We start from the raw sequence: 91,233 nt of genomic DNA, 5'->3' as shown, positions 1-91,233 counted from the left end.
GAAATCAACGGACTATTTTCCAAGCAGTCTCAAAAATAAAGAGGGTGCCCAAAAGTTTATACTTTTGGGACACCCTCCTTTTAATGATTGGTTCGACAGGCCATCTACAGCATTTCATTCTTGATTCTCTACTTCTCCTGTCCAGCCATCCATTCCATTGCTCAGATTATAAATATTTTCATAGCCTTTTTCAGCCAGAAGCTTGCTCGCGATTTCAGATGTCTTTCCTACCTTGCAAACTATAAGGTAGGATTCGTTTTTATCCAGAATCGTTTTATTTGTTTCCAAATCCTTAAGGGGGATATTTCTTGCATTCGGGATATGGGATTCTTCATATCCGTCGGGGCTGCGCACGTCGATGATCTGTACGCTTCCCGATTCGATCAATTCGATTGCCTCTGCGCTTGAAACCGTTTGGAAAATTGCCCTGCTTTTTTCCTGTCCCTCCAGTGTATCCGAAGTATAATCGCCGCTTTTGGCCTTTGCGTCTTTCGTATTTTCTTTAACCGCTTCTTCCGAGCATCCGGTCAAAAATAAAATCAGGATCAATACACCCAGCCTTTTCATCCATTTCTCTCCTTTTTCTTAAGTGTAGCAAACTGCAAGCCTGCCATTTGTAGCGATTCAGTGAAAAGGGGGCCTGTTTGTGGACAAAAGATGAAAAAACCGCCATAAGGAATGATCGCAACCTGGACGCTGGCACCGATCAGTCATTCATAGAAGTTTTCATTCGGCAGTTACAGATGTACACCATTGAATCAGGTCAACTGAGAAATAATTTTAAAAAAGAGATTGTATTTCACAGTTTGTGTTATATAATATAAATAAATAATTAGAAACTGTTATATAATAACTTTGTGAAGGTGGTAATGGTATGAGTAAAACAGATTCGGTTGCCCGCAGGATCCTTGGATGGAAACTGAACAGATGGGACAGATGGTATGATTATGAGAAAGGTGTTTTCATCCATGACTCAGAGTTCCAGCCGGAGCAAAACCTTGGCCATGCGATGCTGATTGTGGAGAAACTGGAGAAATTCGGCTACACGTTTACGAAGAGAGGGGAAGTTGAGGCAGGATTCAATGATATCAGGGCAACTGGTGAAAACCTCGCCCAGGCAATCGTGAATGCGGCATACTCCCTGATTGAACAGAATTCGGAAGTGGAAACCACAAAACTATGGAGCAAACTATGCTAAAACAAAAGGACCCATCGAGGGTCCTTTTTCTATCTATATAGATCATAAATGGGCAATTAAAGAGCGGCATGCTTTGGCAGGACCACCAGAATCGTTGTTCCCATTCGTTCTTTGCTGTCTATATGCATGGTGCCATTATGTTCATGGAGCGTTGTGAACACCTGGGTAAGTCCTAGGCCCGTTCCGTCCGCTTTTGTTGAATAGAATGGGGTGCCAACTTTGCTCAGTTCGTCCTCGGGAATTCCTACTCCGGAATCGCTGATTTTCACAAAAATATTTGAATCCATCGCATAATGCTCCACTCGTACCAAGCCGCGTTCTTCACCCAATGCTTCAAGCGCGTTCTTGATCAAATTGAAAAAGGCTTTCTGAAGTAAGTTCCTTTTTCCAAGTACACACTGATCGTGATCCCTGATATCCGTTTCTATCGTAACAGAATATTGTTTATTCTGGAATAAGCCCAAAAGCGATTCAAGCTCCCTCGCCAAATACACCGGCACCTTCAGTTCCTCACTGGAATCAGGTTTTGAAACCCGCAAAAGCTCATGGATCGTATGCAAGGCCTTCTCCAGTTCCATCTGCATCGTATCTAAATAATCATGTTCGTGTTCCTCTTTGTATAATTGCAGAAAACCTTTTACTGTTGTAAGCGGATTTTTAATTTCGTGCGCGACCCCAGCAGACATCTGTCCCAATGAGGCAAGACGTTCTTTGTGGCCTAGCATTTTTTCTGCCGTGACCCTGCGCGAATTGTCGCGGAGGATGACCTGCGCAAACGTTGTATCCCCATACGCAAACGGTGTTGCCAATACTTCCACATCAATGACGGTCCCATCGTTTCTGACGAGTTTTTGATCCACAAGATCGGTCTTTTCTTTGTTTTCCATAATATTGCATAGGAGTCTCCTATGGCTCTCCTGATAATCAGGATGGATATATTGGAAAACTTCATTATATCCTATTTTCCCAGAAGACAATCCAAGCAGCTGAATACATGCTTTATTCAGATACACGACGCGAAAATCACTGTTGATGACAAGAATCGAATCCATTAAATTGTCCACGAGCTGTTCAAAGTCAAATGTCTTCAATCCACTATCAAGGACCATTTTTGCAGCCTCCCTTCTCGATGTACTATCTATATTCATAAAGGACAAGTTTTAGTCTAACTTTATTATATCTCCTAAAATCTTGAAAAACACTATTCTATTTTGAAAACGAGTACTTGTTTTAGGCGGGGACTTACTGATAACAAGGCAGATGGAGCCTCGCTCTATTCTTTAGGAATAGTGGATGGTGGAAGGATAAAAGATTTTTGTTGTACAAGAGACTCTACCAGGCAGCTCAATGAACATGTAACTGACAGGGAATAAGGGATCGCTCAGCAGGGAGGAAAGCTGAGAAATTCCAGCGAGAGACTTGACCATAAAAAAATACCCAGGGCATGCTTGCCCTGAGCGTTGATTCCGGGTCATTAATGATCGCTAAAGCTTAATATTTCTTCAATAGGGCTTTGGTACAAGCCTTGATTGGCCCAACTCCTGGCCAATAATCAGCCATGCAAAAAGCCGACCAATCCGTAAGCTGGCCCCACCAGGAACATCATTCCTGTTCCTTTGCCGCTTTATCGTTCCCCGCTAGCCAAAATGAGGCAGCAATCGAGACAAGGATCACGATGAACGGGGCGTATGAAATTAAAAAACTAGTCATATCCTATCCCTCCTAGGCATGGTCATTCCTTTTTCCGGTTACATAGTCCTTGCTGAACAAGAACAAACGGAGCAGAAGGTATAGCGAAGGCAGCAGCAATCCCAGCCCGGCGATGAAAGCGACAATGAGGGCAGTCGCCATTGCCTCATTCGTGAAACCATCATAAATCGTTAAATATGGATAGAGCAAATATGGGTAGTGGGAGCCGCCATAGGCAAAGAAGGCGATCATGAACTGCCCAGCGAGCAGTCCGAATGCCACACCATATGCCCGTCGCTTCGTGAGCAAGTAAACCGTCCCCGCGAAGAGGAGGAAAGAAATCCCGAAGAGCCACCATATATCGACCAGCCTGCTGTAATGCTCCGGATTATGTCCCTTAAGTTCGATGATGATTCCCGTGGCGCTGATAATGGCAGGGACTGACCAGAACAGAGCATACTTCCTGAGCAAATCGGTTGCTGGCTGATCCTGTGCCTTATGAGCATACCAGGTTAGAAAGACGGCTGAAATGTACAGGACAGATGCGAGGCTGAGGACAACAATGCTCCAGGTCAGCGGGCTGGTGAACAGCGCCCAATAATCCAATTCGAGTCCTGATGACCCTTCAGTCACAAAACCGCCTTCCGAGATTGTCAGCACAATGGATAAAGAAGCTGGAATGAATAATCCGGAAAGTCCGTATAGGTATGTGTATCGTTTATGCTCAAGCCCTCCATAAGTAGTAAACGCGTAATACGACCCGCGGATGGCAAGCAAAACGAGCGCAATGCTAACCGGGACAAGGAGGACTGTACCGTAATAATATGCTGTTTTAGGAAAAAAGCCGACGATGCCGACGAAGAAAAACACAAGGAAGACATTCGTCACCTCCCAAACAGGTGATAAATAGCGCTGGATGATCCGCGTAAGAATATGCTGGTTCCCTCGGAACAAGCTGTACGCATTAAAGAAACCTGCCCCAAAATCAATCGAAGCCACGATGACATAGCCAAAGAGAAATAGCCATAAGACTGTAATTCCAACGAGTTCAAGTGTCATCGCATTTCACCTTCCTTTTCAAGCTGGCGGTCGGACAATTCTTGTTCTACGGTGTTCTTGCGGAACATCCTTGTGAGGACGTAAATACTTCCAATGGCAAGAACAAGGTATAAAGCCGAGAACATAACGAGCATGGTATCGACATTCCCGCTTGTGGTCGCAGCTTCTTTCGTCCGCATGATTCCACGGAGGACCCATGGCTGGCGTCCAACCTCAGCAAACCACCAGCCGATTTCGATGGCCAGCACTGCCAGCGGCCCGCCAAGGACAATCAGCCAGCGGTACCATCCAGTCGAAACAAATGACCATTTCCTCCACACTCCTAAAATATAAATAAGTGACAATACCGTCAGCCACATACCGATCATAACCATCGTATCAAACAAGTAATGGATATAGAGTGGCGGAATTTCATCTTCAGCAAACTCGTTCAAGCCTATCACTTCGGCATTAGGTGTACCGTGGGCAAGGATGCTGAGTGCATAAGGGATTTTCAGTGCGTATTTCACTTCGCCGTTGTCGAGCACACCATATAGCATCAAAGGGGCTTCGCCTTCTGTTTCAAAATGCCATTCGGCTGCGGCAAGCTTTTCTGGCTGGTATTCCGCAAGGTATTTTCCAGAAAAATCACCAATCACTGCTGAAGCGACAGAAAAAATCAAGCCGATTTTCATCATTAAAAAAAGCGCCTTTTTATGGTAGACATGGTTCGATCCCTTCAAGAGCCGATAAGCGCCGATCGATGCCAATATGAAGGCGGATGTCATATAGGCTGTGGAAAGGACATGCGCTACTTTTGTCGGTGTCGCCGGGTTGAACATCGCAAGCAAAGGACTGATGTTCACGAGCTGCCCATCAACGATGTCAAACCCCTGCGGGGCATTCATAAAGGCATTCACCATCGAAATGAATACAGCTGAAAACGAGGCGCCAATGGCAACCGGAATGAGCAGCAGTAAATGTTTCTTCTGGTTTTCGAATCGGTCCCATGTATATAAATAAATGCCGAGGAATATGGCTTCAAAGAAAAAAGCGAACGTTTCCATGAATAGCGGCAGGGCGATGACATTCCCTGCTAACTCCATGAAATTCGGCCAGAGCAGCGAAAGCTGAAGGCCGATTGCCGTCCCGGTAACGACGCCGACGGCTACCGTGATCACAAATCCGCGTGTCCATCTCCTCGCCAGCAAAATATAATGTTCATCCTGCTTCTTGATGCCAAGCCATTGAGCAATCATGATCATCAGCGGGATCCCTACACCAATCGTTGCATAAATAATATGGAAGGATAAAGTCAACTCCGTCAAAACACGGCTGAAAAAAACTGATTCTGCATTTCCCATTTTGCATTCCCCTTTTCCTATCCTGCAAAAATACGTCCAATAAAAGACAACCCTAAGATCAAAGCGACGATAAAGGCGAGCCAGACTAGCATCCGTTCATGCTTTTTATACATATCATCACCTCTGATTTTTTGCTCACTAAATCACATTTATCCATGTCTTTTGCTTGTAAGGCTGCTTCCGTAAAAATTGCTGCGCGATCGTCAGCAGTTGATCCCTCCCTCCCCAGGCTCTACCCTTTCCATGCGGCGTGAAGCGGGCTTCCTTAGTACCGCTGCTACCCGGAGTATTGCCTAACGTTCGATTCAAATTAGTTAGCTCTCAATCCTTAGCTAGAAACCATCCTTAAGAAAAGGCTAAGTTAATTTTGATTGTTGATTTACACTCCAGGCAATTCGAACGACAGGAAGTCCTAGTGCCGACTTTGCCGTAGGACGCGGCGGTTTTAGTCGGCCGTTTTCCGCGAGCGTGCCGGGGAGTCTGCGTGCCTTCCAATCCAACCAACTGGCATTCAAAAATAACACTGGTCTTTAACACAGCCAAGAAAAAAGATCCTATAACCATTAAACACTATGAAGGTGTTGAAAATATGAAATACTATGTATCTTTTCTACTGTTCCCGATTGAAGCTTAATTAAAACGAAGTTGGAATAAGATCAACAAAGTTTTGAAGGAAAAACACTTCATCTATAGAATTAAATGAAAAGGCATGCTATAAAAGGGGGGAAGTCGTGTTAAGATTCTTAAAGAAGAAAAAAGGGCTGGGCTGGCAACTCCTGAAAGCGCTCTTCATGCTGATCCTTCAAGGAGCCGGAATCGCCTTGCTCCTATGGTTTGGGACCAGCTTCTTTGGCTGGAAGGGGGAAGGAGCCGGCTGGCTTCTCGTGTTCTTCATCTTCCTTAGCCCATTGATTTATATTGGAAACGTAGTCTTTCTTTGGTCGACAAGATAAGAACAAACTTTTTTCTTTTTGCCAGCCTGTAAAATTGGATTTGAAAGGAAGTAGGAATATGGCTGATTCAACACAATATCTCCCTCCCAAGGGGGAATATGAACGATTTGAAAATGAGGCGCACTATCTTGATAAAGTGAAGGAATGGGGACTTAGCGCAAAAAGGGAATTCTGGTTCAAAGACAGGAACCAGCAGTCCCGCGTGACGATAAGAGGGTATGAAGCGTTCGGAATGACCGGAGAGTACAACACGCTTGTTATTGAGTTCCCGGATGGGAACCTTACATGCATTCACCCTGCCTATCTTAAAGAGATGCAGTCTTCAAGCTTCAGCAAGGAACTCGCTCCCAAGAATGAAAAGGAAACTCAACGGAACGATGGAACAGTGAAGGAAACAGCCCCTAAGCCAGTTCCTGTACCTGCCCCTGCTACAAATCCTAAAGCTGGAAAGCAGGCCAGAGATAAAAAGGAAAAGCCGAAAAAACTTGTACTTCCAGAGGAAAAGGTTCATTTTTCGGCGACCGTCAAACAATTCGCCCTAAGCTGGAATCATTTCAATGAGATGAATGATGAAGTGGTTGTGTTTGAAGATGTCCGGATTGCATTGGAGGAACCGGTGGAAGTCGGCCTTGCATGGGGATCGCATAGCAAGACACTGAAAAAGCACGAACTGGAACCTGGGGATCAGCTCGAATTCGACGGCAAAATCATCAAAAAGAGCCTGCCTAAGGGCAAGGACGTCGAGGATGAATCCATGCTTATGAACGATCCTGTTGCTTATAAAATCAACAATCCATCGAAAATCACAAAAAAATAAGCTAGGGAAACATTGATATATTTTACAAATCATTTTTTTGCTTAATAAATATTTTAAACCGCTGCCGTCTTTGGCAGCGGTTTGCTTTTATGCGCCAATATAGTCCAGTACTTTTTTCACTGCGGCTTCCGCCTGGTCTATACAACCCGGGATGCCGACTCCCTCAAATGACCCGCCAGCGAGGTAGACACCCGGAAGCTCTTTTTTGAGCGCTTCCTTCACCGTCGCGATTCGTTCCAAATGGCCGACAGTATATTGGGGCATTGCTTTTTTCCATCTTGTGACTAGATGGAATGCAGGCTTTTCCGTAATGTTCATCGTCTTGTTCAAATCCCTTAGAACGATTTCCACTATCTCTTCATCGGATAAGTCCACTACGTCCTGGTCGTCCGGCTTGCCGACATAGCAGCGAAGCAAGGCCATATTATCCGGGGTCGTCCCTGGCCATTTTTTGTGTGTCCATGTACAGGCGGTGATCCTGAAATCACTGTTCCTCGAAACAAGGAAGCCTGTGCCATCAATGTCCTTTTCAATCGCTGATTTCGGGAATGCCATCGCCACATTCGCAACTGAATTGGATGGCATATCCTTAAAGACATCCATGAACGGATATTCCGAGAGCATTTGCTGGGCATGGAAATGGTCTGCCGCAATCACGACACTGTCGGCCCTTTCATATCCTCCTCCTGAAAGGAATACACGATATCCGCTATCGGCCTTTTCCACCTTCTCTACCGCGGTATTTTTATAGACTGTGTCAGGTTCAAGGCGCTTTTCAACTTGCTGGACCAATTCCTCCAATCCTGTCGACAATGAAATGAACATCCCTTTTTTTGATGGTGTCTTTTTAGCTGGCTTTGTCGGCTTTGGCATCGTACGGTTCAGCCCTGCTACAAGACTCCGGTGCTTCTGTTCCATTTCATAGAAGTTCGGGAACAGGGCCATCAGGCTGAGTTCATCGATATCGCCGGCGTAGATGCCTGATAATAAAGGTTCAATCAGGTTATCAACAACTTCATTGCCCAGCCTTCTGCGGAAAAATCCGCCAAGGGACTGGTCTGACTGCGCTTTGCCTTTTGGCAATATGAAATCTCCCGCTGCCCGAAGTTTCCCAATAGGCGAAAACAGGCCTGACACCGCAAACGGCGTCACCTTCGTAGGGATGCCCATGAAGGAACCTTCCGGCATCGTTTGCAGCCTGCCTCTTGCGAAGATATATGATTTTCCTGCTGTATTGGAAATGACTTTATCCTTAAGGCCCACTTCTTCTATTAATCTTGTGGCGCTTTTCTTCCTGGCGATAATCGAGTCGGGGCCGCGTTCAATCACAAATCCATCCCGCTTCTCCGTACTGATCACCCCGCCGAGACGGTCACTAGCTTCCATCAATTTCACCTGAATGGGCAAAGCATTTTCACGGGCTTCCTTTTGCAGATAGTACGCTGCGGCGAGGCCCGTGATCCCTCCGCCGATAATGATAACTTGTTTCTTCTCCATTCCGCTCACCTGTTCCACTTTTTTAAAATTATCGCATTTGTGCACACTGATATATGTGAAGTTTTTAACATATTTTAACTATATCATGCATGGAGGATTTTATACGGCAGGAATCGATCGATTTTGTGAAAAAATCCCGGGGCACCCGGGATTTTAAACATTCATATCTCTTTTCTGGTAAAAAATATACGTCGCAAGGAGAAGCGCGATGATAATGGCAGCGGACAGACTCAAATACAAGGAATCGAGTGCCCCTTCCCTCAGGGTTTCTTTTGCATCGTAATATTTGAAAGGAGTGAAAAACTTCAGTCCCTCCAGTTTCCCATTCATGTCAATGGCAATCGAAAGGACGAATGAGAGTAACAGCAGGCCTGTTGATAATCCCGCTGCTTTCCTGGGATTTTTATAAATCGAAGCAACCGATGACCCAACCAAAAGAAAAATGAGCTGGAGGACGAACATCCCAAGCATCAATAGGGATATATCTTCCGAAACCGAAGCACCCTTGGCATATTTCCGGACCATCATGATGGATGACATATAGGTCACAAGATTAAAAAAGATGATATTTACCAAGGAAGCTGCAAGCTTTGACGTGATCATGCTTTTTCGTGAAACTGGCTTCACAAGCAGGAACTCAACCGTTTTATCCCGCTCTTCCTTTGCAATGATATTGGCGCCTAGCATAGCCGCATGGATGGCTGCCATCACCGCAAGATACAAGTACAGCACTCCATAATAACCGATTGGATCGGACAGGTCAAAAGAACCCGTTCCCATGATCGCCTGCATCGATTTCGGCATGTCAGCCATCAGCGCATTCATTGATTGTCCGGTGCTCTCAAGGCTTGCGTATTTTCCCATGCCTGAAGCGACCATGAAAATGATGCCAATGGTCCAGATGATCAGCGCCTTTCTGTTAGCCTTCATTTCTCTGCGGAAAATATTCATGTACCCGCCTCCCTCCTATACGGAATGAACATCTTTATTAATATAAAGATAGTAACTTGCCCCGACAGCGGCGATGGTAAAAAAGATAGCCGTAATCAAGAACGAGCCCTCATAGCTATTGCTTTTCACAATGGAGGCTGAATCAAAATAGTTGAATGGGGTCACGTACCTTAGGGCTGTATCTCCTGTCGTCGAACTGATCATCCCGAGCATGAAAAAACCGAACACCGTGCCAAGTGAGATCGAAACGACTGACTTGATTCTTGGAACCGCGACAGAGATGAGCAACCCGATGGCGAGGAACATCAGTTGGATGAAAAACAAGGTGATTGCCACCATGAATATAGCTTTCCGGCTAAAATCTTCATCCGCTAAAGCAGCAGCCATCCCCATCGTCGCGGCAATGAATACAATGTTTGTAACGATTAGCGAAACGATGGCCGCACTCAGCTTTGCCGTGATGACCTGTGTTCTTGTAACAGGTTTTGTCAGCAGGAAATCAGCTGTCTTTTCCCTTGCCTCCCTGGAGAGAATCGAAATTCCAAGATTCATCGCCTGGATTGCACCCGTCAATTTTACATATAAAAAAACGTATGAGTAAAATCCAAGCAGCGTTGCGATGCTGTCGATCGATAGGCCGATGGCCTTCCTCAGCTCAGCCGGGAAGCCTTCCAGGAGCTTCTGGAATTCCTCTGCGTCCTTTGAAAAAGAAGGGAACATCGACATGAACAGGATCATCAAACCGACCATCGAGACTGTCCAGATCAAAGTGGGCTTGCGATAGGTCTTCAATTCATGAAGGAAGATATTCACCGCTACTCCTCCCTTTCATAGTAGTGCAAGAAAATCTCCTCAAGGTCCGGCTCCTCGACCCACAAATTCCCGATTTCGATTTCCGCGATTTTTTTCATGATGGAGTTGATGTTGCCCCTGAATAGAAAGCTGATCGCCCTGCCGTCTTTCTTGAATTGGGTCACCCCATTGATGGCGAAGTGGTCTGGCAAAACATCCGAAACGGTTTCAAGTTTGAATTTTTTATGGGTGTTTTCCTTGAGCGTGCTGATTTTTTCGACTGTGACAATCCTGCCATTCTTGATGATTGCCACTCTGTCGCAGAGCCTTTGGACTTCGCTGAGGATATGCGAGGAGAACAGGATGGTTGCCCCCTTTTTGTTCTCCTTTTCAAGCAGGTCAAAGAATTTTTGCTGCATCAGCGGGTCAAGGCCGCTCGTCGGTTCATCAAGGATGATCAGCTTCGGTTCATGCAGCAGCCCCTGGACAATCCCCACCTTCTTTTTATTTCCAAGTGACAGGTCCTCGATTTTTTTGTTCAGATCTAGCTCCATGATCTCAGACAGTTCCTTGATCCGCCTCATGCAGTCTTTTTTGTAAAAGCTCGCGGAATACTTTAGTAGATCGATGACTTTCATATTGTCATAGTAGAAAACTTCTGAAGGAAGATAACCAATATCCTTTTTGATTTCAGGAGCCGCCGTAATGATGTCCTTTCCGAAAATCCTTGCGCTTCCGCTCGTCGGATAGATGAGCGACAGCAAGGTCCGGATCGTCGTCGATTTCCCAGCCCCGTTCGGCCCTATGAAACCAAAAATCTCTCCCTCTTCGACATCGAAACTGACATCCTCAATCCCCCTTTCCTTGCCGTACATTTTTGTTAGTTTGCTAATCTCAATCACGTTCATGCCAGACCCTCCCACGTATTCACTTTTTTAATTGTTGAATCCTTTTATTGAAGCTGTAACTCGCTCTTTCACATTATCCAGGCAGCTGCCGTCTGTTCTCCATTTCGAAAATGGATTATGTTACCTTATAGAGCCTGCCGCAGGACATTCGGACATTTGAAAGCAGCTCTGCTAATGCAAGAGATGCTATTCCTTATAAAAAGAGTCCTTCAGCATTTCGACATAGATTTCTGCTTCTTTAAAAGCTTCATCAAAGTCCCATCTTCCATTTTTGAGCTGTTTTGCCTTTTCAATGGCTTGATTGCTGAAGCCTTCCAGGGTCCACATGATGATATTGAAGGTTCTTGGGAGGTCGATTCCTTCGCGGAACCTTGAAACATCGATATTTTCGAAGATCCTGCTGTAGCTGGACTGCAGCATTTCAGCGGTGCTATTATCCAATTCGTCTTTGATATCGGCTGCTTGCTCAAGGTGCGCGGACATCATGAAATTGAAAACTTCAGGATATTTGGTTGTGACCCTGGTTTTTAAAATCATGATGTTCTTCAGTCTTTCGAATATATCACGCTCACTGAAGTCCATTTCTTCGAAAAATTCCTCCATCAGCACTTCGACAAAATGGTTAAATAGGAACAAATATAATTGCTTTTTATTTTTAAAGTAGTGGAACAGTAGGCCTTTTGAGATGCCCGCTTGCTTGACAATTTCATTTGTAGAGGCATTTGCGTACCCTTTCTGCGCAAACTCCTGCATTGCTGCGTTCAGGATTCTTTCTTGTTTTTCGGGATTCAAGTTAAGAAATTTCGAAGACATCATACCCTCCTTGAATAAGGCTTAATTCATTGACTGCTTTGGTCAATTTCATTCTACTCTCCGTTGACCAGTATGGTCAATGACATCCATAACAAACTTTCCGACAAATTCGCCCCAGCGAATAACATGCCTTGGGAAGAAAAGGTTTGCAAGCCCACTTGCTCCAATGGATGTACGATGATTCCGTCGATTCCGTCGATCCCATCATTGGCGATTTCACTGAATCTTCTTGCTCCTAATCTTTTTATATAGAGGCTATGTAAAATGATTTTCGGTTGGTGGTGCAGGAGAGCTTAAGAAGGAAAATGAATGACAATAGTAGAAATTTCATACATAACAGTTAATTGGGAGGGGCTTGCATGACAAAGAAGATGTATGTGGTTAGACATTGTGAAGCAAGGGGACAAGCTGCTGAAGCGCAACTAACAGAACAAGGAGAAAAACAAGCTGAATTTTTAGCTGAATTTTTCTCCGATAAAAAAATTGACAGAATCGTTTCAAGTCCATTTTTACGTGCGATTCAATCAGTGGAACCTTTAAGCCGGAAAACAAACATAAAAATCGAAATAGATGACCGTTTGTCTGAACGCATCCTTTCTACAACAGATTTACCCGACTGGTATGAAAAGCTTAAGGAAACATTTAATGATGAAGAGTTAAAATTTGAAGGGGGAGAATCAAGTCTAGAAGCAATGAACCGGATCGTAAGTGTGGTGGATGAAGTTTTTAAAAGTGAAACGGAAAGCACATTGATTGTTACTCACGGAAATATCATGTCGCTACTGTTAAAGAATTTCAAAAGCGAATTTGGCTTTGGGTGTTGGAAAAGCCTTAGTAATCCTGATGTTTTTCAATTATCTTTAATAGGAAATGAAGTGATTATAGAGCGAATTTGGAAGGAGCAAATGAACATAAAATAGTAGATTCGATTCCGCTAAAAGGATCTATAATTGTAAATAGGGGAATGAAGGGAGACTTCCATTTAATTCCTTTTACTGATCCTTTCCCTTTTAATTTTCAAGTGTAGTCAAAATGGAATGGTGAATACCACTATAAAGGAATTTCCGCTGAGATTAGCAGCATCAAAAAAAAACAGACGCTGTCCCAAAAAACTATACGTTTGGGACAGCCCCTTCCTATTCCATTTTCCTGAGGACTGCCCTGACCGGACTACCGTCCGCTTCTCGAAATGGCAGCGGAAGTGCGGACAGTTCGTACTCTCCCCCGTCAATCCGGTCGAGTACCAACCCCTCAAGGATATGGATGCCGTTCCGGTTCAATTCATGGTGCGCGCTTAACTCTTTGCTGTCGATTGGGTCGACTGACGGCAAATCCAGCCCCAACAGCCGGACTCCCCGCTCGGCAAGGAAAGCAGCCAACCCGGGTTCAATATAGGGGATGGATGCCGGGAAAGCTGCACGATCCTTCCATGCACCGGTTTTGAGCAAAAGCCGTTTTACACCCCTCAAATCAAAACTTTCCAAGTGCCTTGCTCCAATGCTTTCAAGCTCAGGCAATTGCACGACCCTTGCCGGGCCAATATACAGGTTGATATCTAGGTCGATCACCTTTTTCCCTTCATGATCAAAGTGGAAAGGGGCATCAATATGTGTGCCTGTATGCGTGCTCATTGTCACCTGTCCGACATTGACAGATCCGCTTTCCTCCATGCCCCAGCTGATTTTATAGCGAAAAGGTGTATCTCCGGGCCACACTGGAATTTTATCCTCAAGGACTTGTGACACATCAATCCAATTGCTCATCATGTTCCTCCCTCTATCAATATTTTTACAATTTCGTCCTCAGGCTCCAAAGCTCCGGGAAAAATCGATGGTCAACGACTTTTTTCAAGTAGGTGACACCGGAAGAACCTCCCGTCCCTGTTTTATGCCCAATGATCCTTTCGACTGTACTCATATGGTTGAAACGCCAATACTGCTGCTGGCTGCCGATATCGACCAACTTCTCCGCAAGCTCATATAAATCCCAATAATGGTCGACATTCCGATAAACCTTCAGCCAAGCTTCTTCGACGCTTTCATTTAGTTCGTACGGTTTCGACCAGTCGCGTTCGAGCATCTCTTTGTCAACCGGCAAGCCGCGCATCGACAGCGCACCAATGGCGGCATCATAAATGCTTTGTTCACGCAAAGCTTCATGCAGCCTTTTATGGAGCGGTTCATCATGCTTATACACCGATAGAACATGCTCGCTCTTTTGTCCAAAAGCAAATTCAATCAGGCGGTTCTGGTATGATTGGAAGCCTGATGAATGGCCAAGCTTGTCGCGGAATTCCATATACTCTGCCGGTGTAAGGGTCGACAGGATATTCCATGACTGGATCAATTGCTGCTGGATTCTTGAAACCCTCGATAACATTTTGAAGGATGGCTCAAGCATGTTTTGCTTGATGCAATCAATCGCCGCGCCAACCTCATGTAAAATCAGTTTCATCCATAGCTCGCTTGCCTGGTGAATGATGATGAACAGCATCTCATCGTGGTGGTTGGAAATGCGCTGCTGACTCGCCAGGATTTGGTCGAGCCGAAGATAACTGCCATATGACATTTCCTTTTCGAAATCGGTATGGATATTTGATTCTGTTCCTCCGTCTGTATGCAGTTCCTTCGCTGAAATAGGCCGGTCTTCATGCTCCTTTTTCATCCAGGATCCCCCCTTACGCAATCACTTCTCGCTCATTGCTGTATTTTTCGTATAATTTCTCTTCCATGATTTCCTTCAGGATCCTCACCGCATTCCAGGCATCCACATAAGAAGTGTAGAGCGCTACTGGCGCAAGGCGGATGATGTTTGGGGCGCGAAAATCAGGAACGATGCCCCTTTCTTTAAGGGCCTTGCAAATCCGGACCGCTTCCGGATGCTCCAGGCTCACATGTCCTCCCCTTCTGTAATCCTCCGTGGGACTGCCTAGCCCAAATCCAGCGTCACCAAGCTCATGCTGGATCAAATCGATCAAATAGCGGGTAATTCGCAGGGATTTTTCACGGATGTTTTCAATCCCGGCTTCGGCGAACATTTCCAGCGACCCGAGCAGAGGAGCCAGACTCAGAATGTGCGGAGTCCCGATTTGATAGGCACCAGCTGTTTCGGCCTGGGTCATCGTGTGCTCCATATCAAACTGCTTATCCTTGCGTGACCCAAACCAGCCAGCAAGCCCCGGGGCCGTACCGAAATGTCTGGAATTCACATACAATCCTGCAGCCGCTCCCGGTCCGCCGTTCAGGTACTTATAATTGCACCAAAAGGCAAAGTCAACATTCCATTTCGAGAATGCATGCGGAATGGCGCCAATCGAATGGCATGCATCGAATCCAATCAATATGCCGCGGTCGTGGGCCGCCTTTGTCAGCTTTTCGATATCCAGGATTTGACCGCTCCTGTATAGTACTGTCGGAAGTATTGCCAAGGCTATCTCATCTGTCATAGCAGCAATCAAATCATCTTCATCCAGGAATCGGCCGTCCCTGCTTTCCACCCGGATCAAGTGGGTTTCCGGATCATACCCATGGTTGCGCAGCTGGCTTTGGAGCGCGTAAATATCGGATGGAAAATTCAATTCATCAGCAAGGATTTTCTTCCGTCTCCCTTCAGGCTTGTAAAAAGTCGCGACTAGCTGATGGAGATTGACCGTTGTGGATCCGCTTACAATGACCTCCTCAGGAAGAGCCCCAACCAGAGGAGCGGTCATCCCGCCCAATTTTTCAGAAAACCCATACCAGGGGTTGTTCCCCTCCATCCAGCCGTCGATGCCATGCTCCTTCCAATCTTCAAGCGATTCGCGAACGGTTGCCTCGGCCCTTTTGGACAGCAAACCGAGGGAGTTGCCGTCAAGGTAGATTGATCCTTGTTTTAAGTAAAATTCGTCCCGGAAACTGGCAAGGACATCCTGCCGGTCAAGCATAGAAGCAAACTCCGCTCCCGGTTCAAACGAATAAGATTTCATCAATATCTCCTCCATCCCGTATACACTAGAGAAATCGTAACAAACAACTTTGCTGAGCGTCAATAAAGGTCTGATAATTGAAAAAATAATCGATCAAAGCTTCAATGCTTTTTCATTTCTAAAATAGTGGGTATATTGATAGAAAGAGTCTATTTTCCTATCAAGAAGGTGAAAAATACCATTGAAAAATATACTTTCATTGATCTTCATTGCCAGCCTGCTATACTTTTCCTGGCCAATTTTATCTGAGCAGCAATCGGCCGATGGGTTCAGGACCGAAATTGATTCATTCAAAGAGCATCCGGAACTTTCCGAAGCGATCAAAACAGTCAACAGTGGAATAGCCTATTTTATTGGACAGCTTGATTCTGTAAAAGAGAAGCTGGCAAACGAGGGGAAGGCGGAAATCCCGATTGTTGAGAAGCCTGAGCTTACAGCCCCTGAAGAACAAACTTTTTCCATCCATAATATTGAAATAGGGGAGGGGAAAGCAGCTGTTGAAAAACAGCTCGGTCAGCCGCAGCGCATCTCTATTAACGACTATGGGACAAAATGGAACGCCTACCATGAAAACTATCAAAACTTCGTGATGGTGTCCTATGACGAAGAGCAAAAGGTAGATGGGCTATATACGAACCAGGATTTAATAGCTGCGAAGAACGAAGTCGAGTTTGGAAGCAAAAAGGAAAGAATACGCGAGCAATTAGGCGAGCCTCTGACAGAAATCGTGAAAGGGATGGTTCGTTATCAGCTTCCAGAAGAACGGGATTATGATGTTTATCAGCTCGATGGAAGCTATGTGACAATCTTCTACGATAAACACAATGACTATCAGGTGACGGCCATCCAGCTGGTCAGCAAACAATTGGAGGAAAACAAACCTGGTTTTTACGCAGAAGGTACAAAAGTTTTGAAAGAAGGGTTTGAACACCAGCTATTCGATATAACGAATGCGTCCCGGGTCAATCATGGACTCGCGGTCTTGAAATGGGACGACGCAGTCAAAGTGACTGCACGGAAGCACAGCAAGGATATGGCCGACCATCAATACTTCAGCCATACGAACCGTGAGGGAGAATCACCTTTTGAGAGGATGGCAGAGGATGGGATCGCTTTCAAGATTGCTGGAGAAAACCTGGCATACGGGCAATTCAGCAGCATTTTCGCGCATGAAGGCCTCATGAATTCACTAGGCCACCGGGAAAACATCCTTAAGACCGAATATGAACTGCTGGGAGTCGGAGTCGCTTTCGGTGAAAATGGCCAGCCATTTTTCACTGAGAATTTTTATTCGAAAAGCCTATAAGAATAGCCGCTTGATTTCTGGAAATCAAGCGGCTATTTTTTACTTCACCCGTGGGAATCCGAATCCTGATGCATAGTCATCACCAGCGGATGAACCCGTTCCTCCAAGGATGTCATTTGCTTTCGCGCGGTTTTGCAGCTCAGCGCGCAGCTGGGCATTTGACAGATTCGGGCTTGCTGCCCAAATCTTTGCGGCAAGTCCAGAAACGTGAGGCGTTGCCATTGATGTGCCACTGATCGTATTGTAGGATCCGTCATGCCATGTTGATTCGATTGCCCTTCCAGGCGCGGATACCTCGACATCGCGTTCCTGGATGACAAAGTCCCCATCAGTCGCCGGGTTTCCTCGTGAGGAGAAATCAGCGACACGGTAAGTACCGTTTTCCTGGACATTTTCCAGAGCCGCTACCGCAACTGCGTTGACAAGCGCTCCTGGGTAACCGATCGTATTGTCTCCAGGTCCGCTATTCCCGGCAGCCGCAACAACAAGTGTACCTTTTCCATAAGCATAATCGACTGCGTCAGCAATCAACGTATTCTTGCCGCTTGAACCGAGCGACATGGAAATAACCACTTTCGAACCAGTGCGTGCGGCTTCGTCAGCAGCATGCTCGATTGCGCCGGCAATGTCATCCGAATAACCTGATCCCTGGTCATTCAATACTTTATATGCCCATAAATCGGCTTCTGGAGCTACTCCGTAAATCCCCTGTCCGGATGCCCCGCCATGTGCCAGGACAGTACCGGCAACATGTGTGCCATGGCCGTTTTTATCAGTGCATGAGCCTTCTACTAGTGGGGTCCGTCGATTAGTGAAGTCCTTGCATTGTTCAGCACTCCCTGTTAAATCAGAGTGGTTGATATTCACCCCTGTATCAAGAACAGCAACTTTGATCCCATTTCCGCCTGATGTGGATTGGATGCTGCTATCATTATAGATTGCCTCCATTCCCCATGGAGTCCTGTCGGTTGGAGCAGCCTGGGCACCAGATCCCGGCTTCGCCTTGACTTTTACTTCAGGTACCAACTCGATTTTAAGATTCTTGTTTTTCAGCAGCGCCTGGTATTGTTTGACATTGACTGTAGTGGAAAAGCCTTTCTCACCGAAGTTCCATCTTTCTCCATATTGTTCCTTTGCCTTTGACTTTTCCGCTGCCGGGCCCTGGATCAAGACCCGATAGGAATCCTGCCCGTCTGGCTCCTGCCCGAAAACACCCGCAGTGAACATCGATAAACCCAATGCCAGACTCAGTAATGCGGCACCTGCTGCTTTTCTTTTCTTCATCCAACCACTCCTTTGTTCGATTACTTTCTACATGTTTTGACAAGTTGCATTTCCATTATATTTAAAATTTTCAGATAAGAACAATATGCTAAACTATTCATTTTTAAGTCTTATGAATCAGTAAAAAAGGCATAAGTAAAAACATGTCATATGCGTAATAGCCTGTTTTTGAAATTTCCCAATTCCAAAAGAACGAAAAAGGGTACCCATTCTTTCTGGGCACCCTTGGTCTTTAAGAAATGAACAACAGCAAACTGACTGCCATGACTGCCATCCCGGCAACAAGCCCATATATGGAAAGATGGGCTTCATCGAATTTCTTGGCGGCAGGCAGCAATTCATCAAGCGAGATGAAAACCATGATGCCCGCTACTGCAGCGAATATCACACCGAACATGATGTCATTGAGGAATGGCATCAGGAACAAGTATGCCACAAGCGCGCCAATTGGTTCGGATAACCCAGACAGAAAAGAAAGTTTGAACGCTCTTTTCTTATCTCCTGTTGCGAAATAAACCGGTACCGAGACAGCGATTCCCTCAGGTATATTATGAATCGCAATGGCGACTGCAATGGCAATTCCCAATGCTGGATCCTGGATTGCGGATGTAAAAGTCGCAATCCCTTCAGGAAAGTTGTGGATTCCAATCGCAAGAGCTGTAAAGGTACCCATCTTCAACAGTGAAGGGTCCTTGGCTGCAGGCGTCGGCTTGTTCATGTCCTCCACCTTTTTCAGTTCGTGAGGATTCCCTTGCTTTGGAATGAACTTGTCAATCAGGGCAATCAATATGATCCCACCAAAGAAACCGCCAACTGTCGCCCAGTTCCCCCCTTGCACGCCCAATGCCGAAACAAGTGAATCCTTCGCTTTCACGAAAATCTCGATCATCGATACATAAATCATGACTCCAGCCGAAAAACCAAGCGAAACAGACAGGAATTTCGTATTCGTAGTGGATGTGAAGAAAGCCAATACGCTGCCAATCCCTGTCGCCAAGCCAGCGAACAAGGTTAACCCAAATGCTAGTAAAATTTCCTCCATGATGTCTTTACTCCCTCTCTCGAGTTTTGTCCATACTCTATAATGTTTGCCTAAGGCAACTTTTTGGGTGAAGAACCCCTTTAATTTTTTAATACTATATGCGCCAGCTTCAAAAAGTTTCTTATGGTCAACATTTTAACCTATAGGAAAATCCGTACGCAAGCTAAAAATCTCAAATTAAAAAACTCCCGCATTCTGCAGGAGTTTGGGGAAATCTTTCTTTTGAATCAGGAAAATCAGCAGGATTCCGGTGCGGATCGCCCCGGGGGATTCCTTTAAAACACACAGGTGGGCAGTTGATTGAGTATCCTGATGACATACATGAATCTAATGGAAAATTACCAACCTGTATTCGCTCTAAGTGTCACTTGTACTTTCTTTTTTTCGCCATTTTTGTATATTTCCAGTTCTGCTTGATCACCGGTCTTCAATTCTTTATACATATATCTTCTTAAATCACTTGAATCCTCAACCTTTTCTCCATCAATGGCCACTATGACGTCTTTTTCCTGCAATCCTGCTTTCGAGGCTGCAGAACCTGGTGCCACTGAAGTAATCATAGTACCAGACTCGACTTCTTCAGGTAGGTTCTCAAGGTACATATCCGGTATTTGTCCGAGATCCGCAAGACTCACGCCTAAATATGGGCGCTCAACTTTTCCTTTTTCTATCAGCAAGGTGACAATCGGGAGGACATCCTCGCTAGGAATCGCAAACCCGAGCCCTTCGACACCATTTTGGGCAATCTTCAGGCTGTTGATGCCGATTACCTGTCCCGCTGTGTTGATCAGCGCCCCGCCGCTATTACCAGGATTGATAGCAGCGTCCGTCTGGATGACATTCATTTCCCACTCGCCTGCTGATGTAGAAACCGGAATCGATCGGTCAACCGCGCTCACGATTCCCTGGGTCACAGTCCGGGACAAATCAAGTCCTAGCGGATTTCCAATTGCCAGAACCTGGTCGCCAGGACGCAAACTGCTGGAATCACCGAATTCAATTACATTTTCAACATGTTTTGCATCAATTTTGAGGACGGCAAGATCAGTCAAAGCATCTGTACCAATAACCTCTGCTTCCATTTTTTCTCCACTGGATAACGATACTTCAACTTTTGAAGCCCCTTCAATTACATGGTTGTTCGTAACAATATATGCATCATTTCCCGTTTTTTTAAAAATGACTCCAGATCCTGAACCGCTTTCCTCATTGTCCTGTTCCCTGGGAAAAGGATTGCGCTCTTGCTGGTAATTGGTGATGCCGACAATTGATTTTGATGATTTCTCGATGATATCTGCAATCGATCCCTGGCTGTTTTTTGCCGAAGCTGGCGAAACAGCAAGCTTGGAGGATCCGGCAGACATTTCGGCTGCTGTTTGTGATTGTAGCTGCTTGCTCCCGCCAAAGTCAGCGTAGCTTACAGCCGCTAGAGTAATGGCAGAACCAATCATTCCGGCCGTGATTGTTGAAACGAAGCTTTTGAGTTTATTTGGCTTCCTCGCACGCTCGGCTCCCTGGTGCCGGGAACGCTCATCGTATTCATTCATGTTCATACCTCCTGAATATAAACAATCTGCTTACATGCTTTCATTTTATCCAGAATTTATGAACAAATTATTAACAAACTGCGGCGAGGATTTTAAAAAATGAATGATGCAGGCGAAATCGCCTGCATCATGGTTACATCCCGATATTTCTGACAAGGTTTGCCATTTCGATCGCAGCAGCTGCTGCTTCCCAGCCTTTGTTGCCTGCTTTGGTTCCAGCACGTTCGATTGCCTGTTCAATCGTGTCTGTCGTCAGCACGCCAAAAATGACCGGTACCCCGCTGTTTAAGGCTGCACCCGAAACACCCTTTGCCGCTTCGTTGCAAACATAATCGAAATGGGGGGTCGAGCCGCGAATCACGGTGCCAAGGGTGATGACGGCATCGTATTTTCCGCTATTAGCCATTTTCTGTGCGATCAGCGGGATTTCAAATGCCCCTGGTACCCAGGCAACCTCTACATTTTCTTCTTCGACTCCATGCCTTTTCAGTGCGTCCTCCGCTCCGCCCAATAGCTTGCTCGTGATGAATTCATTGAATCGGCCTACAACAATGCCGACTTTCAGTCCTGTCCCTACCAAATTCCCTTCATATACCTTGTTCATCCTGAATTCCTCCTTTAAATTTAGCTACGTTACATTTGACTGTAGATTTCCGTTCCAGGTACTTCGCTTTCTGCGGGCTTGCCGCCGGGGCGCCTCAGGGGGCACCCCTGCCCCTACTTCCGCCTTAATCTTCATGCCTTCTGCTCCAACCAACAGATTTAAAGATTAACCCTGGTCATTAATCTCAGCCTAGAATTTCAATAAGTGCCCTAATTTACTGCGCTTCGTCTTTAAATAGTGCTCATTTTCAGCCTTTGTTTCCATTTGGATCGGTACGCGGTCCACGACTTCAAGCTCGTATCCCTTCAGCCCTTTGATCTTCCGCGGGTTATTCGTAAGCAGTCTCATCTTCCTGATTCCGAGATCCCTCAGGATCTGCGCCCCGATGCCATATTCCCTCAAATCTGCCCCGAACCCGAGCTTTTCATTCGCCTCAACGGTATCATAGCCCTCCTCCTGAAGCTTGTAGGCCCGAAGCTTGTTCATCAGACCGATGCCCCGGCCCTCCTGGCGCATGTATAGAAGGACTCCCCGCCCCTCTTTGTTGATTTGGGTCAAGGCTGCGTGTAGCTGCGGACCGCAGTCGCATCGGAACGAGCCAAACACATCTCCTGTGAGGCATTCTGAGTGCACACGGACAAGCACCGGTTCCTCCGAGTCTAGTTCCCCTTTAACAAGAGCGATATGTTCCTTATCGTCAACGACATTTGAATAGCCGATTGCTTTGAACACCCCGAATTCAGTCGGCAGATTGATCTCGACCTCCCGCTTCACCAATTTGTCCTTACGGTTTCGATACTGGATCAAATCCTTGATCGTGATCATTTTCAGTTCGAATTGGTCGGCGATTTTCCTGAGCTCAGGGACTCTTGCCATTGTTCCATCCTCATTCATGATTTCACATATGACACCTGCAGGCTTGGCACCGCACATTTTCGCGAGGTCGACCGCTGCTTCGGTGTGCCCGGCGCGCCTGAGCACTCCTCCGCCTTTGGCGACTAGCGGGAAAACATGGCCTGGCCTTTTGAAATCGGCCGCTTTTGATTCTGGATCAAGCATACTCAGCACGGTTGCGGAACGTTCATAAGCAGAAATCCCTGTCGTTGAAAACTTGTGGTCGACACTTACAGTAAAAGCTGTACCATGCGGATCGGTATTGCGGGAAACCATTGGCATCAAATCAAGTTTCTCGGCCAGGTCTTTTTCGATGGGCACACAGATCAGTCCCCTGCCATGTGTGGCCATGAAGTTGATGACCTCTGGTGTAGCCCGTTCAGCGAGCGCAACGAAATCCCCTTCATTCTCGCGGTCCTCATCGTCACAAACAATCACAACGTTTCCCTGCATGAGTTCATAGATCGCTTCTTCGATTGGATCAAACATTCTTCATCATCCTCACATAAACCCGTTTTCCTCTAAAAATTGGGCTGTAATAGTGCTGCCTTTTCTTGCGGCAGCCTGGTTATCCAGAAAATGGCCGACGTATTTTCCGATCATGTCGCATTCAATGTTCACGATATCCCCTGGCTCCTTGAATCCGAGTACCGTTTCAGCCAGGGTGTGCGGGATCAGGGATAGGGTAAAGCTACCTTCTGATACTCCAAAAACCGTCAAGCTTGTCCCGTCCACCGCGACCGAACCTTTTAAAATGATATATTTAAGCAATTCCTGTTCCGCTTCGATTTCGTAATAAACAGCGTTTTCTAATTTCTTTTTGCTTTTAATCACTCCGACCCCATCGACATGTCCGGCAACAAAATGGCCGCCGAACCTCCCGCCTGCCGCCATTGCTCTTTCCAGGTTGACTTTTGAGCCCCGCTTTACGTCCTTTAGGCTCGTTGCCTTCACCGTTTCCGGCATCACATCCACTGTGAAGCGATTTTTCGTAAAAGAGGTGACTGTAAGGCATACACCATTAACAGCGATGCTATCTCCCAGCCTGACATCAGCCAATACTTTCGTTGCCTCAATCGAGAGGACAAAAGACTCCCCTGTGTGCTGGATATTGGAGATCGAACCGATTTCTTCAATGATTCCCGTGAACATATTGACCCTCCTTCTTAGATTGGCTCAGCGGTGATCCTGATATCCTGGCCAACCTGCTTCACTTCTTTTAACTTAAGCGCTAGTGCATCCCCTATCCTTTCGATCCCTTCGCCTCCAAATGAAGATGGCGCTGTTTTGCCCCCGATCAGTTTGGGAGCGATGTAAGTAATCACTTGCTGAAAGGCTCTTTCTTTTAAAAAGCTTCCATGCACCTCGGCGCCTCCCTCCACGTATACCGAAGAAATCCCTCGATCGCCCAGCTTTTTCAGCATCTCAGATATCTGGACTTTCGGAGTTTCAAGAGAGATGATTTCAATCCCTGTTTGCCTGAATTGCTGGATCGCAGCAGGATCTGCTTCCGAACCTGTTACAATGATGGTTTCAGCTAGCCTGTCATTGATGGCCTTCGACTCGATCGGCGTCCGCAGGCTAGAATCAAGAATGACCCGTATCGGGTTTTTCCCGCCCCCTTCAAGCCTTGTTGTCAAGCTTGGATCATCTTTGATCACGGTATTGACACCTACCAGTATCGCATCATGGGTATGGCGGAAACGATGGACATCCCTTCTGGCATCCTCGCCTGTGATCCATTTGCTTTCGCCAATGACAGTAGCGGTCTTTCCGTCCAGAGTGACGGCGGTTTTCAAGGTAACGTATGGCAACCCTGTGTTTATATAATGAAAAAACACCTTATTGAGCTCCGTTGCCTCGTTTTCAAGCAGGCCGGTTTCAACCTCGATTCCTGCTTCCCTCATCCTTTTGATGCCTGCCCCGCCAACAAGGGGATTTGGATCAACAGAAGCAACAAACACTTTTTTGATTCCGGACTCGATCACCAGATTCGAGCAAGGAGGTGTCCTTCCATAGTGGCTGCACGGTTCAAGCGTCACATAAAGGGTTGCGCCAAGTGCATTTTCCCCGGCCATCGTGATGGCATGTACTTCCGCATGGGGCTCGCCAGCCTTCAGATGCGCTCCCATGCCGACGATCTGGTTATCCTTCACTAGTACCGCGCCAACCTTCGGATTTGGCGATGTTTGTCCTGAAGCAGCGTCAGCAAGCGTAATCGCGAGCCTCATATATTCTAAATCGCTCATCTGTTTCCCGCCTTTCTTGAATCATGGTTGGAAAAAAGATCTGTGCCATACCTGGGAATAGACAGCAGCAGAATCAACCCTTTCGGAAATGATATTCCATCAACGTTTCTCCAGCTTAGAGAAAAGCCATTGGATTTAGCCTGTTGCCCGCATTTTCCCTGGTTTCCTATCTCAGAACAAAGGACTGGGGCATTTTTAAAAAGTCCCGTTCAACACAGTTGGAAAAACAAAAGTGAGCTTATGCATAAAAAAGCCCCCGAAACCTACATACGTTTCGGGGGCCTGAAAAAGGCAAACTCAAATACAGGGTTAAAAAAGGGTAGACTAGTCCCTTTCCTTAATCCTTGTTTTTTCCTTCTCCCATCCAGACTTTCACTGTCGGCCCTGGAGTTTCACCAGATCCACCGTTTAACATTCGTTAAACGGGTCACGGACTAAGAAGCATCGCTTCATCACCGCCGGTAGGGACTTTCACCCTGCCCCGAAGGAATATTCAATTAATCATCAATGTTATTATACAGAAAATTATATCAAAATACGAACAATTAATTTTATTTTTTCATTAGCTTTTCAATTGTCGTCAGCAGTTCATCGATTACCTCATTGTCGCCCTCCTGGATGCGCTCCACGATGCAAGACTTCATATGACCCTCGAGGAGCAGCTTGGCAACGCTGTTCAACGCAGCCTGTGTCGCTGAAATTTGTGTGATGACATCATCGCAGTAGGTATCCTTTTCAATCAAGCCCTTGATTCCACGGATCTGCCCTTCGATCCGATTGAGCCTGGTGACAAGGTTCTTCTTTGTCTTTTCGGAATGATGGCTTTTCCGTTCGGAAGAACCGCAGTGGTCCACGCAATCAGTCGGGTTCGCTCCTGTCTCAAGGATATCCATTCAAACCCCCTCCTTTTCTCTACCTTCATTTTATCATACCCCCTTCACCTACTTTACTGCAAATGCTGCTCTGCATTTCTTCTAGTGGCCCATATTTTAGGAAGCCAATCGACTATAGATTTTTAAAGTAGCTAAAAAGAGCGGTGCAAGGTATTTTTTACAACTGGAAGAATGAGAATCGCAAGGCAGGTGGCAAACAACAATCGCCACTAGCCTTTTACTTTCATGAAGCAACGCCCCTAATGTAATTCCATTAGGGGCGCAGTTCAACAAACCTGGCGCAAATTTCATTCAAGGAAAGTAATCATGTAAATGGAGGGGCTGGAAAGCAACGCAAGGGGCGACTTCCGAATAATGAAAAAGTATTGAGATTGATTCCTTCAGAGATGACCACTGCAGTTATGACCTTACTGGCAGCGATAGTCCCATAAACAACAGAAAACCGATTGACATCCATCTAGGTATGGGATGAGGCTGGAAAAAGCTTTTCTAAAATAAAAAACCACCTCTGGAACAGAGGTGCAGATTGTCACACATAGAATCATCGGCTGGAAGACGTTTGAGGACACTTCCAATCATCGGATTGTTCCCTTTGGCTGTCTTGGCTTTCTTCCGGAGCCATGATCAAAAGCTCCCTTGAAAACCCTGCTGCGAACAGACAGCCGATCAGAAGAGCCATCGAGGCGTAAAGCGGGTCGGCAACGCTGGCAAAGATTAGTTGTACATAGAAGTAAAATCCTGCTCCGATACCTAGAATAAGAATGAAATTCCACATAAATCGGTACATATTTTCCCTCCTAAGACGGTCTTGTTAGATAAAAGATACCATATCGTTGAACAGTTGTTTATTGGGAAAATTATGTCGAACACTTAGGAGAAAGAGCAGTCTACTCCTCTTGAAGATAGTCAAAAATCAGGGCTCTGGGAAGACGGCTGATTGGTTTTAGGGACGACCGCCAGTTTTTCTTTTCTGCTGGGTCCAAGTCCTAGTGTTTATATCCTTTTCCATCCCTTCACCAGATTCATTTGCCCTATTATTCCATTGCGAAGATTGATAGACTCCAAGAACTTGTTGGACAAATATTTCTGGTCCTGGCTTGCAGTAAACAAAAGCGCTTGTGAATATGAGAAAAGGCTGTACTTTTGGGCGCCTCTTTTCTTTTACAAAACAACCCAGGGATTTCCACTCAAGGCACTTCGACGGACAGGAAGTCCTAGTGCCGACTTTGCCGCAGGACGCGGCGGCCTTAGTCGGCCGCTTTCCGCGAGCGTGCCGGGGACCTCTCTAGCTTCAGCGCTTAGCCCCTCGAGTCGCTTGTCTTGCTACGGCTCACCACAACAACAAACCAAAAGGAGCGAATCTCTTATGAAACCTGATCATATAACAGGGATCAATCGATCCTGCCACTTGACCTGGGTGCGAAAAACCATGCCATGAAAAAGAAAAAAGAGGCTGCCAAAAGGTCAAAGATCATGACCTTTTGGGGCAGCCTCTTTTATTTCGCAAAACGGTGGTTTCCAATAGTGATGGTTTCTTGTCTTGAGAAAATCCAGCTGCTTACTGCCGTTTTTGGATTATAGAAGAATAAGGATCCTTTTCCTTTTCCTTTAAAGGCAACGGCTTCCCTGACAGCTTTTTTTGCCTCAGCGTCCGCAGGCTGATTGATTTGTCCGTTTTGGACTGGCGTGAAAGCATAATGGCCATTGGATCTTTCGTAAATCACTTCCCTAATTGTGTCAGGAAACTCCGGGCTTGCCACCCGGTTCAAAACAACGGTTGCCACGGCTACTTTCCCCGCATATGGTTCTCCTTTAGCCTCGGCATGCACAAGACGTGCCAGCAGGTCCTGGTCAGAAGCCGAAAGGCCCGAATTAGGGATTCTCAGCACTTGGCCCGGATAAAGCAGATTCCTAGACTGATTGTTGGCTTTCTGTAATTCAAGGACGGGAATGCCAAAGCTTTTTGCGATCCCCCAATACGTATCCCCTTTTTTCACTTGATAGGTTGCTGCACCGGCGGCACTGCTAAAGATAAACAACGATAATATTACTATAGAAACTGCCGCCACCTTCTTCTTGATTCGATCCATCCTCCAAACCTCCCAGTAGTCAATGTTTCTCTACTTCAAGGCTAGCAGCTGTAATATAGTAATTCATCGTCCAATTAGTGCCAACCTGGCCGTAACTCAATTAAACACTGACACTACTTTGGTCCTGACAAAATTAGAACTTAATGCCAACCGGATTGGATTCCCAATCAATATCCAGTACTAACATTTACCGGTTTTATTTTTACAAAGGTTACAGGAATGTTACGTAGCAACACTCCCTAATAAACTCCCAATCTTCAGAAAGGGACCTGCAATTATCGTGATTTTTAATTTAGAGTAAGGATAATGAGTGATTTCCTGAGACGAAGAAGCGATTTGATGTGGGGGGACTACCGCATTGGGGATGCAGATTTTCACAACTAAATTTCAAGGCCGCGGGTGTCGATTCAGGACGTTCCCCCCCACAGAATCGGCCAATTCTGCCATGGCTCTTCCCAAACAAGAAAAGGTACGTTGCCGGATTGAGATCATCCATACAGCAGGAGGAATAAAATATCAAAACGGATGCCAGATTCATTGGCACCCGTTTTTTCGCAATTATTTCCCAAGAAACGAATTCAGCATCCAAACATGTTTCTCAAGGCTAGAGTGGATTGACAGCAGCATATCGGCGGTCGTTTCATCATTCGCTTCCTCCGCTAGCTCCATTCCATGCTTTAACTCCTTGATCATTGTCGTATAATCATCGACAATCGTTCCTACCATTTCCTGGGCATTTTCTGCACCAGCTGCTTCCTTGACAGTTGCAAGCTCCAGACATCCTGCCATCGTGGCTACCGGCTTGTCCCCTAATGCCAACAATCTCTCTGCGAGCTCATCAATGTGTAGACCTGCTTCATTGTAAAACTCTTCAAATTTTGCATGCAGGGTGAAAAATTCAGGACCTGTCACATACCAGTGGTAGTTATGCAGTTTGATATACAGTACACTCCAATTCGCGATTTGCTTATTCACTGCTTGTGTCAATTCATTCTTCAAGATAATCCCTCCAATTCTTCTATCTAGCCTTCATTATAGTCCAAGCCTATCCAACCTTTCCTCTTAATGAACGAATGTTCACAATACTGTAAAGTTTCAAGGCGTCCCCTAGGCTCGTACCCGGGCAATATCCAGGCATCGCCATAAACTATACATAAAAAAAGAGTGATTTCTCCAAAATAAATACTGGAGGTGATCGCGGATGGGCTTGTTCGATGTTCTCAGTCAATGGAGAAACACCTGGCATGAGAACCACGTTAACCATATGAAGGAACAGAACAAATGCCCTGATTGCTTTGGAAGGGGATTCTTCCCGCTTTCAGCTAATGAGTTCATGTTCTATTCATCCCTTCATGAATGCCCTGGCTGCAATGGCAGCGGGCTGTATACAGACTGGAATCACCGCGCCAACTGACAGAATAGGACAGCTTTCACAGAAAAACAGCCGCTGGAGAGATCAGCGGCTGTTTCTGCTTGTTTAATAAATCAGGTATTTTTCCCTTACCTGCTTGAACTCATTTAACCCATCTTCCCATTGGGCCTTCATTTCTTCTACCGATTGTCCGTTTTCGATTCCCTCCCTGATCCAGCCATTCCCGGTCAATAGATCGAAGAAGGAAATTCCTTTGCTGTCTTCTGCCCTGAACTGGAAATGGTCAGGGTACATATCGTGGATTGTTTTTACGATATGCAGGCCAGTGTCAACTGGTTTAAAAGAATTCCGATCGGTGATATGGATCTGGATCCCATGCGACAGCGTGCCTGCATGCTTCGAAAAACTAGGAATGAACGAGGCTGCCCTGAACTTGACTCCTGGAAGATTCAAAGAATTCAGTTCAGCCGCCAGGTCATCAGAATTGATGAATGGTGCGCCGATTAATTCAAAAGGCTTTGTCGTCCCTCTTCCTTCCGAAACATTCGTTCCTTCGATCAATGCTGCACCAGGATAGACAAGTGCCGTTTCAAGTGTTGGCATATTAGGTGATGGCGGAACAAACTCAAGCGGAGTCCCGTCATAATACATATTGCGTTTCCAGCCATTCATTTCTACAACAGTCAAGTCCGCATCGATTGAAAACTCTTCGTTAAAAAGCTTCGCCAATTCACCCACTGTCATGCCATGGCGCAGCGGAATCGGGTAATTTCCCACGAAAGATTTATACTTCGGATCAAGAACTGGACCTTCGACTTTCGTCCCTCCAAGAGGATTCGGCCGGTCAAGGACGATAAATGGAATATTGTTCTCTTTTGCTGCCTCCATCGCATAGGCCATCGTATAAATATAAGTATAGAACCTTGTCCCGACATCCTGGATATCAAACAACAGGACATCAATATTTTCAAGCATTTCCGGTGTTGGCTTTTTTGTCTTGCCATACAGGCTGTAAACCGGCAAGCCGGTCTTTTCATCAATATAATACTCGACATACTGCCCCGCCTGGGCGCTGCCCCTTACCCCGTGCTCTGGACCGTACAACGCCGTCAATTCAACATCCGGATCATTGAATAATAGATCCACAACACTGTTCAGGTTTTGATCGATTCCAGTTGGATTCGTGATCAAACCAACACGCTTCCCTTTGATCAAATCCTTATGCTTCTGTAAAAGAGCTTCTGCGCCAACCTGGAATTTTTTATGCTCTTGGCTTTTCCCATTGCCATTGTCATGGTTTGCCATGGCCACGGTCAAAGAGGAGAGAATCAAGAGTGTAGCAAGGATAGAGACCAGCCACTTTTTCAATCTAACCACTCCTATTTTTTTGGACTAGAAGGCATATTTTATAAAAACATGCCTTCTGAATCATCCTTACATTCCGGTTTCATCCGGTATTCAATAGATTCAATTTCTTAAAGGCCGATTAATCTTCAGCAACTTTCCTCTTCGGATACCGGAAAGTTTCATTTTGAGCCAATAGCGCCGTTGTTTTCCACATTAGGTGCCAAAGTATATCTATTGCCGTTTTCTGTGCGGGTTCCCAAACGCTCTCTTGGCATCGTCAGTAATGCATCATTCAATAGTTCAATCCGTGTCCAAAGCTGTAAAGCACTCCGCCTGCCAATCCTGGAATGGTGACAGGAAGTTTCCCGGTTGGTGAAAATTCGCCAAACAATACACCTGCAGTCGCTTCAAAGCTCGCCCTCCTGAATCCATACTGGGTAATATAGGCGTCTACTTCCGGATAGGCCATTATGTCGTATGGATTACGGATGGCTACTCCTATCACTGGAGCGTCGACTGCTTCAATCAACTGGTTCACCATCTTCATTTGCGCACTCGAAGGGGAACGGCCGATGACATTGAAGGTATACGTCCCTATTATGACAGCTTTGGCGTTCTTTGCTTTTTCCAATTGCGCTTCTGTCAGCTGGTAGGAGGTTGTGGCAATCACCGCAGTCCGCGCATGGCGCTTTTGGATTGCACTTCCAAGATCATTGATGTAGGTATTGCCAATCACGACAATCTCATCACTGCTACTTAAGTTCAGCGGCAATCCTGTTTCGTTTTTCACCAATGTGATCGATTTTTCCGCAGCTTCCTTTTCGATTTGTTTATGTTCTGGCGATCCAACAACCTGGAGGGCATTGGCTACCTTTTTATCAACCGGCAGCGGATTTTCTTGTTTGAAAACTCCGCGTTTCACTTTCAGGGTCAAGATCCTTTTGGCGGATGCTTCAATCCGCTCCTCAGGAATTTCACCGGCTTTCACAGATTCCAAAAGCCCTGTAGCCACCTCTTCAAGTCCAATAGGCATGAGAACGATATCGGTTCCAGCCTTGACTGCGCGGATAGCCGCATCCACTGGTCCAAAATGGTCAGCGATCGCTTTCATGTTCATTGCGTCTGTCGTGATGACTCCCTGATAACCCATTTCTTCCCGCATCAACTCTGTCAGCACCTTGTAAGAAAGCGTTGCCGGAATCGCGATTTCTTCTCCAGTTTTCCTGGAAATTGCCTTTGTACCATCTATTTTCGGAAACGTAACGTGGCCCGTCATGATTGCATCGATTCCTTCTTCCATTCCTTTTTGGAACGGGTAAAGCTCGACATTTTTCAAACGTTCTTTTTCATGCGGTACTTCTGGCAAGCCTAGATGTGAATCTTCGGCTGTATCGCCATGACCAGGGAAATGCTTAGCCGTCGCAGCTACTCCTGCTTCCTGAAGCCCTTTCGTGTAGGCTACCCCCAGGTCGGCGACAAGCTGTGGATCCTCGCTGAAAGAGCGGACACCGATGACAGGGTTGTCAGGGTTGTTGTTGACATCCATGACTGGGGCGAAGTTCATGTTGATGCCGAGTGACGCGAGCTCTTTGCCAATCGCATTGCCAACATTCCTGGCAACTTCAGGTGAACGGGTTGCCCCAAGCGCCATATTGCCTGGCATATCGGTTCCTGATTGAAGCCGTGTCACGATCCCGCCTTCCTGGTCAATAGTCATCAGCAGCCCGAACTTTTCGGCAGCATCCTGATATTGTGAAACTAGGCGCGCAGTCTGTTCCGTAGTGACGACATTTTCGCGGAAAAGAATCACGCCGCCTAAATGGTATTTTTTAACGAGGCTTTCGATTTCCGGCAGCATTTCTGTCACATCTTTGCCGTTCCATTTGCGGAAATCAGGCATCAGCATTTGTCCGATTTTTTCTTCCAGAGTCATCCTATCGACTGCAAATCCGATGACATCGTATTTCTTGCCTACTTGTTTGACCACTTTCGCTTCTGCTGAAGGCTTTCCTTTCTGCCCGGCCAGAGCAGGATTCACCTTATAATCAAGAGCAATCCGGTCTTCATGTACACCATCGGAAACGGAAATGAAGGTTGTGCCAGTTTGGCCGGTAAAATGGACGATCCCATCCTGATCAACCACAGCTACGTTTTTATTGGCCGATTTCCATGTAAGACCTTCAGAAATTTCCACAAAATTCCCTTCATCGTATACGCGAAGAGCCTTCAAAAGGATTTTCCCGTCCTTGATTTCGGGCTCAGCTTCCGGGATATTCTGATAGATAACAAGGTCCTTCACTTTACTTTCTTCTGCTTTCGCCTTTTCCGCAGGAGTGGCAATCAACAACTGTGAAAAAGCTAGCAGGAAGACAAGTGAGCAAATGAATAATTTACTCCATTGTTTCATCTGGATCTCCTCCATCTTCGTATTTTGTCCTATCCTCAGGAATCAATGATTCCGCTGTTCCCATCCATCTCCGGAAAAAACGGCGTCCATCAATGTTCCATCAGAGGTTTCGAGTTTGATTCGATCAGCATACCAGCCGCGGCCATTTGTGTTGCTGTCTGTTTCGTAGCGGAATCGGATGAATTTCGTCGTCACAGGAATTTCAGCTTCAACCGTTTTCCAATCTATGCTGCTCCCTGTAAAAGCAGCCCTCTGCTCCCATTCCACGCCATCTTTGGAGATTTCGACATGGCCATAGTCAGCATTCTCCTCAATACGGTACCATGTATCAAATGAAAGTTTAGCTGGTTTGTCAAGCTCCACTTCCGCTGTCAATGTCCGCTGCAACTTATCCCCATAGCCCGAAAACCATGCAGAACCATCGGGAATCTGGACAGAAATCGCGTCTGCAACCTGTCTGGCAAGCTGCCTGCGTGCAACATTCGTAGAAACAGTGTTTCTCGTTGGATGGACCCTGTTTGTAAGCAAGATTGCAATCGTGCCATTGTTCCTGTTCACAACGATCGAAGTACCTGTGTAACCTGTGTGGCCGAGTGTCGATCCCTCAGACAAGGCATCCATGAACCAGCCCTGGGCAAGTTCCCATCCCAAGCCATGGTCATTCCCAGGAAACTCAGGAATTTGATTTTTAACGAGCATTCGCACTGTCTCTGGCCTGAGCAACTGTACGTTCCCATAACGGCCATCATTTAAATACATATGGGCCAGCTTGGCGAGATCTTCCGCAGTTGAAAAAACACCTGCATGTCCTGCGACACCACCGAGCGACCATGCATTTTCGTCATGTACTTCTCCCCAGACGATGTCCCTGCTGGTCCATGGCTGATATTCAGTAGCGGCGATCCTATTTTTAAGGGTCTCTGGCGGATTGTACATTGTATCTTTCATATTGAGCGGATCTGTTATGAATTCTTTTACAAATTCATCCTGCCTTTTGCCGGAAAGACGTTCAATCAGGACACCGAGCGTAATCATGTTAAGATCGCTGTATGTATACTTGCTGCCTGGCTGATTGCTTAACGGCTGATTCAGGACTAAGCCGATCCTGTCTTCACGGCTGGTCCCTTTCGTGTAGAGGGGGATCCATGCGGCTAATCCTGAGGTATGGGTCATCAGCTGCCTAATGGTTACCTCTTCCTTGCCGTTCGCAGCGAATTCAGGAATGTGCTCTGCCACTCTGTCGTCTAATCCGAATTTTCCTTGTTCATAAAGGATCATCGCAGCAGTTGTTGTGAAAATTTTGCTGATTGAAGCAAGGTCGAATATCGTATCCCCTTGCATCCTGACGGGATCGGTTGCTTCAGTTGGTTTATCATCGGAATATCTGTATGCATATCCATAAGCCTCATGCTTGACGATATGGCCTCGTCTGGCGACAAAAGCCACCGCGCCCGGCATCACCCGGTCAGCAATCATCTTTTCCATGTGCCCGTCAATTTCATCAAGCGGAGCCTGGACCATGCCAGCACCGGTGACAGATCCTTTGTGGAGGACAGGAGAGATTGGCCCAGGACTGTCCCATGAAAAGACCAGATGTGCTTTTGGCGAGCCAGCTTTCACCTCCCTTGTTTCCATTGAGGGCCCGGGTCCCTGGCCGTTTGCTGCATATGCCGCAGGAATGATGGCTCCAGTGCATAGCACAGCGGCTAAGGCGATTGATAAATGTCTCTTCTTCATACTTCCTCCTTTTCTGAGCATACGCTCTCATCAATTTCGAATCTTTGAAAAGGCTTTCATGATGTTACCTTTAGACTATCGGAATTTTAGTATAGATGTCTATACCACATAAGGCCCAACAAGCAGGCTAGCGTCTGGAAATCCATGACAACCATCCTGTGTAAAAAGATGCATTTTTTTAATAAGTAGATGCAAAGAAAGAGACATCCTTTGGATGCCTCTATCAATCGTGGCTTGAATGCCGCTTATTCGCTTCCTGTTTGATCCAGTACCTGATTCCCTTTCCAGCATATGGTTCATCTTTGAATCTGGGAATGACGTGGAGATGGGCGTGGAAAATATGCTGGCCGCCAGTCTCGCCTGTATTCCATCCGACACTGTAGCCATTCGGCGAGTATGTCTGGTCGAGCAGCTGCTTTGCTTGTAAAAGAAGTTCTCTTGTATCGCTCCACTCCTGGTCCGTCAATTCGAATACATTTTCCCTATGCTCTTTAGGAATGATCAGGCCGCTTCCCTGCAGGATCTGCTGCTCTGATTCTTTCTGGATGAAGCAGCATGTTCCATTCACAAGAACGATTTGCTGCTGGTCGTCCGCCAATAGATTACAGTATGGACAATCCATAGGATCGTGCATCTTTTCTCCTCCTTTTTGAAAATGCGCGCCTGCTCCTTTCTTCTCATAAAGTCCCGGGACAATCGATGGGACGCTGCATGGGGAATCTCAGTACTGCGGAGCAGGACTGACCTTATTGAACAACGAGGTGCATTATCAAAAAAAAAAGCGGACAATGATACATCGTTTTCCTCTCTATCAATCAACCAATCTCTTCATGGCATGGATCTGGCCAAGATGATGGGATTCATGGTACAAAGACAGGTTTGCAAGCTCGCCAAATGTTTCAAGGCCAAGAAAAGGTTTTTTCAGTTTCTTGTTAAAGCGCTCAGCGGGAATTTTTCTGATTCTTTCCAACTGGCCGTTCAACTGCTCCGTCAGCTCCTCGAGTGGAGGAACATTCCCTTCCCATGATGCAGGGCTTGTGCCATTGCCAAAAAGGTCCAGGTAATGGACTGGCAGTTCTTCGGATTTTTGCGGAAACCCCGTCATGAATTGCTCCGTCACGGTCAAAACATGTCCGATATGCCAGTGGATATTATTCTTGTAGCCCTCCGGCTGAATGTTTGCCTGCTCCGTGGTGATGGCCTCCACCCCTTTGATGAAAAACCCTCTGGTCATTTCAAACTGTTTGAATAATAACTCGCTCATTTTCAATCCCCTTCCTTGGTTTCTTGATTTATCCCTATTCTAATTTCCTTCCCTGTATGCTGCAAGAAATAAGGGGAACAGTCAGCGAGATCAATAGAATACGGCATGTGAGAATTCACTTGTCAAAAGTTGTTCAAATCATTTTTACGATACTGTGAATTCATCCGGGAAATCCCCTATTTTGAAAATGAATTTGCTATCTTATAAGTGTACTCATATTAAATCATTTAGGAGTGAAAAACATGGTTGCAAAATGGTTAAGAGAAAGTAATATTGCTGCTGGTATCCTGACTGTCTTACGTTTATATCTTGGTTACTCATGGCTGACTGCGGGTTGGGGAAAATTGACTGGAGGAGGATTCGATGCTTCTGGTTTCTTGAAAAATGCGGTCGCGAATCCTGTCAAGGGGCCGGACGGAAGCGTCATTTACGGCTGGTATGTATCATTCCTTGAAAGCTTCGCACTTCCGAATATTGAACTTTTCAACTTCATCGTCCCGCTTGGCGAATTCCTGATCGGCCTTGGACTCATTCTTGGATGCCTGACTACTGCTGCCATGTTCTTCGGCCTAGTGATGAACTTCTCTTTCTTCCTTGCCGGAACTGTATCACATAACCCAACTGACATCTTCCTTGGATTCATCATCCTGTTCGCGGGCTACAACGCTGGCAAATACGGCCTTGACCGCTGGGTAGTGCCATTCATCCGCAAGACTGTCTTCAAGCAAGCGCCTGATGTGGCACATAAAACAGCATAATACCGAAAGCAAAGCGAAATCCCCTCTACTTTTTAAAAAGAGGGGATTTTTTTGATCAATCCGAAATTGACTTAAGCATGAGCCTTTTCCTGAAACCGCCATTGCGATTCTTTTTAAGCTGCCTCATGAATTCCACTTCGGATTCAGTGATGCCGCGGCTGTCAGCAATCGCATAGACGACCTCGAGCAAGTCGACGATTTCGCTAAGCAGCCTGTCTGTACCCGCACTTTTGAATTTGGCAACCTCCTCATCAAATTTCTCCATTAATTTTTCACTGTATTTTTGATTGTCAAGAACCTCGGTTTCAACTTTCCTTCCCTTTTGATTCATCAGTTCAGGAAAATAGTCCCTTACTAGTTTGTTGTATTCTTTATTTGCCATGTGAATTTCTCCTTTTCCTAGCCTCTAGTTAAACATATCCAATCTCCCCGCGGTTCAAACTTAACAAATGGTCCTCGTTGACTTACATTCTTTGAATCAGAAAGCCTCAAGCGTCTTCTGCAAAGGAACCTTGACCGGCATCGTGGCGGCGAAGCCATTTAAAATAGGATAGAGTAATAGAAAAGCCTGCGGATTTGTTTCCGCAGGCTTTTCTATTACTGGCGACCTTAGACCGCCAAGTCCTGTTTCAATTTATTGAAGGCGTCCGCCAAATTTCGCAGGCACTCTTTCCTTAATTTTTCATCACAAATGAAATCATGCAGGAGTTCATCCTCCAATTTGGATTGGATTTTATAAATCTCTTCCCTGATCCGTTGCTTCTCAGCAACATCTGCCAGATAGTGTTCAATTTCCTGCTCAAAATACTCTACCGTACCGAACAACACAGTCAAATTCCCTCCACCTTTCCACAACTTTTTCATTCATTGATTAACGTTTGCGGTGCTATTCCTGAAACCCCTCCGAAAAGACTGGTCTGTCAAGTTACTTTAGTATTATTTATCCTCTTTCGCGCCCGGCAAACGTGAAATTAAAATCTTCCAAAAAGAATGGGATGATCACAGCAAGCGGTTTGACCATTGTCCATTTCCCTGATCCGTTCCTTTTGGCAGCCCGGCTATCCTAGCAATTATGCCTTAGACCCGCTGCTTTGCGTCCTTACCTTTCGATAAGTTTGCCTTTTTCTCTTATACTTAAAATATAATTCTTTAGAACTTAATTTTCAACAAAATCCACCATTTTTCCACAAACTAGTTCTTAAATCCCGGTCATTTAGTTCTGTTTTTTCATTATTCCGTCTCATTTGTCCTTTTAAAAGATTGTTTCCGCAATGTAATACCTTCGCAACCTACATGTAAAACACGCTTGATAGAATAGATGGAAGAAGCTTTTACTAAAGGCGAATGGCAGGAGGATTCCGAATGGAACAGCATGTTAAAGAATCGCTAGATGAATGGAAGTCAGAAATTGAAAAAATTCTTCTGGAGATTGACGAGGAGTATGAGCAAATTAAACAAGAACTCAAAGTCTATACATACAAGTACAATATAACTAAACAAGTAGTCCAATCGACGGTGAATCCCGATCTCAACAGAAAGATCCGTGAATTGTATCATGAACCTTTCGAGCAAAGATACAATGACCTTAAGGAGTATATCAAGGAACTGGAAGAGAAGAAGCGGGTTTTTCAAATGTTTACGGATAAAATCGACAAAGTGACTGAAAGGGCAGAACCGAATCAGCTAGAAGTTGCGCAAACTGAATAGAAACGGCAAAAAGCCTGGCATAAGCCAGGCTTTCTGGTTACCGGCAAACAGGGGTTGGAATGCACTCGTTCCGAACCCCGTTTTTGAACTTCCTGATGTTCACCTAAGAATCCTTCATTTTTCCCACCAGGAATCGAACATGGTTGCAGGAATCTGGCGCTTGTGTTCGGAAACCTTGTAGCGCGCTTCGATTTTCTCTGCATCTTCCTTTGGAATCTCCTTACCCTCAAGGTAATCATCAATTGCCGCATAACTGATCCCAATCTCAGTTTCATCGGCCTGGAGCGGGTTATTATCAAGAAGATCTGCTGTCGGCACCTTCATATACAGCCTTTCTTCAGCATTCAGTGCCTTTAGCATCTCCCTTCCCTGGCGCTTATTCAAACCCGCAAGCGGCATCAGGTCGGCGCCGCCGTCCCCGTACTTCGTATAGAAGCCAGTTACGGCTTCGGCAGCATGGTCTGTACCGATGACAAGCAAACCATCCTCGCCGGCAATCGCATATTGGGTGATCATCCGGATTCGAGCCTTGACATTTCCTTTATTAAAATCAAGCAGCGGCCGTCCGGACATTTCTTCAAATTGCTTATTAAACGTATCGACAACCGGCTGGATGTTGAAGACGACCGACTCGTCCGGCCTGATAAAATCGAGGGCGAGCCGGGCATCATCCTCATCCTTCTGGACAGCATATGGAAGGCGGACAGCAACGAATTTTGCTTCCTTCCCTTCTGAACGCAACTCCTCAGCTGCCAGCTGAGCAAGTTTCCCCGCAAGAGTCGAATCCTGGCCGCCGCTGATGCCAAGGACAAACCCTCTTGCTCTTGCTTTTATTAGATATTCCTTCAAAAAGTCAACCCGCTTCCTGATTTCCTGTTGTGGGTCGACTTCCGGACGGACATGTAAAGCTTCGATGATTTGTTTTTGCAGACTCATGTTACTCCTCCTTCATGCTTTGCATCCATATCTATTTTTAGTTTACTGTTTCAAATATGAACTTGCAAAATTCCTTTTATTTAACTATACCGTAATTAATGAAGTTTAAACTTCCTTGCCGAGGCGGACATTTTATACTATGATCCATTTTTGCTAGACTGTATATGTAGGACAACCCTAGAAACTTTTCCACGAATTGGAGGCTTTACGAATGGCTAACAGTAAAAAATACACAGGCTATATTGGCACCTACACAAAAGGAGCGAGCAAAGGAATTTATTCTTTCGTTCTTGATGCAGCCGAAGGAAGGATCACTGATGTCAAACCTGCTGCCTATCTCGGCAATCCGACTTATCTGGCGATCAGCAAAGATAATCGTTTTCTTTACTCAGTCGCAAAGGAAGATCATCTAGGCGGCGTTTCAGGATACACAATTGGTGAGGATGGCAGCCTGGCATTCATCAATTCCCAGCTGTCCCCTGGCGCACCTCCCTGCCATGTCTGTGTCAATGCTGAAAACACCTTGCTGCTTTCAGCAAACTATCACAAAGGTTCAGCTGATTCCTATTTGCTCAACCTTGAAACTGGCGGAATCGACTCGGTATTGTCTACCATCGTCCATGAAGGATCCGGTCCAGACAAGCGGCAAGAAAAGGCACACTCACATTATGCCGGATTCACACCTGACGAAAATTATGTGGCGGTCGTCGACCTCGGGATCGACCAGCTGATCACATACTCGCTCGACAATGGTCAATTGGTCGAGCAGGGCAGCATGCAGGTCACCCCTGGAAGCGGTCCAAGGCATCTTGCCTTCCATCCAAACGGAAGCCATGCCTATTTGATGACAGAGTTCAGCTCAGAGGTGCTTGTGCTGAAATACAATAGCGAAGATGGCAGCTTTGAACAGCTTCAGGCTATAACCACGATCCCAGCTGGCTTTTCGGAAAACAACCAGGGAAGCGCCATCCATATTTCTTCGGATGGCAGATTCATCTACGCTGCCAACCGCGGACATGACAGCATTGCCACTTTCAAAATTGATCAGGAAACCTTCACTCTTTCCTTCCTGGCCCATACTTCAACAGAAGGAAACTGGCCAAGGGATTTCGTCCTTGATCCAAGTGAAAAATTCCTGATCGCGTCAAACCAGAATTCAAGCAATCTCATCCTCTTTGCCCGCAATCAGGATACGGGGGAATTGACCCTGCTGCAGTCGGACATTCAAGTGCCAGATCCAGTTTGCGTGAAATTCTTGCATTATTGAAGGCATTAAATATGGGAGCCCTATTTTTCCTCTTATCGCTCAAGAGGAAGGTAATAATTGAATCCCTTTTCTCTTTGATATAGCTGCTTCCGGCATGGATCAGCGCCTTCCTTAGCAAGGTTGTTCCCTTTCAGGTAAACTCTATCCTGCTTCGATACAACCGGACGGTTAAAGCAATTGGATTGCACACCATTGAAAATTGCATGTATATCCATATCGGCATCGGAAAAGGCAGGCGTGCTCCGCTCCTGCCTTTTTTCGTTTACTCTTGATCATTCAGGAAAGTAACTCCCATCTGTCTCCTTGCTTCGTCAAGGATTTTCATCGTGATCCGGGAGTTTTCCAGTGAATTGTTGCTTGATTCGGTTTTGCCTTCCTTGATCAGGCGGATGAATTCTTCTGCCTCGTAATACATATTGTCTGCCATCTGCTCCCTTGTCAGTTCTTCCGTCCGTCCTCCACGGTGAATCAATTCGACCTTTTGCGGATTGCTGATTCGATCAATCCGGATGTTGCCCTTCTCGCCATGGATTTCGGATGGCAAAGAAGAGTCGGTGATTTTCGAGAACATGATGACAGCATCCATTCCACCATATTTCAGCAGCAAGCTTCCTTCTCCGTCAACCCCTGATTCAAGCAGATACCCGTTTGCCTGGACAGTATCCGGTTCGCCAAACAGGATGACTAGTGGATAAACGCAGTAAATACCGATATCCATAAGAGAGCCCCCAGCAAATTCAGGATTGAATGCGTTCAGGATCACCCCGTTCTTGTAGGCATCATACCTTGAAGAATACTGGCAGAAACTTGCAAAATACCTCCGTATCGTACCGATTTTATCAAGATTGTCCTGAATCGCCTTGAAGTTTGGCAACAAGGTTGATTTCATTGCTTCCATCAATAACACGCCGTGTTTTTCCGCTGTCCTTGCCATCTCCTCAAGCTCCCGCCCGTTTGCGGCAATCGCTTTTTCGCAAAGCACATGCTTACCATTTTTCATGAAGATGATCGCCTGGCGCGCATGCAGTGAATTTGGGCTTGCAATATACACAGCATCAATTACAGCGCTTTTTGCCATCTCTTCCAAATCTGCAAAAGCAGCATCCACACCGTATTTCCCAGCAAATTCAGCAGCTCTTTCTACTGTTCGGGAATACACTGCTGCCAGCCGGAAATCGCTGTGATGGCTGGCACCCTTAATAAATTCTTCCGTAATCCAATTCGTTCCTACCACGCCGAACCGTACCAACAACATTCACACCTTTCAAAAAGAAAAGCTGAAGGCATACCCTCAGCTTCTTTCTATCATTTTATCGAAACGGAAGTTCAATCACAAACCTGGTCCCTGCTCCTTGTTCACTATGGACCTCGATTTTTCCTTCGTGCAGCTGGACGAGCTGCTTAACGATTGAAAGGCCGAGTCCGAATTCCCCAAATGGATTACTTGTCCTTGAAAGGTCGGCCTTATAAAAACGGCGCCAGATTTTTTCTACCTCTTCCGCCTCTATTCCGATGCCAGTATCCTCGATCTCTATGACTGTCTTCCCATCATCCATCCCGCCCCGCAGCCAGATGGTCCCATTCTCGGTGAATTGGATGCTGTTTTTCGTGATATTAATGAGGATTTGCAAAATCCTGTCATAATCGGCATGCACCATTGCCCCCTGTTCTGCCGCGATGATAATCTTGTTTCCGCGTTCCTCTGCCTGCATATCAAGCTGGTCCTTGATTATTTCAAAGACCTCGATCAGCTCAATGTTTTCTTTCTGAAGCTGAACTTGGTTCGAACGGATTTTATCGTAATCAAGATTTTCATTCACGAGCCTGATCAGCCGCTTCGTTTCCTGGCTTACAAGCTGGATGCCTTTTTCTTTTTCGCTTTCTGGAATCATATCATTCTTCAAGCCCTCAATAATGCCGCTGATCGTAGTCAATGGTGTCCTCATCTCATGCGAGACATCGGCCATGAACTTGCGACGGCGGTTTTCCAGGTTCTCGATTTCCGATTTCGATTCATCGAGCCTGGCCACCATATTGTTGAAATCCTTTGCCAGCTCCCCTATTTCATCAAAATCAGAAGAAGGAACCTTGGCAGTATAGTCACCCGCTGATACCCTTGACGTTGCTTCCTGGATCCGCTTGATCCTGTTTACATGGATACGCGACAGCAACCAGCTGAGCAGGAAAGAAACTCCCAGGGCGACGACCATTGTATAAAATAAGTACTGGTTGATTTCCCCCACCATTTCCCTTGCGCCGCCAATGGGAGAGGTAAGCAGGATCCCGCCGACATAACGGCCGCGGTCAATGATTGGCAGGGCGACAAGTGTCACGGCTTGGTCATAGCGCTCCAGATCGTACTTCATAACAATCGGTTCGCCACTGGCGAGCTTTGTCCATTCCTTTTCCGTGAACTCGATTGCTGGCCCCTTCCATCTGATCGGATTCAGCAGCTGGCCGGCCTGGTCGAAGACGCTGAACTGGATATCGCGTCCGAACAGTACGCGGGCGTATTCGTTAATGATCTGTTCAGGCTGTTCCATTCCATGTTTCAGGTCAGCGCGGATGTTTTCGCCATAGGAAATCAATTCCTCGGTTTTGTTTTTATAGACAAGTGTCTCGACATAATGGGTAAACAGCAGGCTCAGGATGATGAACGCCACGACCAGGATGCTGATATGGCTCAGGAACTGCTGGTAAATATATTTAACTCTCATCTGCGTCAGTACTTTCATCGAACTTATAGCCTACACCCCAAACTGTATGGAAAAATGGCTGTTCTGCCGTCCCGATTTTCTTTCTAAGCCGCTTGATATGTACATCGACGGTCCGTTCATCACCATAAAATTGATATCCCCAGACTTGATCGAGCAGCTGCTCTCTCGTAAAGACCTGGCGGGGGTGCTGGACGAAAAAATACAATAGCTCGAATTCCTTCGGTGTCAGATTGGCAACGGGCACGCCATCCAGGAATACTTCACGTGTTTCTTTGCTGATTTCCAGATGCTTTGTCCGCAGGGTGGAATTATTCCCAGGCTGTTGTTTTTGATAACGGCGGGCGACAGCCTTGATTCTCGCCATCAACGCAAGCGGACTGAACGGTTTTGTCACATAATCATCAGCCCCCATTTCAAGTCCGAGGACCTGGTCCGACTCACTGTCCTTTGCCGTCAGCATGATGATTGGCACGTCGCTGTTTTCTTCCCTGATTTTCCGGCACAACGTAACGCCATCCATGCCAGGAAGCATCCAATCAACAATCAGTAAATCCCAGCTGCCGCTTTTAAATGCAGCATACCCCTTAAGGCCATCATGGACGAATTCACCTTCGATCCCCTCTTTTAAAAAGAACATTTCAATCATGGTACAGACGCTTTCATTATCCTCTATTACGAGTATTTTCATTTTCAATCTCCCTACTTCCACCCTGGTTGGTACCGGCCGGCTATCATCAAATCTAGCCATTGTTACTGACTAATTTACCATTTTCACCTCATTTTTTCATCCATGCACGAAAAAAGCCAGCCCTGGTTTAGAGCCGGCTCATGTTCATCAATCTTTCTTGACAGGCAGTCCTTCTTTCTCCCAGGCATCAAAACCGCCTTCAAGGTTCAGGACGTTTTTGAAACCCTTGGACTGCAGCAGGCTCGCCCCAATTGCAGAACGTGCGCCTGACTGACAGTGAACGATGATATTCTTGTCTTTCGGAATGCTTTCGAGCCTGTCGGGCAGGATTCCAAGCATGATATGGTGGGCACCAGGAATATGGCCGCTGTCCCACTCGCTTTGGTTGCGGACATCAATGGCATAATATTGATCATCCTCCATAAGCCGCTTGGCTTTGTCCGCATGAATCTCCTCGTATCGCTCCATGCTGCCTCCAAGCTCTTTCGGATCGACATAGCCAGTTACCTGATCAAGTCCAATTGACTGGAGCGATTTTTCAATATCAGCCAGCTGTTCAGGATTCGCGATCAAAACAATATCCCTCTCATAGCTTAACAGCCATCCTGCCCAGTTCGTGAAGGATCCATTATAAGGGATGTTGATTGTCCCTGCTTCATGGCCCGCAGCAAACTCATCAGCCGGCCGCGTATCCACGACCACCGCATTCCCCGCTTCGGAAAGGGAGATTTTAGCCGTCTTTTCCTTTCTTAGCAGCGCTGGGCCTTCTTTGTTGAGTTTTTTCATCATCGCAAAGTATTTCGGCGGCTCCGGCTGCCCTGCCAGCAGCTCCTCGACGAATTGCTCTTCTTCTTTAATCTGGAAAGCCCAGTTGAATTTCTTTTCGTATCCTAATGTAGACATTGGAACGGCGCCAAGCGATTTCCCGCAGGCACTGCCAGCTCCATGGGCAGGCCAAACCTGCAGGAACTCAGAAAGCTTTTCCAACTTTCTCAATGAGGCAAACATTTGCTTTGCGCCTGATTCAGAAGTTCCAGTCACACCTGCAGCTTTTTCAAGCAAATCCGGACGTCCGACATCGCCAACGAACAAGAAGTCGCCAGTGAAGATGCCCATCGGTTCATTCGCCCCCCCGCCTTTATCAGTGAGCAGGAAAGAAATGCTCTCAGGGGTATGACCGGGAGTATGGAGAACTTCAAAATGAATATTACCGATACTGAAAGTTGAGCCCTCGGTCAGCAATTCATGATCGTAATGTTCTACATACGCATATTTCCAGTCTTTATCTCCTTCATCCGATACATAAAGCTTCGCCCCAAAATGGTGGGCCAGCTCCCTTGCCCCAGAAAGATAGTCGGCATGGATATGTGTTTCCGTAGCCGCTGTGATCTGGAAGCCCTCCTTCTTTGCTGTTTCCAGATACGGTTCGATATTCCTTGCCGGGTCGATGACCAGCGCCTGTCCCGTTCTCTGGCAACCTATCAGGTATGACATATGGGCCAGCTGATCATCGAAAAAAGATCTGAAATACATGGCAGTTCCTCCTTCAATTTTACTGAATCACTATTATAGTAGTTTTCATTATGTCTCCACTTTCATTAATACCCTATACCATATTTTTTAAAAGTAAATATAGATACGGCAGTTATTTATCCACTAAGGAGATTTATCCCCGCCCTGCCTCTCTTACTCTACCTTTTTATACCGCTGTCTACAGGATAGCTCACATTTTCGTTTTTTTCCTCCATTTGGACACTACTTCGCCATGATCGTTCCCTTTTCCTCTTTTCTCGAACCCGTTTGGGACGATCTCCATTGGATTGTTCCCATTTTGTCTTTCTGGGAACCCGTTTGGGTACGACCTCTGTTCTAATTTTTCTTTTTGCGCCTTCATGGCCTAGCTGCGAAACTTATGCACCTTCATAAAAAAGCCCATTCCAGATAATAATCCGGAACGGGCTTTTTTAGAACTAATGTTTATTGAACCAAAGCAAGTAGACATACAAGAGAATCGAAAAGAAGACAGAAATGGCCGATGCTATGTAGATGCTCCCGTATCCGAGCCAGTGGCCGATCTGCCCGAATGCCATTGCACCGATACCAACGCCAAGATCAAAGAAGGAAAAAAAGGTGGCATTCGCCATTCCTTTTCGGTTCATTGGTGCATTCTGGACGGACCATGCCTGGAGGGCAGGCTGGACAGAACCGAAGCCTATCCCATACAGACCCGCAGCAATGAACATCACGAGTGAACTTGGCAGCCACGAAAGGAGCACCATCGCAATCAGGATCAGAAGCGTACCAGGGATGAATACAGCTCGATGGCCTTTCTTATCGTATAGCCTTCCAGCGAAGGATCGCGCCAGCATCAAGGCTAAGGCAAAAATCAAAAAGTACCATTGAATGCCTCCGATTCCTTTTTGTGTGGTGTAAAGTGGCAGGAACGAAGTGATTCCGCCGAAGGTCACGGTAATGAAGAAAAGCAGCAGGGATGGCTGTACAGCCGTTTTTTCATAAAAATCCCATTTTTCCGCTGTGACCTCCCTTTCCGTTTTCTCCACTTTCTTGTAATGGATCCTGGATGCTAGCAGAAGTGCGGTGAATCCCAGCAGGGCACAGAATAAAAACAATTGCTTGAACGAAATGGCTTCAGTAAGCGCCAGTCCCAGTGATGGCCCGAATGCAAGCGCCAGGTTCCCTGATAGCCCAAAGTAACCCATGCCTTCTCCCCTGCGCTTTGGCGGGATCAAATCGGTGGCAATCGTTCCTGAAGCTGTTGTGGAATAACCCCAGCCGATTCCCTGGACAATCCTCATCGCAAAGAGGAAGGTGATTCCAAGCGCAAACCCATAGGATCCTACTGACAGGACAAAAATCACAAGTCCTGTCATATAAATAGATCCTCTCCCTTTTGTTTCGAGCGCTCTCCCAGCATATGGGCGGATAAGCAGTGCGGAAAAAGTGAAGATGCCGACGACAAAGCCAATTAGCTGATCATTGCCTCCGAGGTGCTCAACAAATAAAGGAATGGTGGGCAGTGTCATTTGGAACCCTAGAAAGATAAAAAAGTTGGCCAGGAAAATCAGTAAAAAATCCCTGCTCCATATTTTTTCAGTGTCCTGGTTCGCTCCGGATATCGCAGCATTTGATTGCTTCGCCATATTTTTCCTCCATCCATTCTTCTTTGTCCTGTGAATAAGGGATTTGCCTCCTTTTTTTCTGTATGTTCAAAATGCTGTCAATTTGTTGTTGCTATTTTGTGAACATATTCACATAAACATCATTCTTACCGTGAATTTTGATATATTGTAAGTGTAATAAATAATTACTCTTTTTTGAAGGGAAGCGATTTATATGTTCGCGAAATGGTTAAGGGAAAGTAACGTTGCTGCCGGTATTCTGACAGTGTTGCGCTTATATCTTGGTTACTCATGGCTGACTGCGGGTTGGGGAAAATTGACTGGAGGAGGATTCGATGCTTCCGGGTATTTGAAAAATGCGGTCGCGAATCCTGTCAAGGGGCCGGACGGAAACGTCATTTACGGCTGGTATGTATCATTCCTTGAAAGCTTCGCACTTCCGAATATTGAACTTTTCAACTTCATCGTCCCGCTTGGCGAATTCCTGATCGGCCTTGGACTCATTCTTGGATGCCTGACTACTGCTGCCATGTTCTTCGGCCTAGTGATGAACTTCTCTTTCTTCCTTGCCGGAACTGTATCACATAACCCAACTGACATCTTCCTTGGATTCATCATCCTGTTCGCGGGCTACAACGCTGGCAAATACGGCCTTGACCGCTGGGTAGTTCCATTCATCCGCAAGACTGTCTTCAAGCAAGCGCCTGATGCAGCACATAAAACAGCCTAACTAAAAACAAACAAGGCACTTGAAATACCCCCGTCATCGCTTGTCCCCCTAAGCGTGACGGGGGTTTCTATTTGCTTCCAGTTCATTTAATCGCTATAATTTCAGTATTGCTAAGAGAATTGGAGCGAACTTCATGTTTAATTTCGATACTGTGAATACTGTTCACCTTCTGGATAAAATCCAGGAGAATATCTTTATCGCGGATAACAAAGCAAATATTGTATTCATCAACGAATGCGCCAAGGAGTTATTAACCAAAATCGGACCGTATGTGGGGATCGATTCCCCCGAAGGTTTCATCGGAAGGAACCTTGATTTATTCGCAGAGAAGCAGCAACAAAGACGCATCGCTGAAGGGCCGTTCCCTAAAACTGTGAACGCTACGTTATTCAATACTTTTTCCGCGGAGGTCACCGTGGACAGGCTTACCGATATGGATAACGCTCCAAACGGCTATATCCTTACCTGGAAGGATGTGACCGAATTCGAAGAGATCCTCCTAGAGAGCAAAAAGCAAATCCAGGTTCTCGATATGCCAGCCATCCCGCTGTCAGTTGATACTGCTTTCCTTGTTCCTGTTATGGGAAAACTGACAGCCGAGAGACTTTCACTGATGGAGGAAAAGGTACTGGCACATTGCGCCGCAAAACAAAATGAATATGTGATCTTTGATTTCACAGGAGTATCCGAGGAATTGGATGCGGCATGTACGTCAAAGCTGCAGGAAACAATCAATGCCCTGAAGCTTATGGGTACAAACTCCATATTTGTTGGCATACGGCCTGAAATGGCCAAATCAATGGTGCTTGACGGACTGAGAATAAATGTCCCGACCTTCAATACCTTCGTCCATGGAATCCGTCATATCTGGAAAGAAACAGGATACCAGCTGATCAAGTTATAAAAAAGAAAAAGCCAGGCTCTTTAACGGATTCTGGTGCCTGTCACAAAAATGATTCTCAGGGCAAATAGACAATTGGAATGCCATTAAATTTGATGGTCTATTTTCATTGATCTATCGTCATTGATTGTTGTCGTAAAATTTGTAGACTAACAGAAACTTCTGCAAATCTCGGTACATATTAACCTATTTAGTTAACAAAATAGATTAATCAAAAACCGCTTAGCGTCATCGTTAAGCGGTTTTGCTTTTATTAATAGGCTGTGTTAAAGCTGAATGTTATTTTTTAAAGAGGTGATTGGAACGGAAGGGACTGACTCCTCGAAAATGCTAATGCATTTCCTTCGTGCGTGGGCGAATTCGCCGGAGCCTTTCAGTGTCCTGCGGGATGCAGAGGCAAGGTGGAGGCCCCGCAGGCGCAAAGGGCCGAGGAGATAGGGAAGCTGAAGCGATTTGGCCAGCCCCGACAAGCGCTGGCCGACTAAGACCGCCGCGTCCTGCGGCAACGTCGGCACTAGGACGTCCTGTCCGTCGAAGGGCCTGACAGTGAAGTCGCTCTTTGACTTCACTGTCAGGCGCTAAGCGACTCGGAGGGGCTAAGCGCTGAAGCTGGACCAGCTCCACTGACCCCCCGCGGAAAGCATGTCCCTGGAGTGGAAGTAAAAATCAACACCCAAGTTTAACAGAGCCTATTAATAAGGTCTTTTAGCGAATCCAGCACCCGTTCACTTGAATATAGTCCTTCACAAACTCGAAATGTAATATAGTATGTTGTTTCCTGTATAGTAAATCAGTGGCTTAATAAAGCACTTCGAAGTCTATGCCTTCAACTTATGTTTTTATAAAATGAGTAATTTAATGCCTGAAAATAAAAGGACCAAATCGCTAACTTAGCCCAATTTGGTCCGCAAAACCAATGACATTTTTAATTACCATAAACGTTGCTTTCTATATTGGAAATCCACTTATCCGGACCCGGTACAGTTTACAGCACGATGAATTTAAAGAGCGTCAGGCCAATGCCGATCAGGAAACCGCAAACAGCTCCATTAACTCGGATCCATTGCAAATCTTTGCCGACATTGTTCTCCATCATATCGATCAATGTTTCAGTATCCAGTTTATCAAGGTTTTCTTTTACAAGTTTCCCGATTTTCGAGTGATTCCTTTCAATCAGGCCTGCCAGCTTATCGTGCAGCCACTTTTCGATTCCGGCCACTTTTTCGGGGTTTCCCTTTATTTCATCCATGAATTTATTCACCAGCGGAATCACATGTTCTGCAACAAAGCTTTCCTTTTCAATAAAAGCAACGGCGCGTGCCTTAAAATTCAATAACACATTCCTGATTTGATCGGATAGGTCCATGTCTTCAACCATCTTATTTTTCCAGCTTTGGATTTCCATCAAGAGTGCTTCACGCCCGCCAACGCCGCCAAGCTCCTTGCGCACTTTTTCGAGAATCATATGCCTATATGGATTCTCTTCCTCCTTCAGGTTTTTCATCCTTTTTAAAATAAATGACTGCAGCATATTGCCGATTTTTTCTTCAGTGATCAAGTTGCTGAATGACTGGATCGCAAACTTCAACAGTCCATCAGCCTGGGTTGTTTCAACAGCCTGCTTCCCCATTTTCCCAAGGACCAACTTCGCTTCTTCCCTCGATGCCCACTTCTCCGTTTCATCAAGTACATAATTGAATGCAGCTTCTTCGTATTTTTTCTCCAGTACATGGTCAGCAGTTCTTTGCAGGAATATAGAAGCATCCACCGAAAGAAGGAACTCTTTGATTTCCGTTTCGATTGATGGCCCGAATTTCTCAATATCAACTTTGGCAGCCGCCTCGAGTGCGAAAGATTGGATACTCCTCTTGACAGAATCTGTCTGCAATTCTTTTTCAACAACTTCAAATATTTTATCCAAAATATGAATCTGGTTGAATTTCTCCATGATACTTTCTTTCGTCAACCAGTCATTTTCAAGCATATTGATCAGCGCGCGAGTCATCTTGTCACGATTTTTCGGCAGCAATGCCGTATGCGGAATCGGAATGCCAAGCGGGTGCCTGAACAGCGCTGTGACAGCAAACCAGTCAGCAAGGCCGCCGACAAGCCCTGCTTCAAAGCCGCCCATCAGCAGCCTGCCGGCAAACGTCTCCTGAAAAGGGATAGTTGCAATGAAACCAATCCCCATAATTGCCAGGGAAATAGCAGCTAAATGTCTCGATTTCTTGTCTTTCTTATTCATAAATCTCCCTCTATTGAATGGATTGAATTGAATTAAGTGGTGGGTAAACACTATGAATCCTATTGATAAAAAAGCAGGGTTACGGATGTTCCCGCTGAAAAAAAACGCACTACTGGAACATCGGCTGTTGTCCCTTTAAATATATTAACCAATTTATAGGCTGTAGGCTATAAAAATGGAAAGTCCTCTTGGAAGTGCAAATGAGAAGGACTGGATCACATGATTTCTTTTGGCTGTAATCTTTGTTGCTTTTTAGAAAATAGTTGGTTTCCACTAAAGGTTTCTCGCTTTCCGCGGGGCGTGAGTTAAGCCTCGCGGCTGTGGGGCTCAATTTTTAGGCAAAGAATCATTGGAAAGCCCTTATGGGAAAAAAGAAAGGCTGTTTTCTAACTGAATCCATTTTAAGAGAAACAAATCGCTCGAAAAGATGGATTGGAACGGAAGATTCGGGGCCCATCGAAAATGGAAATGTACCTTCTTTGTGCGTGGGTGAATTCACAGAAACTCATCCAGTGTCCAGCGGAATCAGCGGGCCTGAAGTCCGAAAGCTTTTTTTAAATTCTCCCCTCTGTTCAAGAAAGAACAAGGGCACCATAAAAGAGCGCTCCACCAATGACATATGCTGGATGCACCTTCAATTTTTCCATCAAGACGAAGCTGATGCCCCCAATCAGGATTGTCTGGGACAACCCAATACCTTCATAGGAAGAGAAAAAGAAATCATAGGTCATCACTCCTAACAAAACGGCAATGACTGGGCGAACAACGATGGTCAGCCGCTTTACCTTAGGGGAATCTTTATACTTCATTAGAATGCTCAGCAGGCCGATCATCAATATTAGCGAGGGAGCCACTGTCGCAAAAATCCCCACAATCGCACCCAGTATTCCCCCTTGTGTATAGCCAATATAGCCAGCCATCTTCGTGGCGATTGGGCCGGGCAGGGCATTTCCCATGGCGAGCACCTCACTGAAATCATTGACGGTCATCCAACCATAGCGGTCGACGACCTCGTTCTCGATTAGCGGTATAGAGGCTGGCCCCCCTCCATAACCGAGAATGCCGGGGATAAAAAATGCCAAAAAGATTTTGATATAAATCATGGCTATCCCTCCTGCTCCGCTTTTTCCGTAGGGGTATGATCCTTTTTCAGCAGGGCGCCAACGAGCAAGACAAAGATCAAGATGGCCGGATGGACATGAAGGAGCTGCAGAACCGCTGCAGTTCCTGTAAGCGCGAAAACCGTCCATCCCCAGCCAAGCTTCGACTTCCCGGCCTTCTTGACAAAATCCCATGTTAAAACCGCAAGCATTACGGCAACTACCGGAACGACCGCTTCTGCCATACCCCTTACCCACGCTTCATCTTTATAAGTATTCAGGACGGTCAAGAGGAGAATCATAAGAATGATTGTCGGCACGATTGTCGCTGCCAGAGCAGTGAGCATGCCAACTACACCCCCAACACGATAACCAATATAGCCAGCCATCTTCGTTGCAATCGGACCCGGTAAAGCATTGCCAAGCGCAAGTATATCGCTGAATTCATCCGAATCCAGCCATTTGTATCGCTCAACTGCCTCTTTATGCACAAGCGGGATGGACGAAGGGCCGCCGCCGTAGCCCAATAGCCCAACCCTGAGAAAAGCCAGGAAAATATCGGTCTGTTTCATCGTTCCCTTCACCTACTCTCTCTGATTATTCCATTATAGTCCCAAAGTCAACATGCTGCATAAAAATTGGCGTCATATCCTTAAAAAATCATGAAATTACACAGAACCATTCGTTCTAATTCTTTCATTATTTGGAGGTTATCCTGTTCATTAGCTGCCTGAATTGCCTGTCTTCAGCGATATGCTTTCCGTTGCTTGGAATATCTCCCGATCAGTGGATGAATTTTTGATTCGGCTCCATAATCGGTCCATCCCCACTCGAATCTCCCAATCCATCCGCATATTCTCCCGATAATGGGCTGGATTCTCCCATTGGGGCCCAGGATTCTCTCGATTATGAACCGAATTCTGTCCATCCCCGCCGGATTCTCCCACTCCATCCGCATATTCTCCTGATAATGGGCCGGATTCTCCCAATGGGGCCCAGGATTCTCTCGATTATGAACCAAATTCGGTCCATCCCCGCCGGATTCTCCCAATCCATCCGCATATTCTCCCGGTAATGGGCTGGATTCTCCCATTGGGGCCACATATTCTCCCGATTCACCCGCATATTCTCCCGAAAATAGGCCATATTCTCCCGTTCTGCCTTATTTTGTAAAAAAATTCCCGTTTTCTCTCTTGCTAATCAAAAAAACCGGGCAGCCATCTGCCCGGTCACAAATTATCTTTCAAACTTGAACACTGATACAGTTTCATTCATCTCATTCGTGAGCTTCCGCAGGTCGGTCACTTTTCTTGAGAGGTTTTCAAACGCGGATAGCTGTTCTGTCGTGGAGGCGGAAATTTCCTCGCTGCCCGCTGCGGTTTCCTCGACAACAGCGCTGATGGATTCGACATTGTTCAGGACTTTGGCGCCCAACTCCTTTGTTGACTCCATGCCCTGGACAAGCTGGATGATGCGACCAGAAATGCCACCGACAGTAGTTTCGATATGTTCAAAAGCAGCCATCGTTTTATCCATCGAGTCCATTTGCTCGTCGGCGATCGTCCCGCCTTTCTGGACGGCATTTTCAATGTCGCCGAGACCGCCCTTCAGCAAGTTGACCATCTCAAAAATCTGGCTGGTTGCAGCTGTCGATTCTTCTGCCAGCTTTCTCACTTCCTGGGCGACGACAGCAAACCCTTTTCCCGCTTCCCCTGCCCGCGCCGCTTCGATGGCCGCATTGAGCGCAAGGAGATTTGTCTGTGCGGCAATCGCTGAAACAGACGATGCCATATTTTCGATTTCAGCTGCATACGAAACAAATTTATCGGTCGCTGACTGAATCGAGAAGGAAGCGTTCTTGTTTTCAGTAATCAATGCCTTTTGCCCCTCGATGACTTTCCTTCCCTCACTGATCGCTGCCACTGCTTCTTTGCTGTAGCTGGATGATTGCTGTGAATGCTCTAAATTCATCATAATTTCCTTATCCATGTCGTCAATCAGCTGGACCGATTGCTGGAGATCCTCAGACACAGTTTGGGCACCGGCAGACAATTCATCGGTCGATACCGCAACTTGATTCGAAATTTCGGTGAGAGCGATATTTTCACCTTCGATTTGCTCCGCGAATCCTTCAACCTGAGCGCTCGCCATGTTCACTTTTTGCAGCAATCCAGTTAGCTGCGCTGCCATCATATCGAAGGAATCATTCAAATCGCCAAGTTCATCCTTATGTTTGTATGGCACTTTCTCGATGATCAAATTGCCGCGTGCGATTTCCTGGGCATTCTCGGCAATCCGCTTCAACGGTCCCGTGATTGAGCTTGTCAGTCTGTAGCCGATTCCACCCGCAACAGCCACGAGGATGATACTTCCGATTGCGGCAAACAGGATGATGAATTGGATTTTATCCCGCAAATCCTGCTGAAGAAAATCATAATGCTCATCAGCCTGGATGTTGAGGAGGTGGAGATCGTTCAGGATCCCGTCGCTCCGGATGGACTGCCGCTTCACTTCAGGGCTGTCCTTCTCTTCAAGTCCACTTTTTGACTCTGATTGGAGCGCTGAGAATTTTTCTGCTGCCTTTTTCAGCACTTCCCTGCTCTCGCCTTCTTTGATCAGACTGTCTGCCTTCTTGAAAAGTTCAGCTGTCTTATCAAGCCTGTTGATGGCTTCTTGCTTGTTCCCATCTGTGGGATTGAAGGAAAAATTACTCAGGCTCTGCTTTGCTGACGATGTTTCGGCCTGAAGATTCTGGACAGTCAGCAACACTTGTACATAATCCTGGTTGGAAGCCTGTACCATTAGCATCCTGTAGATAATAAAAGAAATCATTGCAATCGAAAGGCCGATTGCCAGCAACAAGTTAAGCAATATTTTATTCTTGATTGACATAATTCGCTCCCCCAAGCTAAGGCTGTTATTCTACTCGAATGGAAATTTCATTGTTGGACAGCTTTGCTTCCAGGTCTTGCAATTTCCCGTTCTGTTCTTCAGAAAGCTTGATGACCCTTATTGGCGCCAGCCCGACTCCATTTTCAGTCATGCCGAGCTCGATCGGTCCTGAGGCAAGCTTCTCTTCATTTGCAAACTCTTTGATTGTTTCATATAAGGCCACATCAATATTTTTCAGCATGGAAGTCACAACGGCTTTCTCTGCGAAAAAGTACTGGTCGCTATCGACACCGATGGCGTATTTTTTCTCTTGCTGGGCTTCCTGGAGGACACCGACTCCGGTCAGGCCGGCAGCTGCATATAGAACATCAGCCCCGTCTGCGATCATGTCCGCTGCAATACCTGCACCCAGGTCAGCATTGCCGAAATCATTGGCATATACAACTTTTATCTCCGCATTCGGATTGACTGCTTTCGCACCCTGCTCGAAGCCTGACTTGAACTTGCGGATCAGCGGCACGTCCGCCCCTCCGATAAATCCTACTTTATTTGTCTTGGAAACCATTCCTGCGATTGCTCCGGCTAGGAAGCTCCCTTGTTCCTCCTTGAATGTGATCGAAGTGATATTTTCCATTTCCGAAACAGAATCAATGAGGATGAATTTCTGTTTTGGATACTTCTTCGCCACTTTCTCGAGGTCCTCCACGACCATGAAACCCAATCCTACAACAATGTCATTCCCGGCTTCAACCAGCTCGGTAAGTCCTTTTTCATAAGTACCCGAGGTCTGGAGTTCACGGTAATCGAAAAAGATGCCAAGCTCATCCCGGGCTTTGACCAGCCCAGCAAACGCTGCATCACTGAATGACTGATCCCCAAGACCGACATCCGACAGCATAACGCCGACTTTCATTCGGTCCTTTTTAACTTCCTCTTCACCTGAACAGCCAGCAAGGCTGCCAATCAATAATAAAAAGATTAAGAAAACACTCGATGTTTTTGTCTTCAAAGTTGACCTTCCCCTTCAATTTGCAATCTTAACCTTTTCATCGACACGATCCGCTCTATTTTTACAATGACGGAAAAAATCAATTTGTTGTTAATTTTCCAAAAACCAATTTAATACGTGTTGTGTAAGCCAGATGTTTTTTGGTTTTGTTTGATTTATCCAGCATGAATGAGAAAGTTACAGGAGTTTACTAGAATCGCCGCCCGCTTATTACGGCATGAATGAGAAAGCTTTAGATGTTTTTCGCGATCACTTAACGAACCCGTTATGAAACGGGTCCAGCAGAGAATGATCTGCAAGATGGAGTGGGCTGGAATGGAGAAAATTACGGATGGTTCCTAGGATAGGGCGTTTGGAGCCAGCATGAATGGAAAAGCAGGCTGCACTTCAACGCAGCCTGCTTTCCTTTAAGGTCATTTTATTTTAGAGAATTTATCGAGGTCGGTGTTTTCGCCGAGTACAATCAGGATGTCGTCTGCCCGCAAAGTCTTTTCCGGATCCGGGGAGATGTCGACCTTTGTCCCCGTCTTGATTCCAATGACGGTGATGTTGTACTTCGCACGCAAATTGATTTCAATCAGATTTTTCCCCGCCATGCTCATTGGAAGTTTTATTTCCTCAATACTGTAGTCATCGGACAGCTCAATGAAATTCAGGACATTCGGTGACGCCATCAGCTGATGGGCGACACGTTCGCCCATGTCCCGCTCTGGGAAGATGACTTTATCCGCCCCTACTTTGAAGAGCACCTGTGCATGGTGCTTATTGAGTGCCTTGGCAACAACGTTGGCTACGCCCATTTCTTTCAGCAGCAGCACGGTCAGGATGCTCGCCTGGATATCATCTCCAATCGCGACGATGACTGTATCGAAATTCCTGATCCCGACCTGTTTCAACGTTTGCTCATCGGTTGAATCGCCGATGACCGCATGGGTGACCTGATCCTTGTATTCTTCAATGTATTGCTCTTTCTTATCGATCGCCAGCACTTCATTTCCTTCATTGTAAAGGGAAGTCGCGACACTGGAGCCAAATCTCCCCATCCCGATTACTGCATATTGCTTTGCCATGACTACATCCTCCTACCCTATCATAACTTTTCCTTCCGGATACCGGTAATGGTTGGCCTTCCGTTTCTTCGCTATCGCAAAAGCGAGTGTCAGCGGGCCAACCCTTCCAGCAAACATTGTAAAAATAATGATCATTTTTCCTATTTCCGATAATTCAGGGGTGAGCCCCATTGACAGGCCAACTGTTGCAAACGCTGAGGTGGCCTCGAATAAAACCATCAGAAAGTCTTTTCCCCCTTCCGTGATCGTCAACACCATTGTCACAAAGGTGACAAGAAAAAGCGAACCAAACATGACGGTCAGGGACTTATAGATGAGGCCATATTCAATTCTCCTGCCGAAAAATGAAACATTATCGTCTCCCCTGATCTGGGACTTGAATGCCCCAGCCAGGATGGCGAACGTCGTCGTTTTGATCCCTCCGCCTGTAGATCCAGGGGATGCCCCGATAAACATCAGGAGAACGATTAAAAACAGCGTCGTTTGCTTCAAATCTGGAATGCTTAACGTATTCGATCCAGCCGTCCTTGGAGTCACTGACTGGTAAAGAGCCCCGATAATCTTTCCTGGCAGCGACAATGGCCTCAATGTTGCTGGATTGTGATACTCAAAAATGAAAATCAGGATGGCCCCTCCAATGGCAAGTGCTGAAGAGACAATCAACACCATCTTGCTGTGGAGCGAGATTTTCTTCGTCATCCTGTATTCGAAAATTTCATTCATCACAATGAACCCGATTCCGCCAAGGCTGATCAGCGAAACGACTGTCAGGTTGACAACCGGGTCTTCCGCATAGGCTGTCAGGCTCCGGTAATCTCCCATCAAATCAAAACCAGCATTGTTAAAGTTCGAGATGGCGTGGAAGAATCCAAAATAAATCGCTTTTCCCACTGCCATGTCACGGGCAAACCGGAGGGATAATAATATCCCGCCTGCGATTTCAATTACTGCCGTAAAGATCAGGATTCTCCTGACAAGGCGAACGATCCCTTCAACCGTCCCATTATTCAATGCCTCCTGGATAATCAGCCTTTCCTTGAAGGAAATCCTTTTACCAAGAATGAAGGCCAGCAGTGTGGCAAAGCTCATGAAGCCAAGTCCGCCTACCTGGATCATCGAGAGGATGACCACTTCCCCGAAAAGGGTGAACGTATCACCTGTATCCACCACGACAAGCCCAGTCACACAGGTGGCAGATGTTGCCGTGAATAAGGCATCAATCCATGTCAGCCCTTTGCCATCCACTGTGGCAGCAGGAAGTGAGAGCAGAATCGAGCCCATCAGGATGATCAAACCAAACCCGATGACCAGGATTTTGGGAGCTTCCAACTTAAGACCTATTCTTCTGCGCATTTAATCCGCCTTCTTCCATAGTATGGGGAACTTTTTCAATCCTACTTCAAGGCAGCCATATTACGGATCCTGGTAAATTCCATCTTCCCGGAAAAAAATAAAAAGCCCCCAGAGGCTAAAAGCTAATAGCCTTGTGGACTTTACGAGCGATCGTCTCACAAGCTTCACCTTCCTCTTCTGCAACGCTTGCGGAGTTAGCTGTCGGATTAGGGCCCAGAATGGCCCCGCCCTTTTGAAAGGCTTCACCCCAAGTGATTTCACACCACAGGAAAATGGTTCCCCCGCTCCTATCGGATTCAGCGATTTAGAAATATGAAACAGATTTATTTTTCAATATCTTAAAACTGTTGTAATCATACTCCCTACCCATGATGGTTGTAAAGTATGAAAAGGAAGCCAAAATTGGTCCTTTTTCATCAATTCAGTTCAAAAAATGGAGTTAATCCCCTCATTCCTTACTGAATCTTTCTTTTTCATGGCTATCAACATCCAGCCTAAAAAACAAACAGTCCCGCATTCGATTTGCAGGACTGTTTGCATCATGCTATTTCAGTACCGTCGTCTGGATGAATTCCCTTGTACGCTCTTCCTTCGGATTGCTGAAGAACTCTTCTGGCTTCGCTACTTCCACGATATTTCCATTGTCCATGTAAACAATCCAGTCGGCGACCTCACGGGCAAAACCCATTTCGTGGGTAACGACGACCATGGTCATCCCCTCTTCTGCCAATTCCTTCATCGTGGACAATACCTCCCCGACCAGTTCCGGGTCGAGAGCCGATGTCGGTTCGTCAAACAGCATGATGTCCGGCTTCATCGCAAGCGCCCGAGCAATCGCAACCCTTTGCTTTTGGCCACCTGACAGCTTGCTCGGATAAACATCCGCTTTATCTTCAAGGCCGACCTTGCGAAGAAGCTCGCGTGCCTGTTTGATTGCATCACTCTTTTCAACCTTCTTGACATGGATCGGGGCTTCAATGACATTTTTCAGGACAGTCATATGCGGAAACAGGTTGAAGTGCTGGAACACCATCCCTACCTTCTGGCGCACGTCATTGATGTCATGGGTGTCCTGGGTGACTTCCTTTCCTCCAATAATGATTTTGCCATTGTCCTTCTTCTCAAGGAAGTTGATGCATCGGAGCAGCGTACTCTTTCCCGAGCCGCTGGCTCCAACGAGGCAGACAACCTCACTTTCTTTTACCGTCAAATTGATATCCTTTAGGACATGAAGGTCCCCGTATGATTTATTCAAATTCTCGATATGGATTATTTCAGTTTTATACACTAATTTGCCCTCCTTTACCTGTCACTTACAGCCAGTTTCTTTTCAATCATGCTTACCATCCATGTCAGCAGCGCAACAAGTACGAGATAGTAGAACGCAACAATCAGCAGGTATGTCATCTCGTCAAAGTTGTTTGATCCAAGTGTGGTCGCTACGTTGAACAGCTCGTTCATTGAAATGAAGGCTGCAAGGGACGAATCCTTGAGCCCGATGATGAACTGGTTGCCAAGTGGCGGAAGCGAGCGGCGGAAAGCCTGCGGGAGAATAATCCTCCTCATCGTCAATGATTTGGACATCCCAAGCGAGCGCCCCGCCTCCATCTGGCCCCTGTCGACTGACTGGATCGTGCCCCGGAAAATTTCCGCGATATAGGCGCCATTATGGAAGGCCAGGGCCAGAGCCGCCGCCCAAAAGTCAGGAATGAGGAATATCCCGCTGATCCCGAAATACAAAATGAAAATCTGGACGATCAGCGGCGTACCTCTGACAAGATAAACATAGGCGTCCGAAATCCAGCCCAATACTTTTATGTTCGATATTTTTAAAAGTGCAAAGAAAAGACCGATGACTATTCCCACTAAAATAGACACAACGGTAAGCTGCAAGGTAAGCAGCATGGCGTCAATAAATAAATCCTTGCTGTCAATCAGCGTATTTAAAATATGTCCTATGCTTGGCAAATCTCCAACATCCCTTCTATTCTATTTATCGATTGTTTTACTCGGGCTTCTTGGTGATGTCTTCCCCGAAGTATTTTTGGCTGATTTTTGAGAGGGTACCGTCCTTCCGAAGCTTTTCCAGCGCTTCGTTGACTCTTTTAAGAAGCTCAGGATTGTCCTTCGGAATAACCACGGCCTGCTCACTTCTTTCAATCAACTGTTTGCCGGTTATTTTAAAGCCTTCCTTGGCCGCGCTTTTCCCGGTGACAAAATCCGTGATCACAGCATCATGCCTTCCGCTGCTCAAGGCTTTCAAGGCAGTGATGTCACTGTCATACATTTTAATGTTAGAAGTGTACTTCGAGGCTGTATCCGCATAGGTTGATCCCTTTGCTACAGCAACTTCCTTCCCTTTCAGATCATCTACGGTTTTGATATTGCTATCTGGGCGGGTGAAAATCTGGGGCCCGGAGTAATAATACGGGGTAGAGAATAAAACGTGCTTGCTTCGCTGGGGGTTGATCGTGTGGCTCGCTACAGCTACATCCGCACGGCCAGTCTTGACTCCTTCAACAATTCCCTTGAACTTCATCCTTTTTTGGACAGGCTCCAAGCCCATTTCCCTGGCAAGTGCTTCCCCTACTTCGATGTCGAAGCCTGTCATCGTCAGATCATCGTTAAGATAACTGAACGGTTTGAACTCACCTGAAGCGGTAAAAGTAAGTTCATCCTTGTCGATCAGCTTTGCGCCGTCCTCAAGCTGTTCCTTCTCAGCACAGGCAGACAGCACAAAAGCCATCAGGAATAATAGCATGTATAATAACCATTTTTTGCGCATTGACCCAATTTCTCCTCTCTCTGTTTGCTCTGCTTTTTCACCAAGGACTTCTGCAACCATGCCGCAAGGGCAACTGAACTCTTTTTTATCCATGAAGTTTGGCAGAGACTCCCTTATAAAATTTCGGGTGATAACTAAATACCCTAATTTCTTTGTGAATAATCATCAGACTTCCACCGGTTTATACGGCAAAGGGAAAAGGTAAAATAATAGCATTGATTTAAAGGAAATTAGGATGGGAGGCTTTTGCTATGAAGGCAATGATCATCTTGAATCCATCTTCCGGCAAAGAAAAAGCAAACGACTTTGTTCAACAGATAAAGGCAGCTTTACGTGATGAATATAGGGAGATAGAGGTCAGGAAAACTAGGAAAGAAGGGGATGCGACTGCTTTCGCCCGGGAAGCGTGCGAGTCGCTGACAGACACGGTCATCTCCGCCGGCGGAGACGGAACGATCAATGAAACAATCAATGGGCTTGCCGAGCAGGCACATCGCCCCAGGCTGGGAATCACCCCGCTTGGAACAGTCAACGATTTTGCAAGGGCCCTGAATATCCCGCTTGATCCTTATGAGGCCATTCAAGTTTTGCTTCAAAATTCGCATAGAGGGGTGGATGTCGGCAAGATCAACGATGATTATTTTGCAAATGTGCTTGCTGTCGGCTCAATCGCAGAGGCGTCCTATCATGTTTCACCCGAACGGAAAACACGGCTTGGTACATTCGCTTATTTCATTGAGGGAGCCAAATCGTTCCTATCAAATGACTTAATTGATCTTTGCATTAGGCATGACAATGGAAAGTGGGAAGGAAAGGCTTTTTTGCTGCTGGCGGCGCTGACGAATTCAGTCGGGGGCTTTGAGTCTCTTGCTCCGGAAGCGGAAGTTAATGATGGGAAATTCCATGCCTTCATCATAAAAAAAGGCTCGATTCCCGGAATCGCAAAAATCATTCCATCCCTGATAAAAGGTGAATTGAAGGAAAGTGAAGAGGTTGAATATTTCAGGACAGCATATCTCGATGTTTCGTCTCCTGTAAGACATTACATTAATATCGACGGAGATGAGGGCGGGCCATTGCCGTTTAAAGCGAGAGTCCTGCCTCGCCATCTTGAAGTTTTCGTTCCGGCTGGAACGAAATGAGGTTTAAAGCTGTCTATATGGAGCCATCACAAGCTGTAAGTGCTTATTTTTTTCATCCATTGAGGATGCCAATCGCCATGATTGGGTACCGGGGGGAATCGCTCTCTCCCACCCTGTGGTTGCAAAACTTTTTCAATATACCAAAAAACCTGAGCCATTAAGCTCAGTTTTTTTGATGATTATAAAATATCCAGCCAAATTTTGATGGCGGTGGCCAAAATCAATATTGCCAGGATATATTGCAGCACTTTTGTATTGATCTTCTTGCCTGCGTTCGCGCCAAGCGGCGATGCGATGAGGCTGGCAACGACCATGATAAGCGCCGGAATATAATCAACCTGGCCAGTCGCAAGCTTGCCTACTGTCGAACCGATAGAGGAGATGAAGGTGATTGCCAGCGATGTGGCGATGGTCATCCTTGTCGGAATTTTCAGGACAACAAGCATGATTGGAACAAGCAGGAATGCACCTGCCGCGCCGACAATACCTGCTCCGATTCCTACGATGAAAGCGAAAAAGGCAGCGAGCCATTTATTGAATGTGACCTGATCAAGCGGAATGTCGTCGATGTTCTTTTTCGGTACAAACATCATGATTGCCGCTATAAGCGCAAGGACTCCATAAACAACGTTGATGCCGCCTTCAGACATCAATCTTGAACCATAGCTCCCGATGAAGCTTCCGGCAAGGATGCTGGTCCCCATATAGATGATCAAGGTCTTATTCAAGTAGCCCCCCTTCCGGTAAGCCCAAACGCCTCCGATCGTTGCGAAGAATACTTGGACAGCGCTGATTCCAGATACTTCATGGGCGCTGAAAGCAGCCAGGCCAAATAACGGCGGGATGTATAAGAGCATGGGATATTTGATGATGGAACCGCCGATTCCAACCATTCCGGATATAAATGACCCAATAAAACCAATTAAGAAAATGACGATTATGAAAGTTAAATCCATTTTCGGCTTCCTCCTTATCTAAAATGATTATAAGCCTTTAAAACAACTCAAGAAAGCAAAAGAAAAGGGAGTGGATCCTCCCCTTTCTTCACTTACGCCTTCTTGATCCAGAACTTGAATACACCGTTGTCTTCTTCGTGCTTCAGAAGTTCGTTCCCGGTGGATTCAGCCCATGCTGAAAGATCTTTTACAGCTCCTTTATCAGTTGTGTGGATTTCTAATACTTCCCCGGATTGCAGGTCTGTGATTGCTTTCTTTGTCTTAACGATTGGCATTGGACAAGATAATCCTTTTGCGTCTAATACTTTTGCTACGTTCATGTTATTATTCCTCCTAAGTTGTGATTTAATGCTTTTTATCTTACCGCACAGCGGTTTGGACCTATTTCCATTTCTCTCTGTTCTTCTTCATCAGGGGTGATTTTACCCATGTTGGTTTTACGTATTTCCTGGTACGCATTCGGCTGCGGCGGCAAGTTTTCTGTTACCAGCTTCCTGAATTCCGATTCATCCTCGATATTCAGTCCATGGTTCTTCGCGAACAATGTACCCAGCTTTTCAGATACGCTTCCATCTTCATTCAATTCATCAATGATCATGAAGTGGGCTGGCAGCACCAGCAATTCATCAGAAAGCTGCTTATACCGTACATACAAGGATTCCCTCAGGTCCGCAACCCAGTCTTCCGCTTTTCCGGCAAGGTCCGGACGGCCGATGGAATCGATGAACAGGATATCTCCGGAAAGCAGGTACTTTCCATCCACAACAAATGAAGTGGATCCAATTGTGTGTCCCGGTGAGTACAGGGCATTGATTTCGATGTTTGTATCGCCAATTTTCACGACATTGCCATCTTCGAGCGGCTGGTAATCGAAAACAACCTCTCCTGCATCCTTTGGAGGCAGCCAGTATGTTGCTTCCGTTGCTTCGGCAATTTTCCTTCCGCCTGAAATGTGGTCAGCGTGCAGGTGAGTATCGAAGGCATGCTTGATTTCAACATTAAGTTCCTTCGCAAAGTCAAGATATACATCTGTCATCCTTGTAGCGTCGATCAATGCTGCTTCGCCATTTGAAACAACCATATATGACAGGCATCCTTTGCCAATGCGGACGAACTGGTACATGGAGCCGCCATCCTTCAAATCGCCAACCTTGACGGGCTCAAGATGTTCGCTCCATGCTTTCATGCCACCCTGAAGGTATGATACTTCACGGCCTGCTTCTTCAAGCATTTCCGCTACCATCACGGAAGAACCTTCCTTGGCGCAGACGACAAGCACTTCTTTGTCAGTCGGAATCCTGTCAAGGATTTCTTCTACTCCATCAAGCAAATCAAAATATGGGATATTTAAGTGTTCAAAATTTTCCCCTTCGATTTTCCAATCCTGGAAGTCGCCTTCGTTACGGACATCAAGGATAAAAAGCGGGTCCTTATTGAAAACTTTTTTGGTAACCTCTTTAGAAGTCATAGCTTTCATGATTACGATTACCTCCTCGGGTATGAATGTATTCAAAAAAATTTATTTTACTTTGGATTCAGTCGGCCCATTCCACTCGGACATGCCTGGAACAACATTCCATACGTTTTCAAAACCGTTGTCTGAAAGGGTCTGGGATGCCATGTCACTTCTATTTCCAGTGCGGCAAACGACCATGATCGGCTTTGATTTATTTAGTTCTGCCAGCCGTGCTTCAAGCTCGCCAAACGGGATGGAAATGGCGTTTGGAATATGGCCAAAAGCATATTCAGCTTGCTCGCGGACATCCAGGATAACAAGATCTTCACCGGATTCAAGCTTTTTGCTTAGTTCGTCGTTCGACAATACATTTGGATATTGGATTTCTTCTTTTTCCTCGCCTGCTTTTCGGATGTAGTGTTTCAGCACATCCCCTTCTTCGATTGTGCCAAGATATTGGTGTCCTGAGCTTTTGGACCAAGCCTGGATATCTGCCCTTGATCCTTTATCCGTTGCAAGTACTTCCAAAACCTCTCCTGGGTTCAAAGTATTGATTGCTTTTTTTGTCCTGACAATCGGCATTGGGCATGCCAGCCCTTTTGCATCGACTGTGGAATTCGCTTTTACAATTTCCATTGTTTGACCTCCCAAGTAAGTTGTTTTCTATTTAAAACTAAATGAACAGGTTGACATTGCCATTTTCGGCATCAGCCAAATAAGCTCCGACGCCTGCAAATTCTACACCTTCCATGATTTCTTCCTGTTTAAGGCCTAGCAGATCGACTGTCATTTGGCAGGCGACCAGCTTGATTTCTTGTTCCTTCGCCATTTCAATCAAATCCGGCAGCGGCATGGTATTATGCTTTTTCATGATGTCCTTGATCATTTTTGGCCCGAAGCCCGCGAAGTGCATTTTTGAAAGGCCCATCTTGTCAGCACCCCTTGGCATCATCTTACCAAACAATTTTTCCATGAAGGTTTTTTCCACTTTGATTGGCTCATCTTTCCTCAGGGCGTTCAATCCCCAGAATGTGTGGAAAATGGTCACTTCATGGTCATAGGCTGCGGCGCCGTTGGCAATGATATAGGCAGCCATTACTTTGTCATAATCCCCACTGAACAAAACAATGGTTGTTCTTTTTCTTTCTTGCATTTACTGAACCTCTCCTTTTCCTTTTACGGTAATGGGTATTTTTCTTTATAAAAAAATAATCCTTATTTCCAATATGAATATATTAAATATACCTTACAGGGTATATACTATAAAAAATCAATACCTTTGTCAACAGTAATTATGAATTTTTTTTGAACAAATTTATTTATCGTGTTATAACAGTTGGAAATATTCATTTTGAGGTAAAAAAAAACACGATCGCGGTGCGGCAAATTCATGAATCGAACGGGGGAATGGAAGCTGCTTCTGGATGTCAGCTAATAATATATAAATAGAAGATATTTTTATTTTAAAGTAATGAATGGATAGCCTGAAGGCGACATCTTAACATTTGCAGATTGTAAAGAAAAAACGCCAGGCTGCTTAGTCTTCATCAAGCATTCTGTATTTCACACTTTCATCGTACAAGCCATTTTTCCTGCTCCAATACCAAACGAGGCCTGCGGAACCGGTAAAGGCAAACATGATCATCAGTAAAATCCACGCTCCTGCTGCCATTGGTGTACCTCCTTCCGAAATGAATGATCTGTTTCTACCGACATACTCTAACAGAAAATCAAAAAACCGTCCAGGGAATTTTTGAGGGGGTTGCCATAAATCCTTTTTCGAATTACAATGTGGTCAAATTTATTTGGAGGCTAGATTATGGATCATCAATCACTCGGATTCTACTTCGATTTTCTTTATTACATAGGGGTGCCAATCCTTATTATCTTCATCCTTGATACAATGCGAAAAAAACATAACAAAAAAGAAGAACAAAATTAATGGTTCGTTGACAGAGCGGTTTCACCCGCTCTGTTTTTTTTTTTGCCTTGACCGTAAAAAATGGGGCAAATTCGTTTTAAAAAAGCATCCATAAAACAATCGAATGGAGTGATAAAGAAATCGAATAACTTAATTCGTTTAAGAGATGTATCATTTTAGTAGCAGATTGTGAAGAAAATGTGAAATATTTGTGTTTATTTTATGAACAAGGGAGTGTCAAAATGTTTACAGACGAAAAATGGAGTTCTTCAAAGAATTGGTTCATTGCTGCGGTCATATGGATCATCATTGGCATGAGCTTGGGACTTCTAACGGCAACAAAGCAGATTTGGCCAGATCTGTTGAACAATCGTTGGACAACATATGGCCATGTCCGCTCAGCGCACGTCATGCTCGTCATTTATGCATGGCTTTCCATGGCGTATGTTGGTTCGATGTTTTACATGATCCCGAAGCTTGCTAAAACGAAGGTTTACAGCGAGAAGCTGGGGAATTTTTCTTTGGTCTTATATAACATCATCATCCTGGAGGGTTTCTTCGCCTTGTTATTTGGCCAGACAGAAGTCATTGAATATGGTGAATTCCCTCTTTGGGTAGACGTACAGGTACTGGCTGCAATCGGGCTGGTCGCTTATAACCTGTTCAAGACGGTAGGACAGAGGCAGGAAAAAATGCTGTATGTCAGCCTCTGGTATTTCCTCGGCTCCCTGCTATGGCTGCCATTGACATGGATTGTCGGCAATTTCCCTGCATCACTGGTGCCAAGCGGTGTCCAGCAGGGCCTGATGGGCTGGTTCCTGGGACATAATGCAATCGGCCTCTGGATGACGACGGTCGGGGTCGGACAAATTTATTACCTGTTGCCAATATTGACCGGACGTCCCCTATACAGCCATCAGCTCTCGATGATCGGCTTCTGGGCAATCGCTACTTTTTATGTTTGGAATGGTCCCCACCACTTGATGAATGGGCCAATTCCCGGATGGATTTCAAAAGCGGGAGTCATCCCATCCATCGTGCTCCTGATCCCCGTTTGGGCAGTTCTTGCCAACTTCTGGGGAACAATGAAAGGTTCATGGGCAAAAACAAGAACAAGCGTGCCGCTTCGATTCACAATGGCTGGTACGATTTTTTATTTATTCGCATGCCTTCAGGGCCCGCTTCAGTCACTGCCTTCTGTAAGTTCGGTCATCAAGTTCACCCACTGGACGGTCGGCCATGCACATATGGGTCCTTTTGGCGCGTTTTCTTTCACATCGTTCGCAGCCATTTACTACATCCTTCCTAAAATCGTTGGTCGTGAAATGTTCAGTAAACGGGCAATGGAAGCGCATTTCTGGTTATCGACTGTCGGCTTCCTGACCTTCGCGTTCTCTTTATGGATTGGCGGTGTCATCCAGGGATTCGCATGGATCGATGGCGTTCCATTCCTTCAGACAGTTCTGATGATGGAGCCTTACGTGCAGGGGCGGGCAATCGGCGGAACGATGATGTACGCAGCCCAGTTCTTCCTGGCGTATAACATGTACAAAACAATCAAAATGGCACGCATCGAAAAAGCAAAGCAATCACAGCACCAGGCTGCAACTGCCTGATAAGGAGGGAATACGTTGGAACGCAAACCATCATCCGTATTGATCGTTGCTTTAATTTTATGGACTTTTGGCGTCGCGGGTACGGTCATCCTTCCCCTTTTCGATCGGGAAATCAACTCTGCGACCGCCAGCGGCGAGCTGCGCAACTATCCGGAAAATTCTCCGGAGGCAAGAGGCCGTGAAGTTTATATCCAAAATGGCTGCCAGACCTGCCACACTCAATTCGTAAGGTCGCTGCCAGCTGACCAGAACCAAAACCTTGGCCCTGTCTCACAGGGTGGAGATTATAAATACGACTTGCCACATTTACTGGGGTCCAATCGCACTGGTCCCGATCTAATGTGGGTCGGTCTGAAATACAATGAAGACTGGCAGCGCCAGCACTTGATCGATCCACAATCGACAAGCCCGGGATCGATCATGCCTTCTTTTGATTACCTTTCCGACCAGGAGTTAGACGATCTCGTCGCTTACTTGATGAGCCTGAAGCCAACAGAGGAAAGACTCAAAGAAAGCAAAAAAGAACAGCACTAAGAAATATCTTTCTGTAAAAAAATGAGACAGCAAAGGCAGGTGGATTAAGATGAAAGACCGTAAAGAGGCGGATATCATCTCCGATATCAAGGTTGAACATAATAAAGTGCCAAAGCTCTTGGTGATCGTATTTTATGTCGTGGCCATCTGGGCGGTCGGATACGCCCTCTTCATGCCCGGAAAATTGGCTGTGGAGCCTGCTGCCGCTCCACAGGACAACAAAGGAGAGCTCATTTTTGAAGGTACATGCCTGAACTGCCATGCAACTGGAGCCGCTCCTGATCTAAAGGGAGTCACGGACAGGCTCAAGGAGGATGACATCAAGAATGTCATCAAGCATGGCCGGAATACAATGCCGGCAATCGGCCAGCTTTATTCTGAAAAAGAAATCGACATGGTCTATGAATATTTGGAGGATTACAGATAAAAAGGAGGGATAGCAGTGGCAAAGCATGTAATCAGGTGGGCATTTTTCATCTTTATTTTTACTCTTCCATTCTGGAATGGGTTCAGGATGGACATCGATAATGAAAAGTTATTCTTGTTCGGCTTCCAATTAAGCTATGAGGCTGGTTATTTATTTTTCGTCTTCCTGTTCCTGTTCCTGATGGCATTCTTATCCATTGCCATGATAATCTACCGGGCATTTTGCCAATACGCATGCCCGCATAATACCTTCAGCATGCTGCTGAACAAGATTGAAGCAAAATCCGGAGGCAAAGGAAAGGCGCTTACCTTCATCCTGAGTGCTGTGGTCAGCCTCTTCATGGCCTACTCTACAGTCAGTTTCTTTTACGATCCCTTGACCATCGGGGCATCATTGATGAACTTCGTTATGAATAAATATTTCTTCCTGGTAACTTCAGTTGCTGTGATTTATACAGCCCTTTCTTACAAGGCAAGAAATTCGTTCTGCAAGGTATGTCCATACGGATTGGCCCAAGGCATTTCCACTGTCGATGACAAAGCCAGGTGGCTGACCCATCCAGGCATTTGGATTACATGGGGCACAACTGCTGGCCTTGTCCTCGTCTTGCTTGTCGGATGGTTCTAAAAAGAAAAAACATAAGTGAGGTGAGTACATAATGAAAAAATTCTTGAAACTTGCAGCTTTTGCCGCCCTCTCGATGTCGCTCTCAGCCTGCTCGGAGGCAGCGGTTAAGGAAGCGTCCGTAGAGGATGTCAATAAAAAAGAGGTCCCGGAGCTGGATAGGGATTATTCATCCAACTGGTGGAAGGACCAGCCTAACGGGAATGCCGATACAAACACCGATTGGGATGGAGAAGGCTGGATCCTGTCTGCGAACGAAGTCAGCAACGGTATTACCATCGCGGACATTAAGACAGGGAACCCCGTAAAATACTTCCAAAGCGCTGGTACACCCCACCATATCCATGTGAACAAGGAACAGACATGGGCCTTTGCGACACAACGGTATGGAACGAGTGTCCTGGCGATCAATCTGGAAACGCTCGAATCCCATTCAATTGACTTCCCAGGTTTCGATAAGGCGCCCGCCCCTCAGCATCTTACTTTTTCAAGGGACGGCAAGCACGCTTTCGTTTCATTGAATGGAGTGGGAGCAGTAGGAGTGATCGATGCCAATACAGCAAAGCTCACCAAGGTCTTCAAGAATGTCGGAAAGAAGCCGCGGGATTTGAATGTAACGCCGGATGGGAAAAAGCTTTTCGTCAGCTTGCAGGCGGAACCGTATATTACTGTGATCGATATTGATTCAGGAGAAATGAGGCACCTCGAAAGGACAAAGACAGACTACGGCAAAGGAACGGGCTCGGGCCTCGATATGTCCAATGACGGGAAATATGTCGCTGTCGCCAACACAGCAGATAATGAAGTGGCCATCTATGATGCCAGGACCGAAAAGCTCCTGAAGAAAATCGGTGACATCCCAAAACCAGTCAACCTCAGCTTCATGGGTGAAACACATGATCTTGCAACAGGGAACCGATCCGATGGTTCGATTTCCATCATCGATACGGAGAGGCTGCAGTTGATCAAGACTGTGAAAACTGGGGCTGGGACGAATATTGCCTATCTTGGCCCAGACGGATACTGGTATACTTCGCAAAACGGCGCTGGTTACCTGACAGTCCTCGACCCAAAAGACAATTATAAAATCGTCCGCAAGATCTGGGGAGTCCAAAATATCCACTGGCTTTCCTGGAGCCCGGATGGAAGCATGATGTTCGGCTCAAACTGGGGAGAAAAGTCACTTACAAAAATTGATCTGACGAAAAAGCGCGATTTCAGGCAAACGATTCCTGTCGGACTCAATCCGAACGGCATTGCCCTGAAAACCAATGTACCAAAGGAGCAGCTGCTAACTTACCAGAAAAAGAATGAAGAAGAAGAGAAAAAGATTGAGAAAGCATCGACTCTGGTGTTCCCGAAGCCCCGCAATGAAAACGAAGAAGCTTTCCTCAATACTTGCCTTCAATGCCACGATATTGGCCGGATCATGAGAAACACGAGCAAGGGAGCGGAGCAATGGACTCCGGTTGTCGACAGGATGGCTGGGAACGGTGCGAAAATGACCGATGAAGACAAGAAAAAAATCATTGATTATCTGGCATCTGAACAGCATACCTCTCTCGAGATCCAGACGGAGCTGGAGGCAGAACTGGCTGGAAAGACAGAAAAGGAATAAATGGAGTCCAATTGCTAACAGGAAGCCTCGGGGTTTCCATCCAGCTCTATCAGGTACTCCCAGAACCGCTCCTGAAGTCGCGATTTGTACTGCTTTTCCTTTCTTGACAAATAAAAAGGACGGAAACGATCCCTGTCTTTAAATTTACTGATCCGGATCTGGCCAGACTTCACTTCCGGGCAGATGGCGAGCTTGGAAAAAAGAGCAACACCGAGGCCGTTCTTCACACCTTCTTTTATTAACGTATTGCTGTTATAGACAAGGATGGATTTGGGCTCGAAACCGAGCCCTTTCCATAAATCAAGTGTTGCCTGCCTCATCGCACAGCCTGGTTCCCGGATCAGCCATGTCAATTCCTGCAGTTTCTCCGGTTCCTGGTCCTGAGGATTGAACCGCAGCTGAGGCGACACGCCAAGGACGAGCGTGTCATTATAAAACTCGTTTGTTACAAAGCTATAACGGCCTGCCTGCCCTTCCACAAGGGCAAGGTCGATTTCCGATGCATAGAGCAAGTCGGTGATGTCCATGGATGTACCGATGGTGATGCGCATCTGGCTGCTTGAAATATCGGGGTTCAATTTTATGAAATCCTGGACCAATTTTGAAATCAGGCATTCCCCGATCGTATTGCTGCATCCGATTTTGATTGTCTGTGTCTTATCTCCTTCTGCAAGGACGTTCTCCATCTTATCGTTCAAGGCAAGCAGCTGCTGGCCATATTCACAGAGGGTTTTCCCCGCATCCGACAAGGTGATTCCGCGCTTTTCCCTGATGAAAAGCTGCTTGTTATAATATGCCTCCAGCTGGCTGATTTGATGGCTGACAGCTGGCTGGGACAAATTGAGCATCTTGCCCGCCTGGGAGAAGCTTTCATATTTTGCAGCTGCGATGAAGGTTTTTAAATGTTCAAGGTTCAAAAGAATCACACCCCTTACTTTGATAGATTGGAGTGAATAAAATGAAAAAATTAGATGTCGCGGTCACTGTAATTGTACTGTCTGTCTTTCTGTTTGGCTTGATGTACTTTACGAAAGATGAATCGATCACTATACGCGATATTCCATTCGAAATCGCGTCATTGGCCATTTTGGCCACTGTTTCTTTATTCACTTATTTCGGTATAAGGAAAAACCTCAATTAATTTGCATTATACCATACTGGGTTAAAAGATAAGTGCGTAATCTGGCTGAAGCCTGGGATTCCATCCCAGGTTTTATTTTTTTCCGGATAACAGTATACTGGCAATTAGGAGTCTAAAAGCAGGATACTTGATTTCACTTTGCAATACTCTATATCTTAAACCTATAAGGGTATGGACGAGACTCTTTCTTCTTAATCATTCCTTAACATTTGCATTGGATGATAAGAAACAGAAAAGGAGTGTTATATAGATATGACTGAAATAGGATTATTTTTTGCTTTCGCAGCCGGCATATTGTCTTTTTTTTCACCCTGTGTCTTTCCATTGCTCCCAGCCTATGTCACGCACCTGACTGGCGGGAAAATCGAGAACTCCCAAGTCATGGTTGATAGGCGGACGCTCTTCACCCGATCTTCGGGATTCATCATCGGATTTAGCCTGATTTTCATCATCATGGGAGCATCCGCTTCCTTCCTGGGGCAAGTATTCGCCAACTATCGGACAATTCTCATGCAGATCGCTGGTTTACTGATCATTGTTTTCGGCCTGCAAATGGCAGGGTTGCTTAACATCAAATTCCTGATGATGGAAAAGAAAATCCATTCAGAAAGGAAGACAAAAGGAATGTTCAGTTCAGTCTTCCTCGGGATGGCATTCGCAAGCGGCTGGTCACCGTGTGTGGGACTTGCCCTTTCGTCCATCCTCCTGCTCGCAAGCTCATCTGACACCCTGTACCAGGGAATGTACCTTCTGACATCGTATTCTTTGGGAATGGCTGTTCCTTTCATGATCATTTCCTTCTTGATTTCATACTCATTGAAATCGATTAAAAAAGTGAATAAGTACTTATCGAAACTGGCATTCGTGAATGGGATGATCATGGTTGGCATGGGCTTCCTCGTCCTATCCGGGCAAATGCAGAAAATCAGTGCCTGGCTTTCCGCCTATAGTCTGTTCGGTTTCTAAGCACTGACGTTCCAAAGGAGTGATTTTGCCTCGTGAAAAAAGAGCTGATCGGCAAAAGCGTGTTAGTAGTCGAGGATGATCCGAAAATCAGGACACTCGTCAAGATTTATTTAACAAATGAAGGCTATGAAGTCATCGAAGCAGACAACGGGATTGATGCACAGGAATTGATCGAGAAATACGATCCCTGCATCCTGGTGCTGGATCTGATGCTGCCAGGCAAAAGCGGCGAGGAAGTCTGCAGCTGGCTCAGGAATGATCTCGAAAGCATGATGCCAGTCATCATGCTGACAGCAAAGGCATCGGAAAAAAGCAGGATTGAAGGCTTCAAGCTTGGAGCTGATGATTATGTTGTCAAGCCCTTCAGCCCGGCTGAACTGATGGTCCGGATCGAGGCAGTACTGAGGAGGACAGCGAGCAGATGCGGCAAGCTGTCTTTCACCGGGCTGACAATCAAGCCGGCCAAGGGTGAGGCAAGGATGAATGGGGAACTTTTGGAATTGACCACCTTTGAATTCAAACTTCTTTACCTTTTCATGCAGCACCCAGGGCAAATCCTTTCAAGGACCCAGATTCTTGATGCGATTTACGAACATAATGAAAAGGCTGTGACCGAACGGACAATCGACGTCCACATCAAGAACCTCCGCGAAAAACTCAAGGAAAAGACACCAAAAGACTATATTCAAACCGTAAGAGGAATGGGGTATAAATTTGCGGCGAATTAAGGCCCTGGCCAATTTATTGCTGTCAAAGCTGATTGCTGTGAACAGCGTAATCATCCTGCTAGTCATCCTGCTAGCCGGCATCTCAGTGAAGGACTATGCTTGTTATCTTGTGAACAATGAACAGGTAACCGGTCCGCAGCTTGTTGATACGCTCAATTCATTCCTTGTCAAAGTGAGCTTCATCGCCTTCATCACTGCTGGCCTCGTCCACTTCTTCTCCGTGAAGCGGATAGTCAAACCGGTGAAAACAGTTACGAATGCAGCCAACCAGATCAGGGAAGGAAAAATACCGTCGCGGATTGATACCGCGGCAAAGGGCGAGCTTGGTGAACTGGTCGCCAATTTCAACGCCATGGCCGAAACGCTGTCGGTCGTACAGGCAAGACGGGAGGAAATGCTGCGGGATATCGCCCACGAACTTAGGACACCCCTTACGAATATCAACGGCTATTTGGAGGCACTCCAAAACGGGGTCTTAAAGGGTGACAGGGAACTGTTTGCCTCCCTGCTTGAAGAATCTCGAAGGATCACCCGGATCGTCGACTTGATATCTGAACTGGATGCGTGGAACAAGGATGTTTATTTTTTGGAGAAGCAGTTTGTTGAAGTGGAGATTGCAGACGTCCTTCAGGAAGCGATTGCCGCCTTCCAGCTGAAATTGTCGAATCGTTTTGATTCTTTTAAGCTGGAAATCAAGCCTGGGATCATCCATGGCCATAAGGACGGAGTCAAGCAAGTCCTTTCCAACCTGCTGCAGAACATCATCGATTATGATATTGGCGGCCATCTTGGAATCGCAGCTGGGCCAGAAGGCAAATCCTTTATGATTACCTTTACGCACGAAGGGATGTATATCGATCCAGATAAAAGCGATTTGATTTTTGGGAGATTCTACCGGCTTGAGGAATCTCGAAGCACAAAAGTTGATGGTGCCGGTCTCGGACTGGCGATTGCCAAAAGCATCGTAGAGGCGCACGAAGGAGAAATCGAGCTGGCTACAAACGGACATGACCATACTTTCACAATCAAATTCCCATTATATTCAGCATCTTAATCAATTCTTAACAAACCCGCTCTATACTGTTTTGTAAAAAAAGCTGTGTTTCGTTCGATGTTGATGGTTCCCGAGCTGTCTGGCAAAGACCTTCGGCCTTACAAACACACGCCGAAACATGGCCAAAAGGAACGTTTGACAATAAAGTTTTTGGCTGTGTTAAAGCTGAATGTTTTTTTAAAAGAGTTGATTGGAACGGAAGGGACTGACTCCTCGAAAATGCTAATGCATTTCCTTCGTGCGTGGGCGAGTTCGCCGGAGCCTTTCAGTGTCCTGCGCGATGCAGCGGCAAGGTGGAGACCCAGCAGGCGCAAAGGGCCGAGGAGATAGGGAAGCTGAAGCGCTTTGGTCAGCCCCGACAAGCGCTGGCCGACTAAGACCGCCGCGTCCTGCGGCAACGTCGGCACTAGGACGTCCTGTCCGTCGAAGGGCCTGACAGTGAAGTCACTCTTTGACTTCATTGGCAGGAGCGAAGCGACTCGGACGGGCTAAGCACTGAAGCTGGACCAGCTCCACTGACGTCCCGCGGAAACCATGTCCCTGGAGTGGAAATCAACACCCAGGTTTAATAGAGCCAAGTTTTTAAAAAGGGAGCGGGATTTAAATGAAATTTACTTATTATAATGATAAAATAATTGGCGAGCTTGAATATGGGTTCCTGCCCGTTTCGCCAAACAGCGAAATGGGCTACAGGCCATTTGAACTTTTCGTATCTTCACTTGTTGGCTGCAGTTCTTCTCTGCTCGCTAATATTTTGAAAAAGAAAAGAATAGAATATAATCGAATTGATATAAAAGTTTCAGCCGTAAGAAATCCGGACAAAGCCAATAAGATTGAACAGCTTGCTTTTTCAGCAAGGGTACAGTCTGAAGAACCGTTCGGGGAACATCAGGCCGACAAGCTTGCTGGCCTTGTCATTAAAAATTGCGGGATGATCCAATCCGTCCTTGGGAGCATCGATGTCCGCTTCCAAATAACATTCACACCGGATCAGCCTAACAAAGGTGATGTCGCTTGAACTATATAACGATTGGCAGATTCACTCTGCCAACAGACTTGCTGGCGGCATTTGCCGCTATCTTCCTCGGGGCCCTGGTTTACAGGATTAGGAACAAAAAGAGCATTGAAGATTGGTACTGGAACAGTTTCTTCCTTTATATTATCATTTCAAAGCTCAGCTATGTTCTTTTCAATTTCAGCCTGTTCCTGGATACCCCTTTTTCACTGCTTTATTTCAACGGCGGAACGAAGGGACAAATCCTGGCATTCGCTGGCCTTGCTGTCTATCTGTTCTTAACGGGGAAGAAACAAGGCAATGGCGTTTCCTATAAAGACTTTCTTCCGGTTTATTTTACATTCTTCATGATCTATCAGGCGGCGTTGTTCGCTTTGTCGCAGGATTTTACTGCGGCTCTTTTCCAGGCTGTTGTGCTGGCAGGCTTCCTGCTGTTTTATTTCAAGGATGCACGGTTCACACCGCAGTTCGCGCTTTTGTTTTTGCTGCTCCAGGCCCTGGTTTCCAGCCTGTTTTCGAACTTGCTTGCAACGGAAAACCTGCTGATCCTGGCTCTTGGGATTATATTGCTTGCTTATCAAAGAATGAATAAGGAGGAAACTCAGCATTGAATAAAAATCTTTTATCTATTGCGATTTTAACACTGGCGGTCGTCATCCTGATCGTGAACATCTGGAAACCAGGGTCGTCAGAAAATGAAAAGAAGCCATCCAGCCAGGCCAGTGAAACGGTCAAAACGGACGATAAGGAAACCGAAGATATCCCTGGCGCAAAGCTTTCTTCTTTGCGTGAGGGAGCCGAAGCACCCGATTTTGAATTAGCCACAATGGAAGGTGAGCCGTTGAAGCTGTCAGACTACCGCGGCAAAAAGGTCATCCTCAACTTCTGGGCGACTTGGTGCCCTCCTTGCAAGGCTGAAATGCCTCATATGCAAAACTTTTATGAAGAGAATAAGGATAAAGGCGTCGAAATTGTCGCTGTCAACCTGACCAACATGGATAAAGGAAAAGATACAATCGAAACATTCATTAAGGATTACGGCCTTACTTTCCCGATCCCTCTTGACGAAGAAGGAGTGGCAGGGACCACATACCAGGCGTTCACCATCCCGACAAGCTACATCCTCGATGAAAACGGCGTGATTACGAAAAAAGTCGTCGGGCCAATGGATGAAAACATGATGAAGAAGTTAACTGGAATCAAATAATGAAGAATGAAGGAAAGTCGTGATCGCATGTTGGGGACCACGACTTTTCTTATCTATTCAATATCCATGCCCTGCTTGGCCGTGGGCATTGATTCATTTCTGTTAATGAATCTGGTCAAGAAGCGGCTGGTTCCATCAAAGTTCTTTTCCTCTGTTCCTCCAGCTGTTGGAACAGACCCGTTCTATCCACTTGGTCGAAGGTTCCCTTCTCCGCTCTGTCTAATTCCTTCCTTTCCATTCCATGCAGTCAGGATGATGAACCGTCTAAATCCCTAGATACTGAGGATTCGCTGCTTCCTATCAATGTTGATGGTTTGCTTTTCGGCAAGATATTGTTTTAACACATCGATAGCTTTTATGCCATGATACCTTTTACTTGCTTCAGCTCCTTTGAACAGCTGCTTTCCCCCACCAGCGATCTTGTATTTCTTGCTGAGAACGACTTCCTTGCCGCCAATCAGGAGCTTTTCAATCCTGTTTCCGACAGGATTGTATGGCTTGAATGCCATGAACAGTCCCGAAGACCTTAGGACATAGCCTCCTTTTTGCTTGAAGGGGTCAGCGGAAAACACCATCTCAAGGTTTTCTTCAAGTGCTTTGACAAGCTGATCGCCGCTCATCTCCAGTGTGAAGATTTCAGGATTGGCCGGAATGATGGAATGCAAATCGTATTCGGAAATTTCGCCTGGCGGGATGGGCGGTCCATATCTCCAGCCATGCGAAAATGCGAGGTCACATTCTGTCGCATGTAAATACGCATCCGTTATCAATTTATCCATTGGGGCTTCATTCAGCGTCATCCGGTGCAAGATTGAATCCGTCGTCCCGACAATCGTTTCCCTTTCCCGGCTGTATGGCTGTAAAATGCCAGCAACAAGGCTGGCTGCTTCCTCATCCTCAGGGAAACTTTCATCAATCGAGATCAATCGATATTGATAATCTGCAATTTTTCCGCTCTCGATTAAAACATCGATCCTTCCGAGGAAAGATGAGCTGGATCCTGCCTGTACAACCAACGTGCCATTGACTGTAATCGGCCATTCGATCCTGTCATGGCTATGGCCCGATAGCACAATGTCTATACCGTCCACAATGGAGGCAAGCCTTACGTCAAGCGGAAGCCCCAAATGGCTCACCAATACGATTAGATCCACCTCCCCTTTTAACTGTTCGACACTTGCACGTGCCTCCTCTATCCCACGGGAAAAAGTGAGTCCATCCGAAAAGCTGGCCGGCATTGTTTCATCAACATATGGATAGGTCAATCCGATGACACCAACAGTAATCCCGTCCATTTCCTTGATCATGTAAGGCTTCAAGAACGACCGGCCCGTTTCTTCATCCTTTACATTGCAGGCAAGTGTCGGAAAATGAAGACGGCTGGCCAGGAATCTCAATTGCTCCTTGCCGTAGGCAAAGTCCCAGTTCCCGGGAACCCAGCCATCAAGGGGAAGAGCTTCAAGCACTGGCAAAATCGCTTCCCCTTTGGAAGCGACAAGGGGCAGGGTCCCATGGAACAAGTCGCCGCCGTCGAAAAAAAGCACGTTTTGGTTTTCTGATTTTACCTTTTCCACATACTTGGATATTCTTGAAAAGCCGCCAGCCTGTTTGATTTCCGGCTGATCCCCTGACCAGAATAATTCCGGATGGATCTCAAGGCACCCATGGGTATCATTTTGCTGGAGGATTGTCAGCCTGTTCATACTATCATCTCCTATAGAAATAATGGAAGGGAGTACCTGGCCTGGTACTCCCCCAAAAAGCATTGCATGTTCAGCGGACCGCACAGCGATTCGGGCCAATTTCCATTTCCCGTTGTTCTTCGATATCGGGGCTGATTTTCCCCATATTCATCTGCCTGATTTCCTGATAGGAATTTGGCTGCGGAGGCAGGTTTTCAGTAACGGTCCTCCGGAATTGCTCTTCGCTGGTGATTTGCAGACCATGGTTTTGCGCATATAAGGTACCGAGTTTTTCCCAAACACTCCCGTCATCATTCATTTCGTCGATGCCCATGTAGTGTGCGGGAAGAACAATGAGGTCATCCGCGAGCTCTTTATAGCGCTCGTATAAAGTCTGCCTTAAATCCCCTACCCAGTCCTGCGCTAGTCCTGCAAGATCCGGGCGCCCAATCGAATCAATGAACAGGATATCGCCAGTAAGCAAATACTGGTCATCAACGATGAAGGAAGTGCTTCCAATCGTGTGGCCAGGGGAGTACAGAGCCTTGATGACGGTGCTGCCCACGACAACCTCATCGCCGTCCTTCAAAGGATTGTACTCGAAGGTCACCTCCCCAGCATCCAGCGGAGGCAGGTAATATTCTGCTCCAGCTTTTTCCGCAAGCTCCCTGCCGCCGGAGATATGGTCAGCATGAAGATGCGTATCAAGCAGTGCCTTAATCTTGATGTTCTTTCCGGATACGAATTCCTCGTACTGTCCGATCATCCTGTTCGTATCAATGATGGCACCCTCGCCCTTTGATTCAACAAGATAGGACAGACAGCCTTTGCCGATGCGGACGAATTGATAGATGCTGCCCCCATCTTTCAGGCTCCCTATTTTTACAGGTTCGAGATGTTCGCTCCACGCTTTCATTCCGCCTTCAATTGAAAAAACATCCTTGAATCCTGCTTCCTCAATTTGTTCAGCTACAAACTCAGAAGAACCGCCTTTTGCGCACACAACATAAATATCCTTTTCTTTCGGCAATTCTTCCAATATTGGATCAATGCCTTCAATCAGATCAAAGTATGGTGTGTTATGGACCTTCACATTCCGTCCTTCTATTTTCCAGTCATCAAAATCATCGGTATTCCTTACATCAAGGATAAACAAATCCTCGTGATTCAAGACTTTCCTTGCCAGTTCTTTCGCCGAGATCGTCTGTACCATCGTGTGCCCCCTTTTGTCTGTTAGAATGTCAAGGTTACATCCGCATCTTTTGCAAAATGAAGGAAGGAAGCCGCGCCGCCAACTTCAATGCCCTCGACAAAATGTTCTTTTTCAAGCGTCATGACATCCATTGTCATCTGGCAGGCGATCATCTTGACATCCATTTCCTGAGCCATAGCAACAAGTTCCTCTACTGGCGGGACATTGGCCTTCTTGAAGCCCTCCTGGAAATGCTCCTTGCCAGCAGGCAAAGGAAGCTGCTTATGCGCTTCCTTATGAATCAGATTCAAACCTTCAAACGTAAAGAAAATACCAACTTCGGCATCTGTCGCCGCTGCTGCGGTTGCAATATTGAAAACTTTGTATGCATCGAACCTTCCGCCGTTCGCGGCGATAATCGCTACTTTCATTTCTTCGTTCCTCCTTATTTCTCAACTGAAGATTCTGTCGGGCCTGTCCAATCCTTCATTCCTGTCAGTACATTGATCGGTTTCCTGAAACCTTTTTCAGCAAGCTTTTTTGCCGCAAGGTTGCTTCTTGAGCCGGAGCGGCAAATGACATACACTTCCTTTTCTGGATCCAATTCTCCTAACCTTTCTTCCAACTCTCCGAGAGGGATGGATTTCGCCTTTGGAATATGGCCAAACGCATATTCAGCGGACTCCCTTACATCAAGAATCGTAATCGCTTCGTTTCCATCGAGTTTTTTCAATACTTCTTCAAGTGAAGCGGTATGAGGATGGGGTTTTCCATCTGTGAGTTCCTCATCACTAGCCTTGCGAAGATAATGCTTAAGCACTTCTCCTTCGGTCATCGTTCCAAGGTATTGGTTCCCTGTACTTTCAGCCCACGCCTTCAAGTCTGCCGTCGATCCTTTATCTGTAGCCTGCACTTCAATAACCTGTCCAGGTTCCAATTCTTTCATCACTTTTTTTGTTTTCACAATCGGCATCGGACATGCCAGGCCTTTGGCATCAAGCGTTTTATCCGCAGAAATCGACATGGTTCATCCCCCTTCCTGATTATTAGTATTTTTAATACTCCGCCAATCCATACAAAGACTGCGTTATTAAATATTCCCTGTACTTATACCTCATAAGGTAAATATTATTCGTGAGAGGACAAAAAATATAAAAATGGATTTAGATTCCTATGGTTGCTGCGAAAAATAGCACATGGCCTTAACAAGAGGGCATAGCTTTTCCAGCGCATATAAAAATGCCACAGCATGATTGCCATGGCATTTGATACTATTTAATATTACCTTTCACCAGGATTTGCTTCCATGTCTTTCCTCCGTCAGTCGATTCATACAGATCATTCTGGTATGTGATGAAGGCCATTCTTCCATCCTGCTTAATATCCGCAGCAATATAGGTGATGGGATTATCAGCCGCAAGGGCCGGAATCGGCAGGTCGATTGGTCCTGTCCCATCCTGATTGAGCTTGACCAGTTTTAATTCCTGTTGTTCAATCGGCGAAATGAAGAGTGCATTTTTTGAAAAAGCTGCAGCTGTCACCATTTCATACTCCCCTGCCTCAGTAATTGTCTTGCCCGAGTCTTCTGAAATGTACAATCCGTCCTTCGTGGACATCGCAAATGTCCCGCCTTTTTCTGGATGGACTGAAATCATTCCGAAGGTTTGGGCATCGAAACCTTTAAGAGCAGCTTGCTCCCAGCTTTTTCCCTCATCCTTTGAAACATAGATCCCTGTTCCAAGCTCTGAATTGGGCTTTTCATTTATAACGTACAAGATACGGTCCTGGAAGCTTGCCGACATGAAATGAAAGTCACTTTCTCCGTAAAAAGCAATTTTTTCAAGCGTTTTCCCAAAATCGACACTTTTCACAAGCCCAAGGGGATTTTTCAGTTTCGAACCCTTTTCAGGATGTCCACTCGAATAAAATCCATCCTCCACGACTTGAAAGCCCATATAATCATGTTTCTCCGAAGAAGTTTCTAGCCATTTTCCCTCTTTGTACATTTTGATTCCTTCGTGAGAAGCAACATAAAGGCTGTTGTCATTTCCTGGATAACCAACCCCATGAACGTGCTCCAGTGTTTGAGGCTGGGCGGGTATGATGAAATCATCATTCGTTTCTTTCTCTTGCTGCTTTTGTCCGTCGGTCCGCTTTTCTTCCTTAGGTGTGTCCTCTTTTTCTGTCCCCCGGCTTTCATCATTCGAACAGCCAGTGAAAATAAGGACCAGCACCAAAAATAAACTTATGAATCCCTTTCCGCGGCTTTTCATTTCCTACCCTCCGTTTTTCTCTACCTTATCCAATAATAGTACCAGACAATCACCATCAGTGCCAAAATCCTGCGCCAAGCTGATATGCCACTCACATCCGAAAGCCCTTTCCGCTGATTGCACTTCCATTGTGAAGGCAGGAACCTTGAAGCGGAACCCTGGCAGCTGGCCATTGTCAAAAAAACTTTGTTGATCAGAAATATCACATGTAAAAAGCCTGGCCACATTGTGGCCAGGCTTTTCTGTAAGGATATTCTTCAAGTTCTCGCATGCTGTGACGGAAGGTCAGCCAGGTATATGCTGCTTTGGGTATGCTGCGATGGCAGGTCGGCAACATCGACATGGTTAAAACCAAAGCTGCCAAAGTTGAGAAGGAAAGCTGCCAGCACTGCCATATAAATAGTTGTTTTCATGATATTTCAAACCTCCTTGGAGATACGTCCGTTTACACGGAAAATTAACAATGCTTCAATAACTTTTCCATTTCGATTGCCACTAAACGAGCAAACTTCTCATTTTGTTGGAGATTGAAAATATTTACCGCTCTTTCCAGAAATTCTTTTCCTGCCATCAATTTACCCAATTTTATATAATTCATGCCTGTTTGGTAATGAAGTTCACCAAATAGATACATATTTTCTTCATAAATACAGTTATCGATCCCCTTGCTGCAATAAATCAATGACTCCTCATATTCTTCCAGGTTCGACAATGCTTGAGCTAAACCGTAAAGAATCCGGAGCCAGATTTTTGAATCCTGGACTTGAGCCAAGACCGTCAAATCATTAAGTGCCCTTTTAAATATCCCTACAGAAGCCTCAAGGTTTCCGGAGTCTTTTTCGATTATGGCCAAACTGGTCAATATTTCGATTTCCCGTTCATCCAGCTCTTTCCTCTCCGAGTTTGTCATATCCAGCGCTTCATTGAGCAAACGCACTGAACGGTCTCTGTCTCCGTCAAGATAATATGTACAAATTCCTTCATGCCAGGTAAGGAATTGCTTTAAGGATGTATGTTTGAAAAGCGGGTTTCCCTTTTCCTTCTGGATGATTTCATGGATTGCCTGGTAGTCACGTTCCCTTTTGTATTTTTTGATCAATTCCATTACCGCAATTGCGTGATTGAAAGTACCTGTTGAGTCAAAATCAAAGAAATGATCCAGCCCGGCCTCAAGCTTCATTGCGATTTTATAAAGTTGATCGATAGTTGGATATTTTTCTTCTTTTTCAAATTGAATCATATCTTGCCGGGAACAAATGCCTTCTGCCAATTCAGCCAAGCTTAATCCTTTATAAATCCTCAACGATTCCAGGATTTCTCCGAAACTATATCCAACCCCGCTCATCTCAACACCTCTTTTTAAGCATTTTCCTTAATATTATCACATTGTTAGAAACTTTTAAAAATTCTAGTATCATCCAATCCTAATTGAGTTTCCCAATCAATAAAGAGTCCCGGAATGCAATCCAGGACTCAGCGCTGATGGTATTTCCCGTATAAGAAATAAATGGTCCCTGCACCAAGTGCAAGGATACTGACAGGAATGATGAATGGCCTTGCAGCGTCCTTGATTCCTGTCCAATTATCGCCTAGTATGAAGCCTAGATACAAAAAGAACATTGTCCATGGAAGGACAGCTGCCATCGTATAGGCCGTGAATTTAAGGAAGGGCATCCTTGCCATTCCTGCAGGTATGGAAATAGCATGCCTCACCACCGGGATGAATCTTGCTGAAAAAATCACTCCCGATCCGTATTTGGCGAACCACTCCTCTGAAAGATCAATATGATGGCTGCTGATCAGCAAATATTTCCCATACTTTTCAAGTACCGGCCTTCCCCCATAATAGCCAAGCCAGTATAAAAAGAGCTGGGCGATTGTGCCGCCGATTGTACCAGCAATAACCGCTCCAAAGAAGCTGATGTTTCCGATGGATGTCAGGTATCCACCGTAGCCAAGGACAACTTCGCTTGGGATCACCTCGAGCATCAAGCCGAGCGCAATACCAATATAACCAAGGTTGGATAGCCAGTCCAAAATAGCAATGATGAATCCCTCCACGTCCCTTCAACTCCTGCCATGATTTTTCTCCCATGCGGGCCATGTTTTGTCTCTTGTTCATTGTATGGCCGCATACCGGTGATTAGTCCTTTGATGCATATGTAAAAAAGAGAAGGAGCGTACCGATGATCGCTCGGAACAGATTGAATGGAAGCATTGTATTTAACCTTCTGGGGCGGACAGGCTAGTTCCTATAGCCGGCTCAGCTCAAATTTTATTTTCCGCGGACAAATGATCTGTTATTGACAAAGAAACCTGCCTGCCGGCAGGTTTCTTTTCGTGGAATTAACTCCAGCTCCCCTTGAACAGGACTCTTGCTCCCATATAGATAAGAGTGAAAGAAAAGATAAGGATAACGAGAATACCGATGATTTTGAGAAGAGGCATTGCCAGAAGCCCGGTCAACGACGGCAGATGAAGCAAGGCAAATCCTGCAAGAATGCATGCCAGGAAAAGCCCTGCAGCAGAATTGAACATCATGATCCCTCCTTTTATAAAAGGATATTGCAGTGTGAGGATTGTCCGGGACGGCGTATATACTGGATGAGGAAAAAATACTTGAATTTCGGGCTAAAACTTCCTGTATCCGCCAAAAATAAGGACAAGCAAAATTTTTATTGCTCCGTTTCCCATCCGATGATTCCGGGAAAAGGAAATATATTTGTTACATAGAAAAAGAGCCATTGGGAGGGACTTACTTTGACCAAAGACCTATACATCCGTTTTATCAGGCTTCCGATGCTTGCAAGAATCCTGATGATCGCTATATTGATCATCTTTTTTTTCGGATCGATCATCCACTTTATTGAGCCTGAAAACTTCAAGACTGTATTCGATGGAGTCTGGTGGGCGATCATCACTGCCTCCACTACTGGCTATGGAGATTCAGTCCCGATGACGGTTCCCGGAAAAATCACCGGCATGATCCTTTTGTTTGTTGGCACAGGATTTTTAACATCTTATTTTATCTCCCTTTCTGCTGCGACCGTCACAAAGCAGAACCAGCTCCTTGAAGGGAAAGTACGCTATAACGGAAAAGGGCATATTATCATCATTGGCTGGAATGAAAGATCACGTGAAATCATCCGGACAATCTGTGAAACGAAACAGCCAATCATTTTGATTGATGCTTCATTGGAATCAAACCCGCTTTCAGATAACCATGTCTATTTTATCCGCGGCAGGGCTGACAAGGATGAGACACTAGTCAAAGCCAAAATCCACGATGCAAGAAGAGTGATCATCACTTCCGATCAAAAACTTGATGAAATGCACGCAGACATGCATACAGTCCTTACCTTGCTGGCCATCAAAGGCTTGAACCCGGACATTTATTGCATAGCTGAAATCCAGACTAACGAACAGGCGAACAATGCACGAAGGGCTGGAGCGGATGAGCTGATTCAGACAAACACGCTGACAAGCGCTGTCATTTTAAACAGCCTCTTCACAGAAGGCCATGTCAATTCGCTTCTGGACTTCCTTGGCGAATTGAATGGAAAGCACTTGTCCTATATTCCGGCAGGGAATGAAACAATCGGGAAAAGCTTTCATGAGGCGAGTACACTGCTGCTAAAGCAGAATATCATTTTACTAGGCATAAAAAAAGGGGACGACATCGCCGTCAACCCTGCAGATCATATAACGATCGAAGAAGATGATTTTTTGCTCTCGATTACGAATTAAGGGTTCAAAATCGCAGCTTCAGCTTCCTGGACCAAGGCCTTCCCAACTTCGATGTATTTCTCTGGAAAGCTCGCATCCTTATCGACCGGCTCGGAAAATTGATTGAAAGAAGCCCCCGCATTGCCGATGAAGGCATGGTCATCCAGTCCGCGCTGGTATTTATGCGATAGCAGGAAAGGGCGCTGCAATTTTACCGTGCAGCCGTTGGAGTCAAGCTGTCCGTCAATCGCTTCAAATGGGAGCCGCAGAAATTGATAGCCTGTCTCATCATCGATTTTGTAATCAAAGGCTCCGTGGTCATAGTCCCAATTTCCTCCAATCGCATAGCCCAGCGGCTTAAGAAGCTGTTCAAGTTTATAAAGCTCAAAGTGTTTGCCTTCCAGTTCAGATGGGATCTCAATCATTGTTCTATCCCCTTTCCTTTGCATTTTAAAATTAGTTTGAGCAAAAAACGGGATTTCATGACTATGAATTGAATTACCTCCTGGAAAGGCAAAACAGGAGTGCCCAGCATCGGGTACTCCTGTCCGTTTATTACAAACGTTTTTCAAGTTCTGCTTTTTTCTCCTCGAAGCCTGGTTTGCCTAGGAGTGCAAACATGTTGACTTTGTATGCCTCCACACCAGGCTGGTCAAATGGGTTGACCCCAAGGAGGTAGCCGCTCATCGCGCAAGCTTTCTCAAAGAAATACACAAGGTAGCCAAATGTATATTCATCAAGTTCAGGAATCTCTACGACGAGGTTAGGAACCCCTCCGTCCGTATGGGCAAGCATCGTTCCTTCAAATGCTTTGTTGTTGACGAAATCGACTGTTTTGCCAGCTAAGTAGTTCAGACCATCGAGGTCATTTTCTGCTTCCTCTATTATCAATTGATGGCGCGGCTTATCCACCCTGATAATCGTTTCGAATAAGTCGCGGCGGCCTTCCTGGACATATTGGCCAAGAGAGTGCAGGTCTGTCGAGAAGTTTGCGGACGAAGGATAGATTCCTTTCTGATCCTTGCCTTCACTTTCGCCAAACAATTGCTTCCACCATTCAGAAAAGTACTGCAGGGAAGGCTCATAATTTATCAGCATCTCGATTGTCTTTCCTTTGTTATAAAGGACATTGCGGACAGCCGCATACTGATAAGCCGCATTCTCTTCCAGCTCGGAATTGCTGAAATCCTCACGCGCCTGTGCAGCGCCTTTCATCATCGCTTCGATGTCGGAACCGCTGACAGCAATCGGCAGCAGTCCGACAGCTGTCAATACCGAGTAACGTCCGCCTACGTCATCAGGAATGATGAATGACTCGTAGCCTTCTTCGTCAGCAAGTGTCTTCAGGGCTCCGCGCGCTTTATCCGTTGTTGCATAAATGCGCTTGCGGGCTTCTTCAACACCATACTTTTCTTCAAGCAACTTTCGGAAAATACGGAAGGCAATGGCAGGCTCCGTTGTGGTGCCTGACTTGGAAATGACATTGATGGAAAAATCCTTGCCTTCAATCAGATCGATTACATCTTTCATGTAAGTTGAACTGATATTATTGCCGATGAAAATGATTTGCGGAGTCTTCCTTTTTCCTGTTGGCAGGACGTTGTAAAAGCTGTGCTGCAAAAATTCGAGCGCGGCCCTTGCTCCCAGGTATGAACCGCCGATCCCTACGACAAGCAAAACTTCTGAATCGCTCTTGATTTTTTCAGCAGACTTCTGGATGCGCGCAAATTCTTCTTTATCATATTCGACTGGCAGGTCGATCCAGCCTAAAAAGTCTCCGCCTGCACCAGTCTTTTCATGCAATGAATGATGGGCCACTTTAACAAAATCCCTTAAGTATGTAACTTCGTGTTCACCAAAAAAGCTTAGCGCCTTCGAGTAATCAAAACGAACATGTGTCATGTCTGATCCTCCAATTAATTGTATTCTCTATCACTTTAACGAAAGCCATCCCAAGAATCAAGGAACACACCCGGATGTAAGCGCGCCCAATTGTGAATTTTTTTCAAAGCCCAAGACATGATATTTTTTCCGTTACTTCCTAAATTAATTCCCAGATAGCTTCATCCGTAAAAACAGGAAAGGACCCAGGGTAACCTGGGTCCTTTCATTCCGATGCTATAGAGACATACGATAGATTTTAAGTACATCTTCACGTTTTAACTTATTGAAATTGCCGAATTCGCCATTCGCCATCGCCTTGTCAGCCATCAATTCGATTTTGCTGTCATCGATTCCATAATCAGCCAGGCGTGAAGGGGCACCGATGCTGTTCCAGAATTCACGTAGCTTTCCGATGCCCTCGAGACCCGTTTCTTCGGCCGTTTTTCCTACCGGGTTGACGCCGAATACCCTGACAGCCATCTTTTTGAAGCGTTCGGGGTTCACCTTCAAGTTGTGTTTCATCCAGTTAGGGAAAAGAATGGCCAGCCCCCCTCCATGAGGGATATCATAAACAGCGGAGACTGCATGCTCGATGTTATGTGTTGCCCAGTCGCCGCGGTAGCCCATTGACAGCATCCCGTTTAGAGCCATTGTGCCGGTATAAAGGATTGTAGCCCGATGTTCGTAATTCTCAAGGTCTTCAAGAAGCTTTGGAGCTGTTTCCATTACCGTAAGCAGCAAGGATTCACACATGCGGTCCTGGAATTCCGTGTTTTCAGTTTGATGGAAATAATGTTCGAATACGTGAGACATCATATCAACGATGCCGTAAATCGTTTGATCCTTTGGAACCGTGAAGGTATTGACCGGATCAAGGATTGAGAACCGCGGGAAGGTCACAGGGCTTCCCCAGCCGTATTTTTCATTTGTTTCCCAGTTTGTGATAACAGAACCAGCGTTCATTTCGGAACCTGTCGCTGCCAATGTCAATACAGTCCCGAATGGAAGTGCGTCTGTTGCCATCGCTTTCTTTGTCACAAGATCCCAGGCATCTCCATCATACTTTGCCCCCGCCGCGATCGCTTTAGTGCAGTCGATGACACTGCCGCCTCCTACTGCAAGCAGGAAATCAACGCCTTCTTGTTTGCAGATATCCACTCCCTTGCGGACTGTTGAAATCCGCGGGTTTGGTTCCACACCAGAAAGTTCGAAAACCTCAACGCCGGCTGCTTTTAAATTGTCCATGACCGAGTCATATAGACCGTTCCGTTTGATGCTTCCGCCGCCATAAACAAGAAGCACTTTTTTTCCGTATTGAGGGACTTCCTTCTTCAGTTCCTCTATTTGACCTTTCCCAAAAATGAGCTTGGTTGGATTCCAAAAAGTAAAATTGTCCATTAATATCACCTTCCCTAACGCTAATTATGTTCTTTTTGAATAGCTTTTGCAAAAGTTTAACCCTTCAAATTCCTGTTAATGTGCTGTAAATTGTTACAAAAATTTCAAGAAAGGTATGTAAAAAGTACAGCGAAAACGTATAATTTTTCGTTGCGGAGCCACTATATAGTATGAATCCATTTTTTAAGGAGGAAATATCCATGAGCACAATTCAACGTATTGCATTGGTTCTTACGATTATTGGTGCCATCAACTGGGGCTTAGTCGGATTCTTCCAATTTGACCTTGTAGCTGCAATTTTTGGCGGCCAGGATTCTGCGCTTGCAAGAATTGTATACGGCCTGGTAGGAATTGCTGGATTGATCAACCTCGGACTTCTTTTTGCTCCAAGCGAAGAAGCCGAAAGTGCAGCAGAACCGCGCACAACTCGCTGATTAACCAAAAGAAACCCGCCGGAACATGGATTCCCGGCGGGTTTTTTGCGACTTTAAGATAATACTTTTTCGATTCGTTCGATTGCCCAGTCGAGCTCTTCACGTGTAATGACGAGCGGTGGAGCGAATCGGATGACTGTTTCATGCGTTTCCTTGCACAGCAGCCCTTCCTCTTTTAATTCTTCACAATATTTCCGTGCCGGTTCGCTGAGCTCCACACCAATGAACAGTCCCCTGCCGCGGATCTCCTTTATTTTCGGGTTTTGGATTTCCTTAAGCTTTGCAATGAAATACTCTCCCAATTCAAGCGAACGGTCTGCCAGCTTTTCATCGATCAGCACATCAATGGAAGCGATTGAAACAGCGCAGGCCATTGGGTTGCCTCCAAAAGTCGATCCATGAGAACCAGGATTGAACACGCCAAGAACATCGCGATCAGCGACAACGCAGGAGATCGGGAATACTCCTCCTCCAAGCGCTTTTCCAAGTATGTACATATCCGGTTCGATGCCTTCCCAATCACAAGCGAACATCTTCCCTGACCGTGCAAGGCCCGCCTGGATTTCATCAGCGATAAACAGGACATTATTCTCTTTACATACATCGTAAGCAGCTTTCATGAACCCTTCAGGCGGAATCAGGATGCCTGCTTCCCCCTGGATTGGCTCGATCAGGAAGGCGGCAGTGTTTGGAGTGATAGCTTCTTTCAACGCATCCAGGTCTCCATATGGAATCAGTTTGATACCAGGGAGCAACGGTCCGAACCCGCGTTTGTATTCAGCTTCAGACGAAAGTGAAACCGCTGCCATTGTACGGCCATGGAAATTTCCAATGCATGCAATGATTTCTGCCTGATTATCTGCTACACCCTTTACATCATAAGCCCAGCGGCGTGCAGCCTTGATTGCGGTTTCAACCGCT

The 91,233-nt window shown here is 46.0% G+C and carries 96 protein-coding genes and 3 riboswitches (1 of these 99 running past the window's edge); of the genes, 27 read left to right on the top strand and 69 right to left on the bottom strand.

Translation table 11 applies throughout. From position 1 onward, the window contains the following. Nucleotides 1-114 precede the first annotated feature (114 nt). A complete protein-coding gene (locus JJQ88_RS10455; protein WP_210365827.1) occupies nucleotides 115-567 on the bottom strand; it encodes a rhodanese-like domain-containing protein in 453 nt (150 codons plus the stop codon). Nucleotides 568-874: 307 nt separating this feature from the next. On the opposite strand from JJQ88_RS10455, the gene JJQ88_RS10450 reads away from it, so the two are divergent. Continuing rightward, complete coding sequence (locus tag JJQ88_RS10450) at nucleotides 875-1,198, top strand: BC1872 family protein (RefSeq protein WP_210365826.1); 324 nt, start codon at nucleotides 875-877, stop codon at nucleotides 1,196-1,198. 56 nt (nucleotides 1,199-1,254) lie between these two features. Here the strand turns inward: JJQ88_RS10450 and JJQ88_RS10445 are convergent, their stop codons facing one another. The 5 genes from JJQ88_RS10445 to JJQ88_RS10430 all read right to left on the bottom strand — a co-directional run bounded on the left by JJQ88_RS10445 (nucleotide 1,255) and on the right by JJQ88_RS10430 (nucleotide 5,598). After that, entirely contained in the window at nucleotides 1,255-2,307 is a 1,053-nt protein-coding gene (locus JJQ88_RS10445) for an ATP-binding protein (RefSeq protein WP_210365825.1), read from the bottom strand. Nucleotides 2,308-2,800: 493 nt separating this feature from the next. Further along, complete coding sequence (cydS, locus tag JJQ88_RS21855; protein WP_481748292.1) at nucleotides 2,801-2,908, bottom strand: cytochrome bd oxidase small subunit CydS family protein; 108 nt, start codon at nucleotides 2,906-2,908, stop codon at nucleotides 2,801-2,803. A 12-nt stretch (nucleotides 2,909-2,920) separates the two neighbouring features. Then, a complete protein-coding gene (locus tag JJQ88_RS10440; protein WP_210365824.1) occupies nucleotides 2,921-3,946 on the bottom strand; it encodes a cytochrome d ubiquinol oxidase subunit II in 1,026 nt (341 codons plus the stop codon). Continuing rightward, nucleotides 3,943-5,289, bottom strand: coding sequence for a cytochrome ubiquinol oxidase subunit I (locus tag JJQ88_RS10435; RefSeq protein WP_210365823.1), 1,347 nt, complete (start codon nucleotides 5,287-5,289; stop codon nucleotides 3,943-3,945). The genes JJQ88_RS10440 and JJQ88_RS10435 overlap by 4 nt, the downstream gene beginning before the upstream one ends. A 138-nt stretch (nucleotides 5,290-5,427) precedes the next feature. Continuing rightward, nucleotides 5,428-5,598 (bottom strand): hypothetical protein, encoded by a 171-nt coding sequence (locus JJQ88_RS10430; protein WP_210365822.1) that lies wholly within the window; start codon nucleotides 5,596-5,598, stop codon nucleotides 5,428-5,430. 422 nt (nucleotides 5,599-6,020) lie between these two features. Between JJQ88_RS10430 and JJQ88_RS10425 the strand changes: the two genes are divergently transcribed. Both JJQ88_RS10425 and JJQ88_RS10420 read left to right on the top strand, forming a co-directional pair. Beyond that, entirely contained in the window at nucleotides 6,021-6,242 is a 222-nt protein-coding gene (locus JJQ88_RS10425; RefSeq protein WP_210365821.1) for a hypothetical protein, read from the top strand. 58 nt (nucleotides 6,243-6,300) lie between these two features. After that, the gene (locus JJQ88_RS10420; protein ID WP_210365820.1) at nucleotides 6,301-7,059 is read left to right on the top strand and encodes a hypothetical protein; all 759 of its coding nucleotides are present in this window, start codon (nucleotides 6,301-6,303) and stop codon (nucleotides 7,057-7,059) included. 87 nt (nucleotides 7,060-7,146) lie between these two features. Here the strand turns inward: JJQ88_RS10420 and hemY are convergent, their stop codons facing one another. From hemY to JJQ88_RS10395, 5 genes are all read right to left on the bottom strand, one after another. Beyond that, entirely contained in the window at nucleotides 7,147-8,556 is a 1,410-nt protein-coding gene (hemY, locus tag JJQ88_RS10415) for a protoporphyrinogen oxidase (protein WP_210365819.1), read from the bottom strand. A gap of 153 nt (nucleotides 8,557-8,709) precedes the next feature. Next, nucleotides 8,710-9,507 carry an ABC transporter permease subunit gene (locus JJQ88_RS10410; protein ID WP_210365818.1) on the bottom strand — a complete coding sequence of 266 codons (798 nt, stop codon included), beginning with the start codon at nucleotides 9,505-9,507 and terminating at the stop codon, nucleotides 8,710-8,712. Nucleotides 9,508-9,522: 15 nt separating this feature from the next. Then, on the bottom strand, nucleotides 9,523-10,320 hold the full coding sequence (locus JJQ88_RS10405) for an ABC transporter permease subunit (protein WP_210365817.1): 798 nt from the start codon (nucleotides 10,318-10,320) through the stop codon (nucleotides 9,523-9,525). Nucleotides 10,321-10,322: 2 nt separating this feature from the next. Beyond that, nucleotides 10,323-11,207, bottom strand: coding sequence for an ABC transporter ATP-binding protein (locus tag JJQ88_RS10400; protein ID WP_210365816.1), 885 nt, complete (start codon nucleotides 11,205-11,207; stop codon nucleotides 10,323-10,325). A gap of 186 nt (nucleotides 11,208-11,393) precedes the next feature. Next, a complete protein-coding gene (locus tag JJQ88_RS10395) occupies nucleotides 11,394-12,020 on the bottom strand; it encodes a TetR/AcrR family transcriptional regulator (protein WP_210365815.1) in 627 nt (208 codons plus the stop codon). Between the two features lie 359 nt (nucleotides 12,021-12,379). Here JJQ88_RS10395 and JJQ88_RS10390 point away from each other — a divergent pair, with 359 nt between their 5' ends. Further along, nucleotides 12,380-12,940 (top strand): histidine phosphatase family protein, encoded by a 561-nt coding sequence (locus JJQ88_RS10390; RefSeq protein WP_210365814.1) that lies wholly within the window; start codon nucleotides 12,380-12,382, stop codon nucleotides 12,938-12,940. 216 nt (nucleotides 12,941-13,156) lie between these two features. Here the strand turns inward: JJQ88_RS10390 and kynB are convergent, their stop codons facing one another. From kynB to kynU, 3 genes are read right to left on the bottom strand one after another with little or no spacing between them, the layout of a single operon-like run. Further along, the gene (gene kynB, locus JJQ88_RS10385) at nucleotides 13,157-13,783 is read right to left on the bottom strand and encodes an arylformamidase (protein ID WP_210365813.1); all 627 of its coding nucleotides are present in this window, start codon (nucleotides 13,781-13,783) and stop codon (nucleotides 13,157-13,159) included. A gap of 25 nt (nucleotides 13,784-13,808) precedes the next feature. Further along, nucleotides 13,809-14,684: a tryptophan 2,3-dioxygenase gene (kynA, locus tag JJQ88_RS10380; protein ID WP_210365812.1), complete on the bottom strand. Its 876-nt coding sequence runs from the start codon at nucleotides 14,682-14,684 to the stop codon at nucleotides 13,809-13,811. Between the two features lie 13 nt (nucleotides 14,685-14,697). Next, on the bottom strand, nucleotides 14,698-15,984 hold the full coding sequence (gene kynU / locus JJQ88_RS10375) for a kynureninase (RefSeq protein WP_210365811.1): 1,287 nt from the start codon (nucleotides 15,982-15,984) through the stop codon (nucleotides 14,698-14,700). A gap of 181 nt (nucleotides 15,985-16,165) precedes the next feature. On the opposite strand from kynU, the gene JJQ88_RS10370 reads away from it, so the two are divergent. Next, nucleotides 16,166-17,290, top strand: coding sequence for a CAP domain-containing protein (locus JJQ88_RS10370; RefSeq protein ID WP_210365810.1), 1,125 nt, complete (start codon nucleotides 16,166-16,168; stop codon nucleotides 17,288-17,290). A gap of 39 nt (nucleotides 17,291-17,329) precedes the next feature. On the opposite strand, the gene JJQ88_RS10365 is transcribed toward JJQ88_RS10370, so the two are convergent. The 11 genes from JJQ88_RS10365 to JJQ88_RS10315 form a co-directional block, all read right to left on the bottom strand. Beyond that, nucleotides 17,330-18,574, bottom strand: coding sequence for a S8 family peptidase (locus tag JJQ88_RS10365; protein ID WP_210365809.1), 1,245 nt, complete (start codon nucleotides 18,572-18,574; stop codon nucleotides 17,330-17,332). Nucleotides 18,575-18,806: 232 nt separating this feature from the next. After that, on the bottom strand, nucleotides 18,807-19,616 hold the full coding sequence (gene zupT, locus JJQ88_RS10360) for a zinc transporter ZupT (RefSeq protein ID WP_246861053.1): 810 nt from the start codon (nucleotides 19,614-19,616) through the stop codon (nucleotides 18,807-18,809). 338 nt (nucleotides 19,617-19,954) lie between these two features. Further along, nucleotides 19,955-21,163, bottom strand: coding sequence for a S1C family serine protease (locus JJQ88_RS10355; protein ID WP_210365808.1), 1,209 nt, complete (start codon nucleotides 21,161-21,163; stop codon nucleotides 19,955-19,957). A gap of 133 nt (nucleotides 21,164-21,296) precedes the next feature. Next, the gene (gene ribH / locus JJQ88_RS10350) at nucleotides 21,297-21,767 is read right to left on the bottom strand and encodes a 6,7-dimethyl-8-ribityllumazine synthase (protein WP_210365807.1); all 471 of its coding nucleotides are present in this window, start codon (nucleotides 21,765-21,767) and stop codon (nucleotides 21,297-21,299) included. A 189-nt stretch (nucleotides 21,768-21,956) separates the two neighbouring features. After that, complete coding sequence (locus JJQ88_RS10345) at nucleotides 21,957-23,150, bottom strand: bifunctional 3,4-dihydroxy-2-butanone-4-phosphate synthase/GTP cyclohydrolase II (RefSeq protein WP_210365806.1); 1,194 nt, start codon at nucleotides 23,148-23,150, stop codon at nucleotides 21,957-21,959. 12 nt (nucleotides 23,151-23,162) lie between these two features. Further along, complete coding sequence (gene ribE, locus JJQ88_RS10340; RefSeq protein ID WP_210365805.1) at nucleotides 23,163-23,813, bottom strand: riboflavin synthase; 651 nt, start codon at nucleotides 23,811-23,813, stop codon at nucleotides 23,163-23,165. A 14-nt stretch (nucleotides 23,814-23,827) separates the two neighbouring features. Continuing rightward, on the bottom strand, nucleotides 23,828-24,910 hold the full coding sequence (ribD, locus tag JJQ88_RS10335; protein WP_210365804.1) for a bifunctional diaminohydroxyphosphoribosylaminopyrimidine deaminase/5-amino-6-(5-phosphoribosylamino)uracil reductase RibD: 1,083 nt from the start codon (nucleotides 24,908-24,910) through the stop codon (nucleotides 23,828-23,830). A gap of 348 nt (nucleotides 24,911-25,258) precedes the next feature. Further along, a riboswitch (FMN riboswitch) is annotated at nucleotides 25,259-25,403 on the bottom strand. Between the two features lie 58 nt (nucleotides 25,404-25,461). After that, entirely contained in the window at nucleotides 25,462-25,803 is a 342-nt protein-coding gene (locus tag JJQ88_RS10330; RefSeq protein WP_210365803.1) for a metal-sensitive transcriptional regulator, read from the bottom strand. A 541-nt stretch (nucleotides 25,804-26,344) separates the two neighbouring features. Further along, the gene (locus JJQ88_RS10325; protein WP_210365802.1) at nucleotides 26,345-26,590 is read right to left on the bottom strand and encodes a hypothetical protein; all 246 of its coding nucleotides are present in this window, start codon (nucleotides 26,588-26,590) and stop codon (nucleotides 26,345-26,347) included. A 709-nt stretch (nucleotides 26,591-27,299) separates the two neighbouring features. Next, nucleotides 27,300-27,893 carry a cell wall hydrolase gene (locus tag JJQ88_RS10320; RefSeq protein WP_210365801.1) on the bottom strand — a complete coding sequence of 198 codons (594 nt, stop codon included), beginning with the start codon at nucleotides 27,891-27,893 and terminating at the stop codon, nucleotides 27,300-27,302. Nucleotides 27,894-28,451: 558 nt separating this feature from the next. Then, nucleotides 28,452-28,892 carry a Dps family protein gene (locus tag JJQ88_RS10315; protein WP_210365800.1) on the bottom strand — a complete coding sequence of 147 codons (441 nt, stop codon included), beginning with the start codon at nucleotides 28,890-28,892 and terminating at the stop codon, nucleotides 28,452-28,454. A gap of 202 nt (nucleotides 28,893-29,094) precedes the next feature. On the opposite strand from JJQ88_RS10315, the gene JJQ88_RS10310 reads away from it, so the two are divergent. Further along, a complete protein-coding gene (locus tag JJQ88_RS10310) occupies nucleotides 29,095-29,307 on the top strand; it encodes a methionine aminopeptidase (RefSeq protein WP_210365799.1) in 213 nt (70 codons plus the stop codon). Between the two features lie 63 nt (nucleotides 29,308-29,370). On the opposite strand, the gene JJQ88_RS10305 is transcribed toward JJQ88_RS10310, so the two are convergent. The 5 genes from JJQ88_RS10305 to JJQ88_RS10285 form a co-directional block, all read right to left on the bottom strand. Beyond that, nucleotides 29,371-30,633: an exo-beta-N-acetylmuramidase NamZ family protein gene (locus JJQ88_RS10305; protein ID WP_246861052.1), complete on the bottom strand. Its 1,263-nt coding sequence runs from the start codon at nucleotides 30,631-30,633 to the stop codon at nucleotides 29,371-29,373. Nucleotides 30,634-30,904: 271 nt separating this feature from the next. Then, a complete protein-coding gene (locus JJQ88_RS10300; protein ID WP_246861050.1) occupies nucleotides 30,905-33,019 on the bottom strand; it encodes a glycoside hydrolase family 3 protein in 2,115 nt (704 codons plus the stop codon). A 42-nt stretch (nucleotides 33,020-33,061) separates the two neighbouring features. After that, nucleotides 33,062-34,756: a serine hydrolase domain-containing protein gene (locus JJQ88_RS10295; protein ID WP_210365797.1), complete on the bottom strand. Its 1,695-nt coding sequence runs from the start codon at nucleotides 34,754-34,756 to the stop codon at nucleotides 33,062-33,064. 223 nt (nucleotides 34,757-34,979) lie between these two features. Beyond that, complete coding sequence (locus tag JJQ88_RS10290; protein WP_210365796.1) at nucleotides 34,980-35,390, bottom strand: HIT family protein; 411 nt, start codon at nucleotides 35,388-35,390, stop codon at nucleotides 34,980-34,982. A gap of 177 nt (nucleotides 35,391-35,567) precedes the next feature. Further along, the gene (locus JJQ88_RS10285; RefSeq protein ID WP_210365795.1) at nucleotides 35,568-36,020 is read right to left on the bottom strand and encodes a DinB family protein; all 453 of its coding nucleotides are present in this window, start codon (nucleotides 36,018-36,020) and stop codon (nucleotides 35,568-35,570) included. A gap of 242 nt (nucleotides 36,021-36,262) precedes the next feature. Between JJQ88_RS10285 and JJQ88_RS10280 the strand changes: the two genes are divergently transcribed. Next, complete coding sequence (locus tag JJQ88_RS10280) at nucleotides 36,263-36,778, top strand: DoxX family protein (RefSeq protein WP_210365794.1); 516 nt, start codon at nucleotides 36,263-36,265, stop codon at nucleotides 36,776-36,778. Between the two features lie 55 nt (nucleotides 36,779-36,833). On the opposite strand, the gene JJQ88_RS10275 is transcribed toward JJQ88_RS10280, so the two are convergent. Then, nucleotides 36,834-37,160 carry a nucleoside triphosphate pyrophosphohydrolase gene (locus JJQ88_RS10275; protein WP_210365793.1) on the bottom strand — a complete coding sequence of 109 codons (327 nt, stop codon included), beginning with the start codon at nucleotides 37,158-37,160 and terminating at the stop codon, nucleotides 36,834-36,836. A gap of 227 nt (nucleotides 37,161-37,387) precedes the next feature. Next, entirely contained in the window at nucleotides 37,388-37,606 is a 219-nt protein-coding gene (locus tag JJQ88_RS10270) for a hypothetical protein (protein ID WP_349237123.1), read from the bottom strand. A 217-nt stretch (nucleotides 37,607-37,823) separates the two neighbouring features. Beyond that, a riboswitch (cyclic di-GMP riboswitch) is annotated at nucleotides 37,824-37,908 on the bottom strand. A 232-nt stretch (nucleotides 37,909-38,140) separates the two neighbouring features. Between JJQ88_RS10270 and JJQ88_RS10265 the strand changes: the two genes are divergently transcribed. Further along, complete coding sequence (locus JJQ88_RS10265; protein WP_210365791.1) at nucleotides 38,141-38,485, top strand: hypothetical protein; 345 nt, start codon at nucleotides 38,141-38,143, stop codon at nucleotides 38,483-38,485. 114 nt (nucleotides 38,486-38,599) lie between these two features. Here the strand turns inward: JJQ88_RS10265 and nadE are convergent, their stop codons facing one another. After that, complete coding sequence (gene nadE, locus JJQ88_RS10260) at nucleotides 38,600-39,421, bottom strand: ammonia-dependent NAD(+) synthetase (RefSeq protein ID WP_210365790.1); 822 nt, start codon at nucleotides 39,419-39,421, stop codon at nucleotides 38,600-38,602. Between the two features lie 211 nt (nucleotides 39,422-39,632). Here nadE and JJQ88_RS10255 point away from each other — a divergent pair, with 211 nt between their 5' ends. Then, a complete protein-coding gene (locus JJQ88_RS10255) occupies nucleotides 39,633-40,688 on the top strand; it encodes a lactonase family protein (protein ID WP_210365789.1) in 1,056 nt (351 codons plus the stop codon). Between the two features lie 262 nt (nucleotides 40,689-40,950). Here the strand turns inward: JJQ88_RS10255 and JJQ88_RS10250 are convergent, their stop codons facing one another. The 5 genes from JJQ88_RS10250 to JJQ88_RS10230 all read right to left on the bottom strand — a co-directional run bounded on the left by JJQ88_RS10250 (nucleotide 40,951) and on the right by JJQ88_RS10230 (nucleotide 47,254). Beyond that, entirely contained in the window at nucleotides 40,951-41,937 is a 987-nt protein-coding gene (locus tag JJQ88_RS10250; RefSeq protein WP_210365838.1) for a Gfo/Idh/MocA family protein, read from the bottom strand. Between the two features lie 61 nt (nucleotides 41,938-41,998). Then, complete coding sequence (locus JJQ88_RS10245; protein ID WP_210365837.1) at nucleotides 41,999-43,405, bottom strand: sensor histidine kinase; 1,407 nt, start codon at nucleotides 43,403-43,405, stop codon at nucleotides 41,999-42,001. Then, complete coding sequence (locus tag JJQ88_RS10240; RefSeq protein WP_210365788.1) at nucleotides 43,395-44,093, bottom strand: response regulator transcription factor; 699 nt, start codon at nucleotides 44,091-44,093, stop codon at nucleotides 43,395-43,397. Before JJQ88_RS10240 ends, JJQ88_RS10245 begins: the two co-directional genes overlap by 11 nt. A gap of 147 nt (nucleotides 44,094-44,240) precedes the next feature. Next, the gene (locus JJQ88_RS10235; RefSeq protein WP_210365787.1) at nucleotides 44,241-45,626 is read right to left on the bottom strand and encodes an MBL fold metallo-hydrolase; all 1,386 of its coding nucleotides are present in this window, start codon (nucleotides 45,624-45,626) and stop codon (nucleotides 44,241-44,243) included. Between the two features lie 437 nt (nucleotides 45,627-46,063). Further along, nucleotides 46,064-47,254 carry an MFS transporter gene (locus JJQ88_RS10230; protein WP_210365786.1) on the bottom strand — a complete coding sequence of 397 codons (1,191 nt, stop codon included), beginning with the start codon at nucleotides 47,252-47,254 and terminating at the stop codon, nucleotides 46,064-46,066. A gap of 193 nt (nucleotides 47,255-47,447) precedes the next feature. Here JJQ88_RS10230 and JJQ88_RS10225 point away from each other — a divergent pair, with 193 nt between their 5' ends. Both JJQ88_RS10225 and JJQ88_RS10220 read left to right on the top strand, forming a co-directional pair. After that, complete coding sequence (locus JJQ88_RS10225; RefSeq protein WP_210365785.1) at nucleotides 47,448-47,963, top strand: DoxX family protein; 516 nt, start codon at nucleotides 47,448-47,450, stop codon at nucleotides 47,961-47,963. A 133-nt stretch (nucleotides 47,964-48,096) separates the two neighbouring features. Then, nucleotides 48,097-48,867, top strand: coding sequence for an STAS domain-containing protein (locus tag JJQ88_RS10220; RefSeq protein WP_210365784.1), 771 nt, complete (start codon nucleotides 48,097-48,099; stop codon nucleotides 48,865-48,867). A 982-nt stretch (nucleotides 48,868-49,849) separates the two neighbouring features. Here JJQ88_RS10220 and JJQ88_RS10215 read toward each other — a convergent pair. The 10 genes from JJQ88_RS10215 to JJQ88_RS10170 form a co-directional block, all read right to left on the bottom strand. Continuing rightward, a complete protein-coding gene (locus JJQ88_RS10215) occupies nucleotides 49,850-51,109 on the bottom strand; it encodes a DUF445 domain-containing protein (RefSeq protein ID WP_210365783.1) in 1,260 nt (419 codons plus the stop codon). A gap of 572 nt (nucleotides 51,110-51,681) precedes the next feature. Then, on the bottom strand, nucleotides 51,682-52,212 hold the full coding sequence (locus JJQ88_RS10210; protein ID WP_210365782.1) for a chromate transporter: 531 nt from the start codon (nucleotides 52,210-52,212) through the stop codon (nucleotides 51,682-51,684). A 2-nt stretch (nucleotides 52,213-52,214) separates the two neighbouring features. Continuing rightward, a complete protein-coding gene (locus JJQ88_RS10205; RefSeq protein ID WP_210365781.1) occupies nucleotides 52,215-52,781 on the bottom strand; it encodes a chromate transporter in 567 nt (188 codons plus the stop codon). Nucleotides 52,782-53,445: 664 nt separating this feature from the next. Continuing rightward, entirely contained in the window at nucleotides 53,446-55,101 is a 1,656-nt protein-coding gene (locus JJQ88_RS10200) for a methyl-accepting chemotaxis protein (protein WP_210365780.1), read from the bottom strand. A 25-nt stretch (nucleotides 55,102-55,126) separates the two neighbouring features. Then, the gene (locus JJQ88_RS10195) at nucleotides 55,127-56,110 is read right to left on the bottom strand and encodes a BMP family lipoprotein (protein ID WP_246861048.1); all 984 of its coding nucleotides are present in this window, start codon (nucleotides 56,108-56,110) and stop codon (nucleotides 55,127-55,129) included. A gap of 413 nt (nucleotides 56,111-56,523) precedes the next feature. Beyond that, on the bottom strand, nucleotides 56,524-57,180 hold the full coding sequence (locus JJQ88_RS10190) for a potassium channel family protein (protein WP_210365779.1): 657 nt from the start codon (nucleotides 57,178-57,180) through the stop codon (nucleotides 56,524-56,526). Nucleotides 57,181-57,192: 12 nt separating this feature from the next. After that, on the bottom strand, nucleotides 57,193-58,533 hold the full coding sequence (locus JJQ88_RS10185; RefSeq protein ID WP_210365778.1) for a TrkH family potassium uptake protein: 1,341 nt from the start codon (nucleotides 58,531-58,533) through the stop codon (nucleotides 57,193-57,195). A 168-nt stretch (nucleotides 58,534-58,701) separates the two neighbouring features. Then, a riboswitch (cyclic di-AMP (ydaO/yuaA leader) is annotated at nucleotides 58,702-58,845 on the bottom strand. Between the two features lie 232 nt (nucleotides 58,846-59,077). Next, a complete protein-coding gene (locus JJQ88_RS10180; RefSeq protein ID WP_210365835.1) occupies nucleotides 59,078-59,806 on the bottom strand; it encodes an amino acid ABC transporter ATP-binding protein in 729 nt (242 codons plus the stop codon). Nucleotides 59,807-59,835: 29 nt separating this feature from the next. Continuing rightward, nucleotides 59,836-60,501 carry an amino acid ABC transporter permease gene (locus JJQ88_RS10175; protein ID WP_210365777.1) on the bottom strand — a complete coding sequence of 222 codons (666 nt, stop codon included), beginning with the start codon at nucleotides 60,499-60,501 and terminating at the stop codon, nucleotides 59,836-59,838. Nucleotides 60,502-60,538: 37 nt separating this feature from the next. Next, nucleotides 60,539-61,318, bottom strand: coding sequence for a transporter substrate-binding domain-containing protein (locus JJQ88_RS10170; RefSeq protein WP_210365834.1), 780 nt, complete (start codon nucleotides 61,316-61,318; stop codon nucleotides 60,539-60,541). 251 nt (nucleotides 61,319-61,569) lie between these two features. Between JJQ88_RS10170 and JJQ88_RS10165 the strand changes: the two genes are divergently transcribed. Next, the gene (locus JJQ88_RS10165; protein WP_210365776.1) at nucleotides 61,570-62,460 is read left to right on the top strand and encodes a diacylglycerol/lipid kinase family protein; all 891 of its coding nucleotides are present in this window, start codon (nucleotides 61,570-61,572) and stop codon (nucleotides 62,458-62,460) included. 179 nt (nucleotides 62,461-62,639) lie between these two features. On the opposite strand, the gene JJQ88_RS10160 is transcribed toward JJQ88_RS10165, so the two are convergent. The 6 genes from JJQ88_RS10160 to JJQ88_RS21510 form a co-directional block, all read right to left on the bottom strand. Further along, entirely contained in the window at nucleotides 62,640-63,416 is a 777-nt protein-coding gene (locus JJQ88_RS10160) for a sulfite exporter TauE/SafE family protein (protein WP_210365775.1), read from the bottom strand. 92 nt (nucleotides 63,417-63,508) lie between these two features. After that, nucleotides 63,509-63,736 carry a sulfurtransferase TusA family protein gene (locus JJQ88_RS10155; RefSeq protein WP_210365774.1) on the bottom strand — a complete coding sequence of 76 codons (228 nt, stop codon included), beginning with the start codon at nucleotides 63,734-63,736 and terminating at the stop codon, nucleotides 63,509-63,511. Nucleotides 63,737-63,771: 35 nt separating this feature from the next. Then, nucleotides 63,772-64,893: an MBL fold metallo-hydrolase gene (locus JJQ88_RS10150; RefSeq protein WP_210365773.1), complete on the bottom strand. Its 1,122-nt coding sequence runs from the start codon at nucleotides 64,891-64,893 to the stop codon at nucleotides 63,772-63,774. Between the two features lie 42 nt (nucleotides 64,894-64,935). Next, a complete protein-coding gene (locus JJQ88_RS10145) occupies nucleotides 64,936-65,508 on the bottom strand; it encodes a sulfurtransferase TusA family protein (protein ID WP_210365772.1) in 573 nt (190 codons plus the stop codon). A gap of 37 nt (nucleotides 65,509-65,545) precedes the next feature. Next, the gene (locus tag JJQ88_RS10140) at nucleotides 65,546-66,025 is read right to left on the bottom strand and encodes a DsrE/DsrF/DrsH-like family protein (RefSeq protein ID WP_210365771.1); all 480 of its coding nucleotides are present in this window, start codon (nucleotides 66,023-66,025) and stop codon (nucleotides 65,546-65,548) included. 384 nt (nucleotides 66,026-66,409) lie between these two features. Continuing rightward, nucleotides 66,410-66,544: a hypothetical protein gene (locus JJQ88_RS21510; protein ID WP_282597684.1), complete on the bottom strand. Its 135-nt coding sequence runs from the start codon at nucleotides 66,542-66,544 to the stop codon at nucleotides 66,410-66,412. A gap of 147 nt (nucleotides 66,545-66,691) precedes the next feature. On the opposite strand from JJQ88_RS21510, the gene JJQ88_RS21505 reads away from it, so the two are divergent. The 6 genes from JJQ88_RS21505 to JJQ88_RS10115 all read left to right on the top strand — a co-directional run bounded on the left by JJQ88_RS21505 (nucleotide 66,692) and on the right by JJQ88_RS10115 (nucleotide 71,612). Continuing rightward, a complete protein-coding gene (locus tag JJQ88_RS21505) occupies nucleotides 66,692-66,814 on the top strand; it encodes a hypothetical protein (RefSeq protein ID WP_282597683.1) in 123 nt (40 codons plus the stop codon). Between the two features lie 221 nt (nucleotides 66,815-67,035). Next, nucleotides 67,036-68,409, top strand: a complete 1,374-nt coding sequence (locus tag JJQ88_RS10135) for a cbb3-type cytochrome c oxidase subunit I (RefSeq protein ID WP_210365770.1) — start codon at nucleotides 67,036-67,038, stop codon at nucleotides 68,407-68,409. Between the two features lie 15 nt (nucleotides 68,410-68,424). Beyond that, the gene (locus JJQ88_RS10130) at nucleotides 68,425-68,943 is read left to right on the top strand and encodes a cbb3-type cytochrome c oxidase subunit II (RefSeq protein ID WP_210365769.1); all 519 of its coding nucleotides are present in this window, start codon (nucleotides 68,425-68,427) and stop codon (nucleotides 68,941-68,943) included. Between the two features lie 49 nt (nucleotides 68,944-68,992). After that, a complete protein-coding gene (locus JJQ88_RS10125) occupies nucleotides 68,993-69,370 on the top strand; it encodes a c-type cytochrome (protein WP_210365768.1) in 378 nt (125 codons plus the stop codon). 15 nt (nucleotides 69,371-69,385) lie between these two features. After that, nucleotides 69,386-69,997, top strand: coding sequence for a 4Fe-4S binding protein (locus JJQ88_RS10120; protein ID WP_210365767.1), 612 nt, complete (start codon nucleotides 69,386-69,388; stop codon nucleotides 69,995-69,997). A 31-nt stretch (nucleotides 69,998-70,028) separates the two neighbouring features. Then, nucleotides 70,029-71,612, top strand: a complete 1,584-nt coding sequence (locus JJQ88_RS10115) for a beta-propeller fold lactonase family protein (RefSeq protein ID WP_210365766.1) — start codon at nucleotides 70,029-70,031, stop codon at nucleotides 71,610-71,612. A gap of 14 nt (nucleotides 71,613-71,626) precedes the next feature. On the opposite strand, the gene JJQ88_RS10110 is transcribed toward JJQ88_RS10115, so the two are convergent. Beyond that, on the bottom strand, nucleotides 71,627-72,529 hold the full coding sequence (locus tag JJQ88_RS10110; RefSeq protein WP_210365765.1) for a LysR family transcriptional regulator: 903 nt from the start codon (nucleotides 72,527-72,529) through the stop codon (nucleotides 71,627-71,629). A gap of 41 nt (nucleotides 72,530-72,570) precedes the next feature. On the opposite strand from JJQ88_RS10110, the gene JJQ88_RS10105 reads away from it, so the two are divergent. The 7 genes from JJQ88_RS10105 (at nucleotide 72,571) to JJQ88_RS10075 (ending at nucleotide 77,723) form a co-directional block, all read left to right on the top strand. Further along, nucleotides 72,571-72,753, top strand: coding sequence for a hypothetical protein (locus tag JJQ88_RS10105; RefSeq protein WP_210365764.1), 183 nt, complete (start codon nucleotides 72,571-72,573; stop codon nucleotides 72,751-72,753). A 252-nt stretch (nucleotides 72,754-73,005) separates the two neighbouring features. Then, nucleotides 73,006-73,719: a cytochrome c biogenesis CcdA family protein gene (locus JJQ88_RS10100; RefSeq protein ID WP_210365763.1), complete on the top strand. Its 714-nt coding sequence runs from the start codon at nucleotides 73,006-73,008 to the stop codon at nucleotides 73,717-73,719. A 32-nt stretch (nucleotides 73,720-73,751) separates the two neighbouring features. Further along, on the top strand, nucleotides 73,752-74,447 hold the full coding sequence (locus tag JJQ88_RS10095) for a response regulator transcription factor (RefSeq protein WP_349237120.1): 696 nt from the start codon (nucleotides 73,752-73,754) through the stop codon (nucleotides 74,445-74,447). After that, nucleotides 74,434-75,501 (top strand): sensor histidine kinase, encoded by a 1,068-nt coding sequence (locus JJQ88_RS10090; RefSeq protein ID WP_210365762.1) that lies wholly within the window; start codon nucleotides 74,434-74,436, stop codon nucleotides 75,499-75,501. Before JJQ88_RS10095 ends, JJQ88_RS10090 begins: the two co-directional genes overlap by 14 nt. Nucleotides 75,502-76,105: 604 nt before the next feature. After that, complete coding sequence (locus JJQ88_RS10085) at nucleotides 76,106-76,519, top strand: OsmC family protein (protein ID WP_210365761.1); 414 nt, start codon at nucleotides 76,106-76,108, stop codon at nucleotides 76,517-76,519. After that, on the top strand, nucleotides 76,516-77,127 hold the full coding sequence (locus JJQ88_RS10080; protein ID WP_210365760.1) for a hypothetical protein: 612 nt from the start codon (nucleotides 76,516-76,518) through the stop codon (nucleotides 77,125-77,127). The genes JJQ88_RS10085 and JJQ88_RS10080 overlap by 4 nt, the downstream gene beginning before the upstream one ends. Next, nucleotides 77,124-77,723 (top strand): redoxin domain-containing protein, encoded by a 600-nt coding sequence (locus JJQ88_RS10075; RefSeq protein WP_210365759.1) that lies wholly within the window; start codon nucleotides 77,124-77,126, stop codon nucleotides 77,721-77,723. Before JJQ88_RS10080 ends, JJQ88_RS10075 begins: the two co-directional genes overlap by 4 nt. Nucleotides 77,724-77,995: 272 nt before the next feature. Here JJQ88_RS10075 and JJQ88_RS10070 read toward each other — a convergent pair whose 3' ends face one another. From JJQ88_RS10070 to JJQ88_RS10025, 10 genes are all read right to left on the bottom strand, one after another. Then, the gene (locus tag JJQ88_RS10070; RefSeq protein ID WP_210365758.1) at nucleotides 77,996-79,426 is read right to left on the bottom strand and encodes a bifunctional metallophosphatase/5'-nucleotidase; all 1,431 of its coding nucleotides are present in this window, start codon (nucleotides 79,424-79,426) and stop codon (nucleotides 77,996-77,998) included. A gap of 70 nt (nucleotides 79,427-79,496) precedes the next feature. After that, nucleotides 79,497-80,618 carry an MBL fold metallo-hydrolase gene (locus JJQ88_RS10065; RefSeq protein ID WP_210365757.1) on the bottom strand — a complete coding sequence of 374 codons (1,122 nt, stop codon included), beginning with the start codon at nucleotides 80,616-80,618 and terminating at the stop codon, nucleotides 79,497-79,499. Between the two features lie 20 nt (nucleotides 80,619-80,638). Continuing rightward, a complete protein-coding gene (locus tag JJQ88_RS10060) occupies nucleotides 80,639-81,028 on the bottom strand; it encodes a DsrE/DsrF/DrsH-like family protein (RefSeq protein ID WP_210365756.1) in 390 nt (129 codons plus the stop codon). Between the two features lie 14 nt (nucleotides 81,029-81,042). Then, the gene (locus JJQ88_RS10055; RefSeq protein ID WP_210365755.1) at nucleotides 81,043-81,621 is read right to left on the bottom strand and encodes a sulfurtransferase TusA family protein; all 579 of its coding nucleotides are present in this window, start codon (nucleotides 81,619-81,621) and stop codon (nucleotides 81,043-81,045) included. Nucleotides 81,622-81,868: 247 nt separating this feature from the next. Next, complete coding sequence (locus JJQ88_RS10050) at nucleotides 81,869-82,870, bottom strand: F510_1955 family glycosylhydrolase (protein ID WP_210365754.1); 1,002 nt, start codon at nucleotides 82,868-82,870, stop codon at nucleotides 81,869-81,871. 3 nt (nucleotides 82,871-82,873) lie between these two features. Then, nucleotides 82,874-83,131, bottom strand: a complete 258-nt coding sequence (locus JJQ88_RS10045) for a hypothetical protein (RefSeq protein ID WP_210365753.1) — start codon at nucleotides 83,129-83,131, stop codon at nucleotides 82,874-82,876. Beyond that, nucleotides 83,128-83,283 (bottom strand): hypothetical protein, encoded by a 156-nt coding sequence (locus JJQ88_RS10040; protein ID WP_210365752.1) that lies wholly within the window; start codon nucleotides 83,281-83,283, stop codon nucleotides 83,128-83,130. The genes JJQ88_RS10045 and JJQ88_RS10040 overlap by 4 nt, the downstream gene beginning before the upstream one ends. A 44-nt stretch (nucleotides 83,284-83,327) precedes the next feature. After that, nucleotides 83,328-84,215 (bottom strand): helix-turn-helix domain-containing protein, encoded by an 888-nt coding sequence (locus JJQ88_RS10035; RefSeq protein WP_210365751.1) that lies wholly within the window; start codon nucleotides 84,213-84,215, stop codon nucleotides 83,328-83,330. A 128-nt stretch (nucleotides 84,216-84,343) separates the two neighbouring features. Beyond that, a complete protein-coding gene (gene uptA / locus JJQ88_RS10030) occupies nucleotides 84,344-84,931 on the bottom strand; it encodes an undecaprenyl phosphate transporter UptA (protein WP_210365750.1) in 588 nt (195 codons plus the stop codon). A gap of 285 nt (nucleotides 84,932-85,216) precedes the next feature. Next, complete coding sequence (locus tag JJQ88_RS10025; protein ID WP_210365749.1) at nucleotides 85,217-85,408, bottom strand: hypothetical protein; 192 nt, start codon at nucleotides 85,406-85,408, stop codon at nucleotides 85,217-85,219. A gap of 222 nt (nucleotides 85,409-85,630) precedes the next feature. Here JJQ88_RS10025 and JJQ88_RS10020 point away from each other — a divergent pair, with 222 nt between their 5' ends. Next, complete coding sequence (locus tag JJQ88_RS10020) at nucleotides 85,631-86,617, top strand: potassium channel family protein (protein WP_246861046.1); 987 nt, start codon at nucleotides 85,631-85,633, stop codon at nucleotides 86,615-86,617. On the opposite strand, the gene JJQ88_RS10015 is transcribed toward JJQ88_RS10020, so the two are convergent. The 3 genes from JJQ88_RS10015 to JJQ88_RS10005 form a co-directional block, all read right to left on the bottom strand. Next, on the bottom strand, nucleotides 86,614-87,021 hold the full coding sequence (locus tag JJQ88_RS10015) for a YugN-like family protein (RefSeq protein WP_210365748.1): 408 nt from the start codon (nucleotides 87,019-87,021) through the stop codon (nucleotides 86,614-86,616). The two genes, JJQ88_RS10020 and JJQ88_RS10015, sit on opposite strands and share 4 nt — an antisense overlap. 130 nt (nucleotides 87,022-87,151) lie before the next feature. Then, a complete protein-coding gene (locus JJQ88_RS10010) occupies nucleotides 87,152-88,498 on the bottom strand; it encodes a glucose-6-phosphate isomerase (RefSeq protein WP_210365747.1) in 1,347 nt (448 codons plus the stop codon). 216 nt (nucleotides 88,499-88,714) lie between these two features. Further along, the gene (locus tag JJQ88_RS10005; protein ID WP_210365746.1) at nucleotides 88,715-89,878 is read right to left on the bottom strand and encodes an iron-containing alcohol dehydrogenase; all 1,164 of its coding nucleotides are present in this window, start codon (nucleotides 89,876-89,878) and stop codon (nucleotides 88,715-88,717) included. Nucleotides 89,879-90,078: 200 nt separating this feature from the next. Here JJQ88_RS10005 and JJQ88_RS10000 point away from each other — a divergent pair, with 200 nt between their 5' ends. Next, entirely contained in the window at nucleotides 90,079-90,312 is a 234-nt protein-coding gene (locus tag JJQ88_RS10000; RefSeq protein WP_210365745.1) for a DUF378 domain-containing protein, read from the top strand. 53 nt (nucleotides 90,313-90,365) lie between these two features. Here the strand turns inward: JJQ88_RS10000 and JJQ88_RS09995 are convergent, their stop codons facing one another. Further along, on the bottom strand, nucleotides 90,366-91,233 hold the 3' portion of the coding sequence (locus JJQ88_RS09995; protein ID WP_210365744.1) for an ornithine--oxo-acid transaminase. It continues 326 nt past the right edge of the window; 868 of the gene's 1,194 nt are visible here — the last part of the coding sequence; its start codon lies beyond the right edge, outside the window; its stop codon occupies nucleotides 90,366-90,368.

The organism is Bacillus sp. REN3 (genome assembly GCF_017912555.1).
In the GTDB taxonomy this organism is placed as follows: Bacteria; Bacillota; Bacilli; order Bacillales; family Cytobacillaceae; genus Mesobacillus.
The sequence above is the reverse complement of the archived record's forward strand: the minus strand, read 5'-3'. Positions and strand labels throughout refer to the sequence as shown.

What these genes read in the sequence shown, in the direction of transcription:
- JJQ88_RS10455 (WP_210365827.1), bottom strand. Translation starts at nt 567, where the DNA reads ATGAAAAGGCTGGGTGTATTGATCCTGATTTTATTTTTGACCGGATGC.
- JJQ88_RS10450 (WP_210365826.1), top strand. Translation starts at nt 875, where the DNA reads ATGAGTAAAACAGATTCGGTTGCCCGCAGGATCCTTGGATGGAAACTG.
- JJQ88_RS10445 (WP_210365825.1), bottom strand. Translation starts at nt 2,307, where the DNA reads ATGGTCCTTGATAGTGGATTGAAGACATTTGACTTTGAACAGCTCGTG.
- cydS (WP_481748292.1), bottom strand. Translation starts at nt 2,908, where the DNA reads ATGACTAGTTTTTTAATTTCATACGCCCCGTTCATCGTGATCCTTGTC.
- JJQ88_RS10440 (WP_210365824.1), bottom strand. Translation starts at nt 3,946, where the DNA reads ATGACACTTGAACTCGTTGGAATTACAGTCTTATGGCTATTTCTCTTT.
- JJQ88_RS10435 (WP_210365823.1), bottom strand. Translation starts at nt 5,289, where the DNA reads ATGGGAAATGCAGAATCAGTTTTTTTCAGCCGTGTTTTGACGGAGTTG.
- JJQ88_RS10420 (WP_210365820.1), top strand. Translation starts at nt 6,301, where the DNA reads ATGGCTGATTCAACACAATATCTCCCTCCCAAGGGGGAATATGAACGA.
- hemY (WP_210365819.1), bottom strand. Translation starts at nt 8,556, where the DNA reads ATGGAGAAGAAACAAGTTATCATTATCGGCGGAGGGATCACGGGCCTC.
- JJQ88_RS10410 (WP_210365818.1), bottom strand. Translation starts at nt 9,507, where the DNA reads ATGAATATTTTCCGCAGAGAAATGAAGGCTAACAGAAAGGCGCTGATC.
- JJQ88_RS10400 (WP_210365816.1), bottom strand. Translation starts at nt 11,207, where the DNA reads ATGAACGTGATTGAGATTAGCAAACTAACAAAAATGTACGGCAAGGAA.
- JJQ88_RS10395 (WP_210365815.1), bottom strand. Translation starts at nt 12,020, where the DNA reads ATGTCTTCGAAATTTCTTAACTTGAATCCCGAAAAACAAGAAAGAATC.
- JJQ88_RS10390 (WP_210365814.1), top strand. Translation starts at nt 12,380, where the DNA reads ATGACAAAGAAGATGTATGTGGTTAGACATTGTGAAGCAAGGGGACAA.
- kynB (WP_210365813.1), bottom strand. Translation starts at nt 13,783, where the DNA reads ATGAGCAATTGGATTGATGTGTCACAAGTCCTTGAGGATAAAATTCCA.
- kynA (WP_210365812.1), bottom strand. Translation starts at nt 14,684, where the DNA reads ATGAAAAAGGAGCATGAAGACCGGCCTATTTCAGCGAAGGAACTGCAT.
- kynU (WP_210365811.1), bottom strand. Translation starts at nt 15,984, where the DNA reads ATGAAATCTTATTCGTTTGAACCGGGAGCGGAGTTTGCTTCTATGCTT.
- JJQ88_RS10365 (WP_210365809.1), bottom strand. Translation starts at nt 18,574, where the DNA reads ATGAAGAAAAGAAAAGCAGCAGGTGCCGCATTACTGAGTCTGGCATTG.
- zupT (WP_246861053.1), bottom strand. Translation starts at nt 19,616, where the DNA reads ATGGAGGAAATTTTACTAGCATTTGGGTTAACCTTGTTCGCTGGCTTG.
- JJQ88_RS10355 (WP_210365808.1), bottom strand. Translation starts at nt 21,163, where the DNA reads ATGAATGAATACGATGAGCGTTCCCGGCACCAGGGAGCCGAGCGTGCG.
- ribH (WP_210365807.1), bottom strand. Translation starts at nt 21,767, where the DNA reads ATGAACAAGGTATATGAAGGGAATTTGGTAGGGACAGGACTGAAAGTC.
- JJQ88_RS10345 (WP_210365806.1), bottom strand. Translation starts at nt 23,150, where the DNA reads ATGTTTGATCCAATCGAAGAAGCGATCTATGAACTCATGCAGGGAAAC.
- ribE (WP_210365805.1), bottom strand. Translation starts at nt 23,813, where the DNA reads ATGTTCACGGGAATCATTGAAGAAATCGGTTCGATCTCCAATATCCAG.
- ribD (WP_210365804.1), bottom strand. Translation starts at nt 24,910, where the DNA reads ATGAGCGATTTAGAATATATGAGGCTCGCGATTACGCTTGCTGACGCT.
- JJQ88_RS10330 (WP_210365803.1), bottom strand. Translation starts at nt 25,803, where the DNA reads ATGGATATCCTTGAGACAGGAGCGAACCCGACTGATTGCGTGGACCAC.
- JJQ88_RS10325 (WP_210365802.1), bottom strand. Translation starts at nt 26,590, where the DNA reads ATGTACCGATTTATGTGGAATTTCATTCTTATTCTAGGTATCGGAGCA.
- JJQ88_RS10320 (WP_210365801.1), bottom strand. Translation starts at nt 27,893, where the DNA reads ATGGATCGAATCAAGAAGAAGGTGGCGGCAGTTTCTATAGTAATATTA.
- JJQ88_RS10310 (WP_210365799.1), top strand. Translation starts at nt 29,095, where the DNA reads ATGGGCTTGTTCGATGTTCTCAGTCAATGGAGAAACACCTGGCATGAG.
- JJQ88_RS10300 (WP_246861050.1), bottom strand. Translation starts at nt 33,019, where the DNA reads ATGAAACAATGGAGTAAATTATTCATTTGCTCACTTGTCTTCCTGCTA.
- JJQ88_RS10295 (WP_210365797.1), bottom strand. Translation starts at nt 34,756, where the DNA reads ATGAAGAAGAGACATTTATCAATCGCCTTAGCCGCTGTGCTATGCACT.
- JJQ88_RS10290 (WP_210365796.1), bottom strand. Translation starts at nt 35,390, where the DNA reads ATGCACGATCCTATGGATTGTCCATACTGTAATCTATTGGCGGACGAC.
- JJQ88_RS10285 (WP_210365795.1), bottom strand. Translation starts at nt 36,020, where the DNA reads ATGAGCGAGTTATTATTCAAACAGTTTGAAATGACCAGAGGGTTTTTC.
- JJQ88_RS10280 (WP_210365794.1), top strand. Translation starts at nt 36,263, where the DNA reads ATGGTTGCAAAATGGTTAAGAGAAAGTAATATTGCTGCTGGTATCCTG.
- JJQ88_RS10275 (WP_210365793.1), bottom strand. Translation starts at nt 37,160, where the DNA reads ATGGCAAATAAAGAATACAACAAACTAGTAAGGGACTATTTTCCTGAA.
- JJQ88_RS10265 (WP_210365791.1), top strand. Translation starts at nt 38,141, where the DNA reads ATGGAACAGCATGTTAAAGAATCGCTAGATGAATGGAAGTCAGAAATT.
- nadE (WP_210365790.1), bottom strand. Translation starts at nt 39,421, where the DNA reads ATGAGTCTGCAAAAACAAATCATCGAAGCTTTACATGTCCGTCCGGAA.
- JJQ88_RS10255 (WP_210365789.1), top strand. Translation starts at nt 39,633, where the DNA reads ATGGCTAACAGTAAAAAATACACAGGCTATATTGGCACCTACACAAAA.
- JJQ88_RS10245 (WP_210365837.1), bottom strand. Translation starts at nt 43,405, where the DNA reads ATGAGAGTTAAATATATTTACCAGCAGTTCCTGAGCCATATCAGCATC.
- JJQ88_RS10240 (WP_210365788.1), bottom strand. Translation starts at nt 44,093, where the DNA reads ATGAAAATACTCGTAATAGAGGATAATGAAAGCGTCTGTACCATGATT.
- JJQ88_RS10235 (WP_210365787.1), bottom strand. Translation starts at nt 45,626, where the DNA reads ATGTATTTCAGATCTTTTTTCGATGATCAGCTGGCCCATATGTCATAC.
- JJQ88_RS10230 (WP_210365786.1), bottom strand. Translation starts at nt 47,254, where the DNA reads ATGGCGAAGCAATCAAATGCTGCGATATCCGGAGCGAACCAGGACACT.
- JJQ88_RS10225 (WP_210365785.1), top strand. Translation starts at nt 47,448, where the DNA reads ATGTTCGCGAAATGGTTAAGGGAAAGTAACGTTGCTGCCGGTATTCTG.
- JJQ88_RS10220 (WP_210365784.1), top strand. Translation starts at nt 48,097, where the DNA reads ATGTTTAATTTCGATACTGTGAATACTGTTCACCTTCTGGATAAAATC.
- JJQ88_RS10215 (WP_210365783.1), bottom strand. Translation starts at nt 51,109, where the DNA reads ATGAATAAGAAAGACAAGAAATCGAGACATTTAGCTGCTATTTCCCTG.
- JJQ88_RS10210 (WP_210365782.1), bottom strand. Translation starts at nt 52,212, where the DNA reads ATGATTTATATCAAAATCTTTTTGGCATTTTTTATCCCCGGCATTCTC.
- JJQ88_RS10205 (WP_210365781.1), bottom strand. Translation starts at nt 52,781, where the DNA reads ATGAAACAGACCGATATTTTCCTGGCTTTTCTCAGGGTTGGGCTATTG.
- JJQ88_RS10200 (WP_210365780.1), bottom strand. Translation starts at nt 55,101, where the DNA reads ATGTCAATCAAGAATAAAATATTGCTTAACTTGTTGCTGGCAATCGGC.
- JJQ88_RS10190 (WP_210365779.1), bottom strand. Translation starts at nt 57,180, where the DNA reads ATGGCAAAGCAATATGCAGTAATCGGGATGGGGAGATTTGGCTCCAGT.
- JJQ88_RS10185 (WP_210365778.1), bottom strand. Translation starts at nt 58,533, where the DNA reads ATGCGCAGAAGAATAGGTCTTAAGTTGGAAGCTCCCAAAATCCTGGTC.
- JJQ88_RS10170 (WP_210365834.1), bottom strand. Translation starts at nt 61,318, where the DNA reads ATGCGCAAAAAATGGTTATTATACATGCTATTATTCCTGATGGCTTTT.
- JJQ88_RS10165 (WP_210365776.1), top strand. Translation starts at nt 61,570, where the DNA reads ATGAAGGCAATGATCATCTTGAATCCATCTTCCGGCAAAGAAAAAGCA.
- JJQ88_RS10160 (WP_210365775.1), bottom strand. Translation starts at nt 63,416, where the DNA reads ATGGATTTAACTTTCATAATCGTCATTTTCTTAATTGGTTTTATTGGG.
- JJQ88_RS10155 (WP_210365774.1), bottom strand. Translation starts at nt 63,736, where the DNA reads ATGAACGTAGCAAAAGTATTAGACGCAAAAGGATTATCTTGTCCAATG.
- JJQ88_RS10150 (WP_210365773.1), bottom strand. Translation starts at nt 64,893, where the DNA reads ATGAAAGCTATGACTTCTAAAGAGGTTACCAAAAAAGTTTTCAATAAG.
- JJQ88_RS10145 (WP_210365772.1), bottom strand. Translation starts at nt 65,508, where the DNA reads ATGGAAATTGTAAAAGCGAATTCCACAGTCGATGCAAAAGGGCTGGCA.
- JJQ88_RS10140 (WP_210365771.1), bottom strand. Translation starts at nt 66,025, where the DNA reads ATGCAAGAAAGAAAAAGAACAACCATTGTTTTGTTCAGTGGGGATTAT.
- JJQ88_RS21510 (WP_282597684.1), bottom strand. Translation starts at nt 66,544, where the DNA reads ATGGCAGCAGGAGCGTGGATTTTACTGATGATCATGTTTGCCTTTACC.
- JJQ88_RS21505 (WP_282597683.1), top strand. Translation starts at nt 66,692, where the DNA reads ATGGATCATCAATCACTCGGATTCTACTTCGATTTTCTTTATTACATA.
- JJQ88_RS10135 (WP_210365770.1), top strand. Translation starts at nt 67,036, where the DNA reads ATGTTTACAGACGAAAAATGGAGTTCTTCAAAGAATTGGTTCATTGCT.
- JJQ88_RS10125 (WP_210365768.1), top strand. Translation starts at nt 68,993, where the DNA reads ATGAAAGACCGTAAAGAGGCGGATATCATCTCCGATATCAAGGTTGAA.
- JJQ88_RS10115 (WP_210365766.1), top strand. Translation starts at nt 70,029, where the DNA reads ATGAAAAAATTCTTGAAACTTGCAGCTTTTGCCGCCCTCTCGATGTCG.
- JJQ88_RS10105 (WP_210365764.1), top strand. Translation starts at nt 72,571, where the DNA reads ATGAAAAAATTAGATGTCGCGGTCACTGTAATTGTACTGTCTGTCTTT.
- JJQ88_RS10100 (WP_210365763.1), top strand. Translation starts at nt 73,006, where the DNA reads ATGACTGAAATAGGATTATTTTTTGCTTTCGCAGCCGGCATATTGTCT.
- JJQ88_RS10085 (WP_210365761.1), top strand. Translation starts at nt 76,106, where the DNA reads ATGAAATTTACTTATTATAATGATAAAATAATTGGCGAGCTTGAATAT.
- JJQ88_RS10070 (WP_210365758.1), bottom strand. Translation starts at nt 79,426, where the DNA reads ATGAACAGGCTGACAATCCTCCAGCAAAATGATACCCATGGGTGCCTT.
- JJQ88_RS10065 (WP_210365757.1), bottom strand. Translation starts at nt 80,618, where the DNA reads ATGGTACAGACGATCTCGGCGAAAGAACTGGCAAGGAAAGTCTTGAAT.
- JJQ88_RS10060 (WP_210365756.1), bottom strand. Translation starts at nt 81,028, where the DNA reads ATGAAAGTAGCGATTATCGCCGCGAACGGCGGAAGGTTCGATGCATAC.
- JJQ88_RS10055 (WP_210365755.1), bottom strand. Translation starts at nt 81,621, where the DNA reads ATGTCGATTTCTGCGGATAAAACGCTTGATGCCAAAGGCCTGGCATGT.
- JJQ88_RS10050 (WP_210365754.1), bottom strand. Translation starts at nt 82,870, where the DNA reads ATGAAAAGCCGCGGAAAGGGATTCATAAGTTTATTTTTGGTGCTGGTC.
- JJQ88_RS10040 (WP_210365752.1), bottom strand. Translation starts at nt 83,283, where the DNA reads ATGAAAACAACTATTTATATGGCAGTGCTGGCAGCTTTCCTTCTCAAC.
- JJQ88_RS10035 (WP_210365751.1), bottom strand. Translation starts at nt 84,215, where the DNA reads ATGAGCGGGGTTGGATATAGTTTCGGAGAAATCCTGGAATCGTTGAGG.
- JJQ88_RS10025 (WP_210365749.1), bottom strand. Translation starts at nt 85,408, where the DNA reads ATGTTCAATTCTGCTGCAGGGCTTTTCCTGGCATGCATTCTTGCAGGA.
- JJQ88_RS10015 (WP_210365748.1), bottom strand. Translation starts at nt 87,021, where the DNA reads ATGATTGAGATCCCATCTGAACTGGAAGGCAAACACTTTGAGCTTTAT.
- JJQ88_RS10010 (WP_210365747.1), bottom strand. Translation starts at nt 88,498, where the DNA reads ATGACACATGTTCGTTTTGATTACTCGAAGGCGCTAAGCTTTTTTGGT.
- JJQ88_RS10005 (WP_210365746.1), bottom strand. Translation starts at nt 89,878, where the DNA reads ATGGACAATTTTACTTTTTGGAATCCAACCAAGCTCATTTTTGGGAAA.
- JJQ88_RS10000 (WP_210365745.1), top strand. Translation starts at nt 90,079, where the DNA reads ATGAGCACAATTCAACGTATTGCATTGGTTCTTACGATTATTGGTGCC.